Consider the following 84,901-nt stretch of genomic DNA (forward strand, 5'->3'; position numbering starts at 1 on the left):
CCATTAGCTCAGTTGGTAGAGCATCTGACTTTTAATCAGAGGGTCGAAGGTTCGAATCCTTCATGGCTCACCATTTTCGCGGAAGTAGTTCAGTGGTAGAATACAACCTTGCCAAGGTTGGGGTCGCGGGTTCGAATCCCGTCTTCCGCTTTATTACTAAGGGGCCTTAGCTCAGCTGGGAGAGCGCCTGCCTTGCACGCAGGAGGTCAGCGGTTCGATCCCGCTAGGCTCCATCTAATAGAGAAGCTTACATCATATGATGTAAGCTTTTTTTGTGTTTAAAAAGACAACTTTCATATTTGTCATTTAAAATAGAGAAAATGCGAAAATAAAGGATGGGGATAATTGTGAAAGTTGTTATTGCATCGGATTCATATAAAGAAAGCTTAAAAGCTATAGAAGTATGTGAGGCTATTGAAAGAGGTTTTGGAACAATTTTCCCTAAAGCAGAGTATGTGAAAATACCAATTGGAGATGGAGGAGAAGGAACGGTTGATTCACTTGTGGATGCTACAGGGGGAAGGATTATATCACTTCATGTAACAGGACCGCTTAGAGAACGTGTGCAAGCCTTTTACGGTATGTCTAAAGATAAAAAGACAGCGTTTATTGAAATGGCAGCAGCATCAGGATTACAATATGTTCCGATTAAAAAGCGAAACCCACTTATTACAACGACTAAAGGAACCGGAGAGCTTATACTACATGCGCTAGACGAAGGAGCTGAGCACATTATTTTAGGACTTGGCGGAAGTGCTACAAATGATGGCGGAGCAGGTATGTTGTCAGCTTTAGGGGTCAGGTTTATAAATAGAAAAGGGGAAGTAATAGAGCCATCTGGAGGAACGTTACATTCGATTGTCGCTATTGATTTTTCACGAATGGATTCACGCTTAACGCATATAAAGATAGAGGCAGCATGTGATGTAGATAATCCTTTAGTTGGAATAAGGGGAGCATCTTTCGTATTTGGGAGACAAAAGGGTGCGAATGCAGAGATGATGAAAGAGCTGGATGAGAATTTAAAGCATTATGCGAATATCCTTAAACAATACTTATCTTGCGACGTATCTAAAATACCTGGCGCAGGAGCCGCAGGAGGAATGGGAGCAGCTGTTATTGGAGTGTTAAAGGGAAGCCTGCGGAGAGGAATTGAAATTGTATTAGACTACACAAATTTTGATAAGCATATAGAAGGCGCAGATTTAATTATAACTGGCGAAGGGAGAATAGATGAACAAACAGCATATGGAAAGGCCCCTGTAGGTGTTGCGGAGCGTGCAAAGTATTTTCGTATTCCTGTCATTGCTATTGGAGGATCTGTATCTCCGAATTATCCAGCTGTTCACGAAAAAGGAATCGATGCAGTATTTAGTATTACAGCGAGTCCGATGACATTAGAAGAGGCATATAAAGTAGCGGAAGAAAATATCGAAATGACAGCAAAGAATATTGCCGCAGTATGGAAAATAGCATCAGAAAAACACTTCTAAATGTAGGAGTGTTTTTTATTATTATCTAATAATAATGATGGTAGTTGTTTCATTAGGTTAACTTTATACATAGAATAGTCTTAACATTTGGATTTTAAAGCGAATATAAGTGAATAATTTGTATATCCATACAGAAAAATGTCGAGTTGAGTCAGAGTATATAAAAGATTTAAAATATTTAGTGAAGGCACAAAAGGGGGATACTATCTATGAAAAAAGAAATTTCAGTTATTGGAGTTCCAATGGATTTAGGACAGATGCGTCGCGGAGTTGATATGGGACCGAGCGCAATCCGTTATGCAGGCGTAATTGAAAGAATTGAAGAAATTGGATATGACGTTAAAGATATGGGAGATATATGTATAGAGAGAGAAAAAGAAGTAGATGAAAATACAAGCTTAAGAAACCTTACACAAGTCGCAACTGTTTGTAACGAATTAGCAAGTAAGGTGGATCATATTATAGAAGAAGGACGTTTCCCACTTGTATTGGGTGGCGATCATAGTATCGCTATTGGTACATTAGCGGGTGTTGCGAAACATTATAAAAACTTAGGTGTTATTTGGTATGATGCACATGGTGATTTAAATACAGAAGAAACTTCACCATCTGGAAATATTCATGGTATGTCACTTGCAGCAAGTTTGGGATATGGACATCCTTCACTTGTAGATTTATACGGGGCATATCCAAAGGTGAAAAAAGAGAACGTTGTAATTATCGGTGCACGTGCATTAGATGAAGGAGAAAAAGACTTTATTCGCAATGAAGGTATTAAAGTATTCTCAATGCACGAGATTGATCGTATGGGTATGACGGCTGTTATGGAAGAAACAATCGCGTATTTATCTCATACTGATGGTGTACATTTATCATTAGATTTAGATGGCCTTGATCCACATGATGCACCAGGAGTTGGAACGCCTGTAATTGGTGGCCTATCTTATCGTGAAAGCCATTTAGCAATGGAAATGTTAGCGGAAGCTGATATTGTTACATCTGCTGAGTTTGTTGAAGTAAATACTATTTTAGATGAGCGAAATAGAACGGCAACAACAGCGGTTGCTTTAATGGGTTCTTTATTCGGTGAAAAACTAAAATAAATGTAAGAAAAGCAACTGCGAAGTTGCTTTTTTTATTTGAAAATAAGCGTATAATAATGATTTATATTATACTGTACGATAATAATGTTTGACATCGTACCAATTTAGACTAAAGGGGGTTGTTTGTAATTGTTGTTTGTTTCATGTATGGTATAATTAACTAGTTGTTGGAAATACATACAGATAGAGCATAAAACAATATTTCAATATATGGATAGAATTGCTCGTAAGTAGGAGGAAGGGTTAGCATGCCTTTTGAAGATACGACCATTTTGAAATATCTTAGTACGGTATTAGATATTGCCGTTGTATGGTTTATTATATATAAGCTAATTCTCATAATCCGAGGGACGAAAGCTGTTCAACTTTTAAAAGGGATTACAGTTATTATTGTCGTTCGGATGATCAGTATTTTCCTTGAATTGCATACGCTATATTGGCTGACTGAGCAAGTATTAACGTGGGGATTTTTAGCCGTTATTATTATTTTCCAGCCAGAATTGCGAAGGGCACTTGAGCAACTAGGGCGCGGGAGTTTATTTTCGCGTGTTGGAACTCATGAGGATGATGAACCTGAAATCGTTGCAACAGCGATAGCGAAAGCAACGGAATATATGGGGAAACGTAGAATTGGTGCATTAATTACTTTGTCGAAAGAGACCGGTATGGGTGATTATGTGGAAACAGGTATTCCGCTAAATGCAAACGTATCATCGGAATTACTCATTAATATTTTCATTCCTAATACACCTCTTCATGATGGAGCAGTCATTATGCAAGGAAGTACCATTAAAGCAGCAGCTTGTTATCTTCCGTTATCGGAAAGTCCTTTTATCTCTAAGGAGTTAGGAACTAGGCATCGCGCTGCAATGGGAGTTAGTGAAGTTACTGATAGTATTACAGTAGTTGTGTCGGAAGAAACAGGTCAAATTTCTTTAACGAAAAATGGTAAGTTGCATCGTGATTTGAAGACAGAACAACTGAAAGATATGTTGTTAGCTGAATTTAGTGCGAGCGAAAAAACGACTTCTTCGTCTTTATGGAATTGGAGGAGAAAGCGTCATGGATAAGTTAATGGAGAATCATTGGTTTTTAAAAGGGATCTCATTACTATTGGCGTGTATGCTTTTTATGTCAGCGACTTTAACTGAAAAAAATACGACATCGGGGATACTACCTTTTGCAAATGATGCGAAAGAAACATTAACTAATTATGCTATTAACCTTAAGTATGATGAAGAGAAATATATTGTAAGTGGTATTCCGTCAGAGGGCGTTAAGGTGAAATTAGAGGGCCCAAAAGCAGCAGTTGCTACAGCAAAAGCAAAAAAACAATTTGATATACCAGTTGATTTGAGAGATAGCGAAAAAGGAACTTATGAAGTTTCTTTGAAAACGAACGGGCTTCCAGATGATGTGAAAGGAACAGTTCAGCCATCAACAATTAAAATTACTCTACATGAAAAAGCGAGAAAATACGTTCATGTAGACTTAAAATTATCAAATGAGGATCAAATGCCAGCAGGTTCTACTCTAGAAAAATCAAACATTAAACCAGATACTGTTGAGGTAGTTGGGACGAAAGAAGAAATTGAAAGTATTTCATCTGCTAAGGCGTATATTGATTTAAAAGGTGTTAATAAAACTGTTACCAAAACAGCCGAAGTTACATTATACAATAAAGAAGGAAAACGTTTAAATGTAAGAACGAGTCCATCTAAAATTAGTGTCACATTGAATGTGGTTACGCAAGCAACGGCCAATAATACTGAAAAAACTGTTCCTGTAACGTATACAAAAAAGGGGAGTTTACCAGAAGGATTGGCCGTTACAAATATTAGCGTTGAACCGAGAGAAGTAACGATAGCAGGTCCAAAAGATATATTGGATAATATACAATCGATAGAGGGGGTCGAAGTAGATCTTAGTCAATTGACAGAGTCTACAACATTCGATACCTCTGTTTTATTGCCAAAGGGTGTAACAAGTGCAAAACCGAATCAAGTGAAGGTTTCAGTAGGCGTGCAAAAAGCAAAACAAACGAAAACAAGAACGATTGATGGTATATCAATTCAAAAAAATGGACTTTCTAAAGATGTTACGGCCCAGCTAATTTCGCCGCAAGATGGGAAGATAAGCGTTGATATTTCAGGAGAAACAAGTATAGTAGATAAAATAACAGCTGCTCAAATAACAGCAGCGATTAATCTGCAAAATGTATCTCCAGGGACGAAGGATGTGTCTATTCAAGTGAGCGGTCCTGGTAATATTTCAATAGAGCCAAAGCAAAAAAGTGCTAAAGTCACAATTGTGAAGAAAGAAAATCCAGATAAAGAAGTACAGGGTAACGGTGAAAAACCAGATTCAAATAATAACCAAGATAATCAAACTGAAAAACCAAAAAATCCTGAACCTGAACATAAGCCTAAGCCTGACCCGGAAAAGGAAAAGGAACAGGAACAAAATAAAGAAAAAGAAACTAGTCAAGAGCCAACAGTAGATAATCAAAAAGAGCCAGAAAAAGGAGCGAATCATAATGGGTAAATATTTTGGTACAGATGGAGTACGTGGGGTTGCGAACCAGGAGTTAACACCTGAATTAGCGTTCAAAATTGGACGTTTTGGTGGTTATGTATTAACAAAAGATACAGATCGTCCAAAAGTAATTATCGGCCGTGATACACGTATATCAGGACATATGTTAGAAGGAGCTTTAGTAGCAGGTCTATTATCAACTGGAGCAGAAGTAATGCGCCTTGGTGTTATTTCTACACCAGGTGTTGCTTATTTAACAAAAGCGTTAGACGCACAAGCAGGTGTTATGATTTCTGCATCTCATAATCCAGTAGAGGATAACGGAATCAAATTCTTCGGTTCAGACGGCTTTAAATTAACAGATGAGCAAGAAGCAGAAATCGAAGCTTTATTAGACAAAGAAGTTGATGAATTACCACGTCCAACAGGTACGAATCTTGGACAAGTGAGTGATTATTTTGAAGGCGGCCAAAAATATTTACAATATATTAAACAAACTGTAGAGGAAGATTTCTCTGGTTTACATATCGCTTTAGATTGTGCGCATGGTGCTACGTCTTCTTTAGCTCCATACTTATTCGCGGATTTAGAGGCTGATATTTCAACAATGGGAACTTCACCAAACGGCATGAACATTAATGATGGAGTAGGTTCTACGCATCCAGAAGTATTAGCTAAATTAGTAAAAGACAAAGGCGCTGATATCGGTCTTGCCTTTGATGGTGATGGTGACCGTTTAATTGCTGTAGATGAAAAAGGAAACATCGTTGATGGCGATCAAATTATGTTTATTTGTGCGAAGTACATGAAAGAAACTGGTCAACTAAAGCATAATACAGTCGTTTCAACTGTTATGAGTAACTTAGGTTTCTACAAAGCGCTTGAAGCTAACAATATCACAAGTGATAAAACAGCAGTTGGTGACCGTTACGTAATGGAAGAGATGAAGCGTGGTGGTTACAACTTAGGTGGAGAACAATCGGGGCATATTATCTTACTTGATTACATTACAACTGGTGATGGAATGTTAAGTGCACTTCAACTGGTAAACATCATGAAAATGACGAAAAAACCATTATCTGAGCTTGCAGGTGAGATGACAAAATTCCCACAATTACTAGTAAACGTTCGTGTAACAGATAAAAAACTAGCATTAGAAAATGAAAAAATTAAAGAAATTATTCGTGTTGTAGAGGAAGAAATGAACGGTGATGGCCGCATTCTTGTTCGTCCATCTGGAACAGAGCCACTTATCCGTGTAATGGCAGAAGCACCAACACAAGAAGTTTGTGATGCATATGTACATCGCATTGTAGAAGTTGTGAAAGCTGAAGTTGGCGCTGAATAATTAGATAAATTTATTGAAAAGGAGCACAAGAAGTGCTCCTTTTTCATATGTTTTATAGACGATGAAAAAAATTTCATTGACGGTTTATCCATGTTTGTTATAAGATGGTCTTGTTCTTTTTCTCAAAGGAAATATTGTAAATTATAGAAGCGCCAGAACTACAAGTAGTGTAGTTGACGAGGTGGAGTTTATCGAGATTTCGGCGGATGACTCCCGGTTGTTCATCACAACCGCAAGCTTTTACTTAAATCATTAAGGTGACTTAGTGGACAAAGGTGAAAGTGTGATGAGAGAAAAGGAACGGATGAAAACTAGCTGTATAAGTATATACTGACTTAAACCCCCAATCGAAAGGAAGGTGAAAGCCGTTACAAGCTTACAGGGCTAGCAATATGTAATCCGTTTTTTAGTATAAATAAAAATGGTATCGGACTATGTCGTTACATGTTCGCAGAGCAGTGTAAGCATTTGTAGCGGCGACTAAACATGTGTGGAATCGTAGGATTTATTGGAGAGCAAGATGCAAAGGAAATTTTATTAAAAGGTTTAGAAAAGCTAGAATATCGTGGATATGATTCAGCAGGTATTGCAGTACAAGCAGAGAACGGTGTTGTTGTATACAAAGAAAAAGGCCGTATTGCAAAACTTCGTGAAATCGTAGACGAGAACGTAGCAGCAAGCGTAGGTATCGGACACACACGCTGGGCTACACACGGTGTTCCAAGTAAAGTAAACGCGCATCCGCATCAAAGTACATCAAAACGCTTTACACTAGTTCATAACGGTGTAATTGAAAACTATGAATTAGTGAAAAAAGAATATTTACAGGATGTAACGTTCGTAAGTGAAACAGATACAGAGATTATCGTACAGCTTATGGAACAACAAGTGAGCACAGGATTAAGTGTAGAAGAAGCGTTCCGTAATACGCTATCTCTTTTACATGGCTCTTATGCAATCGGACTACTTGATGCTGAAAATCCAAACATGATTTATGTTGCTAAAAACAAAAGCCCGCTATTAGTAGGTGTTGGTGACAACTTTAATGTTGTGGCGAGCGACGCTATGGCGATGTTACAAGTTACAGATCAATTTATCGAATTAATGGATAAAGAAATCGTAATTGTAACGAAAGAAAGTATTACAATTAAAAACTTACAAGGTGAAACGATTGAACGTGCACCGTTTACAGCGGAATTAGACGCAAGTGATATTGAAAAAGGAACATACCCTCATTTCATGCTTAAAGAAATCGATGAGCAACCACTTGTAATCCGTAATATAATTCAAAAGTATCAAGATGAAAATGGCGAGATTGAATTAAATCAAGACATTCGTAATGCGATTTTAGATAGCGATCGTATTTACATCATTGCATGTGGAACGAGTTATCATGCAGGTCTTGTTGGAAAACAATTTATCGAGAAGTTTGCAAAAATGCCAGTTGAAGTGCATGTAGCAAGTGAATTCTCTTATAACATGCCATTATTAACAGAAAGACCATTCTTCATTTACATTTCACAAAGTGGTGAGACAGCAGATAGCCGTGCAGTACTTGTACAAACAAATGAAATGGGTCATAAAGCATTAACGATTACAAACGTACCTGGTTCTACGCTTTCTCGTGAAGCTGATTATACACTTCCGTTATACGCGGGACCAGAAATTGCAGTTGCATCAACGAAAGCTTACACAGCACAACTTGCAGTACTTTCAATTTTAGCTGCGGACATTGCTAAAGCAAAAGGCGAAGTTCTTGATTTCGATTTAACACACGAATTAGGACTTGTAGCAAATGCAATGATAGAACTTTGTGATCAAAAAGAAGAAATGGACGCATTAGCAAAACAATTTTTAGCAACAACGCGTAATTGTTTCTTCATCGGACGTAGCGTAGACTTCTACGTAGGTTTAGAAGGCGCGTTAAAGCTAAAAGAAATTTCTTACATCCAAGCAGAAGGATTTGCTGGAGGAGAATTAAAACACGGTACAATCGCCTTAATCGAAAACGGTACACCAGTTATCGCACTTGCTACACAAGAGCACGTAAACCTTGGAATTCGTGGTAACGTGAAAGAAGTAGTAGCACGCGGAGCTAACCCATGTATCATCTCAATGAAAGGCTTAGAAATGGAAGGTGACAGCTTCGTATTACCAGCTGTACACGAAGCATTAGCACCGCTAGTAGCAGTTATTCCATTCCAACTTATCTCATACTACGCAGCACTTCACCGCGAGTGTGATGTTGATAAGCCGCGTAACTTAGCTAAGTCTGTTACGGTTGAGTAGGAGATTGATAAGTTAATAAATATAGTGTTGAAACACAACAAAGTTAGATACTGAACAACAAAGTTCAATACTGAATAACAAAGTTCAATACTCGACAACAAAGTTGCATACTAAATGTTGAAATACAATAAAGTAGGGTGCCAAAAAATAATTTTAGGTACTGGTCTATTGAAATAGGCACGAAAAGCATCGGCATTTGTCGATGCTTTTTTGTTTTTTTACTCATCTTTTTAAAGGTGCTTTTTTTTACTTTTAACTATAGAGTTTGTTATAATTTGTGGGGAGAAATAATGTAATGATACAGATATTATTTTGGAAATGGGGTTAAGTTTTGAGTGGGTACGATAAGAAAAAGATACATCAGTTAATAAGGGGATTCATGCTTGAAATTATAAATGTAAGATCAAAATTTCAATTATGGAGACACATTCAAAAGCATAGAAATGAACATTTGGATGAACTTAATATTGCGCCAGCTTTTTTTACTCTGACACTTCAGTCATTATTCAACGATGTTATTATCACTTTAGCGAAGCTTTATGAACATGGAAGGACGACCGCTAATTTGAATAAATTAATAAATATTGCTGATGTTAATAGGGCTCTTTTTGATTATAAAGAAAATGCAGCTGATTCTTTGATGATTACCAAAAAGGAAATTGAAAATCATAAGAAAATTATCGAAGAAAAAAAGGAGTGTTTGAATAACCTTTTTATATGGCGAGATAAAGTTTACGCTCATAATGATATGAAGTATTTCTTTGATAAAGGACAGTTGCCAAAAGACGCAGCATTAACAATGAAACATATAGACGAATTAATTGAGAAAGCATGGGGAATTGTAAATTTTTACTCGTTGGCTTTAGAAGGAAAAGCATGGCATCCAGATTCTCCAGATACATTAGATGTCGAAAAAATTTTTTCGATACTTAAAAATTTTAAAGATGAAAAAAATAGAGAAATTGATGTTTTATTGATGGGAGCAGGATTAAAAAGAACACAATAATTTGAAGGATTAATCATCAAAAAGCAAGTGCAGATGTTGAAATACAATAAAGCTGGGTATCAGACAATAATGTTAGGTACTGATATAATCGTCGTTTGAAAAAGACCCAAATCAATTTTTATTGGTTTGGGTCTTTTATGTTGAATGCTGAGTTTAATTAAGGTATTTCGAAAACTAGAATCATTTTTTTAAGTGATTTGTTTTTCTGAATTTAGATAATAAAGCGTGTTATACACTTATTAACTAATTTGAAAGAAAGAGATGGTGAGAATGGGGAAAAAACTAAGTGAAGAAAATAAATTAATAAATGCGTTTCCAAAACTAGCAAAAGAATGGCATCCAACGAAAAATAGTAAATTAACGCCGAATGATGTGTCATACGGCTCAGAAAAATATATATGGTGGAAGTGTTCAAAAGGACCAGATCATGAATGGGAAATGACAGTTTACGCAAGAAAAAAAGGTGGAAAATGTCCCTTTTGTTTAAATAGAAAGGTATCAGTTACGAATAACTTAAAGACACTTTATCCAGAAATAGCGAAAGATTGGGATTATAAAAATAATAAAGGTATAAAACCTGAAGATATTCTGGCAGGTACTGTACAAAGAGCAAACTGGAAATGCTATAAATGTAATCATACATGGATTACTAAAGTTTCAAAAAGAACTAATGAAGGAAGTGGTTGTCCGAAATGTGCAAAAAAGGTTGATAGAAAACCAGATGCGTTTGTAAATAAATTTCCAGAATTAATGAAGGAATGGGATTATAAAAAAAATAAAGAATTAGATCCTGCGCATTATCATTATAGATCGGCTAAAAAGGTATTTTGGAAATGTATTGACTGTAGTTATGAGTGGGAATCGATGATTAAAAGTAGAACAATACATAATGAAGCAGGTTGTCCTAAGTGCCATTCAATTTTTACATTATTTCCCGAAATAGCTGGAGAATGGTCTTTTGAAAAAAATAAAGGTATATCAATATTCGAGACTGTACCAGGCTCAGAAAAAAAGTATGGTGGAAATGTCCTAACGGTCACAAAGATTATGAGACAACGCCATATTTAAGAACAAAAAGGGGTAGCGGTTGTCCAAAATGTGGTATAAAAAAGGCAGTACGGAATAGATTAAACACTTTAATGTATGAACAAGGTGCGGAAACTCGTAATAAGAACCAAATAAAAATAGGTAACACATTGGAATCTAAATTTCCAGAAGTGGCAAAAGAGTGGTCCCCTACAAAGAATGAAGGATTACTTCCGAATAATGTTACACCTAAATCGAATAAACAGATATGGTGGAAATGTAGCACATGCAAAAATGAATGGAGGGCAACAGTAAGTAGCCGAACTTCAGGTACTAGCTGTCCTGAATGTGCAAAAGATTCAAGAATTAAAAGTTTTAAAAAATATAAGTTAAAAAATGGTTCTTCTTTAGCTGGAAAATTTCCTGAGTTGATAAAAGAATGGAATTACAAAAGAAATGGAGATATAACACCAGAAGAAGTTAATTATGGAAGTAACGAGGAATTCTGGTGGGAGTGTGAATTAGGACATGAATGGAAAGCTGCTGTAAAATCTAGAACTTCGAAAGGTACTGGTTGTAAACATTGTCATTATGAATTAAAAACTTCATTTCCTGAACAAGCAATTTATTATTACCTAAATAAAGTGTTTGAAGGGGTTATTAATCCTCACAAAATAGAAGCGGATGGAGGAAAGGTTGATGTAGATGTTTTTATAGCAGAATATAAAATAGCAATAGAATACGATGGAGTTTTTTACCATGAAAAAAGAATTAGACAGGATGAAGAGAAGAATAAAAAGTTAAATAAGTTGGGTATCGAAATAATAAGAGTCAGAGAAAAGGGACTAGCTGGACTCAGAAAGTTTAATGGAATAACGTTAGAATCAATTCCTAAAAACAGAGAAAACTTAAACAAAATAGTAGAAGATGTGTTTAATTATATAAAACAAAATAGAATTTTGAAAAATGAATATATTGATAAGATTAACGATTTAAAAATAGATATAGAGGAAGATGAAATAGAAATAAATTCATTATTTATTGTTTCACTAAAAAAAATTAGTCTAGAATTAGAATTTCCAGAACTAGCAAAAGAATGGCATCCAATAAAAAACGGAAAGTTAAAACCCAATAGCGTAAAAGCGAAATCAGGTAAGAAAGTATGGTGGCAGTGTCCGAAGTGTCAAGATGAATGGAAAGCGCAGATATACGCAAGAACAATTAATTATCATAAATGTAAATGGTGTGATCCAAACAATCTTGTACAAACAAGACCTGATTTACTAAAAGAATGGGATTTTGAGAAAAATAAAGAAATCGACTTCTTAAGAATGACAACACGTTCTGGAAAAAAAGTCTGGTGGAAATGTAAACTGGGACACAGTTATGATTGCACAATAGTAAATAAAAAAAATGGCAATGGATGTCCATATTGTGCTGGAAAAAAAGTGAATGAAGAAAATTGTTTGGCAAAAGTAAAACCAGAAATAGCGAAACAATGGCATCCAACGAAAAATGGAGAATTAACACCAGAAGATGTAACTATCGGAAGCCATAAAGAAGTCTGGTGGTATTGCGATAAAGGAAAAGCACACACTCATGAATGGAAAATGGCAATATATAATAAAAAAAGGGGAAATTGTCCTTTTTGTTCAGGACATAAGGTAAGTTTAGATAACTGCCTTGCAACAAAATTTCCACAACTAGCGGAAGAATGGGATTTTGAGAAAAACGGAAGTTTAACACCATTTGATATAGGGGCTTATAGTAATAAAGAAGTCTGGTGGTGTACAAAAGAAAATGGTTCGTGGAAAGCTAAAGTGTTAAATAGAGTGAAAGTTTTTGAAAATAAATAAACTGGCATAATTTAATGATCTTAGAGCGATGTTGTGACCGAAGTGTTGAAGAAAGGGCATGGATAATATGCTTGTAAACTTGTATACGGATTATTAAACAAACAGCGATAGTAGAGGGGGTTTCATTCCTTTCTGCTATTTTTTATGAAAAGGACAAACCACATTTCATGTTGAAGAGATACTTAGGATCTTCTTATAAAGTGAGGAGGATAAGTATGTATATAGAAAATGTAAGAAATACATTAAAATCACTTTCTTCACAGGAACAATATGAGATAGCAAATTTAACAAAACAAATATTAGTAAGGAATGGGAAAATTAATGAAAACGTCAGACCTAGCGAAATAGCAAGGTATATAGAAAACTTTATACATGGGAAAGAAACGAAAATAAAGTACCTGGAAGGTTTTTTAGAAGCAATGGATCTGTTTATATTACAAGGTGCTAGCAAAGCTCTACTTGGAAAACAAATAATAGGACAAGGTACATGGAGAGATATATTATTGAATGTGACGAATGATATTCCATCAGATAAATTAGCAAAACATGTAAATAATGAATATATTATTAAAGAACTAAAGAAATTGTTTATAACGATTGTAGAATCTTTTGTTGTTGAGGATGAAGAAAAAACAATTCAGAGATTACATCTTATCAATGAAATATTAAATAAGAAGTAAAGATGAGAAGTGCTATGGTATAAGCATTTCTTTTTTTATCCAAATGTTGTTTAAGAACAACATTTATTGTCAATAAATATAAATAGAGTTGTTTTTAGACAACAAAGAAATTTAGATAAAAAAATATATAAGGATTGAGGAGGATAATATCTTTTATTTTTTTCTAAGATTATGTTCATTTAAAAATTGCTTTTTTTTATTTTCTTGTGAAATTTCCCATTTTTAAAAAAGCCATATTCATTTTTAAAAATAGAGCAATTAGTTAATTTTGCTAATGAAGCAATGCAGTATTATCTTTACAATTATTTGCACAGGAACAACATGAACAAAGGAGGATAGATTGTATGGCAAAGAGGAAAATGGGTTTAACAGAAAAGAAAATTGAACAGATGGAAAAAGAAGGTCGTGGTCAAGGGGAAGGGAGTAAGTACAAACCTTGGCTAAATATACAAGATTTTTCATCAAAAGGACTTTCCACCAGAACGATGGGGTGGAAAACAAATCGTATTCATCAATTTTTATCGAAACTAGAGAAAGATTATTACTATATATGTGAATGGGGAAGCCTTATCGTTGATATTCGTGAGCAATATCCACTTCATCGTATTGATACACTTAAAATTGCAGAAGAAAAGGATATCAAGCATCCAACCGATCCAAAAACAAGTGTACCTATTGTAATGACCACAGATTTTCTATTAACAGTAAAAACCGAAGAAGGGATTAAATTAATTGCAAGAACAATTAAACCTTCAAATGAATTGGAAAAACATAGGGTAATAGAAAAGTTTGAAATAGAAAGAGAATATTGGTATCAACGAAACGTAGATTGGGGAATAGTGACGGAAAATGAAATCCCTAAAATATTAGTGAATAATGTGGAATGGTTACACACGTCGTATTTTTTTCATGAAGACCTCTCTCCTTCAGCATATAAAACTTTGCTGCAACAATTGAAATATTCTCTTTCAAGAAAAGGTGTTTCTTTAATTGAAATACTAACACAATTTGATATCCAATATGGGCTAGAAAATGGCATGGCTTTGGAGCTATTTAAACATCTTATTGCGGTTAAAGAGATTAAAGTGGATATGTTCCAACCAATACACACTCATTTATTTGTAGAGGATCTTATTTTGGAAGGCGCTCAAAATTGGGAGAAAGGAGCAGTTTAGATGTTTGTTGAAAATGAGATTGTTTCTTTTACAGATGCAAGCGGTAAAGAAATGACAGAACGAATACTATGGATTGATGACGGATATATCATTTGTTATACCATTGATATAAAAAGCGCAAAAGCACTTCCTATTAAACGCAGATTATCTGATTTAGAAGAATTACTTAATCAGGAACTTCTCCATGTTGTGAGGGAAGAACCGTTTGCATTTGTTTATCAAAAAGAAGAAAGCATACCTCAAAAACAAAAAGATATCAGAGATGACAGATGGAAAATCGTGCATGAAATAGTTTCGCTTGAACCAGATATTTACGATAAACAAAAAAGAGGAAAATTGGTAGCAGAGACATGTGAGCGTACAAAGAAAATTAAGAGTGTGATTTATAGTTACCTAAGGCAGTATTGGAAACGGGGAAAGGTGAAAAATGCATTGCTACCAGATTATCGAAATTCAGGAGGGCGTGGTAAAGAACGCATTTTAGGCAGTAACAAAACAGGACGACCTAGGAAGTTCTCAGGTGTAGCTGGAGAAGGAATTAATGTAACAGATGAAATAAAACAAATTTTCCAGGTCAGTATAAAAAAATATTATCACACGGTTAAAAAAAATCCATTATCTGCTGCATATCAGATGATGTTAAAAGCATATTTTGCAGAGGATTATGTATATGAAGACGGTGTGAAAAAACCTATTCTAAAAGAAAATAATAAGTTACCTACTTTTCGGCAATTCCAATATTGGTATCAAAAAACCTATACATCGGAAGAGAAAAAACGTAAACGACAAGGTGATCGGAAATATGAATTAAGACATCGTGCGGTATTAGGTACTTCAGTAGGTGAGATGTACGGTCCAGGAACTAAATATCAAATTGATGCCACAATTGCAGATGTTTATCTTGTAAGTAGCTATAATCGAGAGTGGATTATTGGACGCCCCGTTTTATATGCAGTAATTGATATGTTCAGTCGTATGATTACTGGAATTTATGTTGGATTAGAAGGACCTTCGTGGTTAGGTGCGAGTATGGCTCTTGCCAACGCAGCTAGTGATAAAGTGGCTTTCTGTAAAAGGTATGGTATAGGTATTAAGCCAGAAGAATGGGACACAAACTATTTACCTCAAACGCTTCTTGCGGATCGTGGGGAACTTGAAGGATATGATGTTGAACGTTTAATTACAGCTTTCAATATGAAAGTTGAAAATACACCGCCATATAGAGCTGATTGGAAAGGAATCGTTGAACAACATTTTCGAACAACAAACTTAAAAGTGAAACCATTCTTGCCAGGTGTGGTTGATACAGATGTTCATGTTCGTGGAGATCGTGATTATCGCTTGGATGCACAACTAACGATTCAAGAATTCACCCAAATTATTATTAAATGTGTACTGTATCATAATAATCATCATTGGTTAAAAAACTATGATGCAAATGAAATGATGATAACAGATGAAGTAGAACTTATTCCAAAAGAATTATGGAATTGGGGTGTGAAAAATCGTTCTGGTCGTCTCCGCTCTTATCCAGAGGATATAGTAAAACTACATCTTCTTGCACAAGGAAATGCCAAAATCACATATAAAGGGATTGAATTCAAAGGTATGAAGTATTCTTGTGAAAAGGCGATACGAGAAGGGTGGTTTCCTCAAGCAAGAGAGAAAAGTTGGCGCATTAAGGTTTCATATGATCCTCGTAATATGAGCTATATTTATTTGCTAAATGAGGATGATAGAGGCTACGAAGTTTGTACATTATTAGACCATCAAAAACGTTATTCGGATTGTTCACTTTATGATATAGAATATCTTCGCGCCTATGAGAAATATAAACAACAAGAATATAAGCATAAAGAATTGCAGGAAAAAGTAAATTTGGATGCTGAAATAGAATATGTTGTCAAAGGTGCTAAGAAGAAATCAAAAACTGAAAAAATACCGATGAGTAATGCACAACGAACAAAGGGCATTCGGAAAAACAAAGCTTTCGAAAAGGAAGCAAGGCGAAAAGAAGAAGCATTTTTGCTTGCAGAATATAAGGAGATTGACCATCATGCCGAAGTTCTTGAAATGCATGTTCCAAGTGAAGTGGAAATATCCCCTACAACAAGTAAAATAGATATTCTTCGACGTAAACAGAAGGAGTTGAAAGAGCGTGCAAAACGAAATTAATCTGCTGTATAAAGGCTCTGAACAACCTATTATCGATGCACTTTATACTGAACAAATACTGCATGAATTTCGTGGGAACCCCTTAATAGAAGCATTGCCACCAATTTTGGAAGAGGAACAGATAGTACAGTATTGTTCTGTGTTCCCTCAATATGATGAACGAGAAAGAGAATTAGATGCTAGTTATCGTTTCCATTGTGTTCAAAGGTTATTTCAATACTTTCAACCATTTGAAAAACATCTTGATTTAGAACAACGTATATCAAGAACAATTCGACAAGGATATTTATCACGAAACCCTTTTAATCGTCAACAGGTTATGAGAATGCATGAAAGTTACCGTAGTCTAAAAGTAGGTGAGTTTTTAGAATCGTATAATATACCCATAAAGCGAACAGCTCATGGTTTTACAATCATCGGACTTTCTGGTATTGGAAAAACAACAGCATTAGAAAGAATTTTATCTTATTATCCACAACTTATTCAGCATAGAGAATATGAGGGAGAGGCTTTGCAACTTACGCAAATATCGTGGTTAAAACTTGATTGTCCTTACGATGGTTCTGTAAAAGGGCTTTGTATAAGTTTCTTCTCTGAACTTGATCGTTTATTGGGTACAAGTTATTTTAAGAAATTTGGTACTAGAAGAAATACAGTTGATGTAATGCTACAACACATGACCCATTTAGCAAGTTTACATGCTATCGGAATATTAATTATTGACGAAATACAACACTTAAATTTAAGCAAAAGTGGTGGGTCGGACAAGATGTTAAATTTCTTTGTCACACTTGTTAATACAATTGGTATACCTGTTGTAATGGTTGGAACAAATAAAGCCATATCTATCCTTCAAAGCGAGTTTCGTCAAGCAAGGCGAGGCAGTGGACAGGGGGATATGGTGTGGGGACAAATGCCGAAAGATGATACTTGGGATTTATTTGTAGAAGGTATGTGGGATTATCAATGGATGAAGTTTTATACGCCACTAACAGAAGAGATAAATGAATTGCTATATGAAGAAAGCCAAGGAGTTATTGATATCGCTGTAAAACTATTTATGATTTCACAAATACGGGCTATCAGCATAGGAACAGAAAAAATTACATTAAGTTTAATGAAACAAGTAGCTAAGGATAGTTTGAGGCTTGTGCGTCCTATGTTGCAAGCTTTAAAATCGGGTATTCCAAGTGAGATTGCAAAATATGAGGACATTAGACCAATTGATATGAATGAAGAATTTGAGAAGTATAAATCATCTATTGATCTTCATGAAAAGGTTCGAATTCAGAAAAAAATTCAAGAAAGTAAACGAAAATCAAAAGGAATTTCAATTACTGAAGAAATCGTACTCTTTCTTTTATCGATGGATATCGAAATAAAAGTAGCTCAGCGAATTGCGGATGCAGTAATAAAAAAACACAGTGAAGATCTTGATCGTGCAACAGCTATAAAGGAAGCGATGAAGCTTGTAATTATAAGTGAAGAGAGTATTGAGAAGGAAAGTGTTACAAGTATAGAGCGAAAAAATGTGAGTTCAAATGTCCTTTGCTTATTAGCAAAGGAAGCGAAAAAGAAAAAATTATCGGTGTACGAACACTTTTTGAACAAGGGAATTATTAAACAACCATTGAAAGAAGTAAATTAGGAGGAAATACATGTTATATTATTTTCCAACACCACATCCTGATGAATTATTATATAGTGTATTATCACGTTATCATATGATGGTTGGGAATGTTAGTCCAAAACAAACGACTGAAGAACTATTCGGTAAGAGAACCGTACGCTCGGTTGTTGATTTGCCTGCTAATTTGGATACATTAGTAAATAGAATAGAAAACCCGATATTTAATGTAGGTTATTTTATTTATAATCATACCTTGTTTCCGTATTATGGTGCGTTTTTCTTCCCTAAACAATATCAAAAAGTAAAAAGCTTAATGATTAGTGATAAGGGTGACCGTATCCATACAACTTCAGGTATATCTGCAAGTAATATTCTTCCCAAAGAAAATTTTATGCACTGTAGCGAATGTTGTAAGGAAGATATGGAAAATTACGGTGAAATTTATTGGCATCGTATCCATCAAGTACCTGGAGTGTATATTTGCCCAAAACATCAAACGTTTTTATATGAAACAATAGTTCCAGTAAAAGCGGGTAATCAACACGAATATATTATTGCGACACCTGAAAATACTGCAAATAAGAAAAAATTGTTGGAAGTCAACGAAAGAGATAAGGAAGTTTTACTTACTTATGCAAAATATGTTGAAGAATTATTGAATAGTAATTATCAGCAACAGAATCAGGTTCAACTGCAACAACAATATGTATCAAAATTAAAAGAAAGAGGATTAGCTAGTTTTTCAGGAAGAGTTAGAAGAAAAGATTTGTATCATTCTTTCTGTAAAACGTATAGTGGGTCTTTACTGGAACTCCTACAATCAAATATAAATTTTGATGAAACAGATTGGTTAACGATGATCTTTCAGCGGCACCGTAAATCGTTTCATCCAATACGTCATCTATTAATCATGATATTTTTAGGTGATGCTTTGCGTAATTACTTTGAGAAGGGAGAGACATACGAACCTTTTGGTAGTGGTCCGTGGTGTTGTTTAAACGTAGCTTGTAAGGATTACATGAAATCAGTGGTGAAAAATCTTGTGATAACAAGATGTTACGATACAAAACGTCCAGTTGGTACTTTCACATGTCACTGTGGGTTTGTGTATTCGCGAAGAGGACCCGACACGATTACAGAAGATAAATATAAGATCGGACGTATTAAAGACTTTGGTGATGTGTGGAAGAATAAACTTAAGGTATTGATTCGAGATGGTGGTACATTAACTGGTATTGCCAAAAAGCTAAACGTTGATCCAATAACTGTAAAGAGGCAAGCGACAATGCTGGAACTCGATTATTCATGGAGCGGTGAATCTAGAGAAGTAGCAGAAAAGAAAGCACGTTTTCAACGGAATATCAAGGCAGCATCCAATGAAGATGCTTTGCATATTAGAAAAGAGATATGGTTGAAACTTCGGAAAGAATATCCACACTTTTCAAAGTTAGAATTGCGTAAAGAAAAACCCGATGTATTTGCGTTTTTGTATCGTCATGATCGAGAATGGTTAAATGAACATTCTCCTGAAAAACAAAAAATAATTACTGCTAAGAAACGAGTCGATTGGTCTAAACGAGACGAGGAGATGTTAAAGGAAGTTCAAAAGGTGATAAAACAATGGGATATCGGTGATAATAAACCAAATCAAATCACAATAAGTACAATCGGAAAAAGGATCAATAAACTTTCACTTATACAGAAAAAATCTGATAAGATACCAAAGACCATCGTATATATAAATAGTGTGATTGAAGATATAGAAACGTTCCAAATACGACGTGTAAGATGGATAGTAAAAAATATGAAAATTAATGGTGAAGAGTTAAAAGAGTGGAAAATATATCGTGAAGCGGGATTGAGAAATACAGTATCAAATGAAGTGAAACGAATGATTACATTGTTAGTGGATCAAAATGAGTATGACATAACATAAAAGGCTTCCTTGTAAAAAGGAAGCCTTTTATGTTATGTCATTAATACCATGTAAAGCAACAAAGAATGGATATTTTATGAATAAAAACAAGTGCATTCATTTAATTGGAAGATTTGAAACGCTTATTATCACTCTTAATATCAAGTGTTAATAATATGACAAAATATGATAAAAAAAGTTATAATTATAGATAAATACAAATTTTGGGCGATTTTTATACAATAAGGAAAGGAACATAATAATATGACTGATTTATATAACAATTATCTAACAGAATCACTAGATAATTTATTGAATTGTATTAAAGAGATGCAATGTCGACCTATTTTATTCGTCGGTTCAGGAATATCAAGAAGATATATGGGATCACCTTCTTGGATAGGGTTGTTAGAAAAAATCATAGAAGAAAACCCTCTTATTGATTCGTCATTGGATTATTATATTAAAGATACAAGAGAGAATGGAAAAGATAATTTACCAGGTGTTGCTGAACAATTTGTTAATCCCTATTTTAAGTATGCTTTTCAAAAAGATGTGATAGCAGAAGAGGTTTTTCCTGCATATGTTTATTTAAGAGAATTTGAGAAGGATATATGCTTAAAGTCAAAAGCAGTTGATATTATTAGTAGTTATTGCAAGACCTTTGAAACAGAATATGATAATTTGACACATCCAGCCCTAGAGGAATTGCAATTATTGAGCCAAATAGACCCACATGCTATCATAACAACCAATTATGATGAAATGTTAGAAAAAATTTTTCCTAATTATGAAGTAATAGTTGGACAACAGATTATAAGAAGGTCTATGTATACACATGTAGGAGAAATCTTGAAAATCCACGGAACAACAAAAGAAGCTAATAGTATTGTTCTACATCAAGAAGATTATAAGCATTTTATGAAAAAGAAAAAATACTTATCTGCACAGCTATTAACTTATTTCATTGAGCACCCATTAGTGATAATGGGGTATTCTGTGCAAGACGAAAATATAAAAGATATTTTATCAGATATTGCTGAAATGTTGGATGATGCAAATCACCTAATCTCTAATATTTGGTTGGTAGAATGGCAAGAACATATCAATAAAGAACAACCAATGGCAAAAGAGAAATTAATTGATTTAGGTAATAATCGTTCTTTACGCGTTAATGTAATAGTAGTTGATGATTATATTGAACTATATAAGACGCTTGGTAAGAGTGTGGTAGTTGATAAAGTGAACATGAAGTTACTCAGAAATCTTTCGCGAAGCGTTTATAACATTGTTAGAAGTAAAACTACTCAACTAAATGTAAACATCGCGACTTTAAATGCATTTTCCGATGAAGAACATTTATTTAATGTATTAAGTGTTCAAGATTTAAATCCAGAGGCATTAACAGCTATTTATCAATATAGATTGTCTGATATTACCAACGATTGGGAAAAACATAATAGTGAAGGCGTTAAAATATTACAGCAAATTCGAGAACGTACAAGATATGATATAAGAAATAGTCAAAATAAATATCATATTGATATGAATATTGGGAGAAAACCGACAGCTGATAGATGGTATTCAGAAGCAGCTAAACAATTATTAACAAATATATATTATCAACGTCCGACAAGAATAACACTTGATGACGGAGAAGAAGTTGATTATCCTATTTTAGAAATGGAGTATGAGGAGCCATCTGAACGAGTTGGAGTAACAATACTGGCTTAATACATATTTTTCGATTTGGGAAAAAGATAGAGAAAATTCACAGAAAGAAGTGGGGATATGTTTATACCTGAGTTATATTATTGTGATCGAAGAAAAGTAGAAGAGTTATTAAGTATGCTCCTTGATAATTTTGCTACTGAATATAAAATCACGCAAAGTAAAGATAAAAAACATGATGTGCAGATAAGTGCAGAAGTTTTTAAAGTGCTTGCTAAATATAATATGGTTGATTCAACAACAGAAAACAAAGAAACTAATGTAAAAAGTACAAACTCTTCTCTTTTTAAAGATCTTTATACGCTATTGAACGAAAAAGGTACTGTTCAATCATTAATAGGATACGATGAAGGAATTTTAAAGCAATTAAAAACAGGGGAATTTGTAGAGGTGGAAGGAGTATTTAAACAATCTCCAGCAGAATTAGTATTAGCAAGTTCTATGGATGCAGTACGAAAATTTCAACCTCTTATGGAAATGGCACCATCTTTAGCAATGAGCGATATAGAACCTGAAAAAATACAAGCATTTACTACATTTTTTACATCCGATAAAACAACAATGATTATTGACCCAGAAGATGAAGCAACAAATGGGTATAAATTTTTCACAACATTAAAGGTTACTGACTTTATAGAAGATCGCTATGAAATCGAAGGACAGATGAGAATTTTAGGGAAAGTTCGTAAAATTATTCGACCCCTTCAATCGGTAGATTTAATTAAACTATTGCCAGGAAGAATGAGAGTGAAACCAGAAGAATTGATAGAAAAATTCATGCAAAATAATTCTGCTGGCAATGTATATTTTGATGTTGATGAAATTACGGAAGAATCATTTGTGTTAAAAGGACCTGCTATTGAGATTACACCTATTGCTGTGTATATCTAAGGTGGTTTTTTGCAGAAATGATAATATTCAATTGAAGTAAATGTATTTTATGTAATAAAAAAAGGGATTAGCAATATATTTGCAGAATATCATATTAAGGAATCTTAATAAAATTGTAAAATTTTCAAAAGGAACGGGACATATGGATAAAGAAAAATTAAACACAATAGTTTATATTGATTATGAAAATGTACACTACAACCTTATTAATGGGTATAAGAATATTTTTGAGTGCAACTTTTTCAATAAGCTAAAAAAATTTTTAGAAGATAAAGGCTATTCTATTTTAGATATGATAGCGTATTGCAATTTTGATATAAAAGATATGCACGATTCTTTTCATCAAACTAAACTTCATCAATTTGGAATTGATACTCGACATACTACAAACAATGGAAAAAACTATGCTGATATCCAAATTACAGCAGATGTTCTAGAACAAGTTTATAGTAACAAAAATTTAGATTGTATAATCATAATTTCAAATGATAAAGATATGACTCCATTAATTAAAACAGCGAGAAAAGTAAAAGATAATGTATCTTTAGTCTTATTCAAAAGTAATTATGATGAAGTTTTATTAGCGTGTCCAAATCAACACTTTTTTATTGACGATATTTTAGAAATAAAAATTGATGAGGTAAATGGGTTAAAAGAGGAAATAAAAAATAATTTAAGTAACTATATACAAAAAGATTTTATTGATCAAGGGAAAGTTCCACCGTGTATTTCACTAGAAAGATATGTAGAGAGCACAGTAAAGTGGCATAAAATATTTGAATATGAAGTCATAAGATTGCTGAGTTTATTGGAAAAAGAGGGCGATATTGTAATACATAAGTATACAATCGGATCCTCAAATAGAGAACATATAGGTATTATTACACCAGAGTTTGAGAAGTATTTCCAAGATCCAAAGCCAATTCATAAAATTAATAATTACTTTGCTGAAAATAAAATTATGAGCTACTATAATAAATTCACACAAAAATAAACAAAAAAATATTGCATCTTTTTAATTTTCTTGTATATAATAAGAATATAAAAAAATACAATACTTTTAAAAAAAACAAGTTATTAAAAAAACAATACTTTAAAAATTACAACGTTTTAAAAATTACAATTATTTAAACAGTGAAAAAGTCTTTGATTTTTAATCAAAGGCTTTTTCTTTGTTATCCATTGCTATTACTAAAATAGTTATAACAGAATCAATAATAAATTATGCGAACAGTGGGATGAAAAAATGATGAAGAAAAAAGAGGGCATAATGAAATGTGAGGTATTCATGTCTGATAATGAAAAATATCGTTATCAGTTAACAAGAACATGGGATGATACAAAAGATAATGCAACCATCATTATGTTAAATCCTAGCAAGGCAGAGTTATTCATAACTGATAAAACTGTAATGAATGTTCAAAATTTCTTAATTAAAAATAATTATGGTTCCATGACTATAGTAAATATATTTTCCTACATGACTACAAATCCCTCGTATTTAAAAGAGAGAGAAGAAGTCTTTGAATCAGAAAATGATAAATTTATATATAAAGCTTGCAAAGATGCAGAACTTATTATTGTTGCATGGACAAGGGACAAGCATACAAGAAGAAAAAGAGAAATAGAAAATCTGATTTATCCATTTAACAAAAAAGTAATGTGTTTTCAAGATGAAAAAGGACTAAAGCCCAGACATCCAAGAGACTTAAATGACAAAACATGGACTTTGGATTCCTATCCTTTTCCTCTATATGAAGAAGATTGATGCCAGTATACAACTTTGTTTGTCACTCCTATTTTTTTCAGTATGTAACTTTATTGTATGGATTATTTTCCCTTGAACGTAGGGATGATGGTTTTAGAACTTTTTAGTATGTGACTTTGTTGGTTATGAACATATAGTTATGGCTTTAAAATAAATTTATGAATTTGTACCCCTTTAGATATTTTATCTAAAGGGGTATTTTTGTGTCGAAAAAGAATATCTAAAATTGAAAAATGGATAGAGAGAGATGGACAGAACCCTGCTAATAAAAGTTTTACTTTATTTTATCGGATTTGGAATAAAACTACTTTTATTTATCTGAATTTTCCGTTATTATTTTAAGTATTCGTGAACAATTTCCTTTATTACTACAAAAAGAGACGAGAGATTTATGGACATTACAAGGGGGTATTAATGAAAGTGAATGAAAAAACATATTTAAGTATAGAAGAGATTATTTCATTACCGACCTTATCAAGTACAAATATAAGCGATGACGGAAAAAACGTAGCGTTTGTTAAGAGAACAGCTAACTGGAAGAGCAATACATATAGAAATCATGTATGGATATATGAAACAGATAAAGGGCAAAGTTATCCATTAACGAATATGAATATGGATATAGATAGTACATGCCCAATATGGTCCCCAGATTCTAGGGATATCGCATACCTTAGCCCTGTTGGTGATGGGGAAAATCAGATCTTTGTTAAGTCAATGGATGGTTATGATAGGGTTCAAATTACTGATGAGAAAGAAGGGATCAGTACATTCAAATGGGATCCTACGGGTAAAGGTTTTTATTATATTGCACAGTCAAAAGAATGTGAGGAAATAAAGAAACGTAAGGAACTATATGGAGATTTTCAACATGTAGGTAAGGAACACCAGAACAATTGTTTATATTACATTGAAATAGAAAAAGTGATACAAAATGATAAAGAGGAACGCGAGATTAACGGTGTTTATCAACTAATGGATGGTAAGGATTTTTATATACATAATTTTGATATTTCAAATGATGGGAAAAAGGTTGTATGTATGGCTACACCAAGCCTAAATGATCATATGAATGGTGATCTATACATATTAGATGTTGAATCTAGGGAACTACAAAAGATGAATACAGATAAGTTATTGGGAGGGAGTGTTTGTTTTTCTCCTGAGGGCAGCAAAATATGTTACTCAGCAAGCATAAGAGAGAAGGATTACTATAAAAACCATATACAAGAGAGTACATTAGAGATATATGATCTGAATACTGGAGAACGAATTGTCCCTTTAACAAATTTTGATAGTACGATTATGCCATTACAGTGGACAGCTAAAGGAATTTTAATTCGATGGCAGGATAAAACGAATTACTGTATTGGATTGCTATGTGAGGATGGCACTGTGGAAATGTTAAGTGACAAAGTAGATGGCTTTATAATGGATGCCTTCATAACAATGGATGGAAACCATATAGCTTATAATAAGGCTATAACAAATGAAACTTTTGAAATCTATTTGGATGATAAAAAAATAACGAATGAAAATAGCTTTTTCGAAAGCAAGATTAAAAGTAACAGGGAAATCATCTCATGGCAAAGTAGTGATGGCCTTGAAATAGAGGGTGTTTTATCAACCCCTGTAGAGTTTAACGCAAATAAAAAATATCCTTTATTAGTAGTAATCCATGGTGGTCCGGCTTGGGCGTCCTTTCCGATATTTTCAGACTGTTTTAATGAGAAGTATCCGATTGAACAGTTTGTTGAAAAAGGCTTTATCGTTTTAGAACCAAACTACAGGGGAAGTTCTGGTTATGGTAATGAATTCTTAAAAGCAAATCATAGGAAACAAGGAATTGCTGACTATGAGGATGTGATATCTGGAGTGGATAAACTAGTTGAAGAAGGGATTGTAGATAAAGATAGAGTAGGAGTAATGGGATGGAGTAACGGGGGATATATATCAGCTTTCTGTTCTACATTTAGTAGTAGATTCAAAGCTATTTCGGTGGGGGGCGGAATTACTAACTGGAGTACTCATTATGTACATACAGATATCCCTTACTTTATTAGAATGTATTTAGGAGATACTCCATGGAATGATCCAGAGATATATAAGAAAACATCAGCAATGACATATATTAAATCAGCTTGTACGCCTACCTTAATTCAACATGGGGAAAAAGATGCAAGAATTCCAATTACAAATGCATATGAGCTACATCAAGGGTTAAGAGATATGGAAGTTGATACAGAATTAATGATATTTAAAGGAATGGCATATAGTTCTAATCAGCCAGGAATTCATGTGGCCATTATGAAGCAGAATTTGATGTGGTTTTCACACTATATTCTTGGAGAAAGTATGAAAGATTTTTAGTACTATATAATGGATATTGGCACAGGTGTTTTTGCTGTGCAACTGAGTCAGCTTGTTGTAAACTGCGTTTAAATCATTACTGAGAAGATTTAAATGACTATAAGATTTAGAGTAAATAAGAAAGAGCCTATACGTAGGCTCTTTTTCTTATTTATATTTTAAAAGTAAACTGTTACTACGCAGTTTTACTTAATTTATATGTTTCATGGTTGTTTTTACGGAAAAGTTTAGGAAAAACATAGCCATCTAATCCAATACGTCCAGCATTCTGTCCTGCAACTAAAATGAACATAGTTAAAATAAGCAGGTTTGGATTTACACTAACAGTTCCGCTTAATAAAAATGAAAGGTTCATTATGATTCCGAAAAATGCAGCTGTTTTTGTTAATCCACCTAAAATCAAACCTAGACCTACTAAAACTTCGCCCCATTGAACTAAAAAGCTAAATAGATCTGCATTTGGAAGAACAAAGTGTTGAAGGAAATCTGCCCACCAAACTTGTACAGCAGGGTGATCACCTGACGCCTGAGCGATAGCGCCTTTTAGAAAACCACTTGCGTCAAAGGATTGTCCGAAAACTTTACCTATTCCAGCAGTGAGCCATGCATATCCTATGTAAAGCCGTAAAAGTAATAATATGAAAGTAGCACGTTTATCAGTTCTTAAAAAATTGATAACCATTGAAATCCCTCCAATATTGTATTTACAAGTTTATTATATATTAATTGTGAAAAAATTCACAATGGAGAGAATGTGAACAAGGGTAGGTTGTGAATAATTGTTTTATTTTTTGTAACATTTTATCTGTTTTGATAAACTAAGAATAGAGATATATGGAAAGGAGACAAGGACTCAATATGTGGATGAACTTGTAATGATTAGAAATTAGATAGATGAATTTTTCTCTCATAAGTGAGGGGTTATTTAGCTATCTGTAAATCATGCAAGGACTGCATATTTGGCTTGTACATCCCCTTTGTAAGGATAGATACTTATGTGGGGAAATTTATATCTCTTATATAAAATATGCATCCTTTAAAATTGGAGGAGTATATGATGAATCAATTAAAACATAAAGTAGCAGTTGTTACAGGCGTAAGTCGTCTAGATGGTATAGGCGCAGCGATTTGTAAAGAATTAGCTGAAGCAGGATACGATATATTTTTTACATATTGGACAGCTTACGATAAAGAGATGCCTTGGGGCGTTGATCAAAGTGAACAAATACAATTAAAAGAAGAGTTACTAAAAAACGGTGTGAAAGTATCGAGTATGGAGTTAGATTTAACTCAGAGTGATGCACCGAAAGAGCTTATAAATAAAGTTACTGAACAACTGGGCTACCCTCATATATTAATTAATAATGCGGCGTATTCTACAAATAATGACTTCTCTAATTTGACTGCTGAAGATCTGGATAAGCATTACATGGTAAATGTTCGTGCGACTACGTTGTTAAGTAGTCAATTTGCCCGAGGATTTGATAAAAAATCCGGTGGTAGAATTGTGAATATGACTTCGGGGCAATCTCAAGGGCCTATGGCAGGAGAACTGGCATATGCAACAACAAAGGGAGCTATTGATGCTCTTACTAGTACGTTATCGGCGGAAGTGGCCCATTTAGGAATAACAGTGAATGCAATTAATCCAGGACCAACTAGCACAGGGTGGATGAATGAAGAGATAAAGAAAGGATTAAAACCAATGTTTCCTTTTGGCAGAATTGGTGAGCCAAAGGATGCAGCAAGACTTATTAAGTTTTTAGTAAGTGAAGAAGCAGAGTGGATTACGGGACAAGTTATTCATTCAGAGGGTGGATTTAAAAGATAAAGTGAAACTTTAATCAGTGGGGGGCATCCCCCACTGATTATTAACCCTCACCAATCGGGATTTTACGGGCAGTTGATTCCCCACCTAACTTCTTTTCTTCCGCTGAATTTTGAGGTGGGGGCTTACTGTCCACAAATAGAGGGATAAAAAGAAGGTATCTCACCCTGGTGAGATACCTTCTTTTTTAATCTTTCTTCAATCTTCGTGCAACACCATTTCCTAAAGACTGCAACCCTTGAACGAGGATAATTAAAATAAAGACTGTTGCATACATTACTTCAGGTTCGTAGCGTAAATGTCCGAATCGATACGCTAAATCACCCAAACCGCCAGCACCTACAAGTCCAGCCATTGCTGTTGCACCGATTAAACCGATCGTTGCAATTGTTAAGCCAAGTACAAGGGAGGGACGAGCTTCTTTCACCATAACGTGCCAAATGATTTTTATAGTAGAAACGCCCATTGCTTGGTAAGCCTCAATAACACCACGATCCACTTCTAATAAAGCTGTCTCCATTAATCGTGCAATATAAGGAGCCGTGAATACGACAAGTGGTACGATAACACCTTGCACACCAATGGATGTTCCCATTAGAAACTTTGTGAAAGGTAAAATGAAGAATAATAGAATGATAAATGGAAGAGAGCGAATGATATTAATAACGGTATTAAGAATAGGATAAATGATTTTATTTTCGTGCTGTCCACCAGGTCTCGTTAAAACAAGTGTGACACCAAGTGGCAGTGCAATAAGGATAGAGATGAATAGTGAAATAGATGTCATTTGAAATGTTTGGATTGTTGCTTCCCATATGACTTTACCCCATTCATCCAAAAAGGACTTGTTTCCCATAATCTGTTCTACCTCCTTCTACAATGATCCCTTGCTCTTGTAAGAATGATAAAGCGCGGTCTACTTCATTTTTTTCACCCTGCATATGAATGACTAGTTTCCCATATGCTTCATGTTTTAACTGTGTGATATTACCGGATAAAATATTTGGATACACTTGAAAACGTTTTGTAGCGATAGCTAATGCTGGTTCGCCAGAAGAGTTTCCTATAAATGAAAGTGTTACGATTTCTCCGGTTCTTTGTAGTTCTTTTTGTACCTCTTCTGGAATTTTAGCTGCAAATGCACTATTTACGAATTTCTTCGTTGTTATATGTTGTGGATTGGTGAAAATATCTTTCACAGTCCCACTTTCGATTACTGCTCCATGTTCCATAACAGCAACTCGGTCACATATACGCTGGATGACATTCATTTCATGTGTAATTAATAAAATTGTAATCCCGATTTCTTCATTAATCTTTAATAACAAATCAAGGATAGATTCAGTTGTTTCGGGGTCTAAAGCACTCGTTGCTTCGTCACTTAATAACACTTCAGGTTCATGAGATAGTGCACGAGCGATTGCTACACGTTGTTTTTGGCCGCCAGAAAGTTCACTTGGATATGAATCTTTTCGATTAAAAAGATCAACGATACGTAGATACTTTTCTACCCTTTTTTCAATTTCATTTTTGGGAAGCCCCGATAGGCGTAAAGGTAATGCAATATTTTCATAAACGGTAACGGTTTTAAGTAAGTTGAACCCTTGAAAAATCATTCCAATTTTTTGTCTCGCTTTTGCTAATTCTTTTGTCGACAGTGTAGTTAAATCTTTCTCGTTTACGATAATATTTCCTGTCGTTGGTTTTTCTAATAAATTTACACATCGAATTAATGTACTTTTACCAGCGCCACTATATCCAATGATTCCAAATACTTCGCCCTTTTTTACTTGAAGGGAAGTAGGTTTAAGAGCTTCTACATTCCCTTTTTTTGTTGTAAATACTTTGGATACATTTTTTAATTCAATCATTATCGTCAGCTCCTACCAAGATGGTAAAACTGAACCATCAAATTTTTTCTCGATAAATTCTTTTACTTCTTTAGATTGATAGGCTTTCTTTAATTTATTTACAACAGCATCATCTTTATTTTCAGTACGAACAACGACCCAGTTCACATATGGTGAATCTTTTCCCTCACGGAAGATAGAATCTTTCGCAGGGCTTAATTTTGCACCTAATGCAAAGTTTGTATTAATTGCAGCTGCTTTCACTTCACTTAGTTGTGTCGGTAATTGAGATGCCTCTAATTCAACAATCTTTAAATTCTTTGGATTTTCAATTACATCTTTCGCAGTCGCTTTTTCTGTAGCCTTTGGATCCACTTTTAAAACACCTGCTTTTTCAAATAGTTTTAAAGCTCGAAGTTCATTCGTTGGATCATTTGGTACAGCGATTGCGTCGCCCTCTTTTAAGTCTTTTACATCTTTTATGTCTTTAGAATATACGCCCATAGGGAATGTAACTGTTGAAAATACTTCCGTTAATTTCATATTACGTTCAGCTTTAAATACGTCTAAATAAGATTTCGTTTGATAGCTATTTACATCAAGACTTTTTTCATCTAGGGATACGTTTGGTGCTACATAATCATTAAATACCTTTACATCAATTTCGAGCCCATCTTTCGCTGCTACTTCTTTTACCTTTTCAAAAATTTGTTCATGTGGTCCACCTGTTACACCGACAGTAATCTTTTTCTCATCTAATGTTTTTACCTCTTTGTCAGAATTAGCACCACATGCACCTAGCAATAATACCGCTCCACTTACAATGCTCAATAATACCTTTTTCATCTATAATTCCTCCTTCATATACGTTACAAAATAAAAAGCACCTCTCAAAATAAGAGAGGTGCCGAATAGACAAAATAGGTTCCTCTCTTATCTTCCAAAACGAAAACTCGTTTTGCAGGAATTAGCACCTTAGCTTATACGTCATAAGCTCGGTTGCCGGGCATCATCGGGCCAGTCCCTCCGCCACTCTTGATAAGAGTATGTGTATGTAGTTTTTTAATATGGTACTAATAGTAAATCTTACAAAAAGAATTGTCAATGCTATTTTCTGAATATATTTTATTTTAAGGTAATCGAAACGTTACCTTTTTTATGCCCGTTTTCTACATACATATGGGCTTCAGCAATCTCTTCTAATCGGTAAGTTCTATCAATAACAGGCTTTAAATTTTCTGTTTCAGTTAGTTTTTTTAGTAGAAACATATCTTCTTTACTGACCTTTGCCATCATGCCATTAACAGATACATATACACCCGTAGGCGTTAATGCTTTTTTTCCAAGGGATCTTTTATGTTTTCCAACAGCATCAAATATAACATCATAGTATTCGCCCCGCTTAGTAAAATCTTCTTTCGTATAATCAATTACTTTATCAGCTCCTAAAGATTGCACTAGTGCAAAATTTGAATGACTACAAACAGCTGTAACGGTTGCACCGAAATATTTAGCAAGTTGTACGGCAGCTGTTCCTACTGATCCAGATGCGCCATATATTAGCACTTGTTGCCCCCTTTTTATACGGGCCTTTCGTAGGAAGTGTAGTGCCGAAGTTCCGCCAAAGGGAATAATTGCTGCTTCCTCATACGTTACATTGGTAGGTTTTAATGCTATTAATCCACTTTCATGTATACATGTATATTCTGCATAACCACCGACATTAAGCTCTGTTAATGCAAAAATTTGATCTCCTTTTTTAAATTGAGTTACATCTGTTCCTATTTCTTCGATTTCACCGGATAACTCTACACCGAGTATAGGCTTTCTCGGTTTTCTAAAACCTAATATGATCCGCATAGGAATCCAAAATAAGAGAGGGCTATTAAAGCTGCGCATTCTACAATCTCCAGTCGTTACACTTGTTGAGTGAATTCTAACTAATACTTCATTCTTTTTGGGAGTAGGCTTCGCTACATCCTGAAGTTTGAGAACATTAGGTGGTCCATACTTTGTGCAAATTATTGCTTTCATAATGACCTCCTGAAATGAGTTGTTATTACATCATATTTAACTAGTTCTTTAAAAATGTTGCTATGAGAGGAATAAAGTTAAATAGGGAGATTAAAAATTATATAGATTTCAGAGAGAAATAGATGATATCCTTTGGGGAAGGAGGGGGAATTATGAAAAAACTTATTTTAACTTCTAGTCTAGTATTTGCGGTTATGTTAGGTGCAGGATGTAGTAATGAGAAAACAGCAAAGACGGATGAACCGAAAAAAGAATCAGTTCAAAAAGAAAAGGAATTAGCCGCGAAGGATGTTTTCACGAAAACGAACGAAGCTTTTAAAAATGAAGAACATGTAACGATGACATATGATGTAGGGATAAAAGCTGAGGGAACAGAGATGGATATATTAAAGGCTAAGATGCAATTAGAGCCAAAGACAAAGAATTCTCGTTCTGAAATGAATGTTTCTGGTACGGATATTGTAGTATATACTGTGGATGGTAAAGTTGCAGGTCAGGTGAAAAATCCTGCTACAGGAGAAGTTATATCTGTACCAGAGGAGCAATTAAATGCTGGTGGGATGAAAGCAACTCAAGATATTATAGATAATTTAGAAGTGCCAGCAGTAGTGTTAGATAAAATGAAGATGGAGAAAAGCGGAGATAAATACAAACTGAAGTTCACATTAAAAGGGAAAGAAACAGAAAGTATGTTAACTAGCATGGATGAAACGCAGAAGAAAATGCTACAAGCGCAAAACGCAAAGATAGAAGAAGTGGATGGAGAATATATCATTACAAAAGATTTTAAATATGAATCAGCGAAGATTGATATGATTATGAGTAGTAATGGTAGGGATAAGGCACACATTATTACGAATGCAAAATATACATCGTACGAAAAGTTTGAGCCAATACAGATACCAGTAGCAAAGTAATGAATGTTAAGGGAGGTACCTGAAAGAATGGGTATCTCTTTTTGTTGCTAATAAGGAGAGTGTCATTTGAAAAAAAGAAAGATAGCAGTTGTCATTGTAGCGTATACCGCTTTGCTTGCAACGTCTGTACATACATATAAAAAACAACTTGATCATCCTACTATGAGTGATGTAGGCAAATTGCTTCCGACAAAAATAAAACGTGTTGAAAGTGCTACAGATGAGCGCTCGTTAATACAATTAGTGCGAGATGCAAATGTTTCAGGAGAGAAGATTTCTATCGCTGGTATGCAACATAGTCAAGGAGGACAAACATATTATCCGAACGGTACGATGCTCGATATGAAAGGATATAATAAAATATTAGAATTTGATCCGGAGAAGAAGCGAATCACGGTTCAAAGCGGTGTCACGTGGAATGATATTCAGAAGAAAATAAATCCATATGGTCTGGCAGTTCAAGTAATGCAATCTCAAAACATTTTTACTGTTGGTGGTTCATTAAGTGTAAATGTACATGGGCGTGATATTCGTCATGAAGCATTGATTGATACAGTAGAGTCGTTTAGGTTGTTAATGGCAGATGGTACGGTGCGTAATGTAAGTAGAGAAGAAAATGCTGATTTGTTTCCGTATGTAATTGGAGGGTACGGATTGTTTGGCGTGATTTTAGATGTGACGCTACAGTTAACAGATGATGCATTGTATGAAACGCATACGAAGGTACTAGATTATAAAGAATACGCGTCTTATTTCAAAGAAAAAGTGAAAAAAGATGAAAATGTTCGTATGCACTTAGCGCGTATTTCTGTTGCTCCAAACTCATTTTTAAAAGAGATGTATGTGACAGATTATACAGTGGCACAAAATCAAAATATGAGGGAAGAGTACAGTGAATTAAAGGAAGAAAATATTATAGCTGCACCGAAATTTTTGCTTGGGTTATCGCGTTATAGCGACTGGGGAAAGAATACGTTTTGGGATATACAAAGAAATTATTTTGAACGTACAGATGGAAAGTATGAGACACGAAATAATGTTATGAGGTCAGACAGTGCTTTTATGGAATATGAAAATCCGAATAGGACAGAAGTGTTACAAGAATACTTTGTGCCCGTAGATTCTTTCACAAAATACATAGATGATTTACGTAACACATTAACTGAAGAAGAGCTGAATTTGCTCAACATTACGATTCGTTATGTGGAAAAGAATGAAAATGCAGTTTTATCCTATGCGAAAGATGATATGTTTGCGCTGGTTCTTTTAATTAATCAGGGACGCTCAGAGGGCGAGATAAGGAAAACCGAGGATGTCATTCGGAAGATGATCGATGTTACTTTAAAGCATAATGGTAGTTATTATTTACCGTACTATTCTTACCCAACGAAGGAGCAGTTAAAGAGGGCATATCCTCGTATAGAAGAATTTCTTCAAAAGAAGAAGGAAGTAGATCCAGAAGAGAGATTTGTGAATTTATTTTATAGGGAGTATACGAAATGACATATAGAAGATTTGTAGCCTCACAAAGTATCATTATGATGGCGGGAAGTATGGTATTTCCCTTTTATATATTATTGCTTCGGAACGTTGGAAGTAGTTTCTCACAGTTTGGCTGGGCGTATGGCTTATTTGCTTTAACTTCAGCACTTGTATATCCGTTAGTAGGAAAGATGTCTGATCGAGTAGGCGATCAAAAATTATTAATTATATATGCTTGGTCCATGGCGATATTAATGCTTTGTTTTCCGATTGCCACGGAAGTCTGGCATGTATACATTCTTCAAATTGTAATGGGAGTTTTAGGTGCTGTGCAGCGTAATACCGAGAAGACGTCGTTAGCACGAAAGGTTGCGCAAGAAAATGCTGGTTATGAGATTGGAAAATATCATGTGTGGACATCGATTGGAGGAGCAGTAGCAATTATTGCAACGGGATATTTAGTAGATTTCTTTACGATTGGTACCATTTTTTATATTGCATCTATCTTATATGTAGTGAGTGGGATTGTATTAAGTAGTAAAAAAATATAATCATCCCCATTTTTACCTGAATACCCTTTATTTGTTATACTAAAAGGGAAAATAAAAGAAAAGGGGACATTGCCTTTGATGAAATTTTTAATTTTAGCTATTCTCACTTTGTTTTTGATTCCATGGACAAGAAGTGGTAGTAAACTTCGAGCAGTGGATAAGAAAGGGGATGAGAAGGTTGTAAAGGGTAAGAAATCATCCATTTTAGTTATTCCTGTGTTATTTTGGATAGGTATTGCAATCTACGAATATCTTTGGCTAATCGATGATCGAGCAGATTCGATTCTTACTCATTATTCCGTTGCAGTAGCAATTTTAATTGGGCTTGTTTTATTTTCACAAAATCAAATAGGGAAATTAGAAGGTACGTTAAAGGGACTTCTAATGTTTGTTTTACTCGCAAGTTACGGCTATTTTGGTTATTTGCACGATATAGTAATCACGCAAAAGAAATATGATTCTGTTGTGAAGATCGAGAAAGATATTTCAGAGCCATTTACTGAAAATGATCAGCCGTTTACAGTGCCGCCAAAGACAGCGGAGAATAAGATGAAAAAAGTATTTGGAGATATTCCGAAAGTAGCTTATTTTGAGCTAGGAGAATTAACGCCACAAATGGTAAATGGCGAGGCCTTATATGTAGCACCAATTGAAGTTTCAGGATTTTTTAAAGCACGTAAAGCTGAGACAATTCCAGGGTACGTAACGATGTCAGGTACGAATCCTGATGCGGAAGCGAAACTGCACCTTGGTTATAAAATGAAATATGTACCAAGCATGTTTTTTGGTAATAAATTAGAACGTGTCGTTCGAAAAGCAGAACCGGATTTAATTTTTAAAGGGAAACCTAAATTTGAAGTGGATGATAAAGGGAAACCGTATTATACAATGACGTATGGTGAATTTATTTCAGGAAGATCTGGATTTGAAGTAGAAGGCGTTGTAGTAGTAGATGCACAAACAGGTGAAGTGAAAAGATACGACAAAGGAAAGGCACCTAAATTCGTTGATGGCGTATTAAATCACGAGACTGCATCTACATTAAATACGTATTTCGGTAAATATATTCACGGATTTTGGAATACAAAATTCTCGCAAACGGATATGAAGATTCCGACTGAGTGGGGAACGAAAGAAGGAGTTACACCAATCTTCGGTAAGGATGGAACGTTATATTATTTTACTGATTTCACCTCTCCGAAAGAAGGAGTAGATTCTGCACTAGGTTACTCGCTTATTGATGCGCGTACAGGTAAGTTGTATTACTATAACGGAAAAGAAGTAAAGGGAATTATGGATGGTTCGGCTGCTACAGAAGTAGTGGATAATTCCTTTAAGAGAGAGAAATGGCACGGAACGATGCCGGTTATTTATAACGTGTACGGTAAACCTTCTTGGATTGTACCTGTTATTGATGACGGAGGATTAGTACGTGCTCACACGGTTATCTATGCTTCTAATGCGAAAATATTTGCAACAGGTTCGACGCAAAAAGAAGCACTTGAGAATTATAAAAATGCGCTGAGCGGAAGTGGAGATTCATTTAGACCGACTTCAAATGGTAAAGAAGCACAAAAAGAAGGCGTTGTACAACGTGTATATAAAGAAAAATCAGGTGAAAATACAATTGTGTACGTACTGATAGAGAATGAACAAAAAGTATTTATGATACCTGTGAAGAAATTCCCATATGCTATGTTTACAGAAGTGGGAGATCCGATTCAAATCACATATTTAGATACAGGCGAGGCGATGTCTTCCGTATCTAAATTTACAAATAGCAATTTGAAAAAGTAAAGCGATAGAAATTTTATCGCTTTTTTTTACGATATGAAACAGGAAAATGCACTATACTTGACGTATGTTTATGTTGTAACTATAATTGTTACGATTTAGTGTTTATAAGAAAGGGTGAACGGAAAAAGTGAATGGAGTTAATCACGAAATATATAAACCTGTAAAGACAAATAGGTTATGGATGATTCTTGTACTAGGGACACTTACGGCGATTGGGCCATTATCTATTGATATGTATTTGCCTTCTTTACCGAAATTAACGGATGATTTGCAAACAGGTGCATCCCTTGCACAGCTTACATTGACAGCTTGTTTACTGGGGCTTTCAGTTGGGCAATTATTTGTCGGTTCAATTAGTGATATTTATGGAAGGCGCAAACCTCTTATTATTGCTCTTATTATTTATGTTGCTTCTTCTTTACTTTGTGCTATTGCGCCATCTATTTGGAGTTTAGTGTTATTGCGCTTCTTACAAGGAGCTTCAGGATCGGCTGGGATTGTTATATCACGTGCAATGGTACGTGACATGTATTCAGGTTCTGAAATGACGAAGTTTTTCTCACTGCTCATGTTAGTAAACGGAGCAGCGCCTATTTTGGCACCGATTATTGGGGGACAATTGCTACAGTTTACAACATGGCGCGGTGTCTTCATCGTTCTTGGAGCAATTAGTGTATTCATGTTAATATCAGCTACTTTCGTATTACGTGAAACATTACCTCCTGAAGAAAGAGAAACAGGTGGTTTGTCAGGGACATTGGCGACGTACGGAAAACTGTTAAAGGATCGTTTGTTTATGGGATATGCATTATCACAAGGGCTAGTAACGGCGGCGATGTTTGCATACATTTCGGGCTCACCATTTGTGTTGCAGAACATATACGGAGCATCACCACAGCAATTTAGCTTATTCTTTGCGATTAACGGTATCGGTATTATTATTGCTAGTCAGGTTACGGGCCGTTTAGCAGGGAAAGTGAATGAGAAAACATTATTCGTTTCCGGTATTATTATTGCAGCTATTGGTGGTCTATCTTTATTACTGACAATCTTACTAGGAATAGGTTTAATTGGTGTTTTATGCTCGTTATTCCTTGTTGTATCAAGTGTCGGGGTTGTATCAACAACTGGGTTCTCGTTAGCGATGAGAAATCAGAAACAGGCTGCAGGAACGGCATCGGCTTTATTAGGTTTATTACAGTTCATTTCAGGAGCACTTGTTGCACCGTTAGTAGGTATTGGTGGAAGCAACACCGCATTACCGATGGGGGTTGTGATCGCTCTTTGTGAAATTGGTGCTGTGTTATGTTATCTATTTATGGCCAGAAGAAGTGAGAAGCAGTTTGAACTGCAACAAAGACAAAATTTAGAGGCTTAACAAAAAAGAACTGATTCAAAGGGAATATTTGAATCAGTTCTTTTTTTCATTTCTTTGAAATACCTCATACATATTATTCATGATCGTATCATATAAAACAGCAAGTTTATCCCACACCCAGCGATTACTATCGACTTCTTTTTCCCCGCAGTCGATAATATCGGTATGGTCGGTAATTTTATACGCCTTTTTAACGATAATAGGAGCAATTTTCGGTATACGTGGGATTTCTTTTAAGATATCTGCGAAGTTTCCAATGTAGACATGACCGATGATTTCGATTGTTAATGATTTATCTGATATATTTAGCACGGTATGAAATTGATTTGTATGTTGTTGTTTTAAATATTGGGCTAACTTAAATGGAGCATGTTTCTTTTTTAATACGCGGCGAAGGCTCTCTGTATTTTCGATATGAAGTGATTTTTCGCGAATAAGGACACGAATATCTTCTCCCATAAAAGGCATTGTGTTGTACATAGATGATTCTCCTTAAAAACTTACATATGTTTGCGTTATGCATATGTAAGTCTAGCATGGTTTGTTCTTTATGTGTGCTTACAGTTTTGTAAGGTGATGTAGTAAAGCAGTGCAAAAGTTATTTGTATAAAGTGACGATACTGTGACAAACATGTTGGTATATATATTACGATGTCGTCTTAAGTGTAAAAAGTAGGATGTTCTCGGTATAATAACAAGTGGAGATAAAAGAAACTATAATGAGTAGTAGTTGTAGATAAAAGGAGAAGAAGAGATGAAGAAGGTTTTGGGTATTGCTGTAATGGGAAGTATGCTCCTTCTAGCAGGGTGTAATGGAAATAAAGATACGAAAGAACCGAAAGAAAAGGTAGAGCAATCTACTGAACAAACAGAAGAGATGAAAGAATACCTTGCAGTACATGAAAAATACGATATAAAAATGAATAAAGAAATTAATAAAGCACTGCAGTTATTTGAAGTAGCAAAAGAAAAGGGCGGTAAGGAAATAACGAATGCTACATATAAAGAAGATGTGCAAAAGGTAACAACAAGCATGTTAGAGGATATTGATCATATACGTAAAGAAATTCGTGTACCAAAGTCGAAAGAGAAAGAACATGAGGTATATGTTGGTTTCCTGGATGAATCGGAACAAGCGATGAAAAAATTACAGAAGTTAGCTAAAGAAGAAGATTCATCATTGATTCGTGATATTGAAATTAACTTTGCAACAGCATCGACATACTATAAACGTTTTCAAACAGAAGCGAAAAAATAACCTTGCCTGGGCAAGGTTATTTTTTCTTCTTACCATCACCGTCTTCATCCTCGGATACTAATACCTTCTGTTCTTCGTGAAATTCGGAAATAGTTTGTCCTGTAATATTATCGAAAGAGGTATAAAAAGAGGTGATACTTCTTCTTTTAATGAAGAGTTTGTAGAACCCGATGATGACAAGAATGATGATTGTTAATGGTAATCCTATAGTAGCAAGAAGTAAGGGGTCCATCATATAACTCCTTTAACATCTTTTCTTTTTATTATAAGTGAAAACTATAATTTCGATAAAAGGATTAAAAACTGATTTTTCTAAATATATCCAATTTGATTGACTTTTCATTTTTTCAGAATTATAATTCGAAATATACAATTTGAACCAAATAATAATATAGCAATTTACTTATCCAGAGAGGTAGAGGGACTGGCCCTATGACACCTCAGCAGCGGGTTCTGTAAGATGAACACCGTGCTAATTCCAGCAAGCAAGTCTTGAAAGATAAGTGATGGGCCTTTGTTTATTAAGCCTTGATCTTATTTTTTAAGATCAAGGCTTTTTGTATTTTAAGAAGAGAAAAGGGAGTAATGGGAAAGATACGTCAATAAAACAAAGTAAATTTATGAGTTTAGGGGGTTATTAGAGTGTATGTTGTTAAAAAACTATCAGTTATGGTTTTCACATTATGGGTTATTACGACAGTGACATTTTTAATTATGCATATTATTCCGGGAGATCCATTTTCATCAGATGCGAAAATCTTTCCTGAAGAAGTGATACAAAACATGAGGGCGAAGTATCATCTTGATGAACCGTTATGGAATCAATATGTTGCTTATTTAGACGGTGTAGTTCATTTTGACTTTGGTGAATCCGTTCAATCGACAGGGCAAGGCGTATCAGAGATTATAACGACAGGATTTGGTCCATCAGCAATTATCGGTCTACAAGCACTTATTATTTCATTGTTAGTTGGGATTGCAGCAGGCACATTTGCAGCCCTCTATCACGGGAGAGTAATTGATTATGGTGTGAGTTTGCTTGCAATTCTCGGCATATCTATTCCAAGCTTTATTCTAGCACCATTATTTATACAAGTATTTGCTATCCAATTTGAACTTTTACCAGTAGCGTCTTGGGGAACATTCGAACATACGGTATTACCATCTTTCGCATTGGCGCTAGGTCCAATCGCGGTTATTACAAGATTTGTTCGTTCTAATATGATCGAAGTATTGCAGAGTGATTATATTAAGCTAGCGAGAGCGAAAGGTATACCAATTAAGAAAATCATTATAAGACATGCTCTTCGAAATGCGATTGTTCCAGTACTTACATTTGTTGGACCATTAATGGCTGGACTGCTAACAGGGACTTTCGTTATTGAAAAAATCTTTTCAATTCCTGGTCTAGGAAAATATTTTGTAGATAGTATTTTCAATCGAGATTATCCGGTGATTATGGGAACAACGATTTTCTATAGTGCATTATTAATTTCTTGTATTTTCATTACAGATATTATTCATCGTATTGTGGATCCACGTATTCGTTCTATTACGTAAGGAGGGGGGATATTTAAATGGGAGCTTATGAAATTAATAAACAGTTATTAACAAATGAAGAGAAAAAAGAATTAACGATAAATAAAGATCAGCAAACGATTAGCCGAAAGAAGGAAGTGATTCGTAAGTTTATATCGAATCCAATCGCAGTTTTAGGATCAGTGACGTTATTACTAATTATTGTATTCTCTCTTATTGGTGAAAGTTTAACGCCATTTACTGCGAGCGAGCAAGTAAAAGAGGCAACAAACTTACCGCCTAGTAGTGAGCATTGGTTTGGAACAGATGATTTAGGTAGAGACATATGGGCACGTACATGGGCTGGTGGGAAAATTTCACTAACGGTTGGATTGGTAGCAGCAGCTCTTGATATAGGACTAGGTGTATTAATCGGTGGCTTTAGTGGATATGTGAGAGGGCGTAGTCGCCTTGGAACGTTAATTGATGAGTGGATTATAAGAGGGATTGAAGTGTTATATGGTATCCCGTATTTATTAATTGTTATTTTACTATTAATCGTTATGAAACCAGGTCTTTTTACCATCATTATCGCTCTTGCATTAACAGGATGGATTGGAATGGCACGTCTCATTCGAGCCCAAGTCTTGTCTTTAAAACAAAGAGAGTTTGTTATTGCGGCAGAACGATTAGGCACATCTCATATGAAAATTATATATGGGCATTTAATTCCGAACTTAACGGGTATTATTATCGTAAATTTATCATTTACAATTCCAGCAGCTATTTTCTCAGAATCATTTTTAAGCTTTATTGGTCTTGGAGTGCAATCACCAGCAGCGAGTTGGGGAACGATGACGAACGATGCGCTCGGGACATTACTAAGCGGAGAGTGGTGGCAACTATTCTTCCCGGCAATCATGATTGCACTTATTATGTTCGCATTTAATGCCATTGGTGATGGTTTGCAAGATGCAATTGATCCAAAAATCGTGAAACGGAATCGAAAGGAGAAAAAACATGGCACAAATCTTATCTTTAGAAAACGTAACGTTAGCCGTTGAAAAAGAGACTAGTAAGCAAGCGATTGTGAAGCATGTTTCCTTTTCTATTAACGAAGGTGAAATAGTTGCACTTGTAGGAGAAAGTGGTTCAGGAAAAAGTGTTACAGCACAATCTATTATCGGCTTAAATCAAGAATCCATTCATATCGAAGATGGAAATGTATCTTTCCAATCAAAAGAATTAACGAATTTACAAGAATCAGAATGGAATCAAATTCGTGGGAAAGATATTTCCTTTATCTTTCAAGATCCACTTTCATCTTTAAACCCAACGATGAAAGTAGGAAGACAAATTACAGAAGTAATTTTGCAACATGAGAAAAAATCGAAAAAAGAAGCAAAAGAAATTGCAATTAACTTATTAAATGATTTAGGGATACATGAAGCAGAGAAACGCTTTGAACAGTACCCACATCAATTAAGCGGAGGCATGAGGCAGCGTATTTGTTTAGCAATTGCGTTTGCTTGTCATCCAAGGCTTGTTATTGCAGACGAGCCAACAACAGCGTTAGATGTAACGATTCAAAAGCAAATTATGGGGTTATTAAAAGAGCGGAAAGAAAAACAAAATACGAGTATTTTATTAATTACACATGATTTGGCACTTGTGCGTGAAGTAGCTGACCGAGTAGTTGTTATGTACGGGGGGCGTGTTGTTGAAAAAGGAACGATACAGGAAGTAATAGGTTCTCCTAAACATCCATATACGAAAAGCTTATTACAAGCAATTCCGAATATGGATGATTCCGAAAAAATATTACGTGCAATAGAAGGAACGACACCCTCTATTGAAACATTAAATAGCTTTGGTTGTCCGTTTGTGAATCGTTGCCCAGTAGCGATAAAAGAATGTATTCATCGCTTCCCAGAGAGAACAACATATTCTGAGGAGCATAGTTCACATTGCTGGCAGCATGTTCTTGAGCATAACCAAGCGAAATCAAAAGAGAAGGTGAATGCCTCATGACGACAGATTTAATTACTGTAAAGCAAGTAACGAAAACGTATGGAAGTAAAAATAAAGAAATCGCAGCGTTAAAAGGTATATCACTTTCTATCCCGAAAGGAACAACGCTTGGCATTATTGGAGAAAGTGGTTCTGGAAAGACAACACTTGGTAAGCTCATAGCTGGGATTGAGAAACCAACGTCTGGTGAAATTGATTATAGCGGTCAAGTTGTCCATAAGTTGAAGGCAGCTCATAAGCGTGATTTCTTACAGAAAGTACAGTTCATTTTTCAAGATTCAACAGCTGCATTAAATCCGCGCTGGAAAGTACGCGATATTGTAACAGAAGGCTATATTTCATTCGGTTTAGGTGATAAGAGGTTGAAAGATAAAGTCGCAGGTGATGCGCTAGAGCGTGTTGGATTAGATAGACGATATATTGATCGTTACCCGCATGAATTTAGTGGAGGGCAACGTCAACGTATCGCTATTGCAAGAGCCTTATTATGTGAGCCAGAAGTATTGATTCTTGATGAACCAATTTCAGCATTAGATGTTTCATTGCAAATTCAAATTGTACATCTGTTGCAAAAAATCCAAAAGGAACAAGACTATACATATTTATTCATCGCACACGATTTACCGATGGTTCACTACTTATGTGAAAAAGTGGCTGTCTTATATAAAGGAGAACTTGTTGAATTTGGAAATACGGACGAAGTATTTCGTAATCCACAACATTCTTATACAAAAACATTATTAGCATCAACACCAAAAATTTCAGGGTAAAGGGGAATGTAAGATGAAGAAGTTTTTACTGTTTGTCATTATGACCGTATTAGCAATTACTTCTGTCGCTTGCGGTAAGAAAGAGACGCAAAAGGCAAGTGCTGGTAAGGGAGAAGGGGATCGATTAGTAACGAATATTGGTAGCGATCCATATACACTTGATTCCGCTATTGCAACAGATAGCACGTCAGGTTATGTAATTGGACATTTATTCTCAAGTCTATATACGCAAGATAGTGATGGGAAATATCAAAATGAATTAGCAGAGAAAGAAGAAGTAAATGCGGATGGAACTGAGTATACAATTCATTTAAAGAAAGATATTAAATGGTCAGATGGTTCTCCTATTACAGCAAATGATTTTGCATTTGCATGGAAACGATTATTAAATCCGAAGACAGGTTCTATGAATGCGACAGAAATGTATTTTATTAAAGGGGCAGAGGCATATAATACTGGAAAAGGTGAAGAGGGACAGGTTGGTATTCAAGTTGTTGATCCCCAAACATTAAAGGTAACACTTGAGCACCCGGTGTCTTCTATTAAACAAAAATTAGCAAGCTCATTATTCATTCCATTATCTAAAAAATCAATTGATGATAATAATAAGTTAAAAACAGATCCAAAAGAGTTAATTACGAACGGACCATTCACGTTAAAAGAATGGAAGCATAATCAGGCTATTACAGTACAAAAAAATAAAGAATACTATGATAAAAAAGTAACATTAAAAGAAATTGAGTTTCGTATTATTCCAGATTCTAAAACAGCGTACCAATTATATAAATCAAAAGAATTAGATTTACTAAGTAGTTTACCGCAAGAAATGATTGAGAAAGAAAAAGGAAATAAAGAATATAAGCGTGTTGCAGGATTTTCATCTTATATTTATTCGTTTAACGTAGAAAAAGAGCCATTCACAAATGCGAAAGTGCGTAAAGCATTCTCATTAGCAGTTGATCGTAAGTTCATCGTTGAAAAACTGTATAAGAATAATGCACAAGAAGCAAATGCATTCGTTCCAGAAGGAGCAAAAACTCAAAGTGGCCGTGATTTCCGTAAAGAAAAAGGTGGTTACGTTAAATTTGATCCAGCAGAAGCGAAAACATTATTAGAAGAAGGTATGAAAGAACAAGGCTGGTCTACATTACCTGAAGTAACATTAAAATTCACTACAGATACACAACATAAAAAAGTAGCAGAAGCAATGCAAGAAATGTTTAAGAAAAATCTTGGCGTAGATATTAAATTAGAAAATAAAGAGTGGAAGAGTTACATCGACACATACAAGCAAAGTGATTTCCAATTAGCTTATATGGGATGGGGCGGCTCTTTATTAGATCCAATTACTAAACTAGATTTATATGCAGGTGATGGTCCGAATAACTATGCAAAATGGTATAATAAAGAATTCGATGCTTTAGTAAAAGAAGCGGAAGTTGAACAAGATGAAGATAAGCGCTTTGACTTACTGCATAAAGCAGAAGATATTATGTTTACAGATTCACCATTAATTCCGGTTATATTCCCTTCTGATTCTTATTTACAAAAAGAATCGGTATCTGGACTTCAATATTATGTTGGATCTAAACCAGATTTAAGATATGCAAAAATAAAGAAGTAGGCAACCGCCTACTTCTTTATTTTATTTCTCTTTTATATTCTTTTTTCGTTCCATCAGAGAAGACAACTTCTAAATCAAATTTTTGGTAGTCTTTATCAAGTTTGAACACGTTCACTACTTGATCGATTACTTCTTGATCTGGAGTATCCTTATCAAATTTTAATTCTTGTAGAATAGGGCTTAATTTTGTGATAGCCTCGTCGCCTGTTAATTTTACATCTGCTTTATGATCTTCAATTTTTGCTTCCATTTTTTTATCAGCTGCTACATTTTTATAGTCTGCTTCGTAGTCTTTCTTTGTATCTTGGTAGTCTGCTTTTAAATCAAATTCATTGAAGTTTAATTTTAAATCAGCAGGAGCTTCATTTTTTGCCTCTTCTGTAGTCTTTTTATTAGAAGTTGTGTCTTCTTTTGCAGGAGCTTTACATCCTGTTAATGCAGGTACTAGCATAAGAGCTAATAAAACTGATAGTAAAATTCTCATTATAAATTCCTCCTTATGTAAATTCGTTCTATACAAGTTTTTCCCAAAATCATGTAATTATGTATGTGCTGAAAATAAATTATTATCCTATAGACACAAGGGCTAATCCGCAATTTAAATCAAAAACGATTTGTATGTATATGGTAAATTGAAGTTGTGAGGAGGTACTGAAATGCATGAAGAATATAAAGAGATGATAAAAAAAGCGATTAAATATATAGAGGATCATTTAGATGAGGAGCTTACAACAGAAAAAGTGGCATCTCACAGTGCCGTATCGATGTACCATTTTCATCGTATTTTTCAAAGTTATGTTGGGATGAGTGTAACGGATTATATTCGAAAGAGAAGGTTAACTCATGCTGCGCAAGTTTTAGTGTCAACTGAGAGAACTGTTATTGATATTGCAGTGCAATACGGTTTTTCCTCACAAGAGGCATTTACTAGAGCTTTTAAAAGAATGTTTCAATTACCACCAAAGAAATATCGAAAGTACTTCCAGTCATTTTATATAGAAAGAGAGGGTGTTTCAATGCAAAAAGGTATACCGAAAGGATGGATCTTAAGTGGAAGTCATCCTGCTGAATATGAGATGGGTTTAGATTATGAAGTTGCCCATCAAGGAAAAGTAGCTGCATATATAAAAGCAAAAGAGAATGTTACGCACGGAGGGTTTGCGACATTAATGCAAATGTTCCGAGCAGATAAATATGTAGGTAAAAGATTACGTTTAACAGCATTCATTAAGAGTGAAAACGTAAGAGATTGGGCAGGATTGTGGATGCGAGTAGACGGAAAAGATACAGAACCGCTCGCTATGGATAACATGCAAAATCGCCCCATTAAAAATACAAATAACTGGCAATCGTACTCCGTTGTATTAGATATAAAAGAAGAAGCGCTTGGTATTGCATTTGGTGTTTTATTATCGGGAGAAGGTTGTGTCTGGCTAGATAGTATTCGATTTGATGAAGTGGATGAAAAAATCCCTTCAACAGATTTGGCTGAAAATTTTTATGAAACACTTCTAGAAGAGCCGGTAAATCTGCAATTTGAAGAGATAGAAAAGTAAAAAATAAGGAGAAAAGACATGCTCAAATATGTAAAACTAATAAGTATTAGTTTAGTAATAGCGTCTTGTATTATGGGAATTAACTATTTAATTAGCTATCTTTGGTCGGGGCATATACCTTCTTTGACATGGAGAACATATTTGATGTTTATGATTACATTTATAATGAGTTTTAGTTCAATGCAACAAGAAGGGGAAGAGGATTATTGACAATGATTAGAAAAAGTATATAATCTAAATGTAAGTGATCACTTGCATGAGGAAGAGAGGGTTTTATGGCGCGCTCAAAGACGGCAGAAAAAATCATTCAAGCAGCAATTGAATTAGTGAAAGAAAAAGGATATACAGCAGCGACAACGAAAGAAATTGCAATGCGTGCTGGTGTTAATGAAGTAACGATATTCCGCAATTTTAAAAGTAAGAAGGGTGTTATTGAAGCTGCAGTTGCTGAATTTTCATATGTACCGCATTTAAAACAGTTTTTACAAACAGAAATTGTGTGGGAATTAGAAACGGATTTAAAGAACTTAGCAAGGCATTATCATAAATTTTTAGATAGCATAAAAGATATTATTTTTATCGGTATACGTGAGGCAAGGGAATTTCCTGAATTAGATGAGGAAATATCCAAAATTCCAAAAGGATTAAAGGAAGAATTAATAATATATTTTGTTAAGATGCAGGAACAGGGAAAAATTGTTCATACAAATATTGAAGCGCAAGTAATGAATTTTATATGGATTAATTTTGGTTATTTCCTATCAAAATTGCGTTTTGAAAGCCGAATTATGGAAATCGATGATGAGAAATTTATCGAGAATAATATAGTGTTATATGCTAGGGCTTTAAGACCCTAGTATTTATTTAAAACAAAATGCAAGTAAGTACTTGCTTGCTGATTAGGAGAATGAGAAGATGGAAGCATTAAAACAATTTTTAAAACGACCTGGTACGTATGTAGGAATGGTAGTAGCGCTATCGTTCCAACTTATTTTCTTTTGTGTTTGGTTAACGGCATATGATGGAGTGAATGAACGAGCAGATCAAATGCGTATCGCTATTGTGAATGAGGATGGAAATATAGGGAGTAAAATAGCAGAAGGCTTACAGAGAAATTTACCATTTCAAGTGAAAGCAGAACGGTCTGTGGAAAAAGCAAACAAAGAAATGAATGACCATGTGTACGATATGATTATTGAAATTCCTGCTTCTTTTTCAAAGGATATAAATGAAACAGGAAAATCAAATTTAAACTTCCACATTAATCAAGCGAATGCAATGATGGCAAAGCAAATGATGGAAGGAGCTGCAAAACAAATTCGAGATAATGTAAATAAAGAGATAGCAAGTTATAAGAAACAAGCGCTTGTCGGAAAGCTACAAGCTGTAGGACCTGAGAATGTAGAAGTGATAAAAGGGTTAACTGAAGATTCAATTGGTTTTACAGTTCATAAAGTAAATGATGCAAAAGGATTTTCAGTGAATATGGTACCACTAATGATCGTATTAGCTTCATTTGTAGGAGCAATGATAATGAGTATGGAATTATCAAAAGTTGCAAAAGAAGTAAAGGGCGGTTGGAGTAATTTCTTATCAAGACAAATCATAAATGGTACAGTATCAATTTTACTTGCATGCATTACAATTGGTTTGATGAAAGGCTTCCAAATTGAGATGCACGAAACAGTAGGGAGTATATGGGTGTTTCAAGCAATAGTCTTCTTCGCATTTCTTTCATTAACACAAATGTTTCTAACTGTGTTTGGAAACGCAGGTATGATTTTTAATATCATTTCACTATCGCTACAACTTGTAAGTTCAGGAGTAATCGTACCACATGAGATGCTTTCTAAAACATATCAAACAATCGGCGGATTATTTCCCGCAACATATGCAGCGAATGGCTATTATACAATAATATTTGGGGGAGTTAGTTTAGAGAAAAATATTATTTTATTATTAGTCATTATATTAGTCACGCAATTGGTAGCGGTTATTACTGTATCTATAAAAGGAATAGTAAAGGGAAGAAGAAGCTCTGTAGTTAAAGAAGTATAAAGTAAAAAGGTATCCTTCAATTGGATACCTTTTTTTACTGGTACTTATTATTTTGCAACTTCTGTCCACTTGTAGTTAAATTCACCGCCGAAGTCAGTTGTTACAAGTCCTTTAATGAAAGAGCGTTGTAAGTAAGAGCGACCTTGTTGGTATAAAGGAGCGACAGCGCCGTCTTGTAATAGAATTTTTTCAGCTTGTTTCATTGCTTCAAAGCGTGCTTTTTCATCGCCAGCTAAATCTGTTTTCACTTTATGAATGAGCTCATCGTACTCTTTGTTAGAGTATTTATCGAAGTTATAAGCACTATCTGTTGTAAATAAATCTAAGAATGTAATTGGATCAGCGAAGTCAGGGCCCCAGCCATCAATCCCGATTTCATAGTCACCACTTAATAGTAGTTTTAACTGTTGTTTACGTGGTTGTGGTTTTAATGTCACTGTTAATCCATCTAGATTCTTTTCTAGTTCACCTTTTAAATATTCACCAGTCTTTTTAGCTAAAGCATTATCACTTGTTAATAGTTCGATTGTTACTTTGTCAGTACCAAGTTCTTGTTTCGCTTTTTTCCAGTTTTCTTTCGCTGTTTTCACATCATCTTTGACTAGGTTTCCGTTTTCTTTACGGAAGTCGTTACCTTCTGGACTTTTTGCGAATTTCGCAGGAATCATTCCTTCAGCTGGAACAGCACCGTTATTTAAAATTGTTTCTACGTATGCTTTTTTATTCATTGCGCCGTTAATAGCAAGGCGTGCATGTTGATTTTTTAATGTTTCATTTTTTTGATTGAGTCGTAAAAATTGAATGCCAACTTCAGCGCGGTCTTTGAAGTTTGGATCACCCTTATATTTATCAACAAACTCCGCAGTTAAAGCAACGCGATCAATTTGTCCTGAATCATATAAGTTAACTTCTGTAGACTTATCTTTAACGACATTGAAGTTGATTTCTTCTAATTTTACAGTTTTAGCATCCCAATAATTAGGGTTCTTCTTCAATTGGAAGCTTTGCTCGTGTTTCCAGCTATCTAATGTGAAAGCACCGTTGTAAATTAAATGATTTGTTTCTAAACCATATTTATCTCCTTGAGATTTTAAGTACTCTTCGTTAATTGGTAAGAATGTTGAGAATGTCGTTAAGCTTAAGAAGTAGGGAACAGGACGGTCTAGTTGTACTTCTAACGTTTTATCATCAAGAGCTTTGACCCCTAGTTGATCAATTGGCAATTGTTTCTGGCTTATTTGTTTCGCATTCTGTATATCGAAGAATAAGAACGCATATTCAGCTGCTGTATCAGGATTTACGGCGCGTTGCCAAGCGAATACGAAGTCCTTTGCTGTAACAGGAGTACCGTTTGACCATTTTGAATCACGCAGGTGGAATGTATATTTTGTTTTATCGGGACTAAGGTCAACCGACTCAGCAACACCAGGAATCGGTTTGTTATCTTCTCCCATTGCATATAAACCTTCAAAAACATTTCGCATTACGCTCATGGATTCCCCATCCGTTGCTTTTGCAACATCCATTGTTGGAATTTCTGAAGCGAATGATAAGTTAATTGCCTGTTTATCAGGTGCTTTATCATTTGCTTTCGCTCCGCTTGCATGATCTTTATTTCCCCCGCAAGCAGTTAGTAATAGACTTGCTCCTAAAACAGATGCAACAACAGGTACAACTTTTTTCTTCATTGTTCGTTCCTCCCTAAATGTGTTGTTCGTAACGTCGTAATGTCCACGTTTTGAAGTGTAGCTATAGAAGAAGAGAAAACCTATTATAGATATGTGTATGTAGGTAATCAGGTGTTCTATATGTATATACATGTTGAACTATAATCTATCGTTATATGTTTCAACGTAGTAGATGTTATATTTTGATGGTGAAATATTTTGTTTCTTTGATTATTTAGAATATTAACACTGGAAAGAACTATATGTCAATAATAAAAATAGATTGTTAATTTCTTAGAATAATATATTAAAAAAGCAGATTTCCTCGTACTAGGGAATCTGCTTTTAATATGTTTTGCTAAAAAAACAATTGGTGTGGGCTAATCATCAGTGGGGGATGAAGAAAAAACCACTGATTAAAGTTTCGCTTTATTTTTCAATTTTTGCCCATTTGAAGTTTAATTGACCTGCAAAGTCTACTTGCACAATCCCTTTCACATAAGAACGTTCTAAATAAGATTCGCCTTTTTGGTAAAGAGGAGCGATAACGGAGTCTTTAAATAATATTTTCTCGGATGCTAGTAATGCTTCCCAGCGAGCTTTTTCATCACCGGCTAAAGTCGTTTTCACTTTTGCTATTGTTTCATCAAACTCCTTATTAGAGTAATGATCTAAGTTGTAAGGGTTATTCGTTGTAAATAGCTCAAGGAATGTAATTGGATCCGCAAAGTCAGGGCTCCAGCCGTCAATTCCAATTTCGTAGTCACCTTTTAATAAAAGTGAAACTTGTTGTTTACGTGGTTGCGGCTTTATATTTACTGTTAAGCCATCTAAATTCTTTTCTAGTTGTCCTTTTAAGAATTCACCAGTTTTCTTTTCAAGGTCACCGTCACTTGTTAATAGTTCTAACGTTATTTTTTCAGACCCAAGTTCTTGTTTTGCCTTTTTCCATAATTCTTGAGCAGATTTTGTGTCAACCTTTGTTAAATCGCCGTTTGCAGCACGGAAGTCTGTTCCGTCAGGTCCTTTTGCAAAGTTTTTCGGCACGAGACTAGAGGTTGGTGTAGAGCCGTCATTTAATAACGTATTTACAAAGGATTTTCGATCAATTGTTTGATCGATTGCTTGGCGTGCAGAAACATTTTGAAGTACTTTGTTTTGTTGATTCATACGTAGAAACTGTACCCCTACGTTTGGCCGTTCTTTAAAGTTAGCATCTTTTTTATATTTATCAACGAAGTCAGATGTTAGTTTGATACGATCTAATTGTTTTGATTCGAATAAATTTACTTCTGTAGATTTTTCTTTTACGACGTTAAAATTGATTTCTTCCAGTTTGACAGTATCTTTATCCCAATAGGTAGGGTTTTTCTTAAATTTAAAGCTTTGCTCATGCTTCCAATCGCTTAGTGTAAAAGCTCCGTTGTATAAGATTGTATTGTCTTCTAAAGCGTATTTATCACCTTGTGATTTAAAGAATTCCTCGTTAATTGGTAGAAATGTTGGGAACGCTGTTAAGCTAATAAAGTACGGAACAGGGCGTTCTAATTCTACCTCAAACGTATGGTCATCAATTGCTTTTACACCAAGTTGATCGGCTGGAAGTTCTTTGTTGTTAATTTTTGTTGCGTTTTTAATATCAAAGAATAGAAATGCATATTCAGAGGCTGTTGCTGGATCGACAGCTCTTTGCCAAGCGAAGACAAAATCTTTCGCTGTGACAGGAGTGCCGTTTGACCATTTTGAATCTCGTAAATGGAATGTGTATTTCGTTTTATCGCCACTTACTTCATGAGATTTTGCAACGCCAGGGACAGGTTTGTTACCTTCACCAAGATTATACAAACCTTCAAATACGTTTCTCATTACTTGACCAGAATCAGTATCTGTAGCACGAGCTGTATCCATTGTTCGTATTTCAGTAGGTGAAGATAAGTTTAAAACCTGTTTACTAGGTGCCTCGTCTTTTGCATTTGCTCCGCTTGCTTCGTTTTTATAACTACCGCAACCAGTTAATAAAATACTTACTCCTACAACTGATGCAATACCGGGTACAAACTTCTTTTTCATTTGATTTTCCTCCTAAATAATTAAGTTTGGATGATGATGAGGGAAATGAAAAATAAAAAATCCCTCTTTTCATATTGAGAAAGAGGGATTTTTACGTACAAGTTATGCACCCGTATATAAACGAAGTCCCTCATTCTATCTTTCAAGCACAAAGCTTGCAGGAAGTGGCACAGTGTTCAAAATGAACCTGTTGCCGAGGTTTCAAAGGGCCAGTCCCTCCACCTCTCTTGATACAATGAGTAAACGAATAAATTTTATTAATTTTTGTGTTTCTTTGATAATTCAAAATCTTACACCTTGGATAATGAAGTGTCAACCGATTGAAATATAGTTTAAATTTTCAGTTTTCTTTAATGAGAAAAACCACTGCATATGGCAGTGGTTTTTCTACTAGAAGTTAAAGTTATCTGGGTCTGGACCAACGCGACGATCTTCATTTAGAGCTTGAATTGCTTTCATGTCATCAGCACTTAATTCAAAATCGAATATATTTGCATTTTCAATAATGCGATGTTCTTTAATAGATTTAGGGATTGTTACAACTTCATTTTGTAAATCCCAGCGTAAAATAATTTGTGCAGTTGATTTATTATATTTTGTTGCAATGTTTTGTAATGTTGAGTTGTCCAGTAGCTGTCCTTGCATTAATGGTGACCAAGCTTCAAGCTGGATATTATGTTCTTTACAGAAAGCGTGTAACTCTTCCTGTGCTAAACGTGGATGATATTCCACTTGGTTGACCATTGGCTTAATTTCAGCAATTTCAAATACGTCTTGTAAGTGGTGAATGTGGAAATTACTCACACCGATAGCACGAACACGGCCATCTTTATAAAGTTTTTCTAATGCTTTCCATGATTCAGTATATTTCCCTTTTACAGGCCAATGTACTAAATATAAATCTAAATATTCTAGACCTAATTTCTCTAATGTAGTTTCAAATGCTTGAAGTGTTGTTTCATACCCTTGATCGCTATTCCATACTTTTGATGTGATAAATAATTCTTCACGTGCAACACCTGATTCACGGATCGCTTGTCCAACGCCTTCTTCGTTTTGATAAATTGCTGCAGTATCAATGCTGTGGTAGCCATTTTTAATTGCTGCTTTTACAGATTCAATTACTTCTGAACCATCTTCTACTTTAAAAACACCTAAACCGAACCACGGCATTTTTACACCGTTATGTAATGTTGTATAGTCTTTTAAACTTGTTAAATTCATATTATTTCCCCCTAGCTTTTTTGTTTGTTGCTTCTACTGCTTTTTGAATTGCCTCTGAAAAATTATATTCATATAAAGCTTTGAGACCCTCAGCTGTGGAACCACCTGGTGTTGTTACTTGTTCGCGGAGGTTAGCTGGATCTTGCGTTTGTTCAAGCATAGAAGCAGAGCCGGAAATCATTTGAATGACAAGGTGTTTTGCAGTCGCTTCATCGACTCCATAACTTTTTGTTGCTTCAATTAAGCTTTCAGCAAAGTAATAAAGGAAAGCTGGTGCACTTCCAGTAACTGCGGTAAGCTGATGAACTTCCTCTTCAGTGCAAAGTTGCGAAGTACCAATGCCTCTTAAAAGCAGTTGCAGGGTTTCTTGATGCATCTCGTTTACTGATCGTCCCATTGTATATAAGGAGATAGACTTTCCAATTTCAGCAGCTGTATTTGGCATAATCCAAGCGACAGGTGTTCCCCCGGGAAGTCTTTCTTCTAAATAAGATGGGCCAATGCCAGCAGCTACCGTTACGACAAGTTGATTCGATAGTAACGGAGATAATTCTGCTAATAATTCTTCATGTGCAGAAGGTGGCATTGCTAAAACAATTGTATCAACAGATGTAACATGCTGCTTCCAATCTGTTGCAGTAGACACATTATATCGCGCTCGTAATTGTTCTAGCTTTTCTACGTTGCTGCGGTTAGAGACGATAATTTCTTCGATGTATTCTTTGCTTGTTTTAAGTAATCCGGAAAATATAGCTTCTGCCATACGACCAGCACCAATAAATAGAATTCGATGTTTAGTTAGCATATCCTTTAATCCTTTCTAGTGAAGATATGTTATAAAAAACGATACCATTTTTAAGAGAATTTTGTAAAAAGAAAAGACTTATCGTAGATGGAATGGATAATGAGAAGGAGGAAATTCATGGTAAAGGGAAGAGCTATTCCTTATACTGGTGATAAGGAATTTATTATACATCTGGGGAGAGATGATCATGGTCAGAAGTCCACTTTTTTTATTCATTTCTAGTATTATTTGCGTATTGGTTGGGTTTTATATTCAATCGAGTTATATTGAAATTTTCGCATCGGTTATGGGGATTATTAATGTTTGGTTATTAGCGAGGGAAAGGGTATCTAACTTTTTGTTTGGCATGATTACAGTTGCGATATTTCTGTATATTTTCATTACGCAAGGTTTATATGCAATGGCGGTATTGGCAGCCTTTCAATTTATATTTAATGTATATGGTTGGTATTATTGGATTGCACGTAGTGGGGAGGAAGAAGTAAAAGCAACAGTTCGTTTAGGTGTAAAAGGGTGGACTCTGTATATAATCTTTATGTTAGTTGCTTGGATTGGTTGGGGCTATTATCAAATCCGTTATTTAGAATCAACTAGTCCATATTTAGATGCTTTAAATGCTGTACTAGGATTAGTAGCTCAATTTATGCTAAGTCGAAAAATTTTAGAAAACTGGTATTTATGGATTGTATATAACGTGGTTAGCATTGTGATTTATATTTCCACAGGTTTATACGTCATGCTAATATTAGCTATTATTAATCTCTTTATATGTGTAGCTGGTTTACTAGAGTGGAAGAGCAACTATAAAGGACAGGGGCATGTAAATAATTATATTTAGAAAACAATTGAAAGAGAAAAACCCCTGAAGCATATATGCTTCAGGGGTTTATTAATAGATTATCAGATTATGCTTTTGTCATACCTAACAATACAGCGCCGCCGATAATTAAAACACTACCTAGTGCAATAAAAATCAATTGACGTTTCGTTTTCTTTTCACCTAAGAAGACAATCGCACCGAATGTTGAGATAACGATTCCAGTTTGAGATAATGGGAAGCTTGTTGCTACTCCGACACGTGGTAATGAAAGAAGTAAGAATAAGTTTCCAGTTCCCCATAGTAAACCAGATAAAGCATTACGGATTGCATATTTGTTAAATGGTTTATGTTTAGATGTCAATACAACCGCACCAACAAACATACCAACTGCTTGTGGTAAAATAGCAGACCAACCATCGATATTATACCAACGAATAATAATTACATATACAAGGTAGCCGAAAGTAGAAACAATTAAAGTAAGAAGTCCTTTTTTCAATTGTCCTGGTGGCTGTGCATTTTCTTTGTCATCTAGTGATGTGAATACAACACCAACTACGATTAATAGGATTGCAATCGTTCCCAGAACAATCGTTGTTGTAGTAGTCCACTCACGGAAAGCGATAACCCCAAAGATAGAAGTTGCAACAAGTTGCATACCAGTAGAAATTGTTACGGTAGTTGAAACACCTAGTTTTTCAACTGTTTTTAATTGGTTTACTTGTCCTAAAGCCCAGAATAAACCTGAAATAAAACCAACAATCAAGACTGTCATTGTTAAAGCTGGTTGAGTAAATACATACATAATTGTTGCGAAGAATAGAGCACCGATTGTCATACCTACCGTTTGGCTATATGCACCACCGCCCATTTTTACGCTTACTAATAAGATGTTTCCCCATGCAATTGCAGGAAGAAGCGCTAATAAAATGTCCATTACAAGACTCCCTTCGATTTCCTATACCAATATAATTACATATCGTTCTAACGATCGGTAATGCCCCACTAATAGAGTAGAAGATTACCGATCGCTAAAACAGGATGAAGAATTCACGATATAAATGCGTTTTCATTTCTTCATTTTTTGAAACACCTCCATATAATAACAGGAAATTGCCTATTTTAGAAAGTGAATTCAAATAAAATGTATATTTTAATAAAAGGTAAAATTCAGTTATTTCCCGTTAGTATATTTTATTTCCTAAGAAATAAAGAAGCAGCTTCGACAGAAGCTGCTTTAAGAGTTAGTGATTCTTTTATTAATAAGCTGAATACATAGCAGAAATAGGAGTGACATACTAATAGTGATAACTACTAGTGTCCAAGCGAGTTGCATATTACTTGCATCAATCGCCATGTAAATTGCAGTTGGGATTGTCTGTGTTTTACCAGGAATGTTCCCAGCGAACATGAGTGTAGCACCAAATTCCCCTAGTGCACGAACAAAGCTCAAAATCATTCCGCTTAGTAATGCAGGAAATGCAAGCGGAAGTGTGACGTGTAGAAAAACTTGATATTCACTTGCACCAAGATCACGAGCGCTTTCTTCAATTTGTACATTCGCGATAGAAAATCCTGTTTTTGCTGATTGGTACATAAGTGGAAATGCAACAACTGTAGAAGCGATGATAGCAGCAGTAGATGTGAACATAATAGACTGCTGAAATATTGCTTCTACCCACGTTCCAATGGGACTATTATTTCCAAAAATGATAATGAGAAAAAAGCCGATTACAGTTGGTGGAAGTACCATTGGTAATAAGAAAATAGTTTCTAATATTACTTTATATCTCCATGAAGAGCGTGCTAGCGCTCGTCCGATTATCGTTCCTAAAATTGTAACGATTAGGGTGGCACATGCAGCTACTCGTAAAGATAGAAAGATTGGTGACAAAATAGCATCAAAGCTCATGGCAATTAGGATAGGACTGTAAATCCATATTTCTTAAAGATAGATTGTGCATCTTTTGACTGCAAATACTCATAAAATGAGGTCGCCTCTTTCTTGTGCTTAGATTCTTTTATAACACCTAAAGGATAGTGAATTGGCTCATGCGAAGTAGCTGCTGCTGTCTCACCAATTTTTACTTTGTTTGAAATAAGAGCATCTGTTTTGTATACAATACCAGCATCGACATTACCTGTTTCTACATACGTTAACACTTGGCGAACATCTTTTGTAAATACGATTTTATTTTGAATATCATTCCATAGATTTTCATGTGTGAGAGAAGCCTTTGCGTATTTTCCAGCAGGTACTGATTCAGGTGTACCAAGTGCGATCTTCTTAATTTTTTCATCTTTTAAATCTTGAATTTTTGTAAGAGAACTATCCTTTGGGACGACTAGAACGAGTTCATTTCCAAGAAGATTTTTCCCTTCTTTTTCATTAATAAATCCTTTTTTAACAAGGGTTTGGAATTTATCTTCGGCTGCTGAGAAGAATAAATCAGCAGGTGCACCTTGCTCAATTTGTTGTTGAAGTGCACCAGAAGCACCGAAGTTAAAAGAAAGTTTAATATTAGGTTCTTTTTCTTTATATTTTGTTTCAATTTCTTTTAGTGCATCTTGTAAGCTTGCAGCAGCTGATATAGTCAGTTCTACTGTTTTTCCTTCTTTAGCAGTTGATTTTTCTTTCTTTTCACCGCTTGTACATGCAGCACTAAATATAAGAAGAAAAGAGAGTATAAGTGCTCCGATGGATCGTAATGTAAACTTGTTCATAAAAAAATCCCCTTTCGTTTTGACATATTCAATTATAACTAATTATAACTAATTATAACTAGTTATAATTGAATATAATTTGAACGATGTAGTTGTTTTTAAAATATAGGAGAAAAATTCTTTTCTTTGTTACAATGAAGGAAGAAAGTGAGGAATCGTCTATGGATCATCATTCCTACACAACGGAAGAAGTAGCGAAGCGATTAAAAGTATCAAAATTAACTGTATACGATCTAATTAAAAAAGGAGAACTGCCTTCTTATAGAATCGGTAGACAGATGCGCATTGATGCAACGGATTTAGAACAATATATAAAGCAAATGAAAACAGGGAAAATACAAGGTACTCCTGTAAAGAGCGAAGATAGTAGAGGCTTGGATACATGTATTATTAGTGGACAAGAACTAACGTTAGATATGTTGGCAAAACGTATAGAAAATCGCCTGATAGGTTCAAATGTATTAAGGGCATATCAAGGTAGTTTAACGAGTTTAATAAAAATGTATCAAGGAGAAGGAAGTATCGTTAGTCTTCATTTGTTTGATGGAGAAACGGGTACATATAATGTTCCTTACGTAAAACGTATTTTAGTTGGACAACCATGTACTATGATTAATTTATTAGCAAGGAACGTTGGGTTTTATGTGCAAAAGGGAAACCCTAAAAATATAAAAACATGGGCTGATTTATCTCAATCATCTATACGATTTGTAAATCGAGAAAAAGGTTCTGGTATTAGGGTGTTAGTCGATGAACAATTGCGCATTCAAAAGTTAAATAAAGAACGTATTAGTGGATATGAATGGGAAGAATCGAATCATCTTGGTGTTGCCACGCAAGTCGCAAATGGAAAAGCTGATGTGGGAGTAGGATCAGAAAAGTTTTCGCAAATTGTAAATGTAGATTTTATTCCAATCATGAAAGAACAGTATGATTTGGTGATTTTGAAGAATAAAGAAAATGAAGAGTTGATTGAAGCCGTGAAAGACATTCTGCAATCGGAAGAATTTCATAATGAATTAAAAGCAATTGGCGGATACGATATGACGAAAACAGGTCAAATTATATATGAAACAAACTAAAAAGCTGCTTGTCTATAAGACAAGCAGCTTTTTCTATATATAAAGGGGTTTGGGGAAACAAAGTGTTAAACAAGACTTTGAGCAAGTGTGTAAATGAAAGCTGTAAGAAGAGTAGCTCCACTTGCAAGTCCGATAAAGTCTGATTTGTTGAAAGTAATGTTGTTCATTATAATCTCTCCTTATTTGTTTAATGTAGTTGCAACGGCTTTTGCATCGACAAGCGCGGATAGCACCATGCCCATTGTATTGAAAAATTTGTTTGATTTCGTTTTGTTCATCATGCGTATCCGCTCCTTTTCGAATTGTTGTTGCCCTGCTTTATGTCTTAATTATAGGAAATATGATCGCCTGCAACTATCGAATTAGCTTACGGGAGACTTACATTTTTGTAAGAAAAAAAGACATTCGTGTAAGAATGTCCGTTAAAGCATATTGATATGATGATGCTCTTCAATTGTTTTTAAGAAGCTGCGCATTGAATTCGTCATGTAGCTATCTTTACGGCGTATGAAAACCGTTGAAATACTACCGTATTTTTCAGGAATTGCATGACAATGTACCTTACCTGCTTTAGAAAGATGGTGGACAGCAGACTGTGGTACGAGTGTAATTCCAAGGCCGAGTGCAACACTGTTTAATATCGTCTCTAATATATTAAATTCCATAATTCTTTTTGGGAGTAGGCCTTCATCTTTAAGCCATCGTTCTAGTTTGGAACGGTATCCACATCCTTGGTTAAAAACGAGTAGGGGCGTTGTTGTAAATTCTTCTATATGAAAAGCTTTATTTTGTGTTACAAGCATTAATTTTTCTGTACTAACATCGTATTGTTCAATTAGTGGATGTTTAATAGGCCCTGATATAAAGGCGCCATCTAATTGATGATCAAGTACTTCTCTAATCAATTCTTCTGTTAAACCCGCTTGTAATGATAAATCGACATTCGGATAGCTTTTATAGTAAGAAGATAAAATGGTAGGTAATGTACTTACTGTTTCGACTGTGCCAATTTTTAAAATACCAGACGGTGTTTCACTATCTAAAAATACTTGTTTTAGCTCGTCAACATCTTGCAAAATTTTATTAACATAAACGAGCATTTTTCTTCCTTCAGCTGTTAAAGTCATACCTCGTTTATGACGATAAAAGAGTGGTGTTTTTAGCTCGTTTTCCAGTTGTTTAATACGTGCAGTTACATTTGATTGTACGTAATTTAATTCCTTTGCTGCACCGCTTACACTACCGCGGTCGGCAACGCTTTGGAAGATTTGTAAGTCTCTTAATTCCATAGTATGATCCTCCTTGATGTTAACTATCATTATAAGTGATAGTTAACATCATTTTGAATCATTTTACGTGATATATTTTTTCTTTTACAATTCTCTTTGTGCAAATAGAAAGAAGCGGGGGAATTGTGTTGAGAAAAGGTCAAATGATAATAGGGGCTTTAGCGTGTTTAATTGCAAGTATGTCATGGGGAGCAATGTTTCCAGTTGCTGATCATGCGCTAGAATACATAGATCCGTTTTATTTTTCGCTTATTCGCTATGGAGCGGTGGCAATCGTACTGATTGTATTATTGTTAGCGAAAGAAGGAAAGCAGGCATTTCGTTTAGAGGGAAGAGGAAAGTTACTCGTCTTTTTCGGAACGATGGCGTTTACTGTATATAATGTACTTATATTTTTAGGTCAAATGTTAATGGGAAAATCAGGCGTGATGGTAGCCTCTATTATGGAAGCACTGATGCCGATGATTTCGATTTGTATTCTATGGGGATATAAGCATGTAAAACCGAAAAAATATATGATAACGAGTATGATTATTGCTTTTGTAGGAGCTGTATTTGTTATTACAAAAGGTGATATGAGTTTCTTTTTAACGTTGAAAGATAACATATTTTCACTAGCATGTATATTTGTTGGGGTTGTAGGTTGGGTTATTTATACGATGGGTGGTCAAACGTGTAGCGATTGGTCAACATTACGTTATTCTACATTGACTTGTGTATTCGGTACGACTGTTACAGGAATTATAACGGTAATTATAACGGCACTTGGATATATTTCAGTTCCTAGTATGGAAACGATTTCTATTGTGAAATATGATTTGTTATTTATGATGACATTACCGGGAATCGTAGCATTACTCGCTTGGAACTACGGTGTGAAAATTTTATCATCTATTAATGGGATTTTATTTATTAACTTTGTACCGATTACGACTTTAATTATTATGATGATGCAAGGATATCAAATAACGATGTTTGATATTGTAGGAACTTTACTTGTTATTGCAGCACTTATTCGCAATAACGTTTGTCAGAGAAAAGAAGAGAATATAAATAAGAAGGTTTTACAAGAAGAGCAATTACGCCAAGCTGTTTAATAGGCAATTGGAGGATTTCACATGTTAGAAAGTGTATTGTTTTTCTTTGCTGTCGGAGTTGCTTGTGAGCTTGCAGCAATTAACCGAAATGGTCGTAAGAAGATAAAACAACAAGCTGAAATGATACAGCTTTTAAAAGAGTTAAAAGAAAGAAACATTTAAAAAGACGACCGGGCATAGACGGTCGTCTTTTTCTATATAAAGGGGAAAGGGGACACAAAGTTATACAAGCGTAGCAGCGTAAATAAACGCAGTAAGAAGAAGGGAGCCGCTAGCTAATCCTAAAAAATCTAATTTGTTAAAAGTGATATTGTTCATGATGAATTCTCCTTACTTGTTTAATGTAGAAGCAACAGCTTTAGCATCGATTAGAGTGGAAAATACCATGCTCACTGTATTTAAAAAATTGTTTGATTTCATTTTGTTCATCATATGAATCCACTCCTTTTCGAATAGTTGTTGTTTCTTTCTGACTTAATTGTATGAAATATTGCAAGAAGTAACTATCGAATTAGCTTACAAGAAAATTACACTTTTGTAAGAATTGAAATGTAACAATTAATACTCAATTTTATTACCAACTCCTAAAACTTAGTGTTATAATTGTTGTAAGAGAATGATTATAATTCGGATGTTCAGAAAGGAACGAAACAAATGTATAAACCAATTACATTTTTGTTGAAATATATATTTAAAACAGCTGGGAAAGTAGAAGTGCAAGGAAGAGAAAAGTTACCAGAAGGTGGCCCATATGTTGTTGCATGTACACATACAAGTTTTATGGATGTATTAATGTTAGCTACAGGGATGTATCCGACCCAAATTCATTACATGGCTAAAAAAGAATTATTTGAAGGGAAATTCAAAAACTGGTTCTTTAAAAATGTGAATGCATTCCCTGTAGATCGTGCGAATCCAGGACCGAGTACACTCAAAATTCCGTCACGCCTATTAAAAGAAGGGAAAGTAGTAGGGATTTTTCCGAGTGGGACACGATCAACAGAAGATGTTTCATTAAAAGCTGGGGCTGTTACGATTGCGCTACGTTCTAATGTCCCGTTAGTACCGGCAGCTTATGTTGGTCCATCGAGTGTAAAAGAATTAATAAAAGGGAAAAAGGCGCAATTGATTTTTGGAGATCCAATTCAAATTGATGCTGAAGAAAAAATAGATCGAAAAATAGCGATGAAAATGATGACAGATCAATTAAATGAGAAGTTTGATGAGCTAAAGGAAACTTTGCAATCAAATCAAAAATAAGAAAAGACGACCGGGCATAGACGGTCGTCTTTTCTATTACTATTTATAATAAAGGGGAAAGGGGACACGAAATTTATACAAGCGTAGCGGCGTAAATAAAAGCAGTAAGAAGAACTGATCCGCTAGCTAGTCCTAAAAAATCTAATTTGTTAAAAGTGATATTGTTCATAATGAATTCTCCTTACTTGTTTAATGTAGAAGCAACAGCTTTAGCATCGATTAGAGCAGAAAATACCATGCCCATTGTATTTAAAAAATTGTTTGATTTCATTTTGTTCATCATATGAATCTGCTCCTTTTCGAATAGTTGTTGCCTTGTTTCTGACTTAATTGTATGAAATATTGCGGGGAGTCACTATCGAATTAGCTTACAGGAAAATTACACTTTTGTAAGAAAAACGAATGAAGGTGTAATGATAAGAAGATTTGACATATGTTTATAGGATTTATTAAGTTAAAAGTAGAGGTGAGTGTATGGCTAATATTAAAGATATTGCAAAGATGGCGGGAGTTTCAGTTACGACTGTTTCGAGAGTATTGAATGATCATCCATATGTAAGTGAAGAAAAAAGGAAAGCGGTTATAGAGATAGTTGAGAAGTTGAATTACTCGCAAAACGCAAATGCTGTTCATTTATCAAAAGGGAAGACGAATATTGTTGGTGTGATTTTACCGTATATTAATCATCCGTGTTTTGACGCGATGGTGGGCGGGATGATGGAGGTGGCGTTAGCTCATAATTACAGAGTGCTACTTTGCCAAACGAATTATAATAAAAAAGAAGAAATGAAAAGTTTACATATGTTAAAAACAAAACAATTGGATGGTCTCATTATTTGTTCTCGTGCGAATGATTGGGAAACGATAGAGCCATATGCTTCCTATGGGGCAATTGTTGCTTGTGAAGATAATGATATTTCAAATATCTCGAGTGTATATACGAATCATTCAGCAGCTTTTCAATTAGGAATGGATTATTTGATTGAGAAAAGTTATAAAAAAATTGGTTATTGCACGGGAAGGAAATTAGGACCGAGTAGTCAAAAGCGTTTTGATGTTTACAAACAGCAATTGCAATCTATAGATGAAGAAGTTAATGAAGAATGGATTTTCACAGAATGTTTTACATTAGAAGATGGTGTGAGAGTGGCTCATAAACTAAAGGGGATGCAGCATCTTCCTGAAGCATTAATAGTAGCAGGAGATGAAGTTGCGATTGGGGTGATGACAGAAGCTGAAAAATTAGGTATTCAAGTTCCTAAGGATTTAGCGATTATTGGCTTTGATAATCAACCTATTTCGCAAGTGTTACAACTTACAACCATTGATCAAAATTTAAAGGAAATAGGTAAAAAGGCCTTTGAAATGTTTTATAGACAAATAAGTGATGAAAGTTCTAAACAAGAGAAGGTGGAAATTCCATACGAACTTGTGGAACGCTCTACTGTTTAGTTTTAATCCGTTATGTGTAACTTGCATAACGGATTATTTTTTTTGAAATATCTTTGACAGGAAACGCGTTTCATACTTTATAAAGGAATTAAACCGGTCTGTAATAATCCATGGATTCTTTTCGAGAATAGTATTTGGAGGGATATGCATGAATGAACTTTTATTGAGTATGAAAAAGCATATAGAGGATGATGAAAAAATTTTGGCTTTTGTAGTAGGAATATTTGAGAAGGATAATTTTACGCTATCGTATCAACAAGGGATTTTTGCTGCTACTACTAGACGTCTCCTCTTTTACGGAAAATTTCCATACTATCCTGCAACATTTAAAGAGTATTCATATTTGCATATAGATAGCATAGATTTTCGTCCGCATTTCGAATGTACTTGTAATCATGAAACCATTCGAGCTAAGTATATTCAGAAGGGGAATGTGGAGCGATTTGTCCGTACAGTTAGAGCGAATATGAATAATTAATCACCCCTTTGTTTAAACATAATATCTCGATCTTTAAGAGTAAAAATGCGCAATAAAAACAACTTCTAAACCTCTGGGAGATAGTGATACAATGTCAAATGGGGGGAGGTATGAACTATGGTTAATCAACGTATAAAGGAAATAACACTAATTACAATTGGTTCATTATTATTCGCAATTGGTATTAATTACTTTGCAATTCCAAACCGTTTATCGGAAGGTGGAATTATTGGTGTAACGGTTGTTACGTACTATTTATTTGATTGGTCGCCGGGGATTGTGAACTTTGCTATAAATGCAATCTTACTAGCTATTGGTTATAAATTTTTTGATAAGAAAACGATGGTTTATACAATTTTAGGGATTGTAGAAACATCCTTGTTTTTATATGTTACGGAACATATTGAGTATCATGTAAATAGTGATACGTTATTAGCGGCTCTATTCGCTGGCTTATTTGTCGGTGTCGGATTAGGCTGTATGTTCAAAGCTGGAGGTACATCAGGAGGATCGGCAATTTTAGCTCAGTTAGCAAATCAATATTTAGGGTGGAGCGTTGGTAAAGGCGTACTTATTATTGATATTGTTGTAATTGCTGGCTCTGTATTTATAATAGGACAAGAAAAAGCAATGTACACACTTGTTGCAGTATTCATCGGAGCGAAAGTGATTGATTTCATTGTAGAAGGAATGGATACAAAAACAGCTGTTACAATCATTTCAAATCAACCAGATTTAATACGTGAAACTATTACGAAAAACATGACACGCGGTGTCACTGTATTAGAAGGACGCGGCGGATATACTGGTAAAAATAAAGAAGTTTTATATGTTGTTATTAATAAACAAGAGCTTGTTAAGTTAAAGCAAGTTATTAGTCGAGTAGATGAAGATGCTTTCGTTGTTATCCATGATGTACGTGATGTACTTGGTGGTGGTTTTAAAGCGAGTTAAAAGGTGAACGAGTAAATTCGTTCGCCTTTTTTAATTCTTACAAAAATGTAAGTGTAATGTAATGAGATTCAATAGTAGATTTTATTCCTTCTTTTTAAAATGGATGTATATATATCCTGCAGAGGAGGAAAATTGATTATGAAGAAAAAAATGATCACTACTATAATAGCGATGATAGTGATAGTAGTAATGTTACTGCCTACGAAACTTGGACCGGTTATTGATAAATATAATCCACTTTATAAGACGAAAGAATATTATACGGTTGTGAATACAATTGGTCAGCCTATTGGTGATGAGTGGTATGAATATGAATTTATTGCATTTGACGAACGTGGAAGAGAACAAAAAATAAAGAAGACTGTTAAGCATATGTTAAAGAGAGATGAAGCATTAAAGGTGTACGCAAAAGGACGCTATGGCGAGGCGATTGAAGAAATTGAAGCTGTAAATATTCCTATTAATGCGAAGAGTAAACTTTTAGCGATGAGATAGCGGATTATACCCCCACCTATTTTTTGTCGAAAATAAAAATACTAGGTAGGGGTATTTTGGAGTTCATGAAAGAGCCTTAGCCCATATGGGCTAAGGCTCTTTTTATTATATAAAGGGGAAGGGGGTACATTGTAGTAGCATGAGTGAAAGGTATAAGAAGAGTAGGCTACTAGCAATGTAATTTGGTTATGTGAGTGTTCTTCTTATTTGGCTTACTTTCTAACTTTATTGTACGAGATGTAGGTAAGAGAAACTATCGAATTACATTACACACAGCTTACAAACATGTAAGCCTTCTGTAATGTAATTCGATGGTTAAAAGCTAGTGAATTTCATATAGTGTAATTAGAAAGTCACTGTATTACTTTCTGTTTGTCATGTTAATGAAGAATGAAAAACCAACTACTTTTTAATAGCCCTCATCTGTATGTAGATGAGGCCCTTTTTTTAAACCTTACAACATTGTAAGGTTTACGTAAGTTAATTCGATAGTAAAATTGTCATATTTTTTGCATAATAGATACAAGTAGATAAAAATAATTAGGGATATAGTAAGAAGGGAGAAGAATGGGATGTTTAAAGAAGAAGTAGTGAAGTTTCCAATTAAAGATTTCTGTAGCTACTTTACTGTTGCCATAGTATGTATTGGATTATTTGATATCATAACAAATTTAATTGTTAAATAATATAGATGATAAAACAAGAAGGGGATTCCTTTCTTGTTTTTTTTTATGGAGGAATAAAGATGAAATGGATTGATAGTCATATACATGTGGATCAATATAAAGATGAAGAAAAAAATAGATTACTTAAAGATGTGAAAAATAGTAAAGAGATAAAGGGGCTTATTGCGGTATCTATGAATTATCAATCATGTAAAGAAACTTTATCTTTAGCAAAGCGATATCCTTTTGTACATCCAGCAATAGGTTTTCATCCGGAGCAACCGATTCATAAAGAAGAATGTGAGCAAATTTATAAATTAATTGAAGATCATGTAGAGGATATAGTAGCGATTGGTGAAGTAGGCTTGCCGTATTATTTAAGAAAAGAAGATGAGCGCATTGCTGTCGATTCATATATATCAGTGTTGCAACAGTTTGTCGAACTAGCTAGTCAGTATGATTTACCAATTATATTGCATGCAGTGTATGAAGATGCGGATATTGTATGTGATTTACTGGAGAAATATAAAGTTTCACGTGCACATTTTCATTGGTTTAAAGGAAGTGAAACAACAATGAAACGGATGATGAGGAACGGTTATTATATTTCTATCACGCCAGATATTTTACATAAGGAGAAAGTTAGAAAAATTGTTTCGTATTATCCACTTGAATATATGATGGTAGAAACAGATGGACCGTGGGAATTTCACGAGGATGTTATGACGCATCCGAGGATGATTCGAGAGGTATTAAAGGAAATTAGTGTTATAAAAAACATATCTATTGATAAGGTTGCAGAAACAATATATGAAAATACGATTCAATTTTACCCCGTATTAATGGGTGGTAAGACTTCCACTGATTAAAGTTTCACTTTAATTGAAAGGATAGGAGAGTTACTCTTATCCTTTTTGTTATGGATATTTTTTCTAATATTTTCTATAATTTATGATGTGTTTAATTTGATGAAGGAAGTTATGAAAATAATCAATGGGTTATTAATAACATGCCACGTTTTGGTTTAAGTTAAAAAAACCACCAAGCATTTTGCTTGGTGGTTTTATATTAGGATTCTAATTTTTTCGCACGTCTTAATAACAATAGAAACACAATGATGAAGAAGCCAAGTATAAGGAAGAATCCATATTGTTTTACATAATCCATTACGTCGCTTGCGCTTGTTGGTTTTTTAACGTGAATACCGTCTTTATTAGTAGTAATATGAATATCTTTCATTTTCACTTCATTTGTTTCTTTTTGTAAATCAATCCATTCTATATTTGGAATGCTTTCTAGATCCTTTAATACTTCTTTTAATGGTTTCACACCTAAGTAAGGATGATAGAATGCACCAATAACTCCATCGGATAATTTAGCAACAGATACAGCACGTTCTTTCATTTTAGCAATAGCATGTGGCTTATCTTCTTCAATAAAACCGACTGTTTCAGGCATTAATTTCATCCCGTGTAAAAATGATGGGGTACTTGTATAAAATGGTGAGTGCATCGATTTCCAAGTTGTATCACTTAACTGTAGTTGTCCTACATAAGTTGAAAAGTACCTTGATAATATTTCATACCCTTTTTGAGACATCGTGTAATGAGGTGCTTCAAATGCGACAGGATATAGTTTGGCATCTACAAGTTCTTGAATGCCCTTTTCAATATGCTCAGTTGTATATTTTTCTTCAAATTCTTCCCCTTTTTTTACGTATGCATTATATGCTTCTATATTAGGAAAGTCATCTTTTGTTTTTGGTTGTTCATGATTCGGTTGACGAATCGGTTGATTTGTTTTTACGTCCCAAAATTCAAAACCTTCCCCAGTTTCACTGTCATAAAATTGGTGCGTATAACCATGCATAATAATTGCTGCGCCATCATCTTGCATAGAGCGTAAAAGGTCGACTAGTTCAGGTTTATCTTTTAAATGTATTGTCTTTCCTGTATCAGGATCTTTATATACTGGGATGACCGTAATCATGTAAGGGATTTTTTTCTCTTTTAGTAATTCAGCAATTTCTTTTAATTGATTTGTATCTGCGGCTGGATGAACGTCCTCAAGACGTAAATAAGCTTCTACTTTATTTGTCGTTGGCTTTTGTCCAAAGTAAGAAAATAACATTTCACCGACGTAATGAGACATCCAGTCAAAGAGATTTGGCGTTGCAACGTAGTAAGATGTTTCATGCTGAACGATTAGTGGGCTCTTGCTATTTGAGCTTAAAGCGTTAGCAAGAACAGTTCCGTTTGTATCAAAAGATTGAATCAATCGTTCCTCTTCTAAAGTGTTTTTTAGTTTATGACTTGGATATTCGATTTTATTAACTCGTATATCATCAGCCTTTAGGGTAATGAAAGAAAAGCGATTAGATAATTGTTCAACATTTTGTCCTAAAACTAATATTGGGCCTGAGAAATTTTCTAGAAGTTTCTTTGTTTCAATAGGAAACTCTTCTTTTTGTTCACCGATATAAACAATATGTGTATAAGAAGATGAATTAGTAATTTCATTAGCCTTTTTTAAACTTTTCGTAGTGATATCGTTTGTAAAATGTCCTAATTGGGTATTAAGGATTTGAATATTATTTGTAATTTTATCGTCTTGTGTACTGTATAAAACAAGTACTTTTGGTTTTGATGATGTTTGTGCAGAGGTGTGGATAGGGATAAGTAGTAAAATGCTGAACAAGAGTATTATGCACTTTTTCATTTGGTCTGCTCCTATTCTAATATGTAGAGTTCAATTTACAATTATATACAAGAAATACGTTGTAGTCTATGAAAGTTACATTTTTGTACGTATTTACCAGCTATTTTTTCACAAAATCGGTCTAAAGCATGATGATAATATATATAGTTATTTGCTATGATAAAAGGGTAAGAGAATGATAGAATGTGGGTAATTGTAAAGGGAAGAAGGCTGAAAGGGGACAAATTTCAGCGGAGAAAGAGGTAGTGGTAGTGAAGAAATTCTTTGTAGGATTTTTAGTTGTTCTTGGGGTGTACTTATATTTCCAAGGAAAGTCTGAAGGAATGGGCAAGTTAGTGAATGAGACAAGCTATGTTGACTCAGAAGAAGCAAAACAAATGAAACAAATTATTATAGAGGAAGCAAAGAAAGTCAATCTTCCGGAATGGATACCTCTTACAATTGCCGAACATGAAAGCCGGTTAAATCCAAGAAGTGTTGGAGATAACGGAACTTCATTCGGATTGTTTCAATTGCACCGTGGCGGTGGGCTTGCACCAGATCATTTAACTGATGAAGAGTTGAAAGATCCGCGCACAAATGCGCAAATTGCAATGCCGCATTTAATGAAAGGGTATAAGCGCGGGGTGCAAAAAGGTTTGACGGATTTTGCATTACTAAAATATGTAGCAAATACATCTGGATGGCCAGGTAATCTGGGGCCAGAGTGGACGGATAATAACATGAAGTATAACGTCGGATTAGAAGATGTGTACTATCGAAATAAAGGTGTAATAAAAGAGTAGGTTTTTGATACCTACTCTATTTTTTGTGGTTAATTGCGTCGTCTTGTTTTGTGAAATACGCCGCTAGTTGTATTTTCACGTCTTCTAGTTTTGTAGAAACTTGCGGTATTTTATATCCTACATATAATGGTGAAACGACAAACCTAGGAACAACTTTACAAATGATTTTTCCGTTTAAGTGATAGAAAAATAAGTTATAACTACTACATCCTTTATGGAAATCTGTCAGTATGTAACGTACAGTTTGTTGAATATAATTTGCCAGTTCATCTATGCATCTAACATCTTCAATAATGATATTAAATTCAGTAAAACCGATAATAGGACGATCTGAAATGTTGAGTTCAATGTGTTCGTTTTTTTGTACAATGACCCCTTGGAAGTTCTCCGTTTCTACGTTATCGAGATAGTCTACATATTTCATTCCGATAATCTGCATGTGTGCATGATGCAAACTCCCGCCTGAGAATGGACCGTGATTTTTGTATAAAATCACAGATGTAAATTCTTCATTTTTCTGTAAGTCTAACCAATATTTAATGGAGAAACGAATTAGCGATTTCATATGTTCTTCTGTATATGTCGCAATATGGTCTTCACAATTATCTGTTTCGATTAGCACCGTTTGAAATGTATCTTTTAATGTAGGGAATTTGTTTTTTAGCCAAATAATTGAGCCCTCAGTTGCTAAAATATTCGTTAAATTTTCTCTGTCACAAAAAGGACATGTGGCGCTTCTATTCCGAATGCTTTCTGGTTTTTGTTTGCCAATATCGTTTAAAAAGTATAGTTGTTGTGTATCCATTTGTATGTATGCCCCTTTAAAATATGTGTAAAAATCCCGCTTAATACATTCGGGAAAGAGAGAGGGAAATCCTTTAAAAGGAATAGGAAAAATAAAAGACAAGATATCCTCATTACAACAGGGTACCTTGTCTTTTATTTTTTCTTTAATAATGTGTATGGATAATATAAATCATTTTTATTATGTTTCTTTTTTCTATTTTTTATTGTGTATAAGGCAATTGCTGTACTTGCGATTATAATAATGGCTTTCTTCATATTCATTTACCCCTTTTTTATTGTTGGTTTAATTCTTGGCTAACCGCTTTTGCGTCAACTAGAGCATGTAAAATCATTTTTACCATATTCATCATGTTCCTTCACTCCTTTTTATAGTTCGTTTAGTTCTTTTACAACTGCTTGTCCGTTCACTAATACTTCAAAGATTGCTTTTACGATTTCTTTCATCATGATTGTTTCCTCCTTTTGTTGTCTCTCTTGTTTACATCTTTATTGTATAGGGAGGCATCTTTTCGTACTATCGCTTTCCATTACGTGAACATAACAGTCTTGTAAGATTTGATGTCACTTATTGAAATGTTTAGTCTATCTTCATTATTTTCAGAAAAATGACTATTCAAACATGAAATGGGAAAGTATAATAAAGAAGTAAGTATTAAATTCCGTACGAAAGAGGTGAATGAGATGAAACGTTCTTTAGCTGCACGTGCCAAATTTTTAGAATATATCTATTTTTGTCGTGCGATTTTTCATGATGTAGTTGTTAACGGGATACGTCTGTCCTTTTTTAACAATTGCATAGTAGCTATTGAACGATAGAAATCTCTTCACCCATTTTTAATAAACGTGTGAAAAGGGAGCTATTTAGCTTCCTTTTTCTATGTCGAAAACCATGGGGAATGTTTCTTTCCCATGGTTTTTTATATTGAAAGGAGTACGGAAAATGACAATTTGTAGTGTAAATAATATAACGAAATCTTTTGGTGGAAACATCATATTTGAAAATATATCGCTTGAAATAAAGAACGGTGAACGTGTTGGATTAGTTGGTCGTAACGGTAGTGGGAAGACAACAATCTTTCAGCTTCTAACTGGAATGGAAAGTTTGGATGCAGGAGCCATTCATATGAAGAAAGGTACACGTATTGGTCATGTGGCACAAATTCCGAAATTTGATGAGGGTATGACTGTATATGATGTATTGAGTTCTGCTTTTAAAGCAGAAAAGGAATTAGAAAGAGAAATGCATACTTTAGAAAAAAATATGGCGGAAGAACGAGAACCGTCTGCTTTACAAAAATTAATGGAGAGATACGGAGTAATCCAAGAAAAGTTTGCGTTCCTTGGTGGTTATGAAATTGAAGCGAATTTGATGAAGGTAGCAAATGGTCTACAGGTGACAGAACTATTCCCTCGATCCTTTCTGAAGTTAAGTGGTGGGGAGCAAACAAAAGTAAGCCTTGCATACATGCTATTGCAGAAACCAGATTTACTTTTATTAGATGAACCGACAAATCATTTGGATTTATTTGCAGTCGAATGGTTAGAGCAATTTTTAAAAGAATACAATGGAACGGTTATGGTCATTTCACATGATCGCTATTTCCTTGATGAAGTTGTAACGAAGATTTTTGATTTAGAGGATGGAGAGATTCACGTGTATCATACAAACTATTCTCAGTTTGTTGAGGAAAAGGAAGAACGTTTGCTTCAGGAGTTCCAGGCTTATCAAGAACAGCAAAAGAAAATAAAGAAAATGAAAGAAGCAATTAAGCGACTGCGTGAATGGGCAAATCAGGCGAATCCTCCGAATGAAGGATTGCATAAGAGAGCGAGAAGTATGGAACGTGCACTGGAACGTATGGAGAAATTAAAGAAACCTATTTTAGAACGAAAACAAATGGGACTTCAGTTTGAAGGGCAAGAGAGAAGTGGAAAAGATGTTGTTGTAATGAAAGAAGTGAGTAAAGGATTTGCTGGCCATCCTTTATTTAACGAAGCGAATTTACATGTTCGTTTTCAAGAGCGTGCGGCTATCGTCGGTCGTAATGGTACAGGAAAGACAACGCTACTAAAGTTATTATTAGAAGAAATAGAACCAGACGCTGGAGAAATTCGAATTGGTAGTAGTGTGAAAATCGGTTATTTATCACAGCATGCGTACGGAAATATGAAGAGTAATGTATTAGAAGCTTTCAGGGAATATGTAGCTGTAACAGAAGGAGAAGCGAGACATATATTAGCTAAGTTTTTATTTTATGGTCCAGCGGTGTTTAAGAAAGTAACACAACTGAGCGGTGGAGAAAAAATGAGATTAAGGCTTGCGCAACTTATGTATCAAGATATCAATTTTTTAATTTTAGATGAGCCGACAAACCATCTCGACATTGAATCAAGGGAAGTTTTAGAGGAAGCTCTTGAACAATATAATGGAACGATTTTAGCTGTTTCACATGATCGTTATTTTTTAAATAAGTTATTTGAAAAGACGTATTGGATTGATGAGCGTAAATTATTTGAGTTTGCAGGGAACTACGCATGGGCGCGTCAAAAGTGGGAAGAAAGACTCGAGACACAAGTAATAAAGCAGCAACGCCAAGGAAGAAAAAGGATTGAAACAGCTCCTATAAAAAAGAAAGAAGTTAGGAATGTTGAGGAGATCGAAACAGGGTTAATGCATGTAGAAGAAGATATATATACGCTTGAGTGTAAGATGGAACATGTAGTTGATGTTGAAGTGCTTGAACAATTGTATGAGGAAAAAGCGAAGAAAGAGTTGTTACGAGCGGAGTTATATAATGAGTTAGAGAATATCGTGGAGTAAAAAGTAGCAAGCGAATTCCTTTCAGTTTTGCTGAAGGGAATTCGCTTTTTTATACTGATATTTTACTTTAAGAGAAAAATAAAAATTGTGTTTCACGTGAAACAGTAAATTTGATAAATCTTTGTTCCGTAATTTGCATAGATTGTAAAACATAAATGGTATTAGGAGATTTTTGGATTGATTAATTATTTCCCGAGACATAAGTATGTGAAACGTCGATTTAAGATTGAAAATAAAAAAACAGAGTTACAGCTTTACACGCTGAACTCTGTTTTCTTTTTGTGTCGTATCTTCTCTTGTTGAAATGATAATAGCGATCCCGAGCATAATAAAAAAAGCTAAAAAGAGGACGAACTTTGGGAAGAATGGGAATAGTAATAGAGCCCCGACTATCATAATTGTTAATAATACGTAGTGCAGGACGTATTGGAATAGGTTGTCCATGTTTTCGCCCCCTTTTTGGTAATTGGTTATTAATATTCTATGTTTCATACGGAACAAATAGAAGTGGATTTTTAATTTTTTTCATACGAAATAAAAGGGAATGATTGACATGTTTTAAGGAAAGGAATAATCTTGAAAATAATTCATACTATTTTTATAGGAAAAATAAAGATAGTTACAGAGAGGGGGTCCATGTTTCTACATTATTAAACATTAGGAGAGCAAAGGTGATTGAACGATGAAAAATGCTTTTAAAGGAGTACTTGCTGCGTTTTTTAGTGTTTCAGTATTACTAGCCGGATGTGGTCAAGAGGAAGCAAGTACAAATGAAGCTGGGAACGTACCAAAAGTAAAAGATGAATTTATTAAAGCAAGCGACAAAGCAAAAAGTCCTACAAAAGTAAAAGAAAGAAAAGATACTTTCGTAGTTGGCATGCCGAGTCCTGGAGGGATATTCCTTCCGCACTTTATGGAGAATGGATGGGATGGTAATATAACGCAAGCGATCTTTGCACCTCTTGTTGGACTCGATAAGGAAGGAAAACCAATTCCTATTTTGGCGAAGAAGTGGGATATTGCGGAGGATCAGCTTACATATACGTTCCATTTGAAAGATGATGTGAAATTTAGTGATGGTTCACCGTTAACGGCAGATGATGTAGCATTTACATTAACGCTATTACACGATCCAACTTATAGTGGTGCGACTGATATAAGCCAAACAGCAATAAAAGGTGGGCAAGCATATAAAGAAGGAAAAGCAACATCTATTGAGGGAATACAGGTCGTTGATCCGAAAACAATTATAATTACAACTGAAAAGGTAAATGCCCAAACATTATCGTTAATTGGCGGAGAAGTAATTTCAAAGGCGTATTACGGTAAAGAGTATAAGCAAGGTCATTTAGAATATTTAAAAGATTTATATGGTAAGCCAATGGGAGCCGGTGCTTATAAGTTAGATAAATATATTCCAGGACAAGAAGTTCGATTTGTAGCAAATGAAAATTATTTTGAAGGAAAGCCGAAGATTGAGCACTTTATTTATAAAATTACAAAAGGTGATACGAAGCTACAACAATTTCAAGCCGGGGAAGTAGATTATGATGGTTTTACGACAAACGCGGAGACGATTGAGCAATTAAAAGATTTAGGTTTTGCTAATATTAATGTATATACAGGAAGCTCTTACGGCTACATTAAAATGAATTATAAGAAGCCATACTTTAAAGATAAACGTGTCCGCCAGGCATTTATTTACGGATTAGAGCGTCAAAAGGTTATTGATACGTATTTCCAAGGATATGCGTCACTCGTTAATGTACCGATTACGCCAGTTTCTTGGGCGTATACAGAAGAGGGCATTAATAAATATGAGTATAATTTAGAGAAGGCGAAGAAATTACTGGATGAGGCTGGATGGAAAGCTGGTTCGGATGGAATTCGTGAAAAGGACGGACAAAAACTGAAAATAAGTTATTTTGCTTCTTCTGCAAGTAAAATAAATGATGTGATGATTCCAGTAATGAAAGAGGATTATAAAAAGCTTGGTGTAGAGTTTAACCCAGAATATATGGACTTTAATACGATGATTTCCAAAGTGATAAAAGGTGATTATGATTTGGCGATGGTATCTACGCCAATGATTGATGATCCAAGTGGAACGATTGAGGAGTTTGTTTCAACAAGTAAACGAAATTATGATGGATACTATAATCCAAAAGTAGATGAATTAGCTAAGCAAGCATTAGAAACGTTGGATATTGAAAAGCGAAAAGACATCTATAAAAAGTTATATCAAGAGTTAAGCGAAGACCCGCCTGTAATCTTCTTGAATAATAGCAAAGTTGTGTCCGCACATAATGCGCGAATTCAAGGGTTACAAGAAGATAACTATAACGGTATTTTATTAAGTTTACCCAAATTAAAGATAGAACAATAATTTCGAAAAAAATTATCAAAATATTTATTTAGAAAGAATTGACAAAATATAACTGACGATATAAGCTAATAACCATAAAGTCTACCGGAAAGGTCGGAATAGGATTGTTACCCCTCAAAAACATCTATTTTTTTACGATTAAAACCGACTTTTCCGATTGGCTATAAATATGCTGTGGGAGGCATACATAAGGTAAGTAGTTCAGAGGGTATAATCATAAAAAGTTAGGGTGGGGACAATGAAGACAAAGACGAAAAAATGGGCTGGTGTATTTTCGGTATTACTGAGTAGTTCGCTTGTGTTATCCGCTTGTGGGGGACAGGAGGATACAGCTTCTACAGAACCGGTAAAAAAACAGGATTTAAAAGACTCTAAGATTGAATCAATTCCAGCTACAGATAAAAAGAAAAGTCCAGAGAAAGCAAATCAGCGAAAAGATACTTTTATTACGGCTATTTCTAAGCCAGGGGGAGTTTTCCTTCCGTATTTCCAAGATAATGGTTGGGATGGAAATGTAACGTCTGTTATCTTTGCGTCACTAGTAACAACAGACAAACAAAGTAAACCTGTTCCGGATCTTGCAGAAAAATGGGATATTTCTGCTGACCAGTTAACATATACATTCCACTTACGTAAAAATTTAAAATTTAGTGATGGGTCGCCTTTAACAGCGGATGACGTAGCATTTACACTAACACTACTTCATGATAAAGCGTATGAAGGTGGATTGGATATTGCTCAGTATGCTGTTAAAGGTGGGAAAGAATATAAAGAAGGAAAAGCAACTTCTATTGAGGGAATTCAAGTTGTTGATCCACAGACAATTAAAATTACAACTGAAAAAGTTAATTCACAGGCGCTAACTAATTTAGGTGGCCCAGTGCTATCAAAAGCTTATTATGGAAAAGATTATAAACAAAATACAAGCTTAGACTATTTAAAAGCATTATATGGGCAACCAATTGCAGCGGGTCCATATAAATTTGAAAAATATGTTCCAGGTCAAGAAGTACGCTTTGTTGCTAACGAAAATTATTATGCAGGTAAACCAAAAATTAAAAACTTTATTTATAAAATCACATCAGGTGATACTGGATTCCAATTATTCCAAACAGGTGAACTGGACTATAGTGGATTTAGAGCGAACCCTGAAAATATAGACCAATTAAAAGGATTAGAGTTTGCAAATATTAATCTTGAATCATCAAGTGATATTGCTTATATCTATGTAAATAATAAGAAGTCGTATTTGAAAGATAAAAAGGTACGCCAAGCACTTACTTACGGATTAGACCGTAAGAAGTATGTGGATACAGCTTTACAAGGATATGGCTCTGTTGCTAACGTACCAATTGCTCCAGTTTCATGGGCATATACAGAAGAAGGTATTAATAAATATCCGCACGACGTAGAAAAGGCTAAAAAATTATTGGATGAGGCTGGTTGGAAAGTAGGTTCTGACGGGGTTCGTGAAAAAGATGGTCAAAAATTAAAATTAACATACTACGCATCAAATACAGGTAAAACAAATGATATCTTTATTCCGATTGCAAAAGAAAGTTACAAAGAAATTGGTGTTGAATTAAATCCAGAGTTGATGGACTTTAATACGATGCTTTCAAAAGTAGGAAAAGGTGACTACGATTTAGCAGCAGTTTCAACACCAGGAATTAGTGATCCAAGTGAAGTTGTAAGTGAGTACTTATCAACTAATCCAAAAAGTGATACGGGTTATAATAATCCGAAAGTAGATGATTTGATTGTAAAAGGTATAGGAACGACAGATATTGAAAAACGTAAAGCGATTTATAAAGAGTTGTATAAAGAGCTAAGTGATGATCCACCAGTTATTTTATTAAACTATCGTAAACTACTTTATGCTCATAATGCACGTATAAAAGGAATTGATCCAGAAAAGTACGATAGTATCAGTTCCAACTTACCAGTGTTATCTATTGAACAATAAGGATTGACCTAAATAATAGAAGACGTTTTTTCACACAGCAAAGGAATAGTAGCTGTTTTGAAAAAATGCTCTTCTATTTTTAAGTAAATAGGATTGGGGAGACAAAAGGTGAAAACATATATCATTCGTAGGTTCCTTCAAATGATCCCTACATTGTTTGGTACATCTATTATTATTTTTTTCTTATTTGCACTTTTGCCGGGAGATTATATTGATTCAAATCCGAAGTTAACACCAGAGAGAGCTCAAGAGCTAAGGGAATTATACGGCTTAAATAAACCAATTATTGAAAGGTATTTTCACTGGCTAGCTAATGCTTTACATGGTGATTTTGGATTTTCTTTACAGTACCAAGAACCGGTAACTTCATTACTTAATAAATTTATTTGGAATACATTTATCGTTGCTGTTGCAGCTTTATTTTTCACTTGGATTATTGCTCTTATTATTGGGGTTATTTCTGCAACAAAGCAGCACTCTTGGTTTGATAGATTGGTGACAATTGGTGTATTTGCAGCAATGTCATTTCCATCATTCTTTATCGGATTATTTTTGATTAAATTATTAGCGGTTGATTTAAAATTATTACCCATTGGTGGCATGATTGATATTGGAAGTAACTCAACAGGGGTAGCGTACATATTAGAAGTATTACGTCATATGATTCTACCTGTGTTTATTTTAACGCTTCTTGGTGTAGGATCATTAACACGATATTTTAGAACGGGCATGTTGGATGTTATTAGGCAAGATTATATTCGTACTGCTCGTGCAAAAGGCTTAAAAGAAAGAACCGTTATTTATAAACATGCATTGAAAAATGCAATTTTACCAGCAATTACATTACTCGCTTTTGAATTACCGGGTTTATTTTCAGGAGCTATTATTATTGAACAAATTTTTAACTGGCCAGGAATCGGGAGCATTCAATTAGAAGCATTAAACTTCCGTGATTATACGGTATTAATGGCCTTTACAATGTTTCTTTCGTGTTTAACAATTATGGCTAATTTCTTAGCAGACATTGTATATGCGTTTGTTGATCCAAGAATTCGATTGAAGTAAGGGGGGAAAGATATGGAGACTGTTACACCAATAATAGAGAAAAAGAAAGAACGGAAAAAGAGAAACGAATCATCACCATGGCGCCAAGCGTATAAAAAAATTAAGAAAAATAAGATGGCATTGTATGGTTTATACGTTTTAATATTTATGTTTTTATTTAGTTTTATCGGTCCAATCCTTTCGCCATATGCCGATGGAAAAGTACAAGTAACACAAATTAATAAACCACCTAGCTTGTCACATTGGCTTGGAACAGACCAGTTGGGACGAGATATTTTAACTAGACTTATGCAAGCAGGACGTATTTCATTAACAATTGGTTTAGCGTCGATGCTACTATCCGTTATACTAGGTGCTTTATTAGGAGCAATTGCTGGTTTTTATCGAGGGGTGGTTGATCATTTAATTATGCGTGTTGCGGATGTGTTAATGTCCATTCCGGGATTACCGCTACTTATTATAATGGGAGCAATTTTATCAGAATGGAAATTGCCATCCGAATACCGTTTATATGTTGTAATGATTATTTTAAGTTTAGTAGGATGGCCAGGACTTGCACGTCTTGTAAGGGGACAAATTTTAACACTCAGGGAGCAAGCCTTTATGCAAGCGGCAGATGTATTAGGATTAAAGGATTCTCGGAAAATTATTCATCATCTAATTCCGAACGTCCTTCCGTTGCTTATTGTTGTAGCAACTTTGGGTGTGGCAGGGTCTATTTTAAGTGAATCTGCACTAAGTTATCTAGGGCTTGGCGTCGTTCCACCTACACCATCATGGGGGAATATGATTAGCGCAGCTAACTCATTACTTGATTTCCAAAAGCGTCCGTGGTTATGGATTCCGCCTGGTTTTGCAATTTTTATAACAGTTGTATCCATTAATTTACTTGGTGATGCACTTCGTGATGCGTTAGATCCAAAGATGAGACGGTAGGTGAGAAGGTATGAGTAAAGCGGTAGTAGAGCTGAAAGACTTACAAACACACTTTCAGACAGAAGAAGGGACAGTCAAGGCTGTAAACCATGTTAGCTTTGCAGTTCGAGAAGGTGAAACAGTTTGTGTTGTAGGTGAATCAGGGTGCGGGAAAAGTGTAACAGCTTTATCTATTATGGGACTTATTGCTGAATCGGGCAGTGTAGTAGGCGGTGATATTCTATATGAAGGAAAAAGTCTTTTAGGAATGAAAGAGAAAGAACTTCGTAGTTTACGAGGGAATGATATTGCGATGATTTTCCAAGAACCGATGACATCGCTAAATCCAGTCTTCACTGTAGGAGAACAAATCGTAGAAACGTTAAGAGAGCATGAATTACTTAGTAAAAATGAAGCGTATAAGAAGGCGATCGAATTAATTCGTAAAGTTGGTATAGCTCGTGCAGATGAAATTGTCCATTCTTATCCGCATGAACTAAGCGGCGGGATGTTACAACGTATTATGATTGCTGTTGCACTTAGTTGTAATCCTAAGTTATTAATTGCTGATGAACCGACAACGGCTCTTGATGTTACAATTCAAGCTCAAATATTAGACTTATTAAGGCAAATAAAAGAAGAATTTAAAACATCTATTTTATTAATTACACATGATTTAGGTGTTGTAGCAGAAATGGCTGATTACGTTGTCGTTATGTATGGCGGGAAGGTTATTGAAGAAGCACCGGTACTAGAAATATTCCAAAATCCGAAACACCCGTATACGAAAGGGTTGTTGAAATCAAAACCAGTGATGGGAAAACGAATAGATAAACTATATTCTATTCCAGGGCAAGTTCCTAATTTAGTTGGTTTGGATGAATTTTGCTACTTTAGCGGTCGTTGTGAGCATTGTATGGAAATATGTAAAGAAGAAGCGCCCAATCTGAATGTCCATGATGAGAATCATAAAGTAGCTTGCTGGTTATATGAGGAGCGTGCGGAACAATGAGTGAACCATTATTAGAAGTAAAAAACTTAAAAACATATTTTCCAATTAAAGGCGGCATATTTAGTAGAACAATTGGACATGTAAAAGCAGTTGATGGAGTAAGCTTTACTATTAATAAAGGTGAAGTATTTGGCCTTGTTGGCGAATCAGGAAGCGGAAAAACAACGATAGGAAAAACAATTTTACGTCTCGTCCAAAAAACGGAAGGGGAAGTGAAGTTTAAAGGAAAGGATGTTTATTCTCTATCCAAGGAGGAATTGAGAAAACATCGTCCTAATATGCAGCTTGTGTTCCAAGATCCATTTAGCTCGTTAAATCCAAGAATGAGAATTGGAGAAGCGCTTGGTGAACCGATGTTGGCTCATGGGCTAGCGACGAAAGAAAATGTTCGTGAAAAAGTGATAGAAGTATTGGAGTTATGCGGCTTAGCTCCATATCATATTGACCGGTACCCTCATGAGTTTTCTGGTGGACAACGTCAACGTATCGTTATCGCACGAGCCATGGTATTAAATCCAGAATTCATTGTAGCTGACGAACCTGTTGCAGCACTAGATGTATCTATTCAAGCACAGATCATTAATTTATTTAGTGAGTTACAGGAGAAAAAGGGATTATCTTATTTGTTCATTTCACATGATTTAAGCGTAGTCGAACATTTATGTACGAAAATCGGGATTATGTATTTAGGAACGATCGTGGAAACGGCGCCGCGTGATGAGTTATTTACGAACCCACTTCATCCGTATACAAAAGCATTGTTATCAGCTGTGCCAATACCAGATCCAACAGTAAAGCGAGAGCGAATTATACTAGAGGGTGACATTCCAAGTCCAGCAAATCCACCTTCAGGTTGTCGCTTCCATACACGTTGTCCGTTTGCAACAGATATTTGTAAACAAACGGTACCAGAATTCCGTAATGTCGGTGAGGAGCATTTTGTTGCTTGTCATCATGTATAAAAGAAAAGGACCCTTTCAAATTGAAAGAGTCCTTTTTTTATTTACTAGATGAAGTTTGTTTCAATACAAATTTCTCGATTGCGTGAGCAACACCATGTTCATTATTTGTTAATGTTACGACATCACATAGTTTTTTTACATCTTCTTCAGCATTTCCCATTGCAACTGATAAGCCAGCTACTTGTAACATTGGTACATCATTAAAGTTGTCCCCAATTGCAATAGTATCTTCAATTGGTATATTGAAATAAGCAGCCATTTCTTGTAGACCGTTCCCTTTATGACCATGCTTATCCATAATTTCTACATTAGTAGGAGCTGATGCCGTAACTGAAATATCAGTGTCTTCTTGTAACATGCTTAATAGCTGTGCACGATGCGCTGCATTAAATGTCAAAATGAAGAATTTAGATATTTCTAATTCTGGATTATTTACAACATCTTCGATTTTTTGGAAATCAGTAATTAAGTTTGATTTCTTTTGTTTTTCTGTAATTCTTTCAAGTTCTTCAAGTGTAACATCTAGTGCATGCTTGTTTTCTTCGAACGCTTGCATGACTTGATCTTGCCATGTATATGGAGAATAAACTCCTTTATTCGTATATAGCTTATAAGGAAAACCTTCAGATTCTAGTAATTTTGCAAGCTTGTATACTTTATCGTTTTGTAAACAACGCGAGTTAATTACTTTTCCATCCACATAAACAATTGCCCCATTGCTCGCTCCAACTGGAAGAGATAGTTTATATTCTTCCAATAATTTCAAAGCATCCTCTTTTGCACGACCAGAACAAATCATGACTATATGACCAGCCTCTTTTGCAGTTTGGATAGCTTGTAAATTCTCTTTGGAGATTTCAAGATTAGATGATAGTAGCGTACCATCCATATCTAATGCGATTAATTTCAAAATGACCACCTCTTTGCTTTTATTATACATAGTTATATAGAGGAAACATATAAACTTATCTTGGAAAGATCGTATTTTATCTCGCGTGAATTGTCGGTAAAAATTTGATAGGCGCCATCTTATTACTTTGAATATGCACTTTAATTTGTAACAAAAATAGAGGTAGGTATGAGGGTGTTTCTTTATATGACTGTAATATTACAATAACGTTACAAACGTCAACTTAGTAGAAAGTGCATTAAAACAGGGTTTTTAAGGGTGTTTATAAAAAACGTAAAAAAAGTGTAATAAAATTTACGTAATTATATTGCAACGTAACAATAGTTATGTTACATTAATGTTACAAACGTTACGTTAATAACTTTAATGTAACGCTAACATAAAAACTATGAAATAAACATTTCTTAGAAATTACATATAGATAACTTATTAAAAAGGAGGATACATAAAATGAAAGAGCAAGTATTACAAGTAACAAAAGGTGACTTCGTAGGATCAGCAAGTGGGGCGGTAGTATTAACAGCATTAATCGTATTTCTATCAAGCGTATTAGTATAATAGAAGTTTTGTAACAAAAGAAAATAGAAGGGAGAATGAAAGATATGAAAGAGCAAGTATTACAAGTAACAAAAGGTGACTTCGTAGGATCAGCAAGTGGAGCAGTAGTATTAACGGCATTAATCGTATTTCTATCAAGCGTATTAGTATAATAGAAGTTTTGTAATAAAAGAAAAAAGAGAGGAGAATGCAAAATGAAAGAGCAAGTATTACAAGTAACAAAAGGTGACTTCGTAGGATCAGCAAGTGGAGCAGTAGTATTAACGGCATT

At 34.7% G+C, this 84,901-nt stretch carries 81 protein-coding genes, 2 tRNA genes, 1 pseudogene and 3 riboswitches; of the genes and pseudogenes, 60 read left to right on the forward strand and 24 right to left on the reverse strand.

What is annotated here, in order from left to right; all coding sequences use genetic code 11:
• The first annotated feature begins 78 nt into the window (after positions 1-78).
• From KVT31_RS24655 to KVT31_RS24760, 22 genes and pseudogenes are all read left to right on the forward strand, one after another.
• Positions 79-150, forward strand: a tRNA-Gly gene (locus tag KVT31_RS24655).
• Positions 151-160: 10 nt separating this feature from the next.
• Positions 161-233 (forward strand) — tRNA-Ala (locus KVT31_RS24660).
• Between the two features lie 114 nt (positions 234-347).
• The gene (locus tag KVT31_RS24665) at positions 348-1,493 is read left to right on the forward strand and encodes a glycerate kinase (protein WP_140392315.1); all 1,146 of its coding nucleotides are present in this window, start codon (positions 348-350) and stop codon (positions 1,491-1,493) included.
• A 209-nt stretch (positions 1,494-1,702) separates the two neighbouring features.
• A complete protein-coding gene (rocF, locus tag KVT31_RS24670; RefSeq protein WP_088094877.1) occupies positions 1,703-2,596 on the forward strand; it encodes an arginase in 894 nt (297 codons plus the stop codon).
• Between the two features lie 248 nt (positions 2,597-2,844).
• Positions 2,845-3,666, forward strand: coding sequence for a diadenylate cyclase CdaA (gene cdaA, locus KVT31_RS24675; RefSeq protein WP_048528662.1), 822 nt, complete (start codon positions 2,845-2,847; stop codon positions 3,664-3,666).
• Complete coding sequence (locus KVT31_RS24680) at positions 3,659-5,140, forward strand: CdaR family protein (RefSeq protein ID WP_088094876.1); 1,482 nt, start codon at positions 3,659-3,661, stop codon at positions 5,138-5,140. Before cdaA ends, KVT31_RS24680 begins: the two co-directional genes overlap by 8 nt.
• Positions 5,133-6,479: a phosphoglucosamine mutase gene (gene glmM / locus KVT31_RS24685; RefSeq protein ID WP_088094875.1), complete on the forward strand. Its 1,347-nt coding sequence runs from the start codon at positions 5,133-5,135 to the stop codon at positions 6,477-6,479. The genes KVT31_RS24680 and glmM overlap by 8 nt, the downstream gene beginning before the upstream one ends.
• Before the next feature lie 286 nt (positions 6,480-6,765).
• Positions 6,766-6,953, forward strand: a pseudogene (locus KVT31_RS24690) (hypothetical protein).
• 12 nt (positions 6,954-6,965) lie between these two features.
• Entirely contained in the window at positions 6,966-8,768 is a 1,803-nt protein-coding gene (gene glmS, locus KVT31_RS24695) for a glutamine--fructose-6-phosphate transaminase (isomerizing) (RefSeq protein WP_016084009.1), read from the forward strand.
• A gap of 331 nt (positions 8,769-9,099) precedes the next feature.
• Positions 9,100-9,774 carry an AbiU2 domain-containing protein gene (locus tag KVT31_RS24700; protein WP_088094874.1) on the forward strand — a complete coding sequence of 225 codons (675 nt, stop codon included), beginning with the start codon at positions 9,100-9,102 and terminating at the stop codon, positions 9,772-9,774.
• 270 nt (positions 9,775-10,044) lie between these two features.
• A complete protein-coding gene (locus KVT31_RS24705; protein ID WP_170930111.1) occupies positions 10,045-10,842 on the forward strand; it encodes a zinc-ribbon domain-containing protein in 798 nt (265 codons plus the stop codon).
• Positions 10,758-12,656 (forward strand): zinc-ribbon domain-containing protein, encoded by a 1,899-nt coding sequence (locus KVT31_RS24710; protein WP_368858993.1) that lies wholly within the window; start codon positions 10,758-10,760, stop codon positions 12,654-12,656. Before KVT31_RS24705 ends, KVT31_RS24710 begins: the two co-directional genes overlap by 85 nt.
• A gap of 215 nt (positions 12,657-12,871) precedes the next feature.
• The gene (locus tag KVT31_RS24715) at positions 12,872-13,336 is read left to right on the forward strand and encodes a hypothetical protein (RefSeq protein WP_088094871.1); all 465 of its coding nucleotides are present in this window, start codon (positions 12,872-12,874) and stop codon (positions 13,334-13,336) included.
• Between the two features lie 344 nt (positions 13,337-13,680).
• On the forward strand, positions 13,681-14,511 hold the full coding sequence (locus KVT31_RS24720) for a TnsA endonuclease N-terminal domain-containing protein (RefSeq protein WP_088094870.1): 831 nt from the start codon (positions 13,681-13,683) through the stop codon (positions 14,509-14,511).
• A complete protein-coding gene (locus KVT31_RS24725) occupies positions 14,512-16,686 on the forward strand; it encodes a Mu transposase C-terminal domain-containing protein (protein WP_088094869.1) in 2,175 nt (724 codons plus the stop codon). It abuts the gene before it with no gap.
• The gene (locus KVT31_RS24730) at positions 16,670-18,334 is read left to right on the forward strand and encodes an ATP-binding protein (RefSeq protein ID WP_088094868.1); all 1,665 of its coding nucleotides are present in this window, start codon (positions 16,670-16,672) and stop codon (positions 18,332-18,334) included. The genes KVT31_RS24725 and KVT31_RS24730 overlap by 17 nt, the downstream gene beginning before the upstream one ends.
• 10 nt (positions 18,335-18,344) lie before the next feature.
• The gene (locus tag KVT31_RS24735) at positions 18,345-20,252 is read left to right on the forward strand and encodes a TnsD family Tn7-like transposition protein (RefSeq protein ID WP_088094867.1); all 1,908 of its coding nucleotides are present in this window, start codon (positions 18,345-18,347) and stop codon (positions 20,250-20,252) included.
• Between the two features lie 243 nt (positions 20,253-20,495).
• Entirely contained in the window at positions 20,496-21,965 is a 1,470-nt protein-coding gene (locus KVT31_RS24740) for an SIR2 family protein (RefSeq protein WP_088094866.1), read from the forward strand.
• Positions 21,966-22,022: 57 nt separating this feature from the next.
• Positions 22,023-22,853 (forward strand): DUF6414 family protein, encoded by an 831-nt coding sequence (locus tag KVT31_RS24745; protein WP_088094865.1) that lies wholly within the window; start codon positions 22,023-22,025, stop codon positions 22,851-22,853.
• Positions 22,854-22,995: 142 nt separating this feature from the next.
• Positions 22,996-23,847: an NYN domain-containing protein gene (locus KVT31_RS24750; RefSeq protein WP_140392314.1), complete on the forward strand. Its 852-nt coding sequence runs from the start codon at positions 22,996-22,998 to the stop codon at positions 23,845-23,847.
• Positions 23,848-24,102: 255 nt separating this feature from the next.
• Entirely contained in the window at positions 24,103-24,621 is a 519-nt protein-coding gene (locus KVT31_RS24755) for a DUF1643 domain-containing protein (RefSeq protein WP_170930110.1), read from the forward strand.
• A gap of 414 nt (positions 24,622-25,035) precedes the next feature.
• Positions 25,036-26,991, forward strand: coding sequence for a S9 family peptidase (locus KVT31_RS24760; RefSeq protein ID WP_088094862.1), 1,956 nt, complete (start codon positions 25,036-25,038; stop codon positions 26,989-26,991).
• A 175-nt stretch (positions 26,992-27,166) separates the two neighbouring features.
• Here the strand turns inward: KVT31_RS24760 and KVT31_RS24765 are convergent, their stop codons facing one another.
• Positions 27,167-27,673, reverse strand: a complete 507-nt coding sequence (locus tag KVT31_RS24765; protein ID WP_088094861.1) for a DoxX family membrane protein — start codon at positions 27,671-27,673, stop codon at positions 27,167-27,169.
• Positions 27,674-28,045: 372 nt separating this feature from the next.
• Between KVT31_RS24765 and KVT31_RS24770 the strand changes: the two genes are divergently transcribed.
• On the forward strand, positions 28,046-28,822 hold the full coding sequence (locus KVT31_RS24770; protein ID WP_140392313.1) for an SDR family oxidoreductase: 777 nt from the start codon (positions 28,046-28,048) through the stop codon (positions 28,820-28,822).
• 184 nt (positions 28,823-29,006) lie between these two features.
• On the opposite strand, the gene KVT31_RS24775 is transcribed toward KVT31_RS24770, so the two are convergent.
• The 4 genes from KVT31_RS24775 to KVT31_RS24790 form a co-directional block, all read right to left on the reverse strand.
• Positions 29,007-29,675, reverse strand: a complete 669-nt coding sequence (locus tag KVT31_RS24775) for a methionine ABC transporter permease (RefSeq protein WP_088094859.1) — start codon at positions 29,673-29,675, stop codon at positions 29,007-29,009.
• Positions 29,650-30,690, reverse strand: a complete 1,041-nt coding sequence (locus KVT31_RS24780) for a methionine ABC transporter ATP-binding protein (RefSeq protein WP_088094858.1) — start codon at positions 30,688-30,690, stop codon at positions 29,650-29,652. Before KVT31_RS24780 ends, KVT31_RS24775 begins: the two co-directional genes overlap by 26 nt.
• Positions 30,691-30,702: 12 nt before the next feature.
• On the reverse strand, positions 30,703-31,515 hold the full coding sequence (locus KVT31_RS24785; RefSeq protein ID WP_088094857.1) for a MetQ/NlpA family ABC transporter substrate-binding protein: 813 nt from the start codon (positions 31,513-31,515) through the stop codon (positions 30,703-30,705).
• A gap of 84 nt (positions 31,516-31,599) precedes the next feature.
• Positions 31,600-31,714: riboswitch (SAM riboswitch) on the reverse strand.
• Positions 31,715-31,794: 80 nt separating this feature from the next.
• On the reverse strand, positions 31,795-32,703 hold the full coding sequence (locus tag KVT31_RS24790; protein WP_088094856.1) for an NAD(P)-dependent alcohol dehydrogenase: 909 nt from the start codon (positions 32,701-32,703) through the stop codon (positions 31,795-31,797).
• A 152-nt stretch (positions 32,704-32,855) separates the two neighbouring features.
• Between KVT31_RS24790 and KVT31_RS24795 the strand changes: the two genes are divergently transcribed.
• The 5 genes from KVT31_RS24795 to KVT31_RS24815 all read left to right on the forward strand — a co-directional run bounded on the left by KVT31_RS24795 (position 32,856) and on the right by KVT31_RS24815 (position 38,828).
• On the forward strand, positions 32,856-33,620 hold the full coding sequence (locus tag KVT31_RS24795; protein ID WP_088094855.1) for a hypothetical protein: 765 nt from the start codon (positions 32,856-32,858) through the stop codon (positions 33,618-33,620).
• A gap of 66 nt (positions 33,621-33,686) precedes the next feature.
• Complete coding sequence (locus KVT31_RS24800) at positions 33,687-35,123, forward strand: FAD-binding oxidoreductase (RefSeq protein ID WP_088094854.1); 1,437 nt, start codon at positions 33,687-33,689, stop codon at positions 35,121-35,123.
• Positions 35,120-35,653: an MFS transporter gene (locus KVT31_RS24805; RefSeq protein WP_088094853.1), complete on the forward strand. Its 534-nt coding sequence runs from the start codon at positions 35,120-35,122 to the stop codon at positions 35,651-35,653. Before KVT31_RS24800 ends, KVT31_RS24805 begins: the two co-directional genes overlap by 4 nt.
• Before the next feature lie 78 nt (positions 35,654-35,731).
• A complete protein-coding gene (locus tag KVT31_RS24810; RefSeq protein WP_088094852.1) occupies positions 35,732-37,450 on the forward strand; it encodes a DUF3981 domain-containing protein in 1,719 nt (572 codons plus the stop codon).
• Between the two features lie 127 nt (positions 37,451-37,577).
• Positions 37,578-38,828: a multidrug effflux MFS transporter gene (locus KVT31_RS24815; RefSeq protein ID WP_044440642.1), complete on the forward strand. Its 1,251-nt coding sequence runs from the start codon at positions 37,578-37,580 to the stop codon at positions 38,826-38,828.
• Positions 38,829-38,861: 33 nt separating this feature from the next.
• On the opposite strand, the gene KVT31_RS24820 is transcribed toward KVT31_RS24815, so the two are convergent.
• Positions 38,862-39,308 carry a hypothetical protein gene (locus tag KVT31_RS24820; protein ID WP_000282867.1) on the reverse strand — a complete coding sequence of 149 codons (447 nt, stop codon included), beginning with the start codon at positions 39,306-39,308 and terminating at the stop codon, positions 38,862-38,864.
• 274 nt (positions 39,309-39,582) lie between these two features.
• On the opposite strand from KVT31_RS24820, the gene KVT31_RS24825 reads away from it, so the two are divergent.
• Positions 39,583-40,086 carry a hypothetical protein gene (locus KVT31_RS24825; RefSeq protein ID WP_088094851.1) on the forward strand — a complete coding sequence of 168 codons (504 nt, stop codon included), beginning with the start codon at positions 39,583-39,585 and terminating at the stop codon, positions 40,084-40,086.
• A gap of 16 nt (positions 40,087-40,102) precedes the next feature.
• Here KVT31_RS24825 and KVT31_RS24830 read toward each other — a convergent pair whose 3' ends face one another.
• Positions 40,103-40,318 (reverse strand): DUF3951 domain-containing protein, encoded by a 216-nt coding sequence (locus tag KVT31_RS24830; RefSeq protein ID WP_088094850.1) that lies wholly within the window; start codon positions 40,316-40,318, stop codon positions 40,103-40,105.
• 168 nt (positions 40,319-40,486) lie between these two features.
• Positions 40,487-40,592, forward strand: a riboswitch (SAM riboswitch).
• 136 nt (positions 40,593-40,728) lie between these two features.
• Between KVT31_RS24830 and KVT31_RS24835 the strand changes: the two genes are divergently transcribed.
• From KVT31_RS24835 to KVT31_RS24855, 5 genes are read left to right on the forward strand one after another with little or no spacing between them, the layout of a single operon-like run.
• Positions 40,729-41,646, forward strand: a complete 918-nt coding sequence (locus tag KVT31_RS24835; RefSeq protein ID WP_088094849.1) for an ABC transporter permease — start codon at positions 40,729-40,731, stop codon at positions 41,644-41,646.
• A 17-nt stretch (positions 41,647-41,663) separates the two neighbouring features.
• Complete coding sequence (locus tag KVT31_RS24840; protein ID WP_088094848.1) at positions 41,664-42,668, forward strand: ABC transporter permease; 1,005 nt, start codon at positions 41,664-41,666, stop codon at positions 42,666-42,668.
• The gene (locus KVT31_RS24845) at positions 42,625-43,635 is read left to right on the forward strand and encodes an ABC transporter ATP-binding protein (protein ID WP_088094847.1); all 1,011 of its coding nucleotides are present in this window, start codon (positions 42,625-42,627) and stop codon (positions 43,633-43,635) included. The genes KVT31_RS24840 and KVT31_RS24845 overlap by 44 nt, the downstream gene beginning before the upstream one ends.
• Positions 43,632-44,405 (forward strand): ABC transporter ATP-binding protein, encoded by a 774-nt coding sequence (locus tag KVT31_RS24850; protein ID WP_088094846.1) that lies wholly within the window; start codon positions 43,632-43,634, stop codon positions 44,403-44,405. Before KVT31_RS24845 ends, KVT31_RS24850 begins: the two co-directional genes overlap by 4 nt.
• Positions 44,406-44,418: 13 nt before the next feature.
• Positions 44,419-46,029 carry a peptide ABC transporter substrate-binding protein gene (locus KVT31_RS24855; RefSeq protein ID WP_088094845.1) on the forward strand — a complete coding sequence of 537 codons (1,611 nt, stop codon included), beginning with the start codon at positions 44,419-44,421 and terminating at the stop codon, positions 46,027-46,029.
• 16 nt (positions 46,030-46,045) lie between these two features.
• Here KVT31_RS24855 and KVT31_RS24860 read toward each other — a convergent pair whose 3' ends face one another.
• Positions 46,046-46,513 carry a YusW family protein gene (locus tag KVT31_RS24860; protein ID WP_088094844.1) on the reverse strand — a complete coding sequence of 156 codons (468 nt, stop codon included), beginning with the start codon at positions 46,511-46,513 and terminating at the stop codon, positions 46,046-46,048.
• Between the two features lie 172 nt (positions 46,514-46,685).
• Between KVT31_RS24860 and KVT31_RS24865 the strand changes: the two genes are divergently transcribed.
• The 4 genes from KVT31_RS24865 to KVT31_RS24880 all read left to right on the forward strand — a co-directional run bounded on the left by KVT31_RS24865 (position 46,686) and on the right by KVT31_RS24880 (position 49,643).
• Positions 46,686-47,585: a helix-turn-helix transcriptional regulator gene (locus KVT31_RS24865; RefSeq protein ID WP_088094843.1), complete on the forward strand. Its 900-nt coding sequence runs from the start codon at positions 46,686-46,688 to the stop codon at positions 47,583-47,585.
• An 18-nt stretch (positions 47,586-47,603) separates the two neighbouring features.
• A complete protein-coding gene (locus KVT31_RS24870; protein ID WP_088094842.1) occupies positions 47,604-47,795 on the forward strand; it encodes a hypothetical protein in 192 nt (63 codons plus the stop codon).
• Positions 47,796-47,860: 65 nt separating this feature from the next.
• Positions 47,861-48,442 carry a TetR/AcrR family transcriptional regulator gene (locus KVT31_RS24875; protein WP_088094841.1) on the forward strand — a complete coding sequence of 194 codons (582 nt, stop codon included), beginning with the start codon at positions 47,861-47,863 and terminating at the stop codon, positions 48,440-48,442.
• 58 nt (positions 48,443-48,500) lie between these two features.
• Entirely contained in the window at positions 48,501-49,643 is a 1,143-nt protein-coding gene (locus KVT31_RS24880; protein ID WP_088094840.1) for a YhgE/Pip domain-containing protein, read from the forward strand.
• A gap of 47 nt (positions 49,644-49,690) precedes the next feature.
• On the opposite strand, the gene KVT31_RS24885 is transcribed toward KVT31_RS24880, so the two are convergent.
• From KVT31_RS24885 to proC, 4 genes are all read right to left on the reverse strand, one after another.
• Entirely contained in the window at positions 49,691-51,331 is a 1,641-nt protein-coding gene (locus KVT31_RS24885) for a peptide ABC transporter substrate-binding protein (RefSeq protein ID WP_088094839.1), read from the reverse strand.
• Between the two features lie 408 nt (positions 51,332-51,739).
• Positions 51,740-53,380, reverse strand: a complete 1,641-nt coding sequence (locus KVT31_RS24890) for a peptide ABC transporter substrate-binding protein (protein WP_088094838.1) — start codon at positions 53,378-53,380, stop codon at positions 51,740-51,742.
• A gap of 132 nt (positions 53,381-53,512) precedes the next feature.
• A riboswitch (SAM riboswitch) is annotated at positions 53,513-53,617 on the reverse strand.
• 153 nt (positions 53,618-53,770) lie between these two features.
• Positions 53,771-54,604, reverse strand: a complete 834-nt coding sequence (locus KVT31_RS24895) for an aldo/keto reductase (RefSeq protein WP_088094837.1) — start codon at positions 54,602-54,604, stop codon at positions 53,771-53,773.
• Between the two features lies 1 nt (position 54,605).
• Positions 54,606-55,409, reverse strand: coding sequence for a pyrroline-5-carboxylate reductase (gene proC, locus KVT31_RS24900; RefSeq protein WP_088094836.1), 804 nt, complete (start codon positions 55,407-55,409; stop codon positions 54,606-54,608).
• A 187-nt stretch (positions 55,410-55,596) separates the two neighbouring features.
• Here proC and pnuC point away from each other — a divergent pair, with 187 nt between their 5' ends.
• Positions 55,597-56,247, forward strand: a complete 651-nt coding sequence (gene pnuC, locus KVT31_RS24905) for a nicotinamide riboside transporter PnuC (protein ID WP_088094834.1) — start codon at positions 55,597-55,599, stop codon at positions 56,245-56,247.
• A 67-nt stretch (positions 56,248-56,314) separates the two neighbouring features.
• Here the strand turns inward: pnuC and KVT31_RS24910 are convergent, their stop codons facing one another.
• The 3 genes from KVT31_RS24910 to modA form a co-directional block, all read right to left on the reverse strand.
• Positions 56,315-57,166 carry a GRP family sugar transporter gene (locus KVT31_RS24910; protein WP_000353549.1) on the reverse strand — a complete coding sequence of 284 codons (852 nt, stop codon included), beginning with the start codon at positions 57,164-57,166 and terminating at the stop codon, positions 56,315-56,317.
• 300 nt (positions 57,167-57,466) lie between these two features.
• Positions 57,467-58,141 (reverse strand): molybdate ABC transporter permease subunit, encoded by a 675-nt coding sequence (gene modB, locus KVT31_RS24915; RefSeq protein ID WP_088094833.1) that lies wholly within the window; start codon positions 58,139-58,141, stop codon positions 57,467-57,469.
• Between the two features lie 5 nt (positions 58,142-58,146).
• A complete protein-coding gene (gene modA / locus KVT31_RS24920; protein WP_076542571.1) occupies positions 58,147-58,953 on the reverse strand; it encodes a molybdate ABC transporter substrate-binding protein in 807 nt (268 codons plus the stop codon).
• 134 nt (positions 58,954-59,087) lie between these two features.
• Between modA and KVT31_RS24925 the strand changes: the two genes are divergently transcribed.
• Positions 59,088-60,035 (forward strand): helix-turn-helix transcriptional regulator, encoded by a 948-nt coding sequence (locus KVT31_RS24925; RefSeq protein WP_088094832.1) that lies wholly within the window; start codon positions 59,088-59,090, stop codon positions 60,033-60,035.
• A gap of 65 nt (positions 60,036-60,100) precedes the next feature.
• On the opposite strand, the gene KVT31_RS24930 is transcribed toward KVT31_RS24925, so the two are convergent.
• On the reverse strand, positions 60,101-60,202 hold the full coding sequence (locus KVT31_RS24930) for a DUF3948 family protein (protein WP_001060020.1): 102 nt from the start codon (positions 60,200-60,202) through the stop codon (positions 60,101-60,103).
• Positions 60,203-60,457: 255 nt separating this feature from the next.
• A complete protein-coding gene (locus tag KVT31_RS24935; RefSeq protein ID WP_087979166.1) occupies positions 60,458-61,324 on the reverse strand; it encodes a LysR family transcriptional regulator in 867 nt (288 codons plus the stop codon).
• 128 nt (positions 61,325-61,452) lie between these two features.
• On the opposite strand from KVT31_RS24935, the gene KVT31_RS24940 reads away from it, so the two are divergent.
• Together KVT31_RS24940 and KVT31_RS24945 are read left to right on the forward strand one after the other, a co-directional pair.
• Positions 61,453-62,421, forward strand: coding sequence for a DMT family transporter (locus KVT31_RS24940; protein WP_140392311.1), 969 nt, complete (start codon positions 61,453-61,455; stop codon positions 62,419-62,421).
• 21 nt (positions 62,422-62,442) lie between these two features.
• The gene (locus tag KVT31_RS24945) at positions 62,443-62,583 is read left to right on the forward strand and encodes a YrzO family protein (RefSeq protein ID WP_061677922.1); all 141 of its coding nucleotides are present in this window, start codon (positions 62,443-62,445) and stop codon (positions 62,581-62,583) included.
• A gap of 60 nt (positions 62,584-62,643) precedes the next feature.
• Here the strand turns inward: KVT31_RS24945 and KVT31_RS24950 are convergent, their stop codons facing one another.
• Positions 62,644-62,739, reverse strand: coding sequence for a DUF3948 family protein (locus KVT31_RS24950; protein ID WP_001060007.1), 96 nt, complete (start codon positions 62,737-62,739; stop codon positions 62,644-62,646).
• Positions 62,740-63,075: 336 nt separating this feature from the next.
• Here KVT31_RS24950 and KVT31_RS24955 point away from each other — a divergent pair, with 336 nt between their 5' ends.
• The gene (locus KVT31_RS24955; RefSeq protein ID WP_088094829.1) at positions 63,076-63,681 is read left to right on the forward strand and encodes a lysophospholipid acyltransferase family protein; all 606 of its coding nucleotides are present in this window, start codon (positions 63,076-63,078) and stop codon (positions 63,679-63,681) included.
• A gap of 73 nt (positions 63,682-63,754) precedes the next feature.
• Here the strand turns inward: KVT31_RS24955 and KVT31_RS24960 are convergent, their stop codons facing one another.
• Complete coding sequence (locus KVT31_RS24960) at positions 63,755-63,850, reverse strand: DUF3948 family protein (RefSeq protein ID WP_001060010.1); 96 nt, start codon at positions 63,848-63,850, stop codon at positions 63,755-63,757.
• A gap of 305 nt (positions 63,851-64,155) precedes the next feature.
• On the opposite strand from KVT31_RS24960, the gene KVT31_RS24965 reads away from it, so the two are divergent.
• From KVT31_RS24965 to KVT31_RS24985, 5 genes are all read left to right on the forward strand, one after another.
• Positions 64,156-65,133 carry a LacI family DNA-binding transcriptional regulator gene (locus KVT31_RS24965; protein ID WP_088094828.1) on the forward strand — a complete coding sequence of 326 codons (978 nt, stop codon included), beginning with the start codon at positions 64,156-64,158 and terminating at the stop codon, positions 65,131-65,133.
• A 148-nt stretch (positions 65,134-65,281) separates the two neighbouring features.
• On the forward strand, positions 65,282-65,611 hold the full coding sequence (locus KVT31_RS24970; protein ID WP_088094827.1) for a PH domain-containing protein: 330 nt from the start codon (positions 65,282-65,284) through the stop codon (positions 65,609-65,611).
• 117 nt (positions 65,612-65,728) lie between these two features.
• A complete protein-coding gene (locus tag KVT31_RS24975; RefSeq protein ID WP_000248056.1) occupies positions 65,729-66,565 on the forward strand; it encodes a YitT family protein in 837 nt (278 codons plus the stop codon).
• A 138-nt stretch (positions 66,566-66,703) separates the two neighbouring features.
• Complete coding sequence (locus tag KVT31_RS24980) at positions 66,704-67,060, forward strand: YxeA family protein (RefSeq protein ID WP_088094826.1); 357 nt, start codon at positions 66,704-66,706, stop codon at positions 67,058-67,060.
• 745 nt (positions 67,061-67,805) lie between these two features.
• On the forward strand, positions 67,806-68,594 hold the full coding sequence (locus KVT31_RS24985) for a TatD family hydrolase (RefSeq protein WP_088094824.1): 789 nt from the start codon (positions 67,806-67,808) through the stop codon (positions 68,592-68,594).
• A gap of 199 nt (positions 68,595-68,793) precedes the next feature.
• Here KVT31_RS24985 and KVT31_RS24990 read toward each other — a convergent pair whose 3' ends face one another.
• Positions 68,794-70,443, reverse strand: coding sequence for a DUF2334 domain-containing protein (locus tag KVT31_RS24990; protein WP_088094823.1), 1,650 nt, complete (start codon positions 70,441-70,443; stop codon positions 68,794-68,796).
• A gap of 251 nt (positions 70,444-70,694) precedes the next feature.
• Between KVT31_RS24990 and KVT31_RS24995 the strand changes: the two genes are divergently transcribed.
• The gene (locus tag KVT31_RS24995; RefSeq protein ID WP_088094892.1) at positions 70,695-71,228 is read left to right on the forward strand and encodes a transglycosylase SLT domain-containing protein; all 534 of its coding nucleotides are present in this window, start codon (positions 70,695-70,697) and stop codon (positions 71,226-71,228) included.
• Between the two features lie 16 nt (positions 71,229-71,244).
• Here KVT31_RS24995 and KVT31_RS25000 read toward each other — a convergent pair whose 3' ends face one another.
• Both KVT31_RS25000 and KVT31_RS25005 read right to left on the reverse strand, forming a co-directional pair.
• On the reverse strand, positions 71,245-72,033 hold the full coding sequence (locus KVT31_RS25000; protein WP_088094822.1) for a DUF4931 domain-containing protein: 789 nt from the start codon (positions 72,031-72,033) through the stop codon (positions 71,245-71,247).
• Positions 72,034-72,167: 134 nt separating this feature from the next.
• On the reverse strand, positions 72,168-72,296 hold the full coding sequence (locus KVT31_RS25005) for a spore coat protein B (RefSeq protein WP_140392309.1): 129 nt from the start codon (positions 72,294-72,296) through the stop codon (positions 72,168-72,170).
• A gap of 420 nt (positions 72,297-72,716) precedes the next feature.
• Between KVT31_RS25005 and KVT31_RS25010 the strand changes: the two genes are divergently transcribed.
• Complete coding sequence (locus KVT31_RS25010; protein ID WP_283162007.1) at positions 72,717-72,851, forward strand: RAxF-45 family protein; 135 nt, start codon at positions 72,717-72,719, stop codon at positions 72,849-72,851.
• A 124-nt stretch (positions 72,852-72,975) separates the two neighbouring features.
• On the forward strand, positions 72,976-74,856 hold the full coding sequence (gene abc-f / locus KVT31_RS25015; protein WP_088094820.1) for a ribosomal protection-like ABC-F family protein: 1,881 nt from the start codon (positions 72,976-72,978) through the stop codon (positions 74,854-74,856).
• A 246-nt stretch (positions 74,857-75,102) separates the two neighbouring features.
• Here the strand turns inward: abc-f and KVT31_RS25020 are convergent, their stop codons facing one another.
• Positions 75,103-75,300 (reverse strand): hypothetical protein, encoded by a 198-nt coding sequence (locus KVT31_RS25020; protein ID WP_000369258.1) that lies wholly within the window; start codon positions 75,298-75,300, stop codon positions 75,103-75,105.
• A gap of 238 nt (positions 75,301-75,538) precedes the next feature.
• Between KVT31_RS25020 and KVT31_RS25025 the strand changes: the two genes are divergently transcribed.
• The 6 genes from KVT31_RS25025 (at position 75,539) to KVT31_RS25050 (ending at position 83,162) form a co-directional block, all read left to right on the forward strand.
• Entirely contained in the window at positions 75,539-77,242 is a 1,704-nt protein-coding gene (locus tag KVT31_RS25025) for an ABC transporter substrate-binding protein (RefSeq protein ID WP_088094819.1), read from the forward strand.
• A gap of 238 nt (positions 77,243-77,480) precedes the next feature.
• Positions 77,481-79,208 carry an ABC transporter substrate-binding protein gene (locus KVT31_RS25030; protein ID WP_166705228.1) on the forward strand — a complete coding sequence of 576 codons (1,728 nt, stop codon included), beginning with the start codon at positions 77,481-77,483 and terminating at the stop codon, positions 79,206-79,208.
• Between the two features lie 108 nt (positions 79,209-79,316).
• The gene (locus tag KVT31_RS25035) at positions 79,317-80,273 is read left to right on the forward strand and encodes an ABC transporter permease (RefSeq protein ID WP_140392307.1); all 957 of its coding nucleotides are present in this window, start codon (positions 79,317-79,319) and stop codon (positions 80,271-80,273) included.
• Between the two features lie 12 nt (positions 80,274-80,285).
• The gene (gene opp4C / locus KVT31_RS25040) at positions 80,286-81,209 is read left to right on the forward strand and encodes an oligopeptide ABC transporter permease (protein WP_088094818.1); all 924 of its coding nucleotides are present in this window, start codon (positions 80,286-80,288) and stop codon (positions 81,207-81,209) included.
• Positions 81,210-81,219: 10 nt separating this feature from the next.
• Positions 81,220-82,200: an ABC transporter ATP-binding protein gene (locus KVT31_RS25045; protein ID WP_000030773.1), complete on the forward strand. Its 981-nt coding sequence runs from the start codon at positions 81,220-81,222 to the stop codon at positions 82,198-82,200.
• Complete coding sequence (locus KVT31_RS25050; protein WP_088094817.1) at positions 82,197-83,162, forward strand: ABC transporter ATP-binding protein; 966 nt, start codon at positions 82,197-82,199, stop codon at positions 83,160-83,162. The genes KVT31_RS25045 and KVT31_RS25050 overlap by 4 nt, the downstream gene beginning before the upstream one ends.
• 37 nt (positions 83,163-83,199) lie before the next feature.
• Here KVT31_RS25050 and KVT31_RS25055 read toward each other — a convergent pair whose 3' ends face one another.
• Positions 83,200-84,072 (reverse strand): Cof-type HAD-IIB family hydrolase, encoded by an 873-nt coding sequence (locus tag KVT31_RS25055; RefSeq protein ID WP_000766409.1) that lies wholly within the window; start codon positions 84,070-84,072, stop codon positions 83,200-83,202.
• 450 nt (positions 84,073-84,522) lie between these two features.
• On the opposite strand from KVT31_RS25055, the gene KVT31_RS25060 reads away from it, so the two are divergent.
• The 3 genes from KVT31_RS25060 to KVT31_RS25070 form a co-directional block, all read left to right on the forward strand.
• Positions 84,523-84,630, forward strand: a complete 108-nt coding sequence (locus tag KVT31_RS25060; RefSeq protein ID WP_000664237.1) for a DUF3948 family protein — start codon at positions 84,523-84,525, stop codon at positions 84,628-84,630.
• Positions 84,631-84,665: 35 nt separating this feature from the next.
• Positions 84,666-84,782 carry a DUF3948 family protein gene (locus KVT31_RS25065; RefSeq protein WP_000654250.1) on the forward strand — a complete coding sequence of 39 codons (117 nt, stop codon included), beginning with the start codon at positions 84,666-84,668 and terminating at the stop codon, positions 84,780-84,782.
• A 42-nt stretch (positions 84,783-84,824) separates the two neighbouring features.
• The coding region (locus KVT31_RS25070; RefSeq protein WP_002101907.1) for a DUF3948 family protein at positions 84,825-84,901 on the forward strand (77 nt) is incomplete at its 3' end.

The sequence above is a fragment of the Bacillus sp. GbtcB14 genome (assembly GCF_019091205.1).
Lineage (GTDB): Bacteria > Bacillota > Bacilli > Bacillales > Bacillaceae_G > Bacillus_A > Bacillus_A cereus_AG.

Bases quoted from the DNA above. Each gene is read 5' to 3' on its own strand.
- rocF (WP_088094877.1), top strand. From the start codon at position 1,703: ATGAAAAAAGAAATTTCAGTTATTGGAGTTCCAATGGATTTAGGACAG.
- cdaA (WP_048528662.1), top strand. From the start codon at position 2,845: ATGCCTTTTGAAGATACGACCATTTTGAAATATCTTAGTACGGTATTA.
- KVT31_RS24680 (WP_088094876.1), top strand. From the start codon at position 3,659: ATGGATAAGTTAATGGAGAATCATTGGTTTTTAAAAGGGATCTCATTA.
- glmM (WP_088094875.1), top strand. From the start codon at position 5,133: ATGGGTAAATATTTTGGTACAGATGGAGTACGTGGGGTTGCGAACCAG.
- glmS (WP_016084009.1), top strand. From the start codon at position 6,966: ATGTGTGGAATCGTAGGATTTATTGGAGAGCAAGATGCAAAGGAAATT.
- KVT31_RS24705 (WP_170930111.1), top strand. From the start codon at position 10,045: ATGGGGAAAAAACTAAGTGAAGAAAATAAATTAATAAATGCGTTTCCA.
- KVT31_RS24715 (WP_088094871.1), top strand. From the start codon at position 12,872: ATGTATATAGAAAATGTAAGAAATACATTAAAATCACTTTCTTCACAG.
- KVT31_RS24720 (WP_088094870.1), top strand. From the start codon at position 13,681: ATGGCAAAGAGGAAAATGGGTTTAACAGAAAAGAAAATTGAACAGATG.
- KVT31_RS24725 (WP_088094869.1), top strand. From the start codon at position 14,512: ATGTTTGTTGAAAATGAGATTGTTTCTTTTACAGATGCAAGCGGTAAA.
- KVT31_RS24735 (WP_088094867.1), top strand. From the start codon at position 18,345: ATGTTATATTATTTTCCAACACCACATCCTGATGAATTATTATATAGT.
- KVT31_RS24740 (WP_088094866.1), top strand. From the start codon at position 20,496: ATGACTGATTTATATAACAATTATCTAACAGAATCACTAGATAATTTA.
- KVT31_RS24745 (WP_088094865.1), top strand. From the start codon at position 22,023: ATGTTTATACCTGAGTTATATTATTGTGATCGAAGAAAAGTAGAAGAG.
- KVT31_RS24750 (WP_140392314.1), top strand. From the start codon at position 22,996: ATGGATAAAGAAAAATTAAACACAATAGTTTATATTGATTATGAAAAT.
- KVT31_RS24755 (WP_170930110.1), top strand. From the start codon at position 24,103: ATGAAGAAAAAAGAGGGCATAATGAAATGTGAGGTATTCATGTCTGAT.
- KVT31_RS24760 (WP_088094862.1), top strand. From the start codon at position 25,036: ATGAAAGTGAATGAAAAAACATATTTAAGTATAGAAGAGATTATTTCA.
- KVT31_RS24765 (WP_088094861.1), bottom strand. From the start codon at position 27,673: ATGGTTATCAATTTTTTAAGAACTGATAAACGTGCTACTTTCATATTA.
- KVT31_RS24770 (WP_140392313.1), top strand. From the start codon at position 28,046: ATGATGAATCAATTAAAACATAAAGTAGCAGTTGTTACAGGCGTAAGT.
- KVT31_RS24775 (WP_088094859.1), bottom strand. From the start codon at position 29,675: ATGGGAAACAAGTCCTTTTTGGATGAATGGGGTAAAGTCATATGGGAA.
- KVT31_RS24780 (WP_088094858.1), bottom strand. From the start codon at position 30,690: ATGATTGAATTAAAAAATGTATCCAAAGTATTTACAACAAAAAAAGGG.
- KVT31_RS24785 (WP_088094857.1), bottom strand. From the start codon at position 31,515: ATGAAAAAGGTATTATTGAGCATTGTAAGTGGAGCGGTATTATTGCTA.
- KVT31_RS24790 (WP_088094856.1), bottom strand. From the start codon at position 32,703: ATGAAAGCAATAATTTGCACAAAGTATGGACCACCTAATGTTCTCAAA.
- KVT31_RS24795 (WP_088094855.1), top strand. From the start codon at position 32,856: ATGAAAAAACTTATTTTAACTTCTAGTCTAGTATTTGCGGTTATGTTA.
- KVT31_RS24805 (WP_088094853.1), top strand. From the start codon at position 35,120: ATGACATATAGAAGATTTGTAGCCTCACAAAGTATCATTATGATGGCG.
- KVT31_RS24810 (WP_088094852.1), top strand. From the start codon at position 35,732: ATGAAATTTTTAATTTTAGCTATTCTCACTTTGTTTTTGATTCCATGG.
- KVT31_RS24820 (WP_000282867.1), bottom strand. From the start codon at position 39,308: ATGTACAACACAATGCCTTTTATGGGAGAAGATATTCGTGTCCTTATT.
- KVT31_RS24825 (WP_088094851.1), top strand. From the start codon at position 39,583: ATGAAGAAGGTTTTGGGTATTGCTGTAATGGGAAGTATGCTCCTTCTA.
- KVT31_RS24830 (WP_088094850.1), bottom strand. From the start codon at position 40,318: ATGGACCCCTTACTTCTTGCTACTATAGGATTACCATTAACAATCATC.
- KVT31_RS24840 (WP_088094848.1), top strand. From the start codon at position 41,664: ATGGGAGCTTATGAAATTAATAAACAGTTATTAACAAATGAAGAGAAA.
- KVT31_RS24845 (WP_088094847.1), top strand. From the start codon at position 42,625: ATGGCACAAATCTTATCTTTAGAAAACGTAACGTTAGCCGTTGAAAAA.
- KVT31_RS24850 (WP_088094846.1), top strand. From the start codon at position 43,632: ATGACGACAGATTTAATTACTGTAAAGCAAGTAACGAAAACGTATGGA.
- KVT31_RS24855 (WP_088094845.1), top strand. From the start codon at position 44,419: ATGAAGAAGTTTTTACTGTTTGTCATTATGACCGTATTAGCAATTACT.
- KVT31_RS24860 (WP_088094844.1), bottom strand. From the start codon at position 46,513: ATGAGAATTTTACTATCAGTTTTATTAGCTCTTATGCTAGTACCTGCA.
- KVT31_RS24865 (WP_088094843.1), top strand. From the start codon at position 46,686: ATGCATGAAGAATATAAAGAGATGATAAAAAAAGCGATTAAATATATA.
- KVT31_RS24870 (WP_088094842.1), top strand. From the start codon at position 47,604: ATGCTCAAATATGTAAAACTAATAAGTATTAGTTTAGTAATAGCGTCT.
- KVT31_RS24875 (WP_088094841.1), top strand. From the start codon at position 47,861: ATGGCGCGCTCAAAGACGGCAGAAAAAATCATTCAAGCAGCAATTGAA.
- KVT31_RS24880 (WP_088094840.1), top strand. From the start codon at position 48,501: ATGGAAGCATTAAAACAATTTTTAAAACGACCTGGTACGTATGTAGGA.
- KVT31_RS24885 (WP_088094839.1), bottom strand. From the start codon at position 51,331: ATGAAGAAAAAAGTTGTACCTGTTGTTGCATCTGTTTTAGGAGCAAGT.
- KVT31_RS24890 (WP_088094838.1), bottom strand. From the start codon at position 53,380: ATGAAAAAGAAGTTTGTACCCGGTATTGCATCAGTTGTAGGAGTAAGT.
- KVT31_RS24895 (WP_088094837.1), bottom strand. From the start codon at position 54,604: ATGAATTTAACAAGTTTAAAAGACTATACAACATTACATAACGGTGTA.
- proC (WP_088094836.1), bottom strand. From the start codon at position 55,409: ATGCTAACTAAACATCGAATTCTATTTATTGGTGCTGGTCGTATGGCA.
- pnuC (WP_088094834.1), top strand. From the start codon at position 55,597: ATGGTCAGAAGTCCACTTTTTTTATTCATTTCTAGTATTATTTGCGTA.
- KVT31_RS24910 (WP_000353549.1), bottom strand. From the start codon at position 57,166: ATGGACATTTTATTAGCGCTTCTTCCTGCAATTGCATGGGGAAACATC.
- modB (WP_088094833.1), bottom strand. From the start codon at position 58,141: ATGAGCTTTGATGCTATTTTGTCACCAATCTTTCTATCTTTACGAGTA.
- modA (WP_076542571.1), bottom strand. From the start codon at position 58,953: ATGAACAAGTTTACATTACGATCCATCGGAGCACTTATACTCTCTTTT.
- KVT31_RS24925 (WP_088094832.1), top strand. From the start codon at position 59,088: ATGAAGGAAGAAAGTGAGGAATCGTCTATGGATCATCATTCCTACACA.
- KVT31_RS24930 (WP_001060020.1), bottom strand. From the start codon at position 60,202: ATGAACAACATTACTTTCAACAAATCAGACTTTATCGGACTTGCAAGT.
- KVT31_RS24935 (WP_087979166.1), bottom strand. From the start codon at position 61,324: ATGGAATTAAGAGACTTACAAATCTTCCAAAGCGTTGCCGACCGCGGT.
- KVT31_RS24945 (WP_061677922.1), top strand. From the start codon at position 62,443: ATGTTAGAAAGTGTATTGTTTTTCTTTGCTGTCGGAGTTGCTTGTGAG.
- KVT31_RS24950 (WP_001060007.1), bottom strand. From the start codon at position 62,739: ATGAACAATATCACTTTTAACAAATTAGATTTTTTAGGATTAGCTAGC.
- KVT31_RS24955 (WP_088094829.1), top strand. From the start codon at position 63,076: ATGTATAAACCAATTACATTTTTGTTGAAATATATATTTAAAACAGCT.
- KVT31_RS24960 (WP_001060010.1), bottom strand. From the start codon at position 63,850: ATGAACAATATCACTTTTAACAAATTAGATTTTTTAGGACTAGCTAGC.
- KVT31_RS24965 (WP_088094828.1), top strand. From the start codon at position 64,156: ATGGCTAATATTAAAGATATTGCAAAGATGGCGGGAGTTTCAGTTACG.
- KVT31_RS24970 (WP_088094827.1), top strand. From the start codon at position 65,282: ATGAATGAACTTTTATTGAGTATGAAAAAGCATATAGAGGATGATGAA.
- KVT31_RS24975 (WP_000248056.1), top strand. From the start codon at position 65,729: ATGGTTAATCAACGTATAAAGGAAATAACACTAATTACAATTGGTTCA.
- KVT31_RS24980 (WP_088094826.1), top strand. From the start codon at position 66,704: ATGAAGAAAAAAATGATCACTACTATAATAGCGATGATAGTGATAGTA.
- KVT31_RS24985 (WP_088094824.1), top strand. From the start codon at position 67,806: ATGAAATGGATTGATAGTCATATACATGTGGATCAATATAAAGATGAA.
- KVT31_RS24990 (WP_088094823.1), bottom strand. From the start codon at position 70,443: ATGAAAAAGTGCATAATACTCTTGTTCAGCATTTTACTACTTATCCCT.
- KVT31_RS25000 (WP_088094822.1), bottom strand. From the start codon at position 72,033: ATGGATACACAACAACTATACTTTTTAAACGATATTGGCAAACAAAAA.
- KVT31_RS25005 (WP_140392309.1), bottom strand. From the start codon at position 72,296: ATGAATATGAAGAAAGCCATTATTATAATCGCAAGTACAGCAATTGCC.
- KVT31_RS25010 (WP_283162007.1), top strand. From the start codon at position 72,717: ATGAAACGTTCTTTAGCTGCACGTGCCAAATTTTTAGAATATATCTAT.
- abc-f (WP_088094820.1), top strand. From the start codon at position 72,976: ATGACAATTTGTAGTGTAAATAATATAACGAAATCTTTTGGTGGAAAC.
- KVT31_RS25020 (WP_000369258.1), bottom strand. From the start codon at position 75,300: ATGGACAACCTATTCCAATACGTCCTGCACTACGTATTATTAACAATT.
- KVT31_RS25025 (WP_088094819.1), top strand. From the start codon at position 75,539: ATGAAAAATGCTTTTAAAGGAGTACTTGCTGCGTTTTTTAGTGTTTCA.
- KVT31_RS25030 (WP_166705228.1), top strand. From the start codon at position 77,481: ATGAAGACAAAGACGAAAAAATGGGCTGGTGTATTTTCGGTATTACTG.
- opp4C (WP_088094818.1), top strand. From the start codon at position 80,286: ATGGAGACTGTTACACCAATAATAGAGAAAAAGAAAGAACGGAAAAAG.
- KVT31_RS25045 (WP_000030773.1), top strand. From the start codon at position 81,220: ATGAGTAAAGCGGTAGTAGAGCTGAAAGACTTACAAACACACTTTCAG.
- KVT31_RS25050 (WP_088094817.1), top strand. From the start codon at position 82,197: ATGAGTGAACCATTATTAGAAGTAAAAAACTTAAAAACATATTTTCCA.
- KVT31_RS25060 (WP_000664237.1), top strand. From the start codon at position 84,523: ATGAAAGAGCAAGTATTACAAGTAACAAAAGGTGACTTCGTAGGATCA.
- KVT31_RS25065 (WP_000654250.1), top strand. From the start codon at position 84,666: ATGAAAGATATGAAAGAGCAAGTATTACAAGTAACAAAAGGTGACTTC.